This window comes from Eubacteriales bacterium (genome assembly GCA_041390245.1).
Taxonomy (GTDB): Bacteria; Bacillota; Clostridia; order Christensenellales; family JAWKQI01; genus JAWKQI01.
Window position 1 is genome coordinate 1 of the sequence record JAWKQI010000006.1, and the last position, 104,189, is coordinate 104,189.

The following is a 104,189-nucleotide window of genomic DNA, read 5'->3' on the forward strand; positions in this document are numbered from 1 at the left end:
TTTGGTGGAGGCGAGGGGAGTTGAACCCCTGTCCGAAAGTTACAATATTGAATTTTCTCCGGGCTAAGTATGCGTATTTATAAAATTTCCCGATGTGAATCCCCCACATACAGGGTTTTTCGATCAGTAGCTTCATAAATCCATCTGCTACGCAAAGCTTAGTAGCAGCAGTACCCCGTTAAATTACGCCTGTCTTTGAGCCACGGGACTCCCGAAGCAGACGGCAGCTGCGATTAAGCAGCAAATGCTAATTGTTCGTTATTTTTTGCGTTTAATTTTAAGCTCTGAATTTTTTAACGAAGATTTCAAAAAACTTCGGCCCGCTTATCCAATACCGATTACCCCCGTCGAAAGCCATATACGCCCCCATGTTATCTATTATTATCTCTTAAATGGCGCTCCATATCTCGCTTGGCATCCTTTTTAGCCATGTCTTCCCTTTTATCATAAAGCTTCTTGCCTTGTGCGACAGCAAGTTCCATCTTAACAAGGCCTTTGCTTAAATAAATGCTTAAGGGTACGAGCGTAAGCCCTTTTTGCATCACCATTGCATTTAATTTGCGTATTTCGCTTTTATGAAGCAGCAGTTTCCTTACCCTAAGTGGGTCTTTATTAAATATATTGCCTTTTTCGTAAGGGCTTATATGCATGTTATAAACAAGCATTTCGCCGTTCTTTACCTGGGCAAAACTGTCCCTTAAATTGACCTTGCCCTGCCTTATGGATTTAACCTCCGTTCCGACCAGTTCAAGCCCTGCTTCATACGTATCCTCTATGAAATAATCATGCCGCGCCTTTTTATTTTGCGCTATTATCTTTACGCCTTTTTGCATATTGACCTCTTAATTAAATTATACTATTTCAAAGGTTACTGAACAAGTTCAAATTCCACCCTCTTCTGGCGGACATCTACGCTTTTAACGTAGACTTTGACCTTATCGCCCAGGCTATACCTCTTTTTAGTCCTCTCTCCTATGACACAGTAAAGCTTTTCAAAATAGACGTAAAAATCATCCTTGATTGAGCTTAGCAAAACTATACCTTCAATAGTATTATCAAGCTCTACAAACATCGCATTTTGTGTAACTCCGGATATCATGCCATCATACTTTTTGCCAACTTTGTCTTCCATATACTGAGCCTTTTTTATAGCCTCTATTTCACGCTCTGCTTCCATCGCGCGCCGCTCGTATTTAGATGATGTATCTGAAACAGCCGCTGCCTCTTTCCTTTTCTTATCTAAATTTTTCATTTTACCGTTAAGAGTATTCGATATTACCCTGTGTATATAAAGGTCCGGATACCTTCTTATCGGTGAAGTAAAGTGGCAGTAAAACTTAAATCCAAGCCCAAAATGGCCCCTGCATTCGTCTGAATATTCCGCCTTTTTCATAGACCGGAGGACTATTCTGCTTATTATATTTTCAAATTCCTCACCATTACACAGAGTAAGGATATTTTGTATGTCCTTTGTGTGGACATTGTCCGGCCTGCCCTTAAACTTATATCCCAAGTTAGCCAAAAATACTGTTAAAGCCTCCATCTTTCCGGCATCCATCTTATCGTGCACCCTATATATGAATGGAATATCCCTATAAAAATATTCCTCCGCAACGACTTTGTTAGCCATCAGCATAAACTCTTCTATCATATGTTCTGAAATGCCGCGTTCACGAACATGGACGTTTAATGGCTTACCGTTTTCATCGACATCTATTTTAGCTTCGTCTATGTTTAAATCGATGCTGCCGGCCGCCTTTCTGTTTTCTTCTAAAATACCGGCCAACTCTCTTGCCAGCAATATATCGCTAAATATATCTTCGTATTTGACTTTTAAAGCTTCATCTCCGCCCAAGATTTTATTTACATTGTTGTATGTCATCCTGTGTTTAGATTTAATAAAGCTCTTGCATATCCTATGCGACATAACCTGCCCTTTTTCATCTATATCCATCACACACGAAAGAGTCAGCCTTATCTCCTTTTCATTAAGCGAACATACCCCGTTTGACAGTACTTTAGGCAGCATAGGAACTACCTTATCCAACATATATACGCTTGTGCCGCGCTCAAGTGCACTTTTATCAAGCTCGCTTCCTTTACGAACATAATGCGATACGTCTGCTATGTGCACGCCCAGGCGGTAAACGCCATTAGATTTGCCTACGGATATTGCATCGTCTAAATCCTTTGCGTCGTCGCCGTCAATCGTAAAGACGTTGTCTGAAGTAAAATCTTCCCTGCCGTTTAAATCCTCGGCTATCGGGTGCCTTGCTGCCTTCTCGCTTTCTTTAATAACTTCGTTAGAAAACTCCTCGGGAATACCAAAGGCGCGTACTACAGACAATACATCTATACCTTTTTCATGCTCAGTCCCCAACAGCTCAATTACAGTTCCCTCTGCATGCCTTTCTCCACGTGCCCGTGCATCTATCCTGACAACTACCTTTTGGCCGCTTTTAAGGCCCTGCTGCCCTCTTCTTCTTATATAGATATCGTCATAGCACCTGTTGTCCGGGATGACCATCACAGCCCTCCCGTTTTTATCAACGGTTCCAACAATAACCTGAGAAGACTCCTTTAATACCCTTTCTATAATACCTTCTGCGCTTTTTCCATCCTTTGCCGTCTCGCTTACCTTAACTAAAACAGTATCTCCGTTTATAGCCCCGTTTTTATTGCCCGGCGGAATAAATATATCTCCCGTATCGTTATAGACAAAGCCAAAGCCTCTTTGATTGGCGCAAAACTCACCGGTTATATATCCTACGTGGAGTGGAAGAGCCAACTTAGCTCCCTTTGTCCTGAAAAGTTTATACTCGCCTATCAGTTCAAAAGCAGCCCTGTCTATGTCGTCCCCTTTTGCTTCATCTTTAAGGTATTCCTTTACCTTCTTTATCGGCATAGGCGTTCCTTTTTCTTCAATTACTCTAATGATCTCTTCTTTAATACTCATTTAATCTCCATAAAAATTTTTAAAAAAAGCGTGCCACTAGAGCACGCTTAAATATCTTTTTTACTTGGCATCACGAAAACTTTTGGATGATAAGAAGTGCAACGGCTATTATCATGAAACCCACAGCGCAGATTTTTGTAAATCTGGCCATTTTGGCTTCCATTCCTCTTGCCTTTTTTGATCCTCCTCCAAATGAAGTATCCGAGGCGCCACCAAGTGCTCCTGATACACCTGCACCCTTGCTGGGTTGCAGTAACACAGTTACTATCAACACTATTGCAAATATGCAAAGAATAACTTGTAATATTATTGATAAAATTTGCATGTAAAAACCTCCAAATTACATAACATGCTGATAATAACATAGTTTATAATAAAAATCAATATATTATTTATAAATCTGCATCTTAAAAATAACGCATATAATTAGTATGTTTTAAAAATAAAATAAAATAATAAATATATGAATATAAAAGATAAATTTCAAAAATCAAGGCCTAAAAAAAGAGCTATCGTAAACATTGCAGTCGGTTTATTCTCCGGTATAATAAATGGATTTTTAGGTTCTGCTGGCGGTATAGCTGTAGTTGAGTGCTTGGAACTAGAAGGCTATGAAACTAAAGTCTCCCATGCAACCGCATTATTAGTGATACTTCCGCTTTCTATATTAAGTGTCATATTTTACGCCGGTTCCGGTTATTTAGAAGTAAACTCCCTTATATTTTTGTCAATAGGTTCTCTTATAGGTGGCATTTTAGGTGCAATGCTGCTTAAAAAAGCCAGCCCTAAGTTTATAAACCGCCTCTTTACACTTATTATCATCGTTTGCGGAGTGAGGATGTTGTTTTGAATATAATCCTCATTATAACTGGGACAGCATTCGGGATCATAGGTGGTATGGGAATGGGCGGCGGTGTGATATTAATACCTGTATTAACTTTATTGCTTAGCTTTTCCCAGCATGGTGCGCAGGCTTTAAACCTTGCCATATTTTTTCCAATGGCCGTAGCCGCCATTGTCCTTCATTTTAAGCATAAGTTAATACGCCTAAGATCAGCGGTAAAACTAATAATAGGAGGACTGCCCGGTGCCGCACTAGGTGCATACCTTGCTATTTTGCTGGACGAAAGGACACTGCGTACTGTATTCGGCACGTTTTTGCTCCTAGTTGCAGCATATAGAATTTATATTATGGAAATCAAAGACAAAAAGAGCAAAAAACTTTAATCCTGCCTTACAGTTTTCAAAACCACTCTTTTGAAAAAGACATTCTTTACCGTTAAGACGAACTTTTTATCCGGAAAATCTTTATAATCATAAAGCATTATCTTTTCCGGGGCTAAATTTATAAGCATACTCAAAACGATATCAGAAGAAGACATACTCCCTTTAATGCCCAAGTTGCTCTCATATTTAGCGTAATCTATTTCGTCGCCGTTTTCATCTGACAACACATATTTGTTGCCTTCGTATTTTAAATTAACAAGCTTTTTAACGGGTTTTTTTATCGATACGAAATACCTTAGAATGCTGATAAAATCCCGGTAATCCTTTTCCAGAATATACCCTTGCACAACACGCTTTAACATATCTTCCCATGATTTTTTATGGTCCTGTAAGCGGAAATTTAAAAATCCATCCAAAATTATTTCATTTTTTTTACTCTCTTCAAAATATTTTCTAACCCGTTTTTCTATATCAACTTTTGTCAAAGTATAATTGTCTATCTTGTCTTTTTTTCTGAACCACAGTAACCTTAGCGTCTTAATCAATACGTCGCATTGAGCGCGTTCTTCTAAAAAAGCATACTTTTTTTTCACAGTTTCAACTAAAAACCTAAGCTGCATGTTTTCAACTATTACATCAGATATTATCCTTGATATCAGTATATCGCCTTCAACGTCTTTCGCCTCAACTTCAAACAATATAGCGCCTTTGCCCTTTTCTTCGTTTTTTATTATTTTTAAATGTTTACAACGTTCTATTTTCCTTTTAAGCAACGTATGGACATATTCACTTTTTTTAGTAAGAACTATAGAGTATTTCAATTTTTTATTCACTTTCTATCCTGATAGAATACAATATGCTTCCTGCCATAATAATGTTTTTGCGTTAAATTTAGTATGCTCATATTTGACTTATAGCAAATTAACAATATCTAGATAAAAAGTCCAAAAAAAGAGTTTCTCTTATTGACATAATTTTAAAATGATTTTATTGTAATTTATAGTAACAAATTTTTATTTTAATTTAAGGAGGGTTAAATGTCTATCGCTGGTGCAAAAGCCAGAAGTATTTTTAAAGACGGGCATAATTGTTCTCAATCAGTACTTTTGGCCTTTTCAGACGAATTTAATATCGACCCAGATACTCTTTTAAACCTCGCCTCTTCTTTTGGAGGCGGCATGGGAAGGTTAAGAGAAGTATGCGGTGCTGTAAGCGGCATGTTTATGGTCGTAGGTCTTAAATACGGATATTCTGATCCTAAAGATTATAATGCCAAATCCACTCATTATAAATTGATACAATATCTCGCAAAAGAGTTTAAGCGTCAAAACGGTTCTATCATATGCAGGGAATTGTTAAAAGAACGTAAAGACCAGAATACATTTGTTCCTGAAAAAAGAACTGAAACTTACTATCAAACCCGCTCATGTCCTGACATGGTAGAAATGGCCGCTGCAATTGTAGAAAAAATAATGAATGTAACCGGAAAAATAGCAATTGCATGTGATAACGGTGTTATTTCCCCAGAACTTGAAAACTGCACTCAATTTTTGGTTTTCAGCATAAGCGGTAACGTCATTGTAAAATGCGAAACCGTAACTTGCGACTTAAATGAAAATATCGCCGATTTCTTGTCCGGCCTAAACGTAGACTCCGTTGTTTCAGGTAGTATTAAGGATACCTCGGCCTTTAATAAAAAAGGGATTAAAACGATCACTCAGGCAAAAGGCGTTCCCTATATGTTTTTGCAAAGTAACGTAGTAAACGCCAAATAAAAATTTAATAAAAAATAATCCAATGGAAAAACCATTGGATTATTTTAATTTAAATATTATTATATACTTGCTCCTGCCAGGAAACCTTCTCTCGTTGCTTCAAGTGCATTCCTCGCTTTTGAAGCGTCTCCCACAACTTTCACTTCAACTTTGCCCTTAAGGTCATCGGCAAGCTTATTATTTGGCAATACGCCTAAAGCCATAACTATCGTATCAGCTTTAACGTCCATCACTTCACCATCCGCATCCACCTTAGCTCCCGACTTAGTTATCTCCAGTAGCTTTGTATTTGTCATTACGCTTATATGCTGCCTCTCTATCGCCTTCATAAGAAGCACCTTTCTTGTGAACTCTTCTTCTTTAGCTATTTCCGGAAGCATCTCTACTATTGTAACCTGTCTTCCTAAAGATGCTAAGTAGGTTGCCGTTTCACAGCCTATAAGCCCGCCGCCGGCAACAATTACTTTCTGTTTGGCTGTAACTTTACCAAGCAGTATGTCTTGTGCGTCCACAACGTTTTCTCCATCGATTCCAGTAACCGGAGGCCTTGATATATAAGAACCTGTTGCCAAAATCACTACGTCCGGTTTATCCTTTTCAAAAACAGAAACAGAATATTCCGTATTCAGCTTGATATTAACTCCTAATTTGGCTACCTGCCTTGCTGCCCAAGCCGAATAAGAAGCAAAATCTCCCTTTGCCGGTGCTATAGCCGCTAAGTTATACTGCCCGCCTAGCCTGTCTGTTTTTTCATATATAGTAACGCTATGCCCTGCAATAGCAGCAGCTCTTGCTGCTTCTAAGCCTGCCGGGCCGCCACCTACAACTGTAACCTTTTTGGGGTTGCTTGTCTTTTTAAGTTCATTTAAATATTCAAATCCCAATGTTGGGTTAACAAGGCAGCGAATAGGCTGGTTATTAAATAGTATTTCTAAACATCCCTGCTGGCAACCTATGCAGTGCCGTATATCTTCATAGCGCCCCTCTTTAAATTTATTTGGCAGTTCAGGGTCAGCTAGGGAACCCCTTCCCATTGCTACCATATCGGCCTTACCGGAGCTAATTACGCTTTCAGCAATTAACGGGTCGTTAATACGTCCGACGGTTATAACAGGAATATTCACCACTTTTTTGACAGCTTCAGCATAATCAACGATCCATGCCGGTGTAATATTCAAAGGTGGTATTATCGCCCAGGTGCTTTCATAAACGCCGGCAGAAACATGTAATGAGTCAACTCCTGCTTTTTCAAGCATTATTGCTATTGTCTTTGTCTCCTCTATCGTACGCCCTCCTGGGACATATTCATCTGCCGAAATTCTAAAATCGATCGTGAAATCCGGGCCGCATTTTTCTCTTATATCTGCTATTATTTCAAGCGGAAACCGTACGCGGTTCTTAAGTGGGCCGCCATATTCGTCGTTTCGTTTGTTAGAGTACTTGGACATAAACTGTGCAATCAAATATCCATGGGCTCCATGTACTTCAATACCGTCGAATCCGGCCTTTTTCGCTCTAAGTGCTGTATCTCCAAACTGAGATACGATTTTTTTAACTTCATCTGTTGTAAGCTCTCTTGGAACTTGCCCTAGAATCGGGCACGGAAGTGGAGACGCCGAAACCGGCTGCTTTCCTATTACGGCAGATGTAGTTTGCCTGCCGCAATGGTAGACCTGTGCAAAGATTTTAGCTCCTGCCTTATGTACTCTCTCCGTTAATTTAGTATGAGACGCTATCTGTTCGTCTTTCCAAAGGCCCGGAGTCCAAAAACCTCTTCCCAGCGGATCTACGGCATAATCTTCTACGATTATAAGGCCCCATCCGCCTTTTGCCTTAGCCTCGTGGTAAGCTATAAACCTTTCTGTTGCCATTCCATCGGTATCGCAAAATACTGTAACCATTGGGGCAACTACCAACCTATTTTTAAGCTTTGTGCTTCCAATTGAAATAGGCCTGAAAATTGGACTTTTGCTTAGATTTTTCATTTCAGTTAATCCTCCTCTTTTTCATTATTCATTAAAAACAGTGGATCTATTCTGCAATTAAAAATATGTTTGGTATATTTATTATTATAATCTTAATATTTAGATAATACAAATTTATAAGGTAAGTTTAACCAATTTTTAATATTTTTACTTTCTTTTTACAACTCACATATTGCCGATTTTACATATGTCGTATATAATATCATTGGAATAATATGAAAATTATAGAAAGGATACAAATGGAAGTTTTAAGAGCAAAAAAAGGGTTCATATGCGATATGGACGGCGTAATATATAAAGGCAATAAGCTTTTGCCGGGTGTTAAAGAGTTTGTTAACTGGCTTTACCGTGAAAATAAGAAGTTCTTATTTTTAACAAACAGCAGTGAAAAATCCCCTAAAGAGCTTCAGCAAAAACTTGAGCGTATGGGGCTTGATGTAGACGAAAGCCACTTTTACACAAGCGCTCTTGCTACTGCAAAATTTTTATGCAAACAAAACCCTGGCTGCAGTGCATATGTTATCGGAGAACCTGGCCTATTTAATGCTTTGCACGACGTTGGAATAACAATTAACGATGTTAACCCGGATTATGTAGTTGTCGGTGAAACTAGCAATTATAATTATGGGCATATTCGCCGGGCAATGAGGCACGTGTTTAACGGCGCTAAATTAATAGGTACTAATACTGACCTTACAGGCCCAGGAGAAAACGGTATACTTCCCGCCTGCCGCGCTTTGGTACTGCCTATTGAAGCTACGACCGGGAAAAAAGCATATTATATCGGCAAACCGAACCCATTGATGATGCGTACAGGTCTTCAGATCTTAGGTGTGCACTCAGAGGAAACAGCTATGATAGGCGACCGTATGGATACGGACATAATCGCCGGTATAGAATCTGGCCTAGACCCTATCCTCGTACTTACAGGCGTTACTACACTAAATATAATGTCTCAGTACCCATATAGGCCAAGGCTTGTGCTAGACGGAGTTAAAGATATACCGGAAGCACTATAATAGCCTAAATAATCGATATTATAATTATTATAAATATAAATAGGAAGGCTTTTAAGCCTTCCTATTTTTTATCATTAGTTTTATTTTTATCATTAGTTTTAGCTAAATAAAAACGTAAAACCCTTGAAACCATTGGTATCAAAGGGTTTTTGTTTGGTGCCGAAGACCGGAATCGAACCGGTACGGTTGTTACACCGCAGGATTTTAAGTCCTGTGCGTCTGCCAGTTCCGCCACTTCGGCTGAAACGCGCCAAAAAAAATGGAGGCGCCACCCAGATTTGAACTGGGGAATAAAGGTTTTGCAGACCTTTGCCTTACCACTTGGCCATGGCGCCATTGGAGCGGAAGACGGGATTCGAACCCGCGACATTCGCCTTGGCAAGGCGACACTCTACCACTGAGTCACTCCCGCAGATAAGTGGTGCCTCAGGGTGGAATCGAACCGCCGACACAGGGATTTTCAGTCCCTTGCTCTACCGACTGAGCTACCGAGGCATAATGGCGACCCGGAAGAGACTCGAACTCTCGACCTCTAGCGTGACAGGCTAGCGTTCTAACCAACTGAACTACCGGGCCTAATAATTGGTGGGAACAACAGGGCTCGAACCTGTGACCCCTTGCTTGTAAGGCAAGTGCTCTCCCAGCTGAGCTATGCTCCCACAAATTATATTTGTTAATGTGCCAAATCATCTGACGCGTATTTTATTTTATATCATAAGAAACACTATGTCAATATGGTTTTTCCCTTTTTTAACGCCTTTGCCTAAGTTCTGCCAAAATATCTTTGGGCTGCATGTCAAGCTCTGCTAAGAGCACCAATACATGGTATGTAAGATCTGCCGCTTCATACCTGACTTCATCTTTAGAAAGATTTTTTGCCGCAATAATAACCTCGGCACTTTCTTCGCCGACTTTTTTAAGTATTTTATCTAAGCCCTTTTCAAACAGGTAATTTGTATAAGATCCTTCTTTTTTATTTACCTTTCTGTTCTTTATGACGTCAAACAGTTCGTCTATTATAGCGTACTTGCCGTCTTTAATATCCATCACTTCATAATTGCCGTCGCCAAAGCAGGTATAACTACCCGTGTGGCATGCGTTGCCAACCTGCTCTACCAAAGCAAGTATCGTATCCTTATCGCAGTCTAGTAAAAGCTTTTTTACATATTGAAAGTTTCCGGAAGTTTCACCCTTTATCCAAAGAGTATTTCTGCTCCTTGAAAAATATGTCATCTTACCTGTTTTAACAGTTGCCTCGATGCTTTCCCTGTTCATCCAGGCTTGCATTAAAACAGCACCTGTTACCACGTCCTGTGTAACTACTGCTACAAGCCCTTTTTCGTTGAATTTGATTTTTTCTATGTTTTTAAGAAAGTCCTTCATAATGTTTCTCCAATATTTATAATCTGACAGGTATATTATTTTTTGCCAAATAATCTTTTACCTGTTTTATAGTCAGTTCTTGATAATGAAACAATGATGCGGCTAAAACTGCGTCTGCTCCGCCCTTAACTATAACGTCTTTAAAGTGCGATAACTGCCCTGCTCCGCCGGAAGCGATAATAGGTACGTTAACCACCTTGCTTATCTCTTTTGTAAGCTCTATGTCATAGCCGCTCTTTGTCCCATCGGTATCCATGCTAGTAACAAGCAGCTCTCCCGCACCCAAATCGCAGGCTTTCTTCGCCCATTTTACCGCATCTATGCCTGTATTTATCCGGCCCCCGTTTAAGTAAACGTCAAAGCCATTTTTGCCTTCTCTCCTTTTTGCATCGATAGCAACGACAACACACTGGCTCCCGAATTTTTCAGCTGCCTCAGAAATTATACTTGGGTTTTTCACGGCAGCGGAATTTACCGAGATCTTATCCGCCCCTGCTTTTAAAATACGCCTGAAATCTTCTATCGTGCGAATTCCGCCGCCGACCGTCAACGGTATAAAGACTTCGTTTGCTGTTTTTTCTACTACGTCTTCCATTATGCCTCTGTTGTCAGACGATGCTGTAATATCCAGAAAAACAAGCTCATCCGCGCATTGCCTGTTATATTCCTTAGCTATCTCGACCGGGTCGCCTGCATCCTTTAAGTTGACAAAATTTACCCCTTTAACAACGCGCCCGGCATGCACGTCCAAACATGGTATTATCCTCTTAGTCAGCATATTTTATTGCCTCTTTCAGCGTAAAATTCCCGTTATAAAGCGCCTTGCCGACTATGACGCCGGATGCGCCTGCTTCCTTTACTGCTTTTATGTCATCAAGGGTTGAAATACCGCCGGAAGCTATTATATCGATACGCGTTTTTTGAACCATTTCTTTTGTCCATTCTACATTCGGGCCGCTTAGCATCCCATCCTTTGATATGTCGGTAAAAATAATGGTATTGATACCTATGTCCTTCATCTTAAGTGCAAACTCAATAGGCGATACACTCGTCTTTTCTACCCAGCCGGAAATTGCTATCCCGCTTTCATTAGCATCTATGCCTATAACTATTTTGCCTGGGTACTTCTTGAATGCTTCTTTTACAAGTTCAGGATTTTTATATGCCGCAGTTCCTATAATTACCCGGCCTATGCCAAGCCCTATCCTCTCGTCTACATCCTCAAGGGTGCGTATTCCGCCACCCAGCTGAATAGGAATGTTTATGTTATCCAGTATTTCTTTAACCGTATCCCTGTTTGAAAATCTACCTTGGATTGCAGCATCTAAGTCTACTACATGAATAAACTTAGCCCCTTGAGCCTGCCATCTTTTAGCCATTTCAACTGGTTTTCCATACTGCGTTTCACTATTCATATCGCCTTTTACAAGGCGGACGCATTTTCCGCCCTTTATATCTATAGCCGGATAAATTATCATTTAAGCCCTCCGAAACGTCTTAACATATTAAGCCCTTTACCTGCGCTTTTTTCCGGGTGGAACTGCAAACCAAAGACATTGCCTTTGCTTACAGCAGAAACAAACTCATACCCGTATTCTGTAGTTGCAATTACATTTTCTTCAGGGACATTTACCGCATGGTATGAATGTACGAAATAAACATAGAGGTTTTCTTCTTTAGGTATTATCGGATTATCATGGACTTTGAGCGAATTCCAGCCCATATGAGGCACTTTTTTATCTGTCAGCGAGAAATGTTCTACACCACCGGAAACAACTTTTAACCCCTCACTGCGCCCATATTCCAGGCTGTAGTCAAATAAAAGCTGCATGCCTAAACATATCCCAAGAAAGGGTTTGCCACTGTCTATGCTTTTTTTAATAGGTGTAATCAAACCCCTTTTATTTAAATTAGACATCGCATCGGCAAAAGCTCCGACTCCTGGAAGTATAACATGAGAAGCATCTAAAATATCCTTTTTTTCTGACGTTATCTTTGCCTCAAAGCCTAGAAAATCAAGCGCCTTTTTAACGCTTTTAAGATTTCCCATTCCATAATCTATTATCGCTATCATTCTTTCTCCCAATTAATAAAACCCTTAGTTGACGGAATGCCTTTGATGCGGCTGTCCATTTCAAGCGCTTCTCTCATCGCCCGTGCTGCCGCCTTAAACATAGCTTCTATTACGTGGTGCGCATTTTTCCCGTCTATAAGCCTTATATGGAGCGTTAAATTGGCCTGGTTTGAAAAAGCCCTGAAAAACTCCTCATATAGCTGTACATCGTCGTTGTCTATGTCGGCGTCGTATACGAGATACGGCCTGCCTGAAAAATCAAGCGACACACAAACCAGCGCCTCATCCATAGGGATAAATTTAGTTGAATACCTGTTGACGCCTTTAAGATCGCCTGCCGCAACTTTAAAAGCCTGTCCTAATACTATGCCTATATCTTCAACTGTGTGATGTGAATCTACATATAAGTCTCCGTCGCAGGTAATCTTTATATCAAAACACCCATGCTTTGTAAAAAGCTCAAGCATATGATCCAGAAACCCTATTCCGGTATTAATTTCGCATTTGCCTGTCCCGTCAATGTTTAAATTAAGATTTATTTTAGTTTCACCGGTAAATCTTTTTAATTCAGACGACCTCATTTTTCTTCCTCCAATTTATCAAATCTCACTCGCGCAGAGCGCTCATGTGCTGTCAGCCCTTCTAGGTTGGCAAAACGGCCTACATCGCTGTATACCTTTTTATAAGCTTCCTTGCTATAATCGATTAAACTTGACTTTAAGATAAAGTCATCAACGGATAATGCCGATGAAAACCTGGCTGTCGAATTCGTCGGCAGTACATGGTTAGTTCCTGCAAAGTAATCCCCCAACGGCTCAGGTGCATATTGACCTATAAATATAGCCCCTGCTGCCTTTACCTTATCTACTATATCATAAGGGTTTTTAACAATAAGTTCAATATGTTCAGGCGCAATATCATTTGCGATACTTACTGCTTCATCAAGATTTTCAACGATAATTATCGCGCCGAAATTTTTTATAGAATTTTTGGCTATATTAGCCCTCTTAATAAGCCCTAACTGCCGCGTAACCTCACGGTCTGTCTTTTCAGCTATTTCTTCGTCCGTTGTAATAAGAATGCATGCTGCCGCCTCATCATGTTCTGCCTGAGACAGAAGGTCTGCTGACAGCCATTCCGGTTTGGCAGATGAATCGGCTATTATAAGGATCTCAGAAGGCCCTGCTATCATGTCTATCCCCACCTGCCCAAAGACTTCTCTTTTAGCAGCGGCGACGTATGCATTCCCCGGGCCGGTTATTTTATCCACTTTTTCGATACTTTGCGTACCATATGCAAGCGCAGCTATTGCCTGTGCACCGCCGATTTTATAAATGACGTCTGCCCCCGCTATATCTGCCGCAACGAGTATTGCAGGAGATATATTCCCGTTTTTATCTGCCGGAGTAGCTATCGAAATGTTGCTGGCTCCTGCAACTTTTGCGGGTATGACGTTCATCAAAACACTTGACGGATATGAAGCTTTCCCGCCCGGCACATATAATCCCACCTTATCAATTGGCCTTATTATCTGCCCTACTTTTGCTCCGTCTTTTTCGATAAACCAGCTCTTTCTAAGCTGTTTTTCATGAAAAGTCTTGATGTTTTGCGCGCTTTTCTTCAAAACTTCTATAGTTTCCGGTTTTACTGTATCATAAGCTAAATCAATCTCTTTTTGGGTAACAGTCATATTGCCTTCGTCTATATCAAACCCGTCGAATTTTTTAGTATAGTAAAATAACGCTTTATTCCCCCTTTGAGCAACATCGTCTATAATACTTCTAACAATTTTTAAGACATTTGCATCATTTATAGCCGCGCGGGATTTTAAACGTTTTAAAACTTCTGTGCGTTGTTCATAATAATAAATCTGCATTGCCTTATCCCCCTATATTTTCACGTATCTTGCTTAGAAGCGGCGTTATTACATCTGCTTTTGTCTTTAAGCTCACTCTGTTTACCGTAAGCCGTGCACTTATATCGCACACTTCCTCTAGCACTACCAGCCCATTCTCCTTAAGTGTCCTGCCGCTCTCGACCAAGTCCATTATAACGTCACTTAAACCTATTATCGGTGCCAATTCTATACTACCGTTTAGTTTTATGACTTCTATCATCTTGCCCTTTGCCTCGTAGTATCTCTTTGCCGTTTCAGGATACTTAGTTGCTACCCTGAGTATCGAAGAAGTCACATTATTTTTGACATTTTCATATCCTGCAATGCACATTTTGCATGCACCGAATTTTAAATCTATCATTTCATAAAGAGGCAGTCCGATTTCAAGCAGAGTATCTTTACCTACAACGCCTAGGTCTGCCACTCCATGGTCTACATATGTCGGCACGTCAGTCGGTTTGACCATTAAAAAACGTATGCCGTTGTTTGTATCATAATAAATTAATTTCCTGCTGTCCTCTTTAATGCCTTCCGGGTTTATCCCGCATTTCTTTAATATCTCAAAAGTTTTATCTGCAAGCCTGCCTTTGGCAAGCGCTATTGTTATTTGCATTTAAATCTTTCCTCCCCTAAAAATCAAATACCTGCCCTTTAGAATCAATATAAATGGCCTTTAATGCTTTCTTTCCCTTTTTTTCTTCGGCCAATTTTTCTTTGCTGCAGTTTGCCAGAAGCACTATTCTCTTGCCCTGCTTTTTAAGCTCTTCTGCTATGGCGTCCGCTTCTTTAAAGGAACTATCGCTAAAACCTATGATACAGTAAGTATCATAAAAATCTGTAAAACCAGATTGCTGTTCAAGCGCTATTAATACCCTTTTTATCCCTATGGCAAACCCGGTTGCAGTATTTTCTATGCCGAATTCACTTAACAGTTCATCGTATCTTCCTCCGCTTATAATAGGAAATCCTATTGATGAAGTGAGCCCGCGAAAAACTATTCCGGAGTAATACCCAATGTCATGGAGCATTCCTAAGTCTATAGATATATACTCTTCAAGGCCTAAACTTGAAAGGACCTCGTACACCTGTATCAAATTTTCGACAGAAGACCTCTGTTCTTCGTTTTCAGCCATCTGCATAGCTATATTTAAAATCCGTTTATCTCCGAACAGCTCGGGCAGTTTTTTTAACTTCTCGCACGTTTTTTTCTCTATCGTCAGTTTTTCTAATATATTTTCAAGTTCAAGCATGTTTTTCTGGTCTATGCTTGACCGGATAGAATCTATGTCGCTTTCGTCTAAGTTAAGGCCGGATATTATGCCTTTGAAAAAACCAACATGCCCTATGTCTATCTTGAAATCTTTAAGCCCTATATTTTTTAAAGTCCGTATAGCCAAAGATATGACTTCTACATCACCTGCAAAATTAGGTTCGCCTATAAGTTCAACCCCGGCCTGAGTATATTCATTTGCCTTGCCTATTCCGGGTTCTTCAGATGAAAAAGCATTTTGTATATAGCATAACCGCTGCGGATCTTTAGCGCCTTTAAAAGAAGCCGCATACATGCGCGCTATAGGTACAGTCAGATCCGGGCGAAGGACCATTATTCTCCCTTTATCATTAATGAATTTTATCATCTTCTCCTGGGTATAAGAACCTATCCCGCTTGAAAATACATCGTAATATTCAAAAGACGGCGTCTCTATCTCGTCGTATCCGGACAAGATAAATTCATTCCTTATCGCGTTTTCTATTCTTTTTTTGTAAAAACACTCGACCGGCAAAAAATCCTGGACGCCCACCGACGTATACTTTTTAAATCTTTCCATCTCATTTGCTCCATTTACTGTTTTATCATGCTAAAACGTTAATATGTATTAGAATAGTATTATTTTTGAGTTTTGTCAACTATTTTATATAGAATAATAAATATATTTAGATTTTATCACAAATAAATAAGCCCGTATATTTAAACGAGCTTTTTTAATATTTTTGTTAAATTAAAGTGCTATCTTATTAATTTTATTTGGTATTTTCATACTTTTTATTTTTGATTTAGTATATTTCATAATATTATTTAATTTGTATATTTCCCTGCTACCGATAAACGTATAGGACACTCCGTCATTATTTGCTCTTCCCGTTCTTCCTATTCTATGAATATAATATTCTTCATCCACCGGTAGATCATAATTAAAGACTGCCTCTACATTATTAACGTCAATCCCTCTAGCTGCAACATCTGTTGCCACTAAGATATTAATATTACCGTTTTTAAACTTAGACATTACCTTGTCTCTCTTTAACTGCTTTATATCTCCGTGCAAAGCGTCCACCGAATAGCCTCGTAATGACAAGCTCTTCGTCAACATATCTACCATTCGCTTTGTGTTGCAAAATACTATTGCCAGGCCATAATTGTTAGAATCTATAAGTCTTGTTAATGCATCAAGTTTTTTATTTGAGTTAAGTTCAATATAAAACTGATCGATTTTCGGAATCGGTATATTCTTGTTCATTACTTTAATAAGTTTATAATTTCTCTGGTAATTATGAGTTATAGCTAAAATATCTTTAGATAATGTCGCTGAAAAAAGTACAGTTTGCCTGTTCTTATTAACACTCTTTAAAATTACATTGATATCCTCACGAAAGCCCATATTTAGCATTTCATCTGCTTCATCAAGAATCACATGACTCAGACTGTTAAGTCTAATTGTTCTTCTACGCATATGATCCATGAGCCTTCCCGGCGTAGCTACGATAATTTGCGGCATTTTCTTTAATTCGTATATCTGCTTGCTTATTTGTTGTCCGCCGTATATCGAGACTATCTTTACTCCCCTTTTGAATTTACACAGTTTTGTAAGTTCGTTGCTCGTCTGTATAACTAATTCTCTTGTCGGGCAAAGCACCATACCCTGAATATTGCGGGATGATGAATCAATTTGCTCAATCAGCGGTATCCCAAAAGCACAAGTCTTTCCTGTACCTGTAGGCGCCTGCGCCACAATATCCTCTCCGTTCATAATTGCATCTATGGTCTGTATCTGAATAGGAGTTGCCTCCTTAAATCCCATCGATGTTACTGCTTTTAAAATTTCTTGTGATAAATTAAAATCACTAAATGATTTTTTCTCCATTTTTCCTCTTTCTAAAATAATATCCGATAAAAAAAAGCATATTTTCGTAAAACATCTTAACAGAAAATGATTTACAGAAATATGCTTCAATCATCATACTTTAAAATAATTTTTTTCTGATTATATCATATTATTAAATAAATATCAACCCATACCATTTAAACGGAGGTTTTGTTGATTATTCAGCGTTTAATAAATCTTTTAGCTTATTTAACTTATTAACCGGAGACATGCATTTACTGCCTTCGCAAAGATAGTAAACTGTGAAGTCATTAGGTATTTTGTAATTTGAAGTAAATGGTGCTATTTTGCGAAGCAGCTTTTCATTTTTAACCGTCTTCACTATTGTAGTTAAATTAATAAAATTGTTTCCATTCATAAACTTAACAAAATCACGCGGAGCTTCTTCATCGTTTGTCACGCAAACTAATTCTCTTGAGGGATAAAGCTTCTGCATCATTGCAATCAGGCTAAAACTATATCCAATTGGATAATCCTTTATGTTCCTTGCTAAAAACTCAAACTGTTTGGCGCTTAGCTCACTCCATTTCAGTTCTCCCGTAAGCTTTGAAAGCGTCTCTAAAACCAAAGCCGCAACTGAGTTCCCGGAAGGTACTGCTCCGTCGTATGCCTCTTTTGGGCGGCTTATAAGCTGTTCACCGTCGTATGCATACATGTAAAATCCGCCGTTTACTTCGTCGAAAAACAATTTCACCATCTGCTCGGCGGTATTTATCGCTTCTTTTAAATAATGCGTGTCAAATGTTGATTTATATAGCTCTAAAAGTGCAAAGCTATAAAAAGAATAATCATCTATCTTCCCGTCTATTTTAGCTTCACCGCCGCGCCAACGAACAAGCAGCCTTCCGCCTTCATCATGCAATTTATTTTTTATGAATCTATTAGCTTTTAAAGCAGCCTCAAGATAGTATTCATCTCCAAAAACCCTGTATGCTTTTGCAAGGGCTGATATCATCAAGGCATTCCACGAAGTAAGCACCTTATCGTCTTTTAATAGTTTTATTCTGTTTATGCGGTAGTCGTAAAGCTTTTTAAGGTGGTTCTTTGCATTCTCATATGCACTGTCAAAGCTGTCGTTATTAAGTAGGTTAGGTATGTTTTTGCCTTCGAAATTTCCCTCATACGTAATATCAAAGTTTGCGCAAAATGCCTCTCCCTCTTCCCCTAAAACATCTGTTACTTCGTGCTTTGTAAAGGTATAATACTTGCCTTCTACTCCTTCGCTGTCTGCATCCTGCCCACAGTAAAACCCGCCTTTATTATCGGCCAGCTCTTCTAGTACATACTCTATGGTCCGCTGTGCTATTATTTTATAAAGCGGTTTCTTCGTGACTTCAAATGCTTCTAAATAGGTATATGCAAGAAGTGCATTGTCGTAAAGCATCTTTTCAAAATGCGGAACCAGCCATCTGGCGTCTGTAGAATATCTTGAAAATCCGCCGCCGATATGGTCGAATATTCCGCCACGGTACATTTGAGTAAGCGTCTTTTCTACCATTAAAAGCGCTGTAAAGTCATTCTCGAGTACATAATACCTAAGTAAAAATATTAAATTATGAGGTGTGGGGAACTTAGGCGCCCCTCCAAAGCCACCATTAATTTCGTCAAAAATTTTGTTAAAGTACTTAGCCGCTGTGAATAGCAGTTCTTTAGTCGGTTCCTTAAAACTTAACGGGCTTTTAGATTGCTTTTTTAAATACTCGCTTACATCTGTCCCAGTCTTTATCAGTACCTTGCGGTTTTTATGCCATAAAGACATTATGTTAGACATAAGCTCCATTAATCCAGTAATGCCATACCGAGATATTTTGGGCAAATAAGTCCCCGCAAAAAACGGCTTTTGATCCGGCGTCATGACTATTGAAAGCGGCCAGCCTCCTGAACCGGTAAATGCCTGGCAGACTGACATATAAACAGAATCTATATCCGGCCTTTCCTCTCTGTCTACCTTTATAGCTACGAAGTCCCTGTTAAGGGCCTCCGCTACCTCTACATCTTCAAAAGATTCTTTTTCCATCACGTGGCACCAATGACAGGTCAATTTCTAGACCATTTACGAATACCCAATAGATAAGAAAATAGGTTTATCTTCTCTTTTTGCTTTAGAAAAAGCCTCTTTACTCCACGGAAACCAGTTTACTGGATTATAGGCATGTTGAAGAAGATATGGAGACTTTTCGTCAATTAATCTATTGGGTATTTTGTTAATAGTCATGGGCATCACCTCCTTTGAAAATTATTATTTTATTATTCTACCCCAAAAACAAAAAGAATACCATGAAAGTATTCTTCTTCAATTAAAGCGAACTTTTATATTGGTTGCTATATCCATCTTTATAAATGAACAATTATATGGATAATGCTTATTCGAACATAAACACCTGTAGCCCTCCTTTTCAGCGTGAGTAGAAGGGCTGAAATTATCGAACAATAGATAAGAGTCCAAGCATTTTGCTAGGGTAAATTATATTGAATGATGGAGATATTTGTAGTAATATAATTTCTGTAAGATCATTTTTTATAAACTATGGTGACAGAATGAATAAGTTTCCAGATTTAACTCGATGGTTTAATGTTACTACATATTGCGATTTTAATGATTGTAGAAAAATAGAAATTAACATGAAAAGCGGCCTTACATATCAAGACATTAATTCTTTTTGTAATGAATTTGCAAAATACTTATGCCGCATTCGTTGTCCTCAAAGTGCTCATCTCAATATAATGATAAAGTCTATTGATTCCGGTTGTGATATAGAGACAGAAGAAAAAGCATTTTGGAGAAATATATTCTTTCGTGGTTTTATTAGTCAAGAAAAGTTCAACGGATATGGGGATTATACAAAATCGTTCGATGATGATGCAATTTTAGGGTACATAGGTGAAGCATTATATTATGTTGTTCGTGCACAAATATTAGAAGATGAAAAAGTATGTATAGAACCATCAAGACCAAAATTTTATTCAAAGGATACGGGCATAGATTTTTTGGAAATCAGGAAAGAAACTTCTGGCTATTATATGATTATTGGTGAAATTAAGGCTACAAAAAATACTATCAGTTCCCGGGCAAAGGAGATAATTGAATCATTTAAACTACGTGCTGATAAGAATTTTTCTGAGCTATGTGTAGCTTTACAAGATCGCCATATTCCTGTTGATAATCTAGAATTATCCGAATTTATTAGTAATATGTGCGATCTTTTTTATCATATTGGACAAAAGCCCTCACTTCAAAAACGCTATGGTGGAATTATAAACTATAATTTCCGTGGACAAAAAATAAGAGATTCTGCATTTCATGATTTCAAGGAACAATTAACTGGAAAAGTTGCAGATGAAAACTGTTGTAGGAGATTAGCTTTGGTTGGTATATATAATATTGAAAATATTATTGATCAAGTGAGAGATACAATATGGAACAAAATAGTTACTTGAATACATTATTTAAAGACTTTACATCTCTTCTAGATAGTGAGAATGATTTTTCTATTATAGAAAATGCACTTCGAGAAATTCATTTTGAATTGATTAGAAGAGATTTATTTAATATTCCAAACAGAGAAAAGGAAATTATAGACGATTATACCGTACTAAGCAAAATAGGCTTTTATTTTATTACAAAAATTGCAGATAAAAAATCGAACTTATTTGCTAATACCGCTATCAAAAATCAAGCATTAGAATTAGCGGGTTTTTGTTTTGAAATGCTAAGCAAGTCTTCAGCAATTAATGAAGCTTTACATTGGGAATATTCTTTATTATCTGGAATTAGTTATTCACTATCTGAGAAACAGGCTAATGCAATCGTTATGGCTAATAGCGCTCTTGGGCTTTATCATTCAGAAAATATCGCAATAAACTGTATGCTTTATTTTATTGCAAGGCGATTTAAAGATATTCGGAAAATGCACATCCCCACTCAGGCAGAAAAGGACGTTATTACAGTTTTAACAAGCATAAAACACTTTGCAGATTCAATGTTATATAGAAATTCCCGCAAAGATGAGATCGAGAAGCTTCGTGAAGCTTATGAACGTTTATATATGACGGGCTCTTCATTATTCTATTATTTACGTCTTATATATCTTGTTGCTATAGAGATGGATAGAGGTGCAATTAGAAATTTATTATCAAGTCATCCCAACCTTGAGCCATATATAAGTGTTCTTACGCAGATTGATACTAAAAACGTTTACGAGTTGTGGGCATCACAGCTTTTTCTTCTTCATCCTGATAATTCATTGCTTTCAAACGATGACCGCATCCCCCTAGTGTCTATGCCAACAAGTGCTGGAAAAACTTTAATTGCTGAGCTTGCAATATTTAATGTATTATCACAGAATAGTGGCTTGGCTATTTATGTTGTTCCCTCAATCGCTTTGACTAATGAAATTGAAAATAATTTCTTTAAGCGTTTTCATAAGGTTGGAATTAAAGTGCGTAAAGAGATTCCAGACACAGAAGAAGTGGATACTGATACCTTATTGGCAGAGTCTACCATCCTGGTCTTAACGCCTGAAAAACTCGACTTATTAATACGTAAAAGGCCTGTCTTAATGTCGACTATACAGATTATCGTATTTGATGAATTTCACAAGGTATCTGCTAATGAACGTGGCTGGCTTTTAGAAACATTAATTGCGTGGTTTATACTATTTAAAGGAGAATACAAATATAAAGTTGTCCTAATGTCTGCTATTCTTAGTCACGTAAACAAGTGTATAGACAATTCACTTATTGATATTATTTATAGTGATTGGACTCCGACAAGAAAATTATATGGTCTATATTATTTGCCTATCAAATCTCAAATAATTTATGCAAAATCAAAGGTTAAAAAACAGTCCATAATTAAAGAGCCATATAATTTATGTTTAAGATATAACTCAAAAAATAAAGACATTGCTCATATTTTTAATAAGGTTAGTTATGGCAAGAAAACGGTAGACGGAGTTGATGCAACCAAATCTGATACAAAATATGATTTATGTTGGAGAGCCATTATTGGTTTATCTGAACGCCCTGTTTTAATCTATTTCTTTGCAAAGAAAGATATAAAGAGTTTCATCAAGCGAGCTCCCAAGTATTTATCGCCTGATAATAATGTAGAGCTGAATAATCTAATTACCACTGTTCAAAAACAATTAGGGAAAGATCATTTGCTATGCAAATATTTGAATTTTGGAATTGGCTTTCATACTGGCGATTTACCTGAGGATGTTAGAGCTTCAATTGAAAATGCATATAAAAATGGGGTTATAAAAATACTTGCGTGTACAACAACTCTTGCCGATGGTATAAATTTACCTGTGAGCACATTTATAGTTGGATCGTACATGTCAAATAATAATTATATTAGCGATAGCGATTATAAGAACATTATTGGACGAATTGGCCGAGCATTAATTGATACGGAGGGAAAAATATTTTTAATTCGTCCACCAGAATGCTACACAGTTACCGATAAGAAGACTTTAAACAGATTTGTTTTTCCGGAAAAAATTGAGACACCATTAAAAAGTACACTAGATAATATTTTGCCGTCGGACGTAGAGTCGATAATTAATTGTTTAGAAGATGCTGAACTGGATGGGACTTTGACGATTCGGGAATTAGCTTTAAATGTTTTAGACCGTATACAAGTCTTCATTTTTTCTGTCTACGAAACTGCAGCAGATACTACATTTGATGCGTTTTGGGAACAATACAAAAACTGTTTTTTTATTAATGTAAAAGAAACAGGTTCCTTATTTTTAACTGCCGCAGCACGAAAATATTTTTATTCTGCTGTAAGGATAAATGCAGAACTTCTTTCAAAATACAATAAGACAGGGCTATCATATCGGTCAAATCTAAAACTGTCAGACATCGCTACTAATATACCTGTAAGCTTTGATCTTGATGAGATTATATCTGAAGAAATATTTAACAATATAATCACCTGCAAGGAGTTTAAGCCCTCCATTGCAACCATAAACCACTTTGCAATATTCAAATCTTGGATTAGCGGAGAAGCATATTATTCAATTCGGGAAAAATATTTTGCAGAGTATAATAATGAGGATGCTACACAAAAATGCACGGCTTATATCAGAGAAATGTTCCAATATAAATTACCTTGGGCTTTTAGTTCTTTGCTTGTATTTTGCGGTAACTTCGTAAGCTCATTGATTGGTACATTACCGCAAGAAATTAAGTATGGTACGACTAATCTTAATGCAATAGAACTTTGTGTTGGTGGCATTAATTCCCGTGAGCTGTCTATTGCTATTGCTAATGCTTATGACAATGATCTTGATAAAGAGGCCGGCGGTATAGAAGAATGGTTAGTAACATTACCGCAAGATAAATTGAAAACTATATTGGACAAATCCTTTGATTATATTTCCCTAAGCCAGGTTTCAAAATATCGTTCCGTAAGAAGGACAAAGACTTTTGAAATAAAGAAAACCGGCTATCTGGATTGTAATATCGCAGGCTTATTTTATTATAAATTTCAAGACGCATACAATAATAATGCTCTTAATATTAGCTCCATTGTTCTCTTGGAACAAGACGTCAAAAACTCATATGATATCTACGCTGTAAAAGTATTTACAAGTGATCATCAATATCATCTGGGATATGTCCCAGCTCAATATTCAGAAGAAATATTCGATCTACTTGAAAGTGAAATGAATGTATACGCAGTTGTTCAATTCATCTCTGCATATAAACTATCCATAAAAATATTATGCAAATAGTTTTCAAATGAAAAATGACACAACCCTAAGGATATAAAGTTGAATAGTAAGGTAATTTATAGTAAACTTAATCTATTAAGATAATTCGATATATGATTGTATAAACAGAGGCCTATATAGTAATGGAAATTTCTATTCCCACTGATGATGAAGGGTATGTTCTTCTAAAATGTTCTAAATGCGGGAGTTATTTTAAAATTACTCCAACCGATTACGAAGATAATAAATTGCTATTCATTTATTGTCCAAGTTGTGGTTTAAGTAGCGATAATTATATTACAGAAGATGTTTTGGAATTGGCAATAGCTATGATTAAAAATGTTGAGGTGGAGTTAATTTATAGTGAGATGAAAAAATGGGAAAGACAATTAAGCAATGAAATGGTGACATTTAAAGTAGGGCGAAAACCTAGCCAAGAACCAGAAAATCCTATTAGGTCTAGTATAGAAGCGTTAGTAATCAAACATTTTCGGTGTTGTAATCGAGATGCAAAAATAAAACCGATGTTGAAATTCACTGGTTGTTACTGCCCATTTTGCGGAGTGAAAGAATATGAAGTTGAATGTGATTGAGCTTAAAAAAGTTATGTATGATTTTAACAGCATATCGAATCGCTTGATGCAGGCGAATTTCGCGGATTATACTGATGTACTAATTAAATTTGTAGCCTATATTATAGGAAATGAACTGATACTTACATATATCACCGACTGTGGAAATATAGAGTTTGATGTAAAGGAAGAGTATCTAGAAGTCTCATCAAGTCGTGGAAATGCGATTTTTTCACTTGGAGAAAGTGATGCCGAAGAAGTCAGAAATGTTTATGCTATATTAAGCTATATTGCAGACAACAAGAAGGAAATATATAATAACGTTGCAAAGGGGTATGCGAACTCGAATAAGTATCAAGATATGATTAAGGGATTCAATGATCGTTTTGTTATGGTATTGATTCGTCATATTGAACGATATTTAACCAAGATAGGAATTGATATGGGAATGGATGAAAGTGTAAGATACTCTATAACTGTATCAAACGGACAAGTTAATATTGCTAACGACAACGCCACAATTAATGCCACAAACAATAGTGGAATTGATTCTGAACGCTTATCTCTGCTTATAAATGCCGTTAAAACAGAATTAAACAGCTTGTCCTCTGCTGACCAAGAATCAGCTTCAGATAGTTTAGCGGTTATTGAACAAGAATTGCAGACAGAAAAACCCCGTAAGAATTTTATCAGAACAGCCCTCTCTGGATTGGAAATATTAAAAGGCTCAACTGAATTTGGTGCTGCTGTTGTCACACTAGTTACTTTTGTTCAACAAATTATCTCGTAAAACCCCTCTTAATAGCATTTGAGGTGAAAAAAAGAGGATATCCTTTTCTGGAAAGCCCCTTATATATGTAACAGTTTCAACTCTTTTTTCTATAAGCTAGTCACCAATGACAGGTAGAATATCCTATGCTTAAAAATATAGGCTTGTCCTCTGCCTTGGCCTTTTTAAACGCTTCTTTACCCCAAGGATACCAGTTTACCGGATTATACGCATGCTGAAGAAGGTAAGGTGATTTCTCATCTATTAATTTATTTGGTGTTTTGTTATTACCAATCATGGCGTCACCTGCTTGTATGTAGGATTTTAATAATTTTAGTATTATCTTATCATAATTAAATAATGCAGTTTATAAATTTTAGATGGAATAAAGAAATAGATTATTTATTAGAAACTTTTAAAATTAATAGCCTGTTTTCGTAAATTGTTCCAAATTAAGCAGATATTTATCCCTTTAGAAGAAAGCGTCACTGTGAACGTATGTAGCTCCATCCTTTTTCCATTATATCGAATCATCCTCATTAAGCGCTAGCTTTGCAGCCGGAAACGGCTCCAGTGCACGTGGAAGAATCCCCATCACATATGCTATAAGCACTCCGTAATTCGTTATGAAAACTCCCTGTTCACGTGCCTTTTCTACTCGGTACTGCATCTCTCTGCGCCCCAGCATACAGCCTCCGCAGTGGACTATTACAGCATACTCAGTTATATCCTTAGGATAGCAAGCTCCAGATGCCCATTCAAACTGTATGTCCCCGCCCGCAATCTGGCGTATCCAGCGCGGTATTTTAACTTTGCCGATATCATCCGATTGCCGGTGATGCGTACATCCCTCTACAATCAATACCTTATCTCCCGGAGCCAGCCTTTCAATACGCCTTATCCCCCGCACCATTTCCGCAAGGTCTCCTTTTTGCCTCGCGAACAATATGGAAAAAGAAGTCATCGGGATACTGTCCGGTGTATCGGCTGCCACCTTTAAAAATGCCTGCGAATCTGTTATGACCATAGCCGGCGGATCTTTAAGGCGCTCAATTGTCAGCTTTAATTCGTGTTCCTTCGTTACTATTGCCATCGCATCGCACTCTATTATGTCGCGGATCGTCTGCTGTTGTGGTAAAATAAGCCGGCCTTTAGGTGCAGCTTTGTCTATTGGCGTAACCAGCACTACCATATCCCCAGAATGAATTAAATCTCCTACTAACGCAGGCTCTACATCCTCAAAATTCGAATTTGCTACAATCTGCTTTTTAGCCTCGCCGATACCAAACCCAGTCTGTGTGCTGACGCAGGCAACAGGTATGCCAACCATTTGTTTAATCTTTTTGAGATCAGCCGCAGATGGAGCTTTACTGTCACATTTATTAAGTATTAAAATGCTATTAATCTTACGACGCCTAAGCTGCTCTATAAATTCTATTTCAAGTTTCGTAACACCCATATTCACGTCCACGACGACCAGAGCCAAGTTACATTTTCGCAGCACTTCATATGTCTTCTCTATGCGCAGTTTACCAAGATCGCCAATATCATCCAGCCCCGCAGTATCAATAAATACTACCGGCCCAAGTGGTAAAAGTTCCATCGTTTTGTAAACCGGGTCTGTCGTCGTGCCTGCCACCTCAGATATAACTGCAATATCCTGCCCCGTAAGTGCATTTATAAGAGAGGATTTCCCGGCATTTCGCTTGCCGAAAAGCCCTATCGCAAATCTATTCGCCATAGGCGTTGCATTCAAGTCTTGCATCTTATTTCTCCTTAAATCTGTCAGGCGATGTCAGCCTTTCAGGCCTGAATATTTCGTCTAGAGTCTTTTCATCCATTAGTTGTTTCTTAAGCACCACTTCACGTACTGTACGGCCCGTTTTTTGACATATAGCCGCCACTTCCGCCGCTTTATCGTAGCCAATATATCCTGTCAACGCCGTTGCGAGTATATAGCTACCGTATACTTTACCCGTACACTGCTTGATGTTGGCTTCAATACCACTAATACACCTTTCAATGAACAAAGGCAGCATATTTAATAGCAAATCTAACATTTCCAGCAAATTTTTAGCAATAAGCGGCATAAACGCATTAAGTTCAAGTTGCCCGGCCTGTGCTGAAAGCGTTACCGCCATATCATCTGCCATTATCTGAAACGCGACCTGGTTCATGGCTTCGCAGATTACTGGGTTGACCTTCCCGGGCATTATAGATGAGCCAGCCTGTACTGCCGGTAGCTTGATTTCGCCAATGCCAGCAAGTGGCCCTGATGATAACAACCGCAGATCATTTGCAATCTTGTTTAAACTCACTGCCGCTGCCTTTAATAGACCTGATACCTCGACGAATACATCGCAGTTCTGCGTTGGGTCTATCATAAATTCAGCGCGTGCAAGGCCTATGCCAGTCAGCCTTCTTAAACGCTCTATCATAGTAAAAATATATTCCTTTGGTGCATTTAGCCCTGTGCCAACAGCAGTGCCGCCGATACCCACCTGGCGGAGCCTCTCCTCAGCTTTATATAGCCTCCACCTGTCCCGTGCAATCGCCTGAGCCCATGCACCGAACTCCTGCCCAAGAGTCACCGGAACTGCGTCTTGCATCTCCGTCCTGCCGACTTTGACGACCGTCGAAAACTCCTCTTCCTTCTCCTGCAGCGCTGTCTGCAGCATTGCAAACTGTTCGGTCACTGGCTTTAAGAGTCGTATCGCTGCGATACGCACTGCCGTTGGGAATACATCGTTAGTAGACTGGTGCATATTAACGTGGTCCAGCGGATGTACGATAGAATAATCGCCTTTTTTCCCCCCAAGCTTCTCTATTGCACGGTTTGCAATAACCTCATTTACGTTCATATTGGCAGATGTTCCTGCCCCGCCCTGCATAGAATCTACTACAAACTGGTCTGATAGCTCCCCTGCAAGTATCTCATCGCATGATGTAATAATAGCATCAGCAATCTCTTTATTTAACGCCCCAATATCACGGTTGGTAATAGCTGCTGCCTTCTTAACGGTCACCAGCGCACTTACTAATTCGGCGTGAATAGGTGTCCCAGTAATATTAAAATTTTTTATAGCACGCTCCGTATGGATACCGTAATAAGCATCGTCTTCAATTGAAAGCGTACCAAGCATATCATGTTCAGTTCTCATCGTTGCGTACCTCTTTTCTGTAAATCGATATGATCTCCTCGGGAAAAATCCGGTATAAACCCGGCCGACTTAATTCTGCGTGAAAGGCAGGCAAGGCACTCTGCCGCCTCCTCTCCGGTACAGATCTTATTGTCGTATATGGCATAGTCCTTACGATGTGCCAAAGGAGAAAGATTGGGCATAACTACGTTCGCACCTGCCTTCATCCCTTTTTCACGCCCCAACGGGTCTACGGTGCCTAACGCGGTTGTAACCGGCAGCAATACCTTAGGCAGCATAATCCTAATCAGCGGAAGCATCTTAAGCGTATTACTGCTGTTTGGCTTGCAAAACCCGGCAAACCTCGTATCCTTATGTGGTATAAACGGCCCGATACCTATCATATGCGGCTGTAAACCTCTTAAAAAAATCAGATCCTCCGCCAGCGTTTCATACGTCTGGAAAGGTGAATCCACCATAAATCCGGCCCCAACCTGATACCCTATTTCCTTTAAATCATAAAGGCAGCGCTTACGGTTTTCAAGGCTTAACTCCGGAGGATGAAGCCTTGAGTAGTGCTGTTTGTCTGCCGTTTCATGGCGTAGCAGATATCTATCTGTACCCGCTTCAAACAAACGTTTATAAGAATCTTTGCTGCGTTCCCCAATAGAAAGCGTAACCGCACAATCCGGGTAATTCGCCTTGATTCGTGATATTATCTGGCACATACGCTCATCTGTAAAATATGGGTCCTCACCGCTTTGCAGCACAAAAGTGCGAAACCCTAACGCGTAGCCATCTCTGCAGCTTTTAAGCACCTCATCTTCTGAAAGCCTGTATCTTGCGGCATCTGTATTACTCCTGCCAAGGCCGCAATAATAGCAGTCGTTTTTGCAGTAGCTTGAAAATTCTATCAGGCCTCGAAGATATACCTTCCTGCCATAATATATTTCCCTAATATCGTTCGCAAAACAACAAATCGCTGATAATTCCTCTGTCCCGGCTTCTTTATAAAAAAACCGAATCATTTTTGCAAGCTCTGCTTTTGTAGCAGCGTTCATCCACGCTGAAAAGCTATCTTTATTATCTAGCTTAAAATCCATCGGCGCCTCCTATAAGCGCAGATCACGTTCGCCGTTTTCCAGCCTCTTTAAGTTCTTTTGTATAGCATCATATATAGGCTCGCCCTTGAATTGTTCGACATGCTGCTTTAGCACCTTCTCGCCTTTTGCTTTGGTTTCTTCAGTCGCATAATCTAAAAGGTATTCTTTCAATGTAAAAATAGCGTTTGGAATACAGAAATTATGCACGAACTTGGATTTAGCTACCTTCATGAATTCCTCACCTGTACGCCCTGCACGGTAGCACGCAGTACAGAAGGAAGGTATGCAGCCCATGTCGCATATCTCTCCTATAACATCGTCCAGCGTCCGTGAATCACCTATGGAAAACTGCTCTGCGTCCGGTAGCTCATTAGCTTTTTTAGATTTAACATAAGCGCCGACGCCGATACGTGTCCCCGCATCTATTTGTGATACGCCAAGAGGTATAACCTCACGGCGGACACTTTCCGGTTCACGTGCGGTACATATCATGCCGGTATAAGGGACGGACAGCCGCAGTATTGCAACAAGCTTTTTAAAATCACTGTCGCTGACCGCATATTCTGGATGATCTGAAAACGGAGTCCCTGTAGCAGGAGTTATACGCGGGAACGAGATAGTATGCGGCCCTACGCCGTTAAATGTTTCCTCCAGATGTATGGTATGGTATAAAAGCCCCATGACTTCAAAACGCCAGTCGTACAGCCCGAACAATACGCCAATACCGTTGTCATCCACCTTAGCCTCCTGTGCCCTGTCCATGCTGTAAAGGCGCCAGCGGTAATGCCCTTTGATAGTGCCTTCCGGATGCATCTCGCGATACGTCTTATGATGGTACGTCTCCTGGAATACCTGGAATGTGCCAATGCCGACTTCTTTTAGCTTTTTTAGTTCTTCAACGGTCAGCGGTGCACAGTTAATATTTGAGCGGCGGATCTCGCCGTGCTCAGTTTTGGTTGCATAAACCGTCCGTACCGCATCACAGATATAATCTATGTTTGTCTTAGGTGATTCCCCAAAAACGAGGATCGTGCGCTTCTGCCCTTCCTCGATCAAAATACGCACTTCTTCAGCTATCTCATCCATGTTAAGGGTCTTGCGCTTCATTGCGGTATTGCTGGACCTGAAACCGCAGTATTTGCAGTTGTTTGCACATTCATCGCTTATATATAACGGTGCGAAGAAAACTATGCGGTCTCCATAGACCTCTTCCTTCAACTTATGCGCAAGCTCATACATTTCCTGTATCGTGCTCTCATCCTTATTCTGAATTAGTATCGCTGTCTCCTCAGGCTCTAGGCGGATACATTGCTCAGCCTTTTTAAGAACCTTCCGTACGTCCTCTTTAGAAGGGTTGCTCCACTTATTGAGCTGCGCCCATATCTTATCATCGTCAATAAAATCGTGGTCGAGCTTATCGTATTGTTCAAACTCTTTCTTATATTTGTCTAAAAAATTCATTGCTGTTCTCCTTTCGTTTACCAAATCAACGTTTGGTAACCATCGATTTTACGGTTGTACCGCTTATTCTTCCAAGTTTTCCGGTAAGGGCGCTTATTTCATCGTTGCTCCCGTCTACAATCAGAGTGATTACAGACACCCCGCGTTCCCTGTATGGGATACCCATTCGGCCGACAATTAACGCCGCGTATTCATGCAAAATGGTGTTTACATGCTCAACGCTCTCCATGTCTTCAATAACAATACCAACGACACCGATTCTTTTTTCCATATTACGTTACTTCCTTTCTAAATTCTAAAATAAAAAGCTCTCTTTTCTATACGAAAAGAGAGCATATCGACACTTACATATAACCACACATGCCGGATGCGCGCCTTTCCGTTCAGAAATACCCAACGGTCAGGTAATAAATTGAGCCCTATCTCATCAGGCTTAAGCGAGAAGAGATATTGCAAATGTTTTTCATTTAGATTTTATCACTATACTTATATGCCGTCAAGAAAGAAACTGTATACTGCTAAAATCTAAATCTCCGTTTTCTTTAATAAACTCCGGGTCTGCATGTACATATTCTATTTTACCGACAAACATTTCATGCGAACCGGTTTTAATTGAGTCAACTATACGGCATTCGATATTTACCGGACAATCCTCAAGTATTGGTGCATTTATCTTGACTGCCTCACCCATCCGTGCTCCAGCAGATTTAAGCTTTTTTCATCCCTGCCGCTATGTGACCTAAATAATCGAACAGTTCTTTATTTGCCTTGCACGTCAGATTCACCACAAAACATCCTGACTCCTTAATAAGCTTATATGAATGGCGCGAAGGAACGATACCTACCATCACCATAGGAGGGTCATAGCTGCAGTTGCAACAGTACGCAACTGCCAATGCATTGTTTTCTCCGTTAGTTCCTCTGCAGGAAACAAGAACGTTTGGCCTTGGTTGAATACATGATTTAAAATTTGCTGGTTTCTTATTCATTGATACTTTTCCTTTCACTCTTATTTTGCAGCTCCGTTGTAAGCCTGTTCCAAAGCTGTTTAATCTCATTAGCTACTTTTTCTATACCAGCCTCTACAGGCGTTTTAAAAGACTGAAGCGCTTTTACGATTTTCGGTTCAAACGGTATATGGCCAATAACAGGAATGCCATTTTCCTCACAATATGTTTCAATTTCAGCGGCGATATCCGCGTTCAAATCGTGTTTGTTTATACATACATAAGCGGGTATAGAAAAATGCTGTGTCACTTTAAGAACCCTTTCTAAGTCACTTTGTCCGGATTTTGTTGGCTCACACACAGCAACGACGGCATCTGCTCCCGTAATAGAGGCAATAACCGAACATCCGATGCCAGGTGATCCGTCTATTATCGCCCACTCCTCGCCGCTAATAAAGGCGAACAGGTTTTCCTTAACTTCTGACACAAGCTTACCAGAGCCTTCTGCGCCTATATCAAGCAACGCATGGGAAAATGTCCCTCGCTCCGTACTGTCTACGTATGTCTCGCCTGTTTTTACTTCCAGCAGCGAAATCGCATCTACAGGGCAGGCCACCGCGCATGCTCCGCATCCCTCGCACTTCATCGGCTGTATCTCAATATTCTCAGTAATCGCATCAAACCGGCATACCTCGCGGCACTGCCCGCATGATATGCATTTATTAGGATCAATGGCTGCCTGTTCTGCACCATAGTAATCGTTCTTCTGGATGCGTTTCCCGTTCAGCAGCAGGTGAAGATTTGGCGCATCTACATCGCAGTCTGCCATTATCTTATTACGGACAAGCAGGCTAAGTGAAGCCACAATCGTACTTTTTCCTGTTCCTCCCTTTCCGCTTATAAACACAATCTGTTTCATGGCTCACCGCCTCCCTTTATCTTATCATATAGCCAAACAAATTCTTCTCTCAGCTCTTTTAGCATTTTTATAGGGAGTATGCCTTTTGAGTAGCACTCTGCGATTTCGCGCATATACGGAATTTCCATTAATACGTCAATACCTTGCTGTTTACAATATTCCTGTATGCTTTGATCCTCCTGCATAGCCTTATTTATTACAATACCGAAGGAAATCCCCATTTTTCTCACCAGTGAAACGGCAATCTTTAAATCATGTAGTCCAAAGGGCGTAGGTTCAGTTACCAATATGCAGTAATCGCAGCCGTCTATTGTCTGTACAACTGTACACGAAGCACCAGGCGAACAATCTAATATCACAGGAATATCTTTACGCAGGTACTGCTTTAATTTACGTATAATCGGGATCGTAATAGGCTCTCCTATGTTGAGCCTCCCTTGAAGAAAGCTTCCATCACCGCCGGCTTCCACTACCCCGATTTCTCTTTCAACTTCCGATATGGCTTTTTTCGGGCAGGCGATTACGCATGCGCCGCAATGGTGGCAGACCTCCGGAAAAATCAACACCTTATTTTTGACAACGGCTATGGCATTAAACCTGCAGGTCTTGCCACAAATACCGCATCCATTACATTTAGTTTCATCAACTTTTGGTACGAGAACGTTTACAGGCACAGTATGCTCTATTTTAGGGTTCAAGAATAGCGCACCGTTTGGTTCTTCTACATCGCAGTCTACATATTGGCTGCTTTTAAGCGAAGCGGCAAGGCTGGCTGAAACCGTTGTCTTACCAGTGCCTCCTTTTCCGCTCAAAACTGCGATCTTCATTATTTTTCTCCCATTCCAAAGTGTGATGGTACTGCCGTGTTTATTTTCTCAAGCGCTTCTTTTTTTAATAGTTCCACATTTTCTTTTACACAATCAGCATTCCCCTTATATATCTCGATACCGGCTGCTCTGAGCACATTCATAGCATTAGGTCCTACGTTTCCTGTTATAACCGCCTCTACGCCTTTATCTGCAACCAACTGTGCAGCGGATATACCTGCCCCTCCCGAAGATACTGCTGCTATGTTATCAATAACTTCATAATTTAAAGTTTCGGTTTCAATAATGATGAAGTTAGCCGCCCTTCCGAATCTTTTATCCATTTGGCTTTCCATTGTATTACCTTTTGCAGATACTGCAATTTTCATTTAATCTCTCCTTTCGTTCATATCATAACCATAGATTTATTGTCTTATGACCACAACCTAATTATATCCAATTATGAGCATATGTCAATAACATTTTTGGTCTAAATAAATGGTCTAGCGATATAATTTGCATTTTCAATTGCTGTGTAAACAAAAAAGCACTGCTAACAGTGCTTTTGATTTTTCAGGAAATAAAATTTGTAATATAAAACCTGCTTTATTGTTATAAAATACACTAAAGCAGGTTAATAAGCTATATTATGGGGTCGGCGATGTCGTTGGTGACGTAGTTGGTGACGTCGTCGGCGATGTCGTCGGTGATGTCGTTGGTGGGACCTCAGCCGGATCTGGGCCGTTTACATAAGTCGTTCCGTTTATCGGCCTCCATTGGTAATAGGTAAATTTCTCGACATTAAGTTCAGTTCCGTCAAGTGATAAAGTATGTTTATATGTCTGCGCTTTTCTACCCGGCCGTGCTTCGGCGTATACTACAGATCCTCCTTCCGGAATTGGAGTTCCATCATATGATACTGTTGCATTATAAACGTAATTCATAACTGGAGTGTTGCCATACGCTCCCAAGTTGTCCGATGTGTATGTAAGTATAACATCTCCATATTTATCGTCTACAACTGTTTGCCCGTATATCTCAACCGTTACATTTTTATCCTTCGGGTTTATATAAGATACGATATATATAGGTGTGCTTTGATTATTCTTTATCTTTAAATCAGGTGCACCGGAGCTTATAGTCGCATCCAGCCCAAGTGGAATATAACCTGATATTATTGAATGGTGGGTAGAATCTGTAATTTCCAAATCTGACCTTATCGCAGCATTATAAAGCGTACTAGAAATCTGGCAAACGCCGCCGCCCGGTTGATCGGTATATCCACCGTTTTCTATACCTGCTGCTGCTTTCCAGCCCGCAGCTAATGTTCTGTTCCCTGCCGTATCGTTTATAGACCATTCTGTATCCGGTTCAATCACCTGGCCGTTTATAATGCCGGACAGCTTTGCAACGTTCCATGTTCTTGTTGAAGTCGCATGTGTCGAATAACTAGACGTCCAAGATGAAATCAGCTGCGTAGATTTTTTTACGTCTTCTAAGGTTACATTAGGCTCGGTAACTTCGGCATCCACTTTTATAGTAGAAAAATCGTTCTCTTTAACCGCGTTTAATACCTCGTTTATTATGGTGTTCATATCAACAGAAAGCCCTGTTACCGCATCCGTATACTGAAAACGTGATATCTTTGCATCGTTCGGTATATAATCGTCTACATAGGCAGTGTTTTTCCAATACTCATATCTATATTTATTAGGCATCTGGTCTGCAGAAATCGTTACAAGATTCGGGCGTTCCCACGTTTTGCCGCTAGCGGCGGCTTCTATCATAGTTTGTTCGTCTTGCTCGTATAAGGTTCCGTCTGCAAGATATCCCCATGGCGCAAAGACAGCAGTCGCATCCTGCGCTTCTCTATTAAATTCATCTTCCTTGGCCAAAATTGCAGCTTTAACATCTTCTTCTACAGCAACAGCTTTAACTATAAAGTCTTTCCCTTTGCTTTTCGCAGTATTCGTCTCCATCCACCTGGTAAACAACGATCCCGTATTTCCGTAGTTGATAGCTGACGTTATTACATCGTCATAATCAGTTGTAAACCCAAGGTCTTTTGCAGTAAAGTTGATTACCTCTACATCTACATCAATGTTTATTTCTAAATCATTAAGTACTTGGTCCGGCAGTTCAGACGTTGCTTCCAGTGCTTCTTCTTTTGTCATTCCCGATATATCAATACCATTAACAGTTATACCGTTTAATGCTATTCTATTGCTTACGGCTGCTTCACTTTCTGATGGAGTAATAACAAATAATACAATAAATGCAATCAAAAGCACAGAGAATACAGAACCTACTGTAATTAAAACTTTTTTATTAATTTTGATATTTTTTAATAAGTCCATAGATATCTTCCTTTATAGCTGGTAATTATTTAAATTATAAATTATTTCTTTACATAACTATATAGACGGCAAATCTATTTAAAATGTTTTATTTTGCTAAAATATTTTTTATTTTAATGCTTGCCCGCTTATATACTTGAGTATTTTACCATAAAAATGTATTTTCAACAATAAAAATAAAAAACAGAGCAAAAATTTTTGCTCTGTTTTTCACTGAAATTTTTACAAGTTTTGATCCGGCATCAAATTAGCTTTTTTAAGTGCTATCGAAATATAATATATAAGTAAAGAATATACCGGAATCGTTATAAGTGTAACCACCGCCCTTGGGAAAAACAGGTCTCCGTACGACAAATCATAAAGCAGGGCTATCCAAAGCGTTTGAAGAAACATTGAACATAATATCTGTGTTGTAGCAACAGCTACGAGGACCTTTGCCCAAACTTTTTTTGTCTTTATAACTTTTACGATCAAAAACGGTATTATACCGACAAGCATACTGGTTATAGTTATTGGCGGGAAATATGCCCCGCTCGGAAAGATTACATAGCCTAAAACATCAGCCAAAGCCCCCGTGACCATACCAAAATATGGCCCTAAGGCTATACTTGCCAAGATAATAGGTACAAAGCCTATCGCTAATCTTGCACCCGGTATACCGGCAATCATCAGATACGTTGAAAAAACTCTTGTTAGTACGATGCTAAGGGCAATTAAAAGCCCTGCGGCAACTACTTTGTAAACTTTTTTGTTCAAAATAAAAATCCTCCTTTTCTTAGATTTCACAGAAATATAGCTGCAAATCAAAGGAGAATATTTTTCTCTTTTTTATTGCAGCACAGCGGAATGCAACATTGAATCGTGGGCCTTAAATACCCTTCGTTTAAAGGCGACTTCCCATCCTTTAACACTTGACGCTCAATATTTACTCTGTGCATCTCTTTGTTAATTTACTAAATATATCTATGTAAAATCAGTAATAAACTGATGAATTGTCTTTTCCATTTTACCTGCCATATAAAGGGACCCGCAGACAACTATGGCTCCGCCCTTCCCACAATACTCATAAGCGATTTTTATTGCTTCCATATAATCGTCGCTTTTAGCTATATTGTTTAAATATTTAGCGGCAACTCTAGCTAAATCAGTGTTTTTAAGCGCCCTGCCGCTTTCCGGCTCAACGGCTATGAACATATTGCAAAGCGGAGCAATCATTGATACAGACGTCTCAAAATCTTTGTCTTCGAGCATTCCCATTACAACTGCAATACACCTTCCTTTAAGGCTAGTTTTAATAGTTGCGGCAAGAGTTCTTACTCCATCCGGGTTATGGGCTCCATCTAGCAAGATATAGGGTTTTTTAAAAAGGACTTCCTGCCTTGCCGGTAAAGACGTGTTCTTTATCCCGTAAACTATATCTTCGTCTTTAACTTTCATATCCCTATGCTCACGCAAGGTAAGTATAGTTTCTACAGCTGTCATAGCGTTATAAATCTGGTGTTTTCCTATTAAAGGTATATACAGGTTAATATCATCATAAACGATTTGAGCGCCGTCTAAATCAGCGGCTTTTTTAAACGTTAACTTTTTATCTGGCACAACAAACAAGTTGTTTTTTAAAAGCGCAGTTTCTTTAATCACCCTAAAGGCTTCTTCATTTTGCAGAGGATAAGATATAGTAATGCCATCAGGCTTGATAATTCCGCACTTTTCGTATGCGATCTTTTTAATAGTGTCCCCTAAAACATCAGTATGGTCAAGGGATATGGATGTAATAACACATGCAAGCGGGTTTCTTATTACATTCGTGGCATCCAGACGGCCGCCTAAACCAACTTCCAATACAACTATATCACAACCGGCTTTACTGAACAATAAGAAAGCGGCCGCTGTTAATATTTCAAATTCCGTAGCGTTTAATAGACCTTGAGGCATGCTTTCTAACTTATCTTTTACCAAGGATACCGCATCCGCAAACAAGCCCTCAGATGCCGTTTTGCCGTTTATCTTTATGCTGTCTGCATAGCTATCCAAATAAGGCGACACAAATAGCCCCGTCTTATATCCAGCCGTACGCAGTATTGAAGCTATCATGCTGCATGTGCTTCCCTTGCCGTTTGTTCCGGCAACGTGTATACAATTATAAGTATCCTGCGGGTTTCCTAAAAGTTCGCATAGTTTAGAAATGTTTTCAAGCCCAGGTTTTGAGCCAAATCTATTTGTAGACTTTATAAACTCAATTGCTTCATCGTATGTCAATTTATACCCCCGTAAATCGCATTAAAAGTACATTTTTAATATGTAAAATTTAACACTATTACATTCTAAACTGGGTGATTTAAGTTGTCAATTCTTATAAGTCCTTTAAGTCAATTCTTTTTCTAAATTTTCTTGCGCCGGGTTATCTATTAGTTCTCCATTGTAATTATATCGCGATCCGTGACAGGGGCAGTCCCAGCTGTTTTCATCTGGGTTCCATTCAAGCTGACAGCCCAAATGGCTGCACTTTGTAGATACTATAAAAACTTCCCCCTGCTCATCTTTATAAACGCCGGCTTTATGTCCGTTATATTCAACTATTCCCCCGTGATTTCTAGGCAGTTCATCGATCTTTTCCTTTGGAAGTTTAAACGCCTCTTTTATAAGCCCCTTAGCGGACTTTATCGTATCTTCTGCCAATGTCTTAATAGATGCAGAGAATTCAAACCTTTGCGGCGAAAACGCCTCGGCATATTGGTTTTCTTTTCCTGATATCATATCAGATATAATCATTGCCGATACCATCGAGGTTGTCATTCCCCACTTTTTAAACCCAGTTGCTACATACCAGCTATCTTCAGAAGAGGAATACTTTCCTATATACGGTACTCCGTCCAATGTGATGCAGTCCTGTGCGGACCATGCTGCAACTTCGCTGCTTTTAGGGTAGATTTCCTCTGCTAGCGTCCTTAACTTATCATATTTCCCGCCGACAGAGTTTTCGCCGGTTCTGTGTCCTCCGCCTCCTAGTATCAGATATTTGCCGCTGCTTCTAAACGAAAAACTATTGCCCTTATCAATACCTAGATACATACCGTCGGGTAGAGGCGCATTTTTTAAAGCCATGGCATAGGATCGTTCCTGGTGCATACGCATAAAATAGTATCCGGGTGCATTAATAAATGGATAATGTGTTGCAAACACTATCTTTTCAGCGTTTATAGTGCCTTTATCCGTAAGGATTTTATTCCCTTCAACAGTCTTTGCCATCGTATCCTCATAAATAGTGACCTTGTCTGCAATTGCCTTTAAGAACTTAAGGGGATGAAACTGGGCCTGAGAATTAAATTTTAAAGCCGCCTTAACCTTGAATGGCAAAGTGACGTCTTTAACTATTTCGGCATCTATACCAAGTTTTTGCGCCGCTTTGCACTCTTTCTCAAGAGGCTCTTCTTCGATAGTAGAATAAAGATATGCTGCCTTGTTTTCAAACATACAATCTATATTTTCCTCTTCTATTATACGTCTAAACTCATTAATGGCTTTTTCGTTGGCAATAGCATACTTACCTGCTTTTTCTTCTCCGAAATCCTCAATTAACTTATTATAGATAAGATTATGCTGTGATGTGATTTTAGCTGTTGTATTTTTCGTCTGCCCGCTTCCTATTTGGCTACCTTCAATTAAAACGACGTCTACCCCACTACGTTTTAAAAAATATGCGGTTAAAACTCCTGCCATGCCACCACCTATAACAGCAACATCTGCTTTTAAATTGCCGGCTAAAGCTTCCCGCCTGCCAATATCTGTTGTTTTTGTCCAAATAGATTCCATATACTCACCTCATCACTATGGTGTGCATATTTTACAATATTAAACATAATTTGTTGCCTATAATATTAAACTTTATAAAAACCAAAGCGGCTGCTAAAATTAGCAGCCGCTTTGTATACTAAATAATTTCCTAAATTGATTAAATTAATCAATCAATGTAAAAGCATCTTTTGAAAGTCCGCATACCGGACATACCCAATCTTCTGGCAAGTCTTCAAATGCAGTGCCCGGTGCAATCCCGTTGTCCGGGTCTCCGAGTTCAGGGTCGTATATATATCCGCATGCACATTCATATTTTTTCATATACATTTCTCCTTTTTAAAGTAATTGCCAAACTATTTACTCTCACGTTTAAAGCACATAAACCAATCTAGGCAATACTTGTCTTTATCCGTATTTTCCATTCTCTCTTTAGCAGCTCCGCATGAACCCGCAGTTGGTACGATAACGTCATTTCCCGGTCTCCAGTCTGCCGGAGTTGCAACGCCGTCTTTATCTGCCTTTTGAAGAGCTAAGATTATCCTCTTTATTTCATCGAAGTTTCTTCCTGTAGTAAGCGGATAGTATAGTATTGTCCTTATCTTTGCTTTCGGATCTATAACGAAAACTGCTCTTACAGCCTGAGTACTGGATTGATTAGGCTGGATCATTCCAAACTTGTTGGCAACTTCCATTTTAATGTCTTCTATAAGTGGGAATTTTACTTCAATATCTTTCTTTCCGTTCCAGTTAAGCTCTTTTATCTTTCTAAGCCACGCAATATGAGCATAAAGAGAATCTACTGACAGCCCAATTAGCTCAGTGTTAAGTTCCTTAAACTCATCTGCCATCGATGCAAAAGTCATAAATTCAGTTGTACATACCGGCGTAAAGTCTGCCGGGTGTGAAAAAAGTATAACCCATTTCCCTTTGTAATCATCTGGAAAATTGATTGGTCCTTGTGTCGTTACGGCTTTAAATGAAGGTGCGCTATCACCTATAAGCGGCATTTTGTATACATTGGTTTCTTCCATTATGGTATCCTCCTTAATATTTTTTAATACCAACTATTTTAATTGATATCTAAATCTTATCGTTAAAAACGACGTTCCTCCGTGATTAAATCACTTTTTAAAAATTATTTCGTAAGATCCCTTAATTTTTGCTCATCAATATCTTTATACCCCCGCGAGACACCTCAACTATACCTTCATTTGCAAAATAATGAAGCATTCTGGTAACGACTTCACGTGCACTGCCTATATATTTAGCTACCTGCTCATGTGTAAGCTTGATAACATTGTCTTTATCTTTTATTTTTATATATTCATCAAATAAAAAAGTCGCCAGCCTCTTATCAAAACTCATAAACAATATCTGTTCAAATGCCCACATAACGTCTGAAAAGCGTTCCGTCGCTATCTTATGCGCAAAATTTTCAACGTATATATTGCTGCTCGCAAGTTTTGCAAAAGCTGTCGACCCTAGTAAGAATATTTCACAATCCGTTTCCGCATCTATATTTACATCAAATGTAACAGAATCTAAAATACATGCAGCTGATAAAACACATACTTCCCCTTCATTTAACCTGAAAAGCGTTATTTCCTTGCCTTCGTTTGAAAGCATATAAGTTCTTATAGTCCCGTTTCTAATGAGTATCAACCCTAGGCAATCATCATCTCCGCCGTGCAGTGTTGTACCACTCTCGTACTTTAAATCTAAAACATTGTTCATGAAAAATTCTTGTTCATTAGAACTTAATTTATCCCAAAATGGAATATACTGCTTTAGTTCTTCGCGATAATTGCTGTCGACCATATAATACCCCCCCGAAATTATAAAATTTTTATTTTTTTATCAGCTTATCAAAAGAATCCGCTAGTACGTCAAGCCAATCTCCATTAAAAAGTTCAATCATTCCGCTGTCGCAAGCTGCAGCCAGCTTAGGATCTATAGGTAACTTTGCTATTATATCAATACCGTGTTCTTTTGCTATTTCGTCTATGTGGCTTTCCCCAAATATTTTCTGCTCGCTGCCACAATCAGAGCATTTAAAATATGACATGTTTTCTACGATACCAAGGACTGGTATGTTCATCATCTCCGCCATCCTAACAGCTTTAGACACTATCATAGATACCAATTCCTGCGGTGATGTTACTACAATTATACCATCAACCGGAATAGATTGGAATACAGTTAATGGGATATCACCTGTTCCCGGCGGCATATCGATAAACATAAAGTCTACATCGTTCCAAATTACGTCTGTCCAGAACTGTTTTACTGTTCCCGCGATTATAGGCCCTCTCCATATAACCGGATCTTTTTCATTTTTTAACAATAAATTTATAGACATAATTTCTATGCCTGTTTTGCTATTTACAGGGAAAATACCTGTTTCGCTCCCTGTTGCTTTTTCCTTCAGCCCAAAAGCCTTTGGAATAGATGGTCCCGTTACATCGGCATCTAGTATAGCGGTCTTATATCCACGCCTTTGCATAAGTACAGCTAGCATAGAAGTTACAATAGATTTACCTACGCCGCCTTTTCCGCTTACTACGCCTATTACTTTTTTTATATGGCTCATCTCATGCGGGCTTTCAATTAAACTATCGTTCTGTTCTTTCCTGTCTGCACAATTCTCTTTGCAGGAACTACAATCGTTATTGCATGTTTCACTCATTTTAATTTCTCCTTATAATCTATTTGATAAGACCGGTTTAAAACCAGTTACCTGTTTAGTTAAGTATATGTTTCATATATTATAGCATATCCACCCACAATTTGGATATTCCATAAGCTTTCTTATTCATAAATATCAAGCTTACATTTATTTAAAATTATAGTTTCTATACGCCTGCATTTTTTATTATATTAGGTTATTGGCATATGTCAACAACCTAAATTTCTGCAAAGCGCAAGGCCCGTTTAAAAAACGGGCCTTGCTCCAATCCTAATCCTTCTGTATATTATTTTGTATCGAGCTATTACCTAATAAATATTTATATATCTATTTTGGAAATGCTCTCTAACGCGAAGATGTATATATATTTATTTCCTTATTTTTAATACTCTTATACCTTCTTTCTTTAATTACACTTTAGTCATAGCTAGAAGTTCATGTTTACCTTTAACGCCAACAGAACGTGCTTTCTCTTTTCCATCCTTAATGATAACAACTGTAGGGATGCTCATAACTCCATATTTCATAGCTAGTTCCGGTTGTTCATCAACATTGATCTTACCAACTTTAAGTTCGGAATGATCTTCTGAAGCTATGGTTTCAATGGTCGGAGTGAGCATTCTGCACGGTCCACACCATGAGGCCCAGAAATCGACCATCCAAGTTTTACCGCTGTTTATCACTTCAGAGTTAAAGTTGTCTTTCGTAAGTTTGATCGCCGACATAATTTTAACCTCCTTGTTTGTTATGTTTGAATTATAACCTCATACATAAAACCTATTCCGTGATTAAGTTACAATAAATAAAATTATTTAAATAACGTCAAAATATCCCTATTTTAAATAAAAAGTGCCTTTGCAGAGTAACTACAAAAGCACTTTAAAATACTTTAAAATTAAAACTTTATTATACCTTTGAAAAAACTTCTTTGAATATGCTGGCTGCATGGTCTATCTGCTCCTTTGTATGTGTCGCAGTATAACTTGTACGTAACAAGCATTCATTTTCGTGAACTGCCGGAGCAACCACCGGGTTTACATATACGCCCCCCTCGAATAGCATCTTAGCTATAATGAACGTACGCTGGGTGGTGTATGTATATACCGGGATTATAGCCGTCTCACCATCCATTATCGGTATATTTGCCTCTTTTAATTTTTCTCTCATATAATTTGAAATATCATATAAATTTTTTTGCCTCTCCGGCTCTTTTTTTATAATATCAAGAGCTTCAAGCGCAGCTGCTGCAGATGCCGGAGGTATCGATGCGCTGAATATAAACGGCCTGGATGTATGCTTTATAAAATTGACCACTTCCTTGCTAGTTGCAATGATGCCGCCAAGAGATCCAAACGCTTTTGAAAAAGTTGTCATTATTATATCAGTCTCATCCTCCAGCCCATAATACGAAGCGGTACCGCGTCCGTTTTTTCCTATCATTCCAGCACCGTGCGCATCATCTACCATTACTCTTGCTCCATATTTTTTAGCTAAACGTATGATATGAGGAAGGTTGGCAATATCTCCTCCCATTGAGAATACGCCGTCTGTAACAATTAGCTTTCCGTTTTCTGCCGGCAGGTTTTTAAGCTTTTCTTCCAGGCTATCCATGTCGTTGTGGCGGTATTTTATAGTCTTTTTACAAAAACTAAGCCTTGTAGCGTCAACTATGCTTGCATGGTTCTCAGCATCGCTTAAAATATAGTCATGCATGCCCATCAAGGCTGAAACCGTGCCTAAATTTGTTTGGAACCCCGTGCTGAAACTAAGTGCCGCAGGTTTGTTGAAAAACTTGGCGAACTCTTCTTCAAGCTCCTCATGTAACTTAAGCGTTCCGTTCAAGAACCTAGAACCTGAGCACCCTGTCCCGTATTTTTCAATTGCAGTAATTGCCGCATGTTTTAATCGTTCGTCGCTGACAAGCCCCATATAGTTATTAGACCCAAGCATGATGATCCTTTTCCCATCCATAAAGACTTCTGTATCCTGTGCGGTTGAAAGCGCATGAAAATAAGGATATAAACCTGCTTCTTTTGCTTTTTGGGGCGCATCATATCGAAAACATTTTTCAAATAAATCCATTAAATCTCCTTTTTGCGGCAATAGATTAACTGATACTTTGCCGCTGCATATATTAAAACATGCTTTTAAAAACAGTTATAAAAATCACTTTTTAAAGTCTCTTGACATTTCAAGTTCATTTAATCGGCTGTTTGCTTCAAGCCAAATGGTCCCTATAACATCAAGGCCTAAATGTATCCCTAAAACCGGCCCTATTTGCCTTAATTGTACCGGCTTTGAACATTTTTCCTCCAAAGCTTTTGCTATGCTTTCCGCCTCTTTTCGTTCACAAGCATACTGAACCATAATCTCTTCGGCATCGGCTGGGACAGATTTAATAAGTGAAAGCCTCTGTTCGTTTCTTCCGCGTGCTACACCGCATGTCACAACTGCACCTTCCTTGCATGTAAACAGCGGCCTTAAGTTTAAAATAGTCCCTATAGATTGCCTCACCGGGCCTAACCTCCCGCTACGTCTTAAAGGCATCATATCCGCAACAGAAAATACTACTCTAACTCTATCTCTCATGTGCATCATTGCCTTTGCAACCTGATCCAGTGAATACCCAAGGTCAATAAGCCTTCTGGCTTCTTTAATCATTATAAGTATACCGCCAGCTGAGGATTGCGTGTCTATAACGCGTATACCTTCTCCGCCTAATTCCCTCGCACACATGGAAGCATTTCCAAAAGTACCGCTTAAACGTGAGGAGATGTTTAAGCAAAGTATCTCGTGGGATAAGTTTCTAAGTCCTGAAAATATCCTTAAAAAAGTAGCGGCGGATGACTGAGATGTATGCAATTCTTTTGTGCCCGCAATCAGCTCGGTATAATTCCCGTTTTCATTTACGAAGCGCTCTGTATACATAGTACCTGCAACCGTATACGTCATCGGGACACATACCACGCCCAGCTTTCTCGCTTCCTGGCGCGTGATACAAGCAGAACTGTCTGTTACAATTACAATCAAGTATTTAATCCTCCGATCTTTCTAAATCTTTCGTATCTATGTTCCAGCAGTTTAGAAATTTTAAATTTCTTATACTTTTTAAGAGTTCTTACCAAGGCTTCTTTTAAAGATGCATATACAGGTTCAAAGTCTCCACCGTTTTCTTGAAAAATACGTTCAATGACCTTAAACCCAAGCAAGTCCTCCGCCGTCATCTTAAGTGCGTTGCTTGCTTCCTCTGCTTTTGAAGCATCTTTCCAGATTATACTTGCGGCGCCTTCAGGTGAAATTACCGAATAAACGGAGTTTTCAAGCATCCAAACTTCATCTGAAACAGCCAGAGCAAGGGCTCCGCCGCTGCCGCCTTCTCCTATGACTATAGATACGACCGGCGTTTTTAATCCCATCATACCTAAAAGATTTTTAGCTATGGCACTTCCCTGCCCTCGCTCCTCTGCATCAATTCCGCAGTAAGCGCCGGAAGTATCCACTATGCACACTACCGGGCGGTTAAACTTCTCCGCCTGGTGCATAAGCCGCAGAGCTTTTCTATAACCTTCCGGATGTGCACAACCGAAATTTCTTAGCACCTTATCCTTTGTGTCCTTGCCTTTTTCAATACCAATTACCGTTACCGGCATCTTTTTTATAGTTGCTATACCGGCCACTATCGCCTTATCGTCTCCATAGAGCTGGTCTCCATGAAGCTCGTAAAAATTTTCAAAAATATTGTCGATAAAATCAACCGCAGTCGGGCGTTCCTTTGACCTCGCTATACATAACTTTTCATATGCGTTCATTGTGCGGACCCCCTTTATGCAGTTTTAAAAGCATAGATATGATTTCACGTTGCTGCCGCCTGTCAACTATATTGTCTACAAAACCCTTTTCAAGCAAGAATTCTGCACGTTGGAATCCTTCCGGCAGTGTCTTTCTTATGGTCTGTTCAATTACACGCTGCCCGGCAAATCCTACGAGTGCACCCGGCTCAGCCAATATTATGTCGCCTTCCATGGCAAAACTGGCTGTAACGCCGCCTGTCGTCGGGTCTGTTAACATTGTCAGATAAAAAAACCCTGCTTCACCGTGTCTCATTATAGCTCCGCTCGTTTTTGCCATCTGCATTAAAGATAAAATGCCTTCTTGCATACGGGCTCCGCCTGAGGCCGTAAAACCTATAACACTTAGCCTTTTTGATGTAGAATATTCAAACAGCCTGGAAATTTTTTCTCCGGCAACAGTACCCATGCTGCCCATCATGAACCATGAGTCCATAACAAATATCGCACATTCAATACCGTTTATTTTGCAATGCCCTGTAACTACAGATTCGCTCTCATTGCTATTTAACTTTGCCTTTTTAAGCTTTTCATCGTAATCTAAAAAACCAAGTAAATTTTTAGATTCTGCATTAGCGTCGTGCTCGACAAAAGACCCTTCATCGGTAATTAAGTTAATACGGTCGCGTGCATTTATACGAAAGTGATACGCACAATGAGGACATACATATAAACTTTGTTCAAGCTCTCTTTTAGTAATTTTTTTCTTGCAGCCAGAACATGTAACGCTTAGCTCCTCTTCTATAGGAGTTGCTAAATCATCTTCTATCTCCGGATGCCCCTCAAGTGCGATGTTGGGTTTTATAAATTGATTTTTTTTAAACATAATTAATTATAATGCCGTTTTTGTAACACCGCTTAAAGCACTACTCCCTTCTTTCCAAAAAATCTGTGGTATAAGTTCCTGTACGGAATTCCTTATCCGAAATCAAATCTATCTGCAGTTCTCTGTTTTGTTCAATACCTTCTATAACAAGTTCACACAAAGCCGCAAGCATCTTTCTTATTGCTTCATCCCTTGTCTGTGCCTGAACTATTAGTTTACCTACCATAGAATCATAAAACGGCGGTATCTTATAGCCCTGATACAGTGCAGAATCGAAGCGTACCTGAGGGCCTCCCGGTATATGAAGCAATTCGATTTTCCCGCAGCTAGGCCGAAAGCCATTTCTAGGGTCCTCCGCATTTATTCGGCATTCGATAGCATGGCCGTTCATCTTCACGTTTTTTTGCTTCATGTCAAGGGGTAGATCAGCGGCTACACGGATCTGCCACTTAACTAAATCTATTCCCGTGATCATCTCTGTTACCGGATGTTCGACCTGTAGCCTCGTGTTCATCTCCATAAAATAAAAACTGCCGTCTTTAGACATCAAAAACTCTATGGTGCCAAGCCCGGTATACTTAACTGCTTCTGCCGCCTTAATTGCAACTTCTATCATATTCTTTCTTGTCTTTTTACTGACAGCAGGAGAAGGGCTTTCTTCGATAAGCTTCTGATGTTTTCTCTGCATCGAACATTCACGTTCGCCAAGACATACCGCATTGCCGTGATTGTCGCATAATAGCTGCATTTCTATATGTTTTACCGGAGACAGGTACTTTTCTAAATACACACCGCCATCGCCAAAAGCGCTTTTTGCTTCAGCTATTGCAGCTAAAAATGCCTTCTCCATTTCATCTTTGTCGTTGACTTTTCTCATCCCGCGTCCGCCGCCGCCGGAACGGGCTTTTACTAGAAGCGGATATCCTATTTTTTCGCCCCAGTTAACAGCCTCCTCAAGGCTATTAACAAGGTCGCTTCCTGGAACTACCGGCACGCCTGATTGCTGCATGGTAGAACGCGCCTTTTCTTTATCCCCCATAAGCGAAATAACTTCCGGAGTAGGCCCTATAAATGCAATATCGCTTTTTTTACAGAGTTTCGCAAACTTTGCATTTTCCGATAAAAGCCCGTATCCCGGATGTATTGCCTGTGCACCGCTCAAAACAGCGGTAGATATTATTGAACTCATATTTAAATAACTGTCTTTTACCGGAGCTGGACCTATACAGTAACTTTCGTCTGCTAAACTTACGTGAAGTGCATCCCTGTCTGCTTCTGAAAAAACTGCAACTGTTAAAATCCCCATTTCCTTACATGCACGGATAATACGAACTGCAATTTCTCCTCTGTTAGCTATTAATATCTTCGAAAACACTCTATCAACGCCCTTCTATAACTGCAAAAGACAGTTCACCTGTAGCGCAGCATTTATCATTTACTCTGGCTTCACACGTTGTAAAATAAAATGGGTCTTTGTGCTTTACTAAGCTTGCTGATATATTTACGACATCTCCAGGCCGTACTTTATCTTTAAAACGCGCCTTACTTATGCTGGTATAGTAAGGCGTCTTGCCAAGTATTAAATCACCTAACAAAATTGCACAGGTCTGAGCCATTATCTCGCATAATATTACACCCGGTACCACAGGGTTGCCAGGAAAATGGCCGTTTAAGAACCATTCGTCACCCCTTACTTTATAGACACCATGAGCTATTCCGTTTTCATCTAATTCCACTTCATCCACTAGCAGCATTGGTTCGCGGTGAGGGAGCATTTTTTTTATCTCTTCTCTCTTCAAAGTAATTTACCCCCGTTAAAATATCTTAAATAACGTCTGGCCAAACTCCACCATATCTCCATCAGATACACAGATGTCAACTATTTCTCCGTCGCATTCCGAAACGACTTCGTTCATAAGTTTCATCGCCTCGACAATACAAAGTACATCGCCTTTTTTTATCTTGCTACCGACCTTTACATAAGGTTCCTTATCCGGTGCCGGAGCAGCATAGAAAACCCCTACCATTGGAGCTTTTACGGTATTTATATCGTTAAAATCCAGTTCCGTATCAGGTGCCTTAAACATTTCTTTTGGCGTATTACTTATAGTGACGGTATCTGTCGATAGATAATTAGGCTGCCTTTTATCTGTTGGCGGAGCTTTTTCTATCCTAATACGCTGCTCATCGTCTTCTACCTCTAAAACTGTCAGCTGTTCGTCCTTTAATAATTTTGCAAGTTCTTTAATAATTTCGATATTCATTATACTTACCTCGTTAAAGAAACTGGCCTAAATGCTAAACATGCATTATGGCCTCCAAATCCTAGTGAAGTTGAAAGCCCAAGTGTAATCTTTGCTTCAACAGACTTATTTGGCACATAGTTTAAATCACATTCTTCGTCTGGCTCATTTAACCCTATCGTAGGAGGTATATGCCCCGATAAGATTGCAAGAGAAGTAGCAATAGCTTCTGCTGCACCGGCAGCGCCAAGCATATGCCCCGTCATGGATTTCGTAGAGCTAATCAATGATTTTTGGGCTAACTCTTCGCCAAGAGCTAATTTTATAGCTTTAGTCTCTACTATATCATTCATAACTGTTCCCGTTCCATGAGCATTTATGTAAATACTATCATCTGATTCAAATCCCGCTTCTTTCACGGCTATTTCAATAGCGCGTGCTGCACAGCTTGCATCCGGCCTCGGCGCCGTTATATGATATGCATCGCATGTGTTGCCATATCCGCAAATTTCAGCATATATCTTTGCACCGCGGCTTTTAGCATGCCCATACTCTTCTAATACCAAAACTGCTGCACCTTCCCCCATTACAAAGCCTTTACGGCGCTTGTCAAATGGAATAGAAGCTGTAAGCGGGTCGCTGCTTAGTGAAAGAGCCTGGCAGCTTGTAAAACCGGCAACTGCAATAGGTATTATCGCTGCCTCGGAGCCCCCTGCTATGATGGCATCCGCATATCCGTGTTTTATAGCCTTAAAAGCTTCGCCAAGAGCATTGCTCGACGTAGCGCATGCAGTTACAGTGGGCAGACACACCCCTTGTGCATCGTACTTCATCGCAATGTTTCCGGCGGCTATATTCGATATCATCATTGGAATGAAAAAAGGTGATATCCTGTCTGGTCCTCTTTCTTCCAATTTTTTTGTTTCTGTTACAAGTGTCTGTATACCGCCGATACCTGAACTTACATACACACCAAAACGGTCCGGCCCAACCGTACCTTTAATTTCGCTGTCGTCCATAGCCTGCTTTGCGGCTGCCATAGCATACTGTGTGTATAAATCCATTCGCCTTATTGAATGTGCGTCCATATCGAACTGCTTCGGATCAAAATCTTTGACTTCCGCCGCTACCTTGGCTTTAAACTTTTCTGTATCAAAGCGTGTAATGGGAGCAATGCCGCACGTACCGTTAAGCAAATTTTCCCAATAAGATGTAATATCGTTGCCAATTGGAGAAATTATCCCCAGGCCGGTTATTACAACGCGTTCCATATGTTTCTCCCCTCCATGTTTGTAAAATATTAAATAATATAAATCCCTACATACTTAATCCGCCGTCTACTGGAATTACTGTTCCCGTAATGTACGACGCTTTTTCAGAACATAAAAACGCAACCAAATCTGCCACTTCTTCAGGCAGCCCAGCGCGTTTCATCGGTATTGCCTGCATTAAAGCTTCCCTTCCGGCTTCAGGCATTGAGTCTGTCATGTCTGTTTTTATTAATCCAGGCGCAACCGCATTGCATGTGATTCCGCGGCCTGCCAATTCCTTTGCAACACTTTTAGTTATGCCTATAAGTCCTGCTTTTGATGCCGAATAATTGGCCTGGCCGACATTTCCCATTATTCCGGCCACTGAAGAAATGTTTACTATCCTTCCTTCCCTTGCACGGATAAATCCACCATAAGTATGCCTTATAAGATTAAAAGCGCCCTTTAAATTTACGCTTATCACACGGTCAAAATCATCTTCACCCATTCGGGCAGTAAGTTTGTCGCGCGTTATTCCGGCGTTGTTTATAAGTGCAAAAATTAGGCCTAAATCGCTTTCTACTTGCTTAACCAACTCAGCAGCTTTATTGAAATCAGATACGTCACAAAGATAACATTTAGCTTTAACACCTAATTTTTCGGCCATCTGCCTCGTCTCTTCCGCCGCAGAAGCATTGCCGCCGTATATAATGGCTATGTCCGCCCCGTTTTCTGCGAGCTTTAATGCAATTGCTCTTCCGATACCGCGCGAAGCTCCACTTACTAAAGCAACTTTACCTTTAAGCATGGCTCTCTCCTTTCAAAATTTCAACCGTATTTGCAAGGCTTTTTTTATCTTCAACGTTTAATATGGCTTCAGCCCCGCCTATCTTTTTAACAAGCCCGGACAAAGTCTTCCCTGCGCCGACCTCAACAAACCGGTCGTACCCGTCTTGAATCATGCGTTCTATACTTGCCTGCCATAATACTGGGCTCTTAACCTGGTCTGCCATAAGCTTAACCAAATCCCCTTCATATGGAGCTGCAGTAGCATTTGCGTATAAAGGAATATTCGCCTGTTTAAACTCAAAAGATTTAGCGTAATCAAATAGTGCCACGCTAGCTTCTTCCATAAACGGCGAGTGAAACGCTCCGCTGACTTTAAGGCGTACATATCTTCCGCCTGCTTCAAGCACTTTTTTTTCAAATTCGTCTAACTGTTCGGTTGAACCAGATACTACATTTTGAAATGGACAATTTAAATTAACTAAAAATAATGAATTATACCGGTTTAATAATTTTCTAACGTCCTCAGTATCCAGTTTTAAAACAGCTGTCATTGCCCCTGGATGCCTTTTCGCAGCGCTCTGCATCAGCTCCGCCCTTTTCAAGACCAATAAAAATGCCTCTTTAAATGAAAGTATACCACAAAAACCGAGTGCTGCAAGTTCTCCAAGCGAAAATCCTGCTGAAGCCTCAGCATTGATACCCGCTTCTGTCAGTGCGGCAGCGCTTGCATAATCTACGGTAAAAAGACACGGCTGAGTGTTTTTTGTGATTGACAGTTCATTCATATCTCCGTTGAAGCATTGTTCAATAGTTCCTGGCCTAATGGTCTCAGCACTGTCAAAGACCTTCTTTGCTGCTGGAGATATTTCATAGAGTTCTTTTCCCATGCCCGGATACTGTGCGCCCTGCCCTGCAAACAAAAACGCTACTTTACCCATTGGCATGCATCCTTTAAGACTTCTTCAGCCTGATTAAACATATTAGATATAATGTCGGCAGCGGGCAATTCATCCTTTATCATAGCGGCTACCTGCCCTGCCATGAAACATCCTTCTTTATCATCGCCTTCACGCGCAGCCTTTCTAAGTGCTCCGGCACCAAATCGTTCTATTTCCTCATTTGAAATGCTGCTGTCATATTCCATATCGAAAAACTTACGTGTAAAGGGTGTTTTAAGTGCACGTACCGGATGCCCCAAGCGTTTTCCAGTAGTTATTGTATCGATATCACGTGCCTTTATAATACGCGCTTTATAATTAGAATGAATAGTACACTCTTTTGCCGTCAAAAAACGCGTTCCGCACTGGACTCCCTTTGCCCCAAGCATCATTACGGCAGCTATCCCGCGACCGTCTGCAATTCCTCCAGCTGCTATAACCGGAATAGATACGGCGTCACATATCTGCGGCACTAACGCCATAGTATTAATTTCTCCTATATGCCCGCCAGACTCTCCGCCTTCTGCTATTACGGCGCGTGCTCCCATCTTCTCAACCATTCTTGCAACTGCAATAGATGGTACTACAGGAGCTGCTTTTATTCCAGCTTCTACCCATTTCTTCATATATTTAGATGGCAGCCCTGCACCAGTAGTGACAACTGGGACTTTTTCATCTATCACCACTTGTGCAACATCATCCGCATATGGGCTCATAAGCATTATATTTACCCCGAACGTTTTATCTGTCATAGTCCTGCATTTGCGGATTTCTTCACGCAGATAGTCTGCATCGGCATTCATAGCGGAAATAATCCCAAGCCCTCCTGCGTTTGATACCGCACTTGCTAAAGAGGCATCGGATACCCATGCCATTCCACCTTGAAATATTGGATATTTTATCCCGAATATATCGCATATTTGAGTATGCAGCATATTATTTACCCCCGTCTATTAAATTAACTAAGTCCCCTACTGTTTTTAAATTTTCGTTCATCTCAATTGTAACTCCAAGCTCATCTTCAATATTCATGACCAATTCAACTGTATCAAGAGAGTCAAGTTCCAAATCCTGAAATGTACTTTCCATCTTAATTTCACTTGCGTCCATATCCTTGTGATCTGCAAGGATCTTTGCTACCTTTTCAAACGTCATCTTTTATTCCTCCATTTACAATTATAATATATAATGTTTATTATTGCATCGGCTAATTAAGCCGGTGAAAACGGTATTATTAGCTACCCCATGTAATTAAACATGCTCCCGCCGTTAGTCCCGCGCCAAATGCGCTCATAGCCAGGTAATCTCCACTCGATAGCTTCCCGCTCCTGTTAAGTTCATCCAGTAAAAGCGGTATACTTGCAGAAGAGGTGTTTCCGTATTTATCAATATTTGTAGGGAATTTTTCTTCTGGCTGTTTAAGCCTTGAGCGTACTGCTTCTAAAATACGTTTATTAGCTTGATGCAGTAAAAAGAATTTTATTTTACTCAAATCAGTTCCTTGCGATTTAATCAGGCGCTTTAACCCAACTGTTGATATTGAAACGGCAAACTTATAAACGTCCTGTCCTTGCATATGCATCAAAGATCCTTCGGGATAAGATTTAGTATACGGGCAGTTCCCCGGGGGATTATACGAATATATAACTTCTGAATCTGGTAAGCTTTCTATCTGAAACGCAGCTTTCCTGCACCCACCGTGTGTTACTATAGTGGCAGCTGCTGCATCTCCAAATAATACGCATGTAGACCGATCTTTCCAATCTGCTAAGCGCGATGCGTTTTCTGCACAAAGTATTAAAATATTCTTATATTTTCCGGATTCAATAAAAGCATTTGCCATCTCAAGTGCATATATAAATCCTACACATGCACCGTTTATATCTATACACGGGCAAAAAACCTTTAATTTCTCCGCCACCACACAACTAAGGGCTGGAGTAACATACGAACTATATACATTAGAACATATTATATAATCGATATCTTTGGGCTTTAATCCTGCCATTTTAAGTGCATTTAAACATGCCCTAGCCCCTAGTTCTTCAATAGTTTCGTCTGATAAAATATGTCTGCTGTTAATACCCGTCCTAGTATTAATCCATTCGTCGCTGGTGTCTAAAAAAGTGGCTAAATCACCATTTGAAACCGACAGTTTGGGTACAGCGCTTCCCGTTCCTATTATTTTCATATTCAAGTCCTCTCTATAAAAACATTTTAATTATTGTTTAATTTTGTTTAATTTTTTATTTTGCCATTACATCTTGTGCCGTTCTTCTTAAAAATGTATCTAAATTTTTAAGCGCATTGAAAATCATAGGGCGATCTTCTTCTTTTATATCATGCAGGAGCGACCTCACCATCTGTTCATGAAAATGCCTGTGTGCTGCATCTGCTCTACGGCCCTCACGTGTAAGAGCTACATTTACTACCCTTGCATCTTCGGCAGAACGTATTTTTTTTACATACTGCTTTTTCTCAAGTTTTTTAATAGCAACAGTAACCGTAGGAAGAGTTACCTTTTGGCTTTGTGCTATTTCGCTTATTGAACATCCTTTATTGCCTTTTCTACCAACCGTCTCAAGTATATGAAGTTCACTTATACCAAGATCTCGGTTCACGCTCTTTAGCATTTCCTCTTCAACTCTTATTATTGTGCTATAAATATCTACTAATATATCATTTACTTGGTTATTAAACAAATTCGGCATAAGGCCTCCCAAATTAAAAAATGTAGTTCATTTGCTTTTTAATATATAAACCTCTTATATACCTTATTGCAAATATCCCTATATTAAAATCCATCCTTAAAACACCTAATTAGTTAGTTTAACTAATTATAAAGACGATGATTATTTTTGTCAAGAAATCTTAAGCTCTTTATACTACCTAATAAATATGTGCTTTAAATAGAGTAAATAATAAAAATCTGGTTAAATAAAAAAGCCTTCGTTTTGTTAACGAAGGCTTTTTTATTTAAGAGACAAATCATATATCTAGAATTTCTTTATTTAGTTCAATAAGTTTCTGAATGCGCTCTATTCTTTGTTCCTGAATACTTATGATGTTTTTGTATGCTGTCTTTATTGCTTCATAATTTTTGTTCTGTTTCATAGTTCTTAAATTTTGTCTATTTTTTTCCATCGATGCATTTGAATTTTTAAGTGTAGTATTGCACTCTTTGATCTGCGACATAATTCTTTGCATTTCCTGAATCTGCTCCTCTGTAACAGAGTCAATATCTTCCTTATAATTCTCAATGCATACCTGTGCCTGTTGGCGTACTGTGTTCAATTCACGGGTTAATGATTTAATCTGTTCCTTATTAGCAACTATTTCATTTACAAGAGGCTTTATCTCCTCTATATATTGGCTTCTTGTTTTCATGCCATTAGATGTGGTGCTCGAACTATTATTCCCGTTAGCAGCATATGCAACTGATCCTGTAAATACTGTAAAGATAAAAACTACTGAAAGTATTATAGCTATTCTTTTTTTCATTTTAATTCTCCTCTCTAATCGATATCGTCAACGTCTAAATCTGAATCGTTGAGATCCTGAAGGTCATTGACATTATCTAGGGCACTGTCCAATTCGCTTGATAAATCATTTAATATTTCTTCTTTTTCTTTATCAGAAACGGTATTAGATGATTTTGCAATAATTGAAGAATCTGTCTGCCCTTCACCTTCGTTAAGCGATGCACTAGGCGATGTGGTACTTACATTATCGGTCTGTGTTTGACTTGCGCTTTCGTTGTTTTCGCCTGCGCAGGCACTAAAAAGCATGACACAAAATACAATTGTCAAACATACGTATAAGATCTTTTTCATAACACCCTCCTTGCTTTAGCTTAAATGTATTATATTTTTAAGGTGTAAAACTCAATCAGATTAAATGTAAACAGTTTGTAAACGTTATAAAGCAGGTATTTCAAAAGAAATTTGAGTACCTTCCCCCACTTTGCTCTTAACCTCTAAATGTCCGCCATGAGCTTCTACATATGTTTTTACAATGCAAAGTCCTAAACCAAAACCGTCTTTTCCTTTAGTCACGTCTGCCCTAAAATACCTGTCGAATATATGAGGTATATCCTCTGGCGGTATGCCAGCGCCGGTATCTTTTACTGAAACTTTGATTTTATCTTTAAATTGTTCTGCATTTACAGTTACTATACTATTTTCGTCAGAATACTTGATAGAATTATTAATAAGGTTATATAAAATCTGTTCTATTTTTTTAGCATCTGCATGAAGTTTAATATCTTTAGACACATTGGTTACTATTTTAATCTGTTTATCTATAGCAATTTGCTTATTTGCTTTTACAGCATTATCTACAATTCGCCTTAGGTTAAAGGTATTTTTATTAAGCTCAATATTCCCGGATTGGATCTTTGCAGTTTCCAGTATCTCTCCGGTTAAACTTATAAGGCGTTTTGTCTCCTGGCGTATTATACCTATATACTTAAGATAATCCTCCGGTTTTATAACTCCGTCGTACATTCCGCTTATAAACCCATTTATACTGGTTATTGGTGTGCGAAGATCATGAGAAATATTGGCAATTAAATTCTGCCGCAGTTCCTCATTCTTAATTAATTTTCCCTTCATACTATTAAAGGAAGAAGCAAGGCTGCCAAGCTCATCTTTAGAACGTATCTTTATATCTTCAACTTGCTCCCCTTCCGACATTTTTCTGGATGCTGTATCTATCTCCTTTATAGGCCTTACTATTCTCTTTGAAAATAGGTATATGATAAAGCCGCCTATCAAAACAAATGCTGCTGCAGTCAGCAATATTATTATGCGGATATTACTGACAATAGACGATATCTCCTTCTCGGGAGAAAAAAGCAAGATAGCGCCCTTTATGCCACTCGAATCTGCCCACGGATAAGCTTCGACAAGCATCTGCGCCTCAAATCCTTTAGAGTACTGCCTAACTAGGAAGACTTCTTCCCCTTCTAAAACTTTATCAATCGCATTCCTTAAATAATCGTCACCAAGTTCATCTCCTAAACTGATGTTACCTGAATCATCTGTTTTTACAATATAAATCTTGGTATCAGTTATATATCCCATAGAATCTATTAACTCAGTCAGCTGAGAGTTGCTTATTTCTCCATTTGAATAATCGTTTGCTATACTATTAGTTTTATAGGCAACACTTTGAAGCACACCTTTTTTTTCATTGTAAACATAATTATCTGCAAGTGAAGAAATTGTCACAGTAAGCACTATCATGACAAGTATCAAAATAGAAAGATAAGTAACAAATATTTTTTGAAATATACTTTTAAACATCTTACTTGCCCTCAAGCTTATAGCCAACGCCCCACACTGTCTTGATATCCCAGCTATCGCCTTTATCTAAAAGCTTTTTTCGCAATGTTTTAATATGGACATCCACAGTTCTCGTGTCTCCTGAAAATTCATAATTCCATACTTTCTGTAAAAGCGTATCCCTTGACATAACGATATTTTTATTTAATAAAAGAAAATGTAAAAGTTTAACTTCCTTTGGCTTTAAATCAACATGCTTATCACTTTTTTTAACCTCATACGCATCTATATTCACCGTAACTTTCCCGATTTTGAGTATACTGTTTGTATTACTGCCTTCCTTAACCTTAGGTTTACGTAATCGTGCATTTATCCTGGCAATAACTTCTACAGGCTCGAATGGTTTAACAATATAATCATCTGCCCCGCAGTTAAATCCCTGTATTTTATCTTTCAACATATCGCGTGCCGTTATCATTATCACTGGTATATCCTTTTTTTCTTTAATAAACTGGCAAAGTTCATATCCCTTCACATCAGGCAGCATTACATCTAAGAGGATTATGTCGTATGTATTAACCAGTAGGTTATCCCTGGCACTTTTTGCATCGTTGCATATATTTATTTCAAATCCCGCGTTAAGTAAATAAAGCTCTAATAACTCACAGATATTCTTATCGTCATCTACAACTAAAATTTTACTTTTTTCCATTTATTTCACCTAATTGTTTTTTTATATTTTAACATATTTTAATATAAAATTAGAATATTGTAAATTATTGGTAAGAAACTTAATCATTACTTTAATAAAAAAGCGAAGAGTCAATCACCCTCCGCTTTTTATTAATATGCATAAGCTTATCTTCGTTTGTCCTTCTCCTTAATAAAGTCGCGCGCTTTTTTCATCCCGCCTGCTTCCTTAAACATTGCATTTAACTTTTCGGTTTCTATCTGCTTAAAAGAAAGCCCGTCATAACGTGCTTCTTTTTTAAGTTTCTGGTAATTCTTAAAACGCCTTTCATCCAGCTTGCCCGATGCAATAGCTTTAAGTACTGCACATCCCGGTTCGCAGACATGTGTACAATCATTAAATCTGCATTGCGAAATGAGTTCGTCTATATCGGCAAAAGATTTAGACAAATCTACAGCCTCTACGCCAAGCTCCCTCATTCCGGGGGTGTCTATCACTATACCGCCCTGCGGGAGTATAAGTAGTTCCCGCCGGGTTGTTGTATGGCGGCCCTTACCATCTCCCCTGACAGCTGATGTAGCCATAACGTCTCTTCCTGCCAGCAGGTTTATCAAAGTGGATTTTCCAACGCCGGATGAACCTATAAACGATGCGGTTACTCCGGGCTGCAAATAATATAGTAGCTTTAAATAGAAATCCTTATCAATACTTGATGTAGTAATAATATCAACGCCTATTGCGGCAGAGGAAACTTCAGATAGTGTGCTTGTCAAATTTTCGCATAAATCTGATTTGGTCAATACAACTACTGGTATTGCACCGCTGTCCCACGCGACAGAAAGGTACCTTTCTAAGCGGCTTAAATTGTAGTCGTCTTTTAGTGACATACAGATAAACACGAAGTCAATATTAGCTGCAACAACCTGCGTTTGATTGACAAGGCCAACAGCGATACGTTCAAAAGAGCTTTTCCGCGTTAAAACCTTTCGAATAACTGCATTTCCAGAGTGCATCACCTCACGGTCGACCATTACAAAATCGCCGACTGCAGGATAATTAAAAAGGCGTAAAGCTTCATGCCTGAATTTTCCGGATACTTCGGCAAATCCCTCGCTTTTGTCTGTAATTATTCGATAAAGGTCTTTATACTGCGATATAACTCTTGCCATGTTCAAATCCGGAAACAAGGTGGCTTCAGCAAAGAAACGGTCGCTTGCTCCATATTTTTTTAATTTATTCAAATTTATTACCTCCGTAACTGAAATAATTTTAATAAATGGAGGTATAATGAATTAAATCCTTATCTTACATATACCTCCTCGCCAAAAACAATCTCCAGTTTACGAGTTTTATTTAACATAAATCATTTCTCCTTTTCTTTTTTATATAATACTTTTTATAACCTTAGTTATTTATGGGTATGATAAAATTCTCTAAGTTCTTCTTTTGTTTTTGTATCTAGATAATGCCATCGGATACCTTTAATTGCACCCTCTAGAGCTGAAAGTCGCATTAAGCAAGCCGACGAGTCGATAGCCTTGATACGAAGCCAAGTGTCGCGGCTGCCAATCACCTTTAGTTCCTCCGGCGTATTTATACCTACTTTATGAAGCTGATTTTCAAGTTTTTCACCTATGTTTGGCATTTTTGTAAGTTCGCTCATTTTAGTCTCTCCCATTCTGCTTGCTTAAAACCAACCAGAATAAAATCGTCTCCAATTAAAACAGGGCGTTTTACCAGCAAACCATCCGTAGCGAGTAAACGTAGCTGTTCATCTTCGCTCATATCCGGTAACCTCTCTTTTAATTTAAGAGATTTGTATTTTAGGCCACTGGTATTAAAGAACCTTTTTAGTTGTAACCCGCTTTTTTTATGCCACGCTTTTAGTTCATCGTAGCTTGGATTTGAAATTTTGATATCCCTAAAATCATATGAAATCTTATTGTTGTCAAGCCATTCCCTTGCCTTTTGGCAGGTAGTGCATCTAGGATAACATATAAATAACATTTTAGTATCCTCCCTTTGTAAAAAACTATTCGCTACTCTTTTTAGCATAAATATTTTCGCCTTTAAATATCTTTGGTTAACCAATTATATAAATGCTATATTATTTTTGTCAAGAAACCTCTTCTTTAATGCTATAAGCATCTCTTATCTAACAAAACAACCCTCTTTACGTATAGATCGCCTGTATGGGGACTACAAAGTTAAAGTCTACATTCAAACAGATACATAAGCGCACTATAACCGAATACATACAACAACGCCGAATAGGGCAAGCAGAACACCTGCTTTTCAATGCAGAACTTTCCATCGGGCAGATTGCCAAAGTCGTTGGATATAATGCAGCCGGCCGTTTTTCTGAACTTTTTAAAAAGAATACGGGGTTATTACCTAGCGAGTATAGAGCTTTAGCATTACGGAATACTAAAAATAACAGTTAAAAATGGTTAAGATTCCATTTAAGCTAATTTAAGTTCACCTATTGACGCAAAACAGTATCGGTCGTATAATATCGATATCAAGATATTGATGGAGGGTGTTATGGATCAAAACAAACAAGTAAAAGATCTTTCACTGCAAGCATTTCAAAGAATGCCCTATTACTTACAATATTTAAAAGAGCTCTATTCCGAAGGTGCTACAAGTGTTTCTGCCCCTAGCGTATCTTCACATTTTGGATTCAGTGAGATACAGGTTCGCAAAGATTTTGCGGCAGCCAGTTCTTCGCAAGGAAAACCAAAATATGGATTTGAAATTAAAGACTTAATTGATGACATAGAAAATCTGCTTGGATGCCAAAATACCAACGAAGCAGCTCTCGTCGGCGTTGGTTCTTTGGGCAGGGCCTTTTTGCAGTATGGCGGGTTCGACGCATACGGCCTAAAGATTGTAGCAGCATTTGATAAAAATGAAGAGTTAATAGGCAAAAATATACATGATAAATGTATCCTGTCCGTTGAAAAAATAAGCGATATTTGCCGCCGTATGAAAATACACATCGGCATCATCACTGTTCCTGCAGCGCAAGCTCAAATAGTTTGTGACCAGCTTGTTGCTGGAGGGGTGCTTGCCATTTGGAATTTTGCACAGGTTCATCTGTCCGTTCCTAAAGATATCCTTGTCCAAAACGAAAATATGGCAGCTTCTCTTGCCCTACTTTCTAAACATCTGCGTGAAAAAATGCAGAAAGGTAAGCTGGTGACTCCATGAATACCATGTTTTTTAAATATGCTATAGAAGTACAACGCACCCGTTCCATTACGCAGGCTGCGGAAAATCTTTTTATGGCGCAGCCTAACTTAAGCAAAGCAATCAAAGAAGCCGAGGATACTTTAGGTTATGCCATTTTTGAAAGAACTTCCAAAGGCGTTGTTCCTACAGTTAAGGGTAGTACATTCCTTGAACACGCACGCGAAATTTTAAAACAGCTTGAAAAAATGGAAGCAATCGGTAACAGCGATAACGAAAATGTACAGAGACTGAGTGTCTCAATGCCGCGGGGCAGTTATATTTCAAAAGCGCTTATTCGCTTCACAGAAGCATTAGACCAATCAAAGGGTATGGAACTCAATATACTGGAGACTGGTTCTGTTAAAACGATAAACAATGTAGTAGATGGGACATTTAAAATTGGAATCATCCGTTACCAAACCGTTTACGAACAGTATTTTCAAAATTTTCTGGCAGAAAAAAACTTATGCAGCGATCTCATTTGGGAATTCAGTTATCTTGCTCTTATGTCTAAGCAGCATATACTAGCAAACAAAAACGTAATTTCGCCACAGGATCTACGCAAGTCTATTGAAATTATACACGGAGATACCGTCGTTCCTTATTTAACTACGGATAAAGACAAGCTTAAGAAAAATCCGCCTACTAAAAAGAGGATTTATCTGTATGAAAGAGCAAACCAATTTGAACTGCTTTCGCTTATTCCTTCAACATTTATGTGGGTATCGCCTATACCGCAGGATATGCTTAAGCGTTATGGTCTTGTACAACGCAGATGTGATTTTCCCTCTAACAGTTATAAAGATGCATTAATTTATCAGAAAAAATATACTTTTTCCGAACTTGAAAAAAAGTTTATAGACAAAGTATATGAATCTAAAAATGAGGTTTCTTTAAGAGAATATCAATAAAAAAGATAGTAAAGATAGTATCGAATTTAATGGTTCGATACTATCTTTTTTTATGTCCATTTATTTTCCCCATTCTTAGAATTACACAAATTGGCTTTATTTACCGGCTATAATATGATTTATTTAATATTCTTATCAGTTTTATAATATCAATAATTATATATCGATATTCCAGTTTCGTATTATTAATAGATAAATATTATATAATTATATCAATATTAAATATACTAATCGCCATTCCCCTTTCGCAATATCAGCGTCGATATCCCTTTTGCAAAGGCTTTTATGACAATATAATCAATTAATCATTAGCTTAACTGCCATTATTGCAAATCATCATATATACAAATATATCTGTTTAATTTTCCATATCGATATTTAGATATCGATATTCCGTGTTTATATTTCCAATATAAAATGCACCGCACTAAACTATTAATAGATAAAAAAAGTTTAAATACCACGGCGCATAAATAATTTTATTAAACAGGAGGAACAAAATGAACAAAATTAATTCAATTCCAGAGCTGACTTTAAAAAGGCTGCCATTATATTTATCCTATTTAAAGACGCTGCCAAAAGATGCTCCTTCAAATATCTCCGCAACAGCAATTGCTGCCGACCTTGAAATAAACGATGTTCAGGTACGCAAAGATCTGGCTGCATTAGGTGATGGCGGAAGGCCCAAAATCGGCTATATCGTAGAAGAACTTATTAATGAAATAGAAAACTGTCTTGGATATAGAGATGCTCACAGTGCAGCACTGGTGGGCGTTAGCGATTTAGGACGCGCTTTGCTTTGTTACGATGGCTTTTGTGACTTCGGCATGAATATTGTCGTGGCGTTCGATAAGAACAAAGAGCTTGTCGGGACTCAGATAAATGGGAAACACATTTTGGCTCTTGAAAAGCTTGAAAATCTCTGTGAGCGCATGAAGACCAGGATTGGTATCATCACAGCTCCGGCAGAAGAGGCACAAGAAATCTGCGATATCCTTGTCTATGCAGGCGCTATTGCAATTTGGAACTTTACCACCAGCAAGTTAAATGTACCAGCCGATGTAATGGTTTTAAACGAGCATATCGAAGAATCTATTCCTATACTCACTCGATATGTAGAAGACACTATATAAAATACATTAAAACAAGGGAGATACCAACCATGCTAAAATTTAAAATTGTTAATGACATTGATACGCTAAAAATAGCATTAAAAACTGTACGGGACGCTGAAAAAAAATACGCGTCATATTCTCAAGAGCAAGTAGACGCAATTTTCAAGGCGGCCGCCCTTGCTGCAAACAAAGCAAGGATACCCCTTGCAAAAATGGCAGTTGATGAAACCGGTATGGGCGTTGTCGAGGATAAGGTGATAAAAAACAACTATGCTGCTGAATACATCTATAACGCCTACAAAAACACGAAAACCTGCGGCGTAATTGAAGAAGATACGGCTTTCGGGATCAAAAAAATCGCAGAACCTTTAGGTGTTATCGCAGCAGTCATCCCGACGACAAATCCCACTTCAACCGCGATATTTAAAATACTTTTGGCCTTAAAAACTAGAAACGGGATCATAATAAGCCCTCATCCAAGGGCAAAAGGAGCGACCATCGCAGCAGCAAAGTTGATCCTTGAAGCTGCTATCGAGGCCGGAGCTCCGGAAGGTATCATCAGATGGATAGATGTCCCTTCTTTAGAGATGACCAACCTGTTGATGAAGGAAGCTGATGTAATCCTTGCTACAGGCGGCCCAAGTATGGTAAGAGCCGCTTACTCAAGCGGGAAACCGGCAATAGGAGTAGGCCCTGGGAATACACCTGCAATTATAGACAGCAGTGCAAATATACCTCTTGCGGTAAATTCTATAATCCACTCTAAGACCTTCGACAACGGAATGATTTGTGCTTCTGAGCAGTCTGTAATCGTACTTGATAAAGTCTATACGGAGGTAAAGAATGAATTTTCCTATAGAGGCTGTTATTTCTTAAGTCCTGAAGAAACCGAAAAAGTAAGAAAAACAATAATTATAAATGGTGCTCTAAACGCAAAAATCGTCGGACAGACTGCATGTAAAATTGCTGAACTATCAGGTATCACAGTACCTGATAATACGAAGATACTCATCGGCGAGGTTACAAGCGTTGAGCTTTCAGAAGAATTCGCACATGAAAAACTGTCCCCCGTACTTGCGATGTACCGCGCGAAGAATTTCTCAGACGCACTTTTAAAAGCAGAACGTTTGATTGCCGATGGCGGTTATGGTCATACGTCCAGCGTTTATCTTAACGAGGTAATGGAAAAAGAGAAACTAGCAGAATTTTCTGAAAGAATGAAGACCTGCCGTATTCTTGTAAATACCCCTTCTTCGCACGGCGGTATAGGAGACCTATACAACTTTATGCTTACACCCTCTCTGACGCTTGGCTGCGGTTCCTGGGGTGGTAACTCTGTGAGCGATAACGTAGGTGTCAAGCATCTTATAAACATAAAGACCGTAGCTGAAAGGAGAGAAAATATGCTTTGGTTCCGTGCGCCTGAAAAGGTGTATCTTAAAAAGGGTTGTTTACCGGTTGCGTTAAACGAACTTAAATATGTAATGAACAAAAAGAAAGCATTCATTGTAACTGATAGTTTTCTTTATAACAATGGCTATACAAAACCCATCGAACAAAAGCTAGACGAAATGGGAATTACGTATACTACTTTTTCAAATGTAGCTCCAGATCCCACACTTGCCTGCGCCAAGGAAGGCGCCAAACTTATGACAGCCTTTGCCCCCGACGTAATAATTGCAGTCGGTGGCGGTTCAGCCATGGACGCAGGCAAAATCATGTGGGTAATGTACGAACATCCGGAAGCAGACTTTTTGGATATGGCAATGCGTTTTATCGATATCAGGAAAAGAGTATATACCTTCCCCCACATGGGAGATAAAGCGTATTTCATTGCTGTTCCAACCTCGGCCGGCACTGGTAGTGAAGTTACTCCGTTCGCAGTAATAACGGATGAAACCAGCGGCGTCAAGTATCCGCTTGCAGATTATGAGCTGATGCCGAAGATGGCTATTGTGGATGCAGATATGATGATGAACGCCCCTAAGGGATTAACCTCTGCCTCTGGTATTGACGCTTTAACACATGCCTTGGAAGCATATGCTTCCGTTATGGCAACAGATTATACAGACGGCCTTGCGCTTCGTTCTTTAAAAATGATTTTTGAATATCTGCCGCAGGCCTACGACAGTGCCGTTGCTGGCACAGCAGAACCTGTTTCCAGAGAAAAGATGGCCAATGCCGCTACCATGGCTGGTATGGCATTTGCAAATGCTTTCCTAGGCGTATGCCATTCAATGGCGCATAAACTTGGTGCTTTTCACCATCTGCCCCATGGTATTGCAAATGCTCTAATGATTAACGAGGTGCTTATCTTCAATGCTGTAGAAGCACCTAAGAAAATGGGTACGTTTTCACAATACGACCATCCGTATACCCTTGCACGTTATGCGCAAGTCGCAGATTACCTTGGAATAACAGGAAAGACAGATGAAGAAAAATTAAAAGGCCTTATAAAGAAAATCGACGAGCTTAAAGGCTATGTCGGTATTAAAAAAACAATTAAGGATTACGGTATAGATGAAAAGGATTTCTTAAAGCGTCTTGATGAAATGACAGAGCAGGCCTTCGACGACCAGTGCACGGGCGCCAATCCGAGATATCCATTAATGAGTGAAATCAAGCAAATGTATTTAAACGCATACTACGGTAAATAAGGAGGAGGAATATGAGTAACAATTTATATAAAGTTATCGCTGTCCAAACAAATAAAACCGTATACCGAGATGGCGACACTGTCATTAAAGTATTTGACGCTGATTTTTCCAAAGCAAATATTTTAAATGAAGCGCTTAATCAGGCGCGTGTAGAAGAGACGGGTCTAAACGTTCCGCAGATTCTGGAAGTTATGAAAATCGACGGTAAGTGGGCTATCCGCTCGGAATTTATTCCGGGGAAAACATTGCAGCAGTTGATGAACGAGCAACCTGATAAGAAAGACAGCTACTTAAATCTATTCGTAAATACACAGATGGAGATACATAGCAAAAAAGCTCCGATGCTCAGTAATTTGACAGATAAAATGCACCGTAAAATCAGCAGCAGCGGGCTAGATGCTACGACAAGATATGAGCTGCACACACAGCTGGAGGGCATGGAAAGGCACAATAAGGTATGCCATGGAGATTTTAACCCCTCCAATATCATCATAAAACCGGATGGTGTACCCTATATTCTGGATTGGTCTCACGCCACCCAGGGAAATGCCTCCGCAGATGTTGCAAGGACTTATCTATTATTCTGGCTTGATGGTGAAATAGACCTTGCCGGTAAATATCTGAATCTGTTCTGCAAAAAAAGCGATACGGCAAGACAATACGTTGAAAAATGGATACCTATAGTTGCCGCCTCTCAGCTTGTCAAAGGTAAAAAAGAAGAACGCGAATTTTTGCTCCACTGGATAGACGTTGTAAGTTACGAATAATCAGGAGGTAAATTTTATGAAAATAACTATTTGTATCGGCAGTTCGTGTCACTTAAAAGGTTCACGTCAGGTTGTGGAACAGCTTCAATATATGATAGCTGAAAATAACTTAAAAGATAAAATCGAGCTTGCGGGAACGTTTTGTATGGGAAAATGCCAAACCGGCGTCAATGTATCTATAGGTGATAAAGACTTTTCCGTTTCACCGGAGACAGTTGGCAGTTTCTTTGAAAACGAAGTTCTTAAAAGGCTTAAATAGATAAGGAGAGAAAAATGTCGGAAGTACTTAAATTAAAAAAATCAAATTGTAAAAATTGTTACAAATGCATCCGGCATTGCCCTGTCAAGTCCATTCGCTTTTCAGGGAACCAGGCGCATATAGTCGGAGATGAATGTATCCTCTGCGGGCAGTGCTTTGTAGTATGCCCGCAAAATGCCAAGCAGATCGCCGACGGAACAGAGATAATTAAAGTTCTTTTATGCGAGGATGCGCCGGTTATAGCTAGTGTAGCACCATCCTTTGCGGCATATTTCGAAGGTATAGGCTTTTCCTCACTTAAGGAATCTCTTTGCAAGCTGGGCTTTACATCTGCAGAAGAAACAGCGATCGGGGCAACACTGGTAAAACGGGAATATGAGAAGCAGCTTAAAGAAAAAGCAGAGGATGTAATCATATCCTCCTGCTGCCATTCGGCTAATCTGCTGATACGAAAGTATTACCCAGACCTTTTAAAATACCTCTCTCCCGTCGTATCGCCGATGATCGCACACAGTATTGATATAAAGCGCCGGCTGCCAAACGCAAGAACAGTGTTCATAGGGCCATGTCTTTCAAAAAAGGATGAGGCGGAAAACAGCCCTGTCGATGCAGTCTTAACGTTTGACGAATTATCCAGAATGTTTGACATGGCAAAATGCCAGCCCCAAAAAGAAATGGACTTAATTGAAGAAAGCAGGGCCCGCCTCTTCCCCACAGTCGGCGGCATACTTAAAACTATGGACATTCCAGATACCGGATACACTTGTATGACAGTAGACGGTACGGACAATTGCCGGGCAGCATTAGATGATATTGCAGCAGGTAATATCCATAATTGTTTTATAGAAATGTCCTCCTGTGCCGGAAGCTGCATCGGCGGCCCGGTTATGGAAAAATATAAAAACTCACCCGTCCGCCATTTTCAGGATGTTACATCATATGCGGGAAAGAAAGATTTTAACGTTTCAAAGCCGAAGGAAGACGCATTATTTAAACATCATTCTTATATCGGCAGCGTCAAGTATATGCCATCTGAAGCTGAAATTAAAGAAGTGCTTAAAAAGACCGGAAAACTAAAACCCGAGGACGAGCTGAATTGCGGAAGCTGCGGCTATAATACCTGCCGGGAAAAAGCTATTGCAGTTTGTCAGGGTAAAGCAGACGTCAGTATGTGTTTGCCTTTCCTAATGAATAAAACAGAGCGCCTCTCCAATACGATCTTAGACAACTCACCTAACGGTCTGCTCGTCGTAAACGAAAATCTTGAAGTACAGCAAGTTAATAGTGCCGCGATGAAAATGCTCCACATCAATCATGAGTCGGATGTTTTGGGTGAACTGCTCGTACGCGTTATGGACCCTATTCATTTTATCAATGTATTGGATAACGGCAAGATGATCAAGGAACAGCGCGATTATTATGCTGAATTCCAAAAATACCTTGAATTGACAGTAGTCCACGACAAGACAACTCATGTTCTTATAGCAATTATCAGAGACGTGACAGAAGGTGAAGAAGAGCGGCTCAAAAAAGAGGAAATCGGGCGTCAGACCGTTGAAATAGCGGACCAGGTTGTAGATAAGCAGATGCGCATAGTACAGGAAATTGCCTCACTTCTTGGAGAAACAACGGCAGAGACCAAGATTGCATTAACAAAGTTGAAGGAGTCGATAGCTCATGTTGAAAAAGACGAGTGATCTTTGTGCTGATATCGGATACATGTTTTTAAATCATGCAGGGGAACAACTCTGCGGTGACCATGTAGAGATAGTAGAACAAGGTGAAAATTCCATGATCGTTGTTTTAGCGGATGGGCTTGGTAGCGGCGTCAAGGCTAGTATTCTATCAACGCTGACTGCAAAAATCATTTCCACAATGCTTGCCGAAGGGCTAAAACTTGAAGACGCTGTTGAAACGATAGCCGCCACCTTGCCCGTATGTTCGGTCCGTGGGATTGCATATTCCACCTTCACCGTCATTAGGATTGTAAATTATAAGCGTGCAGAAATTATCCAGTATGACAATCCTAAAGTTATTCTATTGCGTGATGGCCAGGACTTTGAGTTCCCGTATACAGTGCTTGATATCGGAGGAAAGAAAATCTATTGTTCTGACATCTCACTAAAAAAAGACGATGTATTTATAGCTATGAGTGACGGCGTTGAGCATGCCGGTGTCGGCGGTGTCTGGAATTTTGGCTGGAAACGTGAAGATATTGCCAAATTTATGGAGAACTTCTGGCACGTAGGATATACTGCCAAAACGCTCACAACTATTCTAATAAATGAAGTCAATAAGCTATACAACGGAAAACCTGGTGACGATGCAACAGTATGTACCGTACGTATCCGAAAACGCGTTCCTATGAATTTACTGCTAGGCCCGCCTTCCAACCGCGACGACTGTAAACGAATGATGTCTTTATTCTTTGCAAAGGAAGGCAAGCATATCGTATGCGGTGGAACGACATCTACCATTGCGTCGGAGTATTTAAAAAAGCCGATAGTCCCGGATTTAAAATATCTAGACCCTAAAATACCCCCCACAGCAACTATTGATGGTGTGGAGCTGGTCACAGAAGGCATGATCACGGTAAACCGCGTTTTAGAATATGCAAAAAATTATCTGGCAGACAATAAATCATACGAACAGTGGAGCTTTAAGAAAGACGGCGCATCGAAAATCAGCCGTATGCTTTTCGAAGAAGCTACAGACATTAACTTTTTTGTAGGCCGTGCCATTAACCCGGCACACCAAAATCCGAATCTGCCTATAAATTTTAGTATAAAAATGCAGCTTGTTGAAGAATTATCTGACTGCCTAAAAAAAATGGGAAAAAAGATAAAAGTCAGTTATTTTTAAGGAGGAAACAAATGAACGGTCAATTTGATTTCGCAGTGGTCGACGAGATTTTGTCAGCCAACGAAAACAATCCGCGGGCGATTATATCGATCCTGCAGGAAATTCAAGAACATTATCATTACATTCCAAGAGAGGTATTCCCCTATATGGCAAACTGGCTTGGAATCAGCGAAGCAAAAGCTTACAGCGTGGCAACATTCTATGAAAATTTTTCACTGGAGCCGAAGGGAAAATACGTTATCAAAGTATGCGATGGTACAGCATGCCATGTCAGGCATTCTGTCCCTATCTTAGAGCGGCTTAGATCGGAGCTTGGATTGTCTGCTTCCAAAAAGACCACTGACGATTTAAATTTCACAGTGGAAACAGTATCCTGCCTCGGTGCCTGCGGCCTTGCACCAGTCATAACGGTTAATGATAAGGTTTATCCCTCTATGACGCCTGACAAGGCTTCGGAGTTGCTTGAAAGCTTAAAGGAGGAACTAAGCCATGATAAAAAATAGAAAAGAACTCATTGCGTTTAGAGCCGCAGTTAAAAAGACTTTTGACTCGCAGACAAAAAAAATACTGGTTTGCGCAGGCACAGGGTGCATCGCCGGCGGTTCTTTAGGGATTTATGACAGATTGTCTGAAATTATGGCTGAAAAGGGTCTGCCATATTCAGTAGAACTTGAGGAAGAAGCGCATGATGAGTCTGTCGGCCTAAAAAAATGCGGCTGTCACGGTTTTTGTGAAATGGGGCCTTTAGTTCGCATCGAACCTCAAGGGTGGCTTTATACAAAGGTAAAAAAGGAAGACTGTGAAGAAATTATAGATACCACCATTATCGGCGGTAAACTTATTGACCGCCTGGCATATAAGAAAAACGGTGAAGTGTATCCAAAACAAGAAGATATCCCGTTTTACAAAAAGCAAACCAGGGTGGTCCTAGAGCATTGCGGACATATCGATGCAGACTCTATTTCAGAGTATATAGCAGTTGGAGGATATTCCGCTTTTGAAAAAGCGTTATTTGAAATGAGCGGAGACGAAATAGTTAAAGAAGTTAAAGATTCTGGGCTTCGCGGAAGAGGTGGCGCAGGCTTCCCCGCCGGTATCAAATGGGAGACCGTTAGAAAAATAGAATCAGACCAGAAATATATACTTTGCAACGGTGACGAAGGTGACCCCGGTGCCTTTATGGACAGAAGCATTATGGAAGGGGATCCCCACCGCGTGCTGGAAGGTATGATGATAGCCGGCCTTGCAACTGGTGCCTTAAAAGGATACATATATGTACGTGCCGAATACCCCATGGCAGTCTCCCGCCTTAAGAATGCTATTAAACAGGCAGAAGAGCTCGGGCTTTTAGGTGACAATATCTTAGGAAGTGATTTTAGCTTTAATATTCATATCAATCGCGGCGCCGGCGCTTTTGTATGCGGCGAAGAAACCGCTCTTATCGCTTCCATTGAGGGCGAACGCGGTTTCCCACGGGTACGTCCCCCGCTTACTGTCGTCAAAGGTCTTTTCGGCAAACCTACAGTCCCTAATAACGTTGAAACCTATGCAAACGTACCGGAAATTATAAATAAAGGTTCTAAGTGGTTTAATAGTATAGGAAACCCAAATAACTCCGGTACAAAGGCATTTGCCCTAACAGGCAATATTGAAAATACCGGCCTTATAGAAGTACCTATGGGAACTACCCTCCGTGAGGTCATCTACGACATCGGGGGCGGCTGCCGCGATGGTGCAGATTTTAAAGCAGTACAGATAGGAGGCCCGTCGGGCGGCTGCCTTACAAAGGAACATCTGAACCTCCCTCTTGATTACGACTCTTTAAAATCAGTAGGCGCGATTATAGGGTCTGGCGGCCTTGTAGTTATGGATGAACATACCTGTATGGTTGAGGTAGCACGTTTCTTTATGCACTTTACGCAAAATGAATCCTGCGGTAAGTGCGTGCCGTGCCGCGAAGGTACCAAGCGGATGCTTGAAATCTTAGAGCGCATTGTCTCAGGCGAAGGTAAGGAAGGTGATATTGAAACGCTGCTGGAGCTGTCAGATATGATAATTTCAACTGCACTTTGCGGCCTTGGTAAAACCGCTCCAAACCCTATTCGCAGTACGATTAGGAGCTTTAGGGATGAATACGAAGCCCATATTCGCGGGATATGCCCTACCGGTAACTGTAAGAAGCTTAAAAAAATACAAATAGATCCGGAAAAATGCAAAGGATGCTCTAAATGCTCCAAAGTATGTCCTGTACATGCAATCTCCGGAAAAATAAAAGAACCGTTTACTATCGATCAATCGAAATGTATCAAATGTGAAGCGTGCATCGGCACTTGTCCGTTTAACGCAATTAAGGAGGTCTGAACATGAGCCGCGAGTTTGTAACGATAGACGGAATACCCGTTGAAATTGAAAACGAAAAAAACCTTTTAGAGCTTATACGCAAGGCCGGCATTAAAATGCCAACCTTCTGCTACCATTCAGAACTATCGGTTTATGGCGCATGCCGGATGTGTATGGTCGAAAACGAAAGAGGAATTCTGGAAGCTGCATGCTCCACTCCCCCGCGTCCCGGTATGTCTATAAAGACAAATACCGAAAGGCTGCGCAAGTATAGGAAGATGATACTGGAGCTGCTGCTTGCCAATCATTGCCGCGATTGCACCACCTGTGACAATAATGGAAAATGCAAACTTCAAGATCTTGCTATGCGCTTTCATATAGACGGTGTTCGTTTCCCGAATACCTCACCTGAACCGATAGTAGACGATTCCTCGCTTTGTATCATAAGAGATGCAAGCAAGTGTATTCTATGCGGCGACTGCGTTAGGGTCTGCAATGAAATTCAAAATGTAGGCGCGATAGACTTTGCCAAAAGAGGTTCTAAAATGACTATCAGCACAGCATTCGACATCCCGATTTCTGAATCTCCGTGTGTCGGCTGCGGGCAGTGTTCGGCAGTTTGCCCGACAGGCGCAATCGTAGTCAGAAACGATACAGATAAAGTATGGGACGCACTTAATACGGAAAATGTAAAAGTATCTGTCCAGGTAGCCCCTGCAGTCCGCGTGGGTATTGGCAAAGAACTTGGAATTGGCAACGGCGAAAACGCTATGGGAAAAATCGTAGCCGCCCTGCACCGCATGGGCTTCGACGAGGTTTACGACACTACGACCGGCGCCGACCTTACCGTCCTGGAAGAATCAGAAGAATTTCTCCACCGGCTCGAAGAAGGAACCGGGATTCCGCTGTTTACCTCCTGCTGCCCGGCATGGGTACGCTATTGTGAAAAGAATCATCCGGAACTGCTTCCAAATGTATCGACCTGCCGCTCCCCTATGGAAATGTTCGGGGCGATACTTAAAGAACAGAGCAAATACGCATCGAGAAAATTGTTCCATCTTGCCGTTATGCCGTGTACAGCAAAAAAATTCGAAGCCGCACGGGAAGAATTTAAGATGAACGGGGAAAAAAACGTAGATGCGGTAATAAGCACTCAGGAGCTTATCCACATGATCAAGGAATCCGGCGTTATCTTTAGCGAATTAGAACCAGAAGCAGTAGATATGCCGTTTGGAACTATTTCCGGAGCCGGTGTGATATTCGGTGTAACCGGAGGCGTTACGGAAGCCGTTTTAAGAAGGGTTACTTCGGATAAAACAAAGACAGCGCTCCTTGCCGCCGCGCAGACAGGCGTTAGAGGTACGGACGGTATCAAAGAGTTGACACTTCCGTATGGAACAGCAAAACTTCATATAGCTGTTGTCAGCGGCCTTGCTAATGCAGAAAGTATCATAGAACGCATAAATAACGGCGAACACTTTGATCTGGTGGAGATTATGGCATGTCCCGGTGGGTGTGTCTGCGGAGCTGGCCAGCCGTTTGCCGTTTCTTCTGAAAAAGAACAGCGTGCAAAAGGCCTTTATGCGGCAGACCGTGTTTCGAGCATACGGCGCTCAGAAGAAAATCCGCTTATGATGACTTTATATGAAGGGCTGCTTAAAGGTAAAGTCCATGAACTGCTGCATGTTGATTATGCAAATAAGGAGGGTAACTGATATGACAGAGTTACGTATCTGTATCGGAAGTTCCTGCCACCTAAAGGGCTCCTATAATGTTCTTCAAACTTTCCGCCACTTGATAGAAGAAGAAAAGCTATATGACAAAATCGAGCTAAAAGCGACGTTTTGTATGAAAGAATGCCACCGGCCCGGTGTTTCTGTAACGCTAAATGGCGAAAACTACAGCATTCCAGCCGAAAGTGCAAGGGAGTTCTTTAAGACAAAAGTCCTGCCAGCTATAAATTAGTTTATTCGTTATATCCGTATGGACGGTTATAACCCTCCGCGCATACGAGTATTTTCGGCCGCATCTTACTGATGCGGCCGAATTTTATTACTTCGCTTTATAATTTTTTATATATAATCTACAAGTATAAAAATTAAGTAAACATCACCTAATATTATTTCTTATACTGTTGGCTGCAGCTACCATATTCCTTAGGCTTTTATTAGTCTCTTTCTCTCCTCTGGTTTTTAACCCACAGTCTGGATTAACCCATAATTTTTTCGGGCTTATTTTTTTTAGCATTAATAAAATTGCCGATTTTATCTCTTCATTTGTCGGTACCCGCGGAGAGTGTATGTCATAAACGCCGGGCCCAACTGCTGTCTTAAATTTTGCTTTAGCAAGTACATCAACAATAGAATAATGGGAACGTGCCGCCTCAAAAGAGATTACGTCTGCATCCATTTCATCAATTTCATTAATTATATCGTTAAATTCACTGTAGCACATATGAGTATGAATCTGCGTAGAGGGTTTTACTGAACAGTGTACCAATCTAAAAGCTGGGATCGCCCAATCTAAATAATCGCTGTGCCAATCAGACCTTCTCAAAGGCAATTTTTCCTTTAATGCAGCTTCATCAATCTGGATAATCCGAATACCTTCTGATTCAAGGTCCGCTGCTTCTTCTTTTAGTGCCAGTGCAATTTGAAACGCCATTTCCCTATTTGATATATCTTCACGGGGAAATGACCAGTTTAATATGGTGACAGGCCCTGTAAGCATACCTTTTACCGGTTTACTTGTAAGGCTTTGCGCATAAGCAATATACTCTACTGTAATAGGTTTATTTCGTCTTATATCCCCCCAGATAATCGGCGGTTTTACACAGCGCGTACCATAAGACTGCACCCATGCATTTTGGGTAAACAAAAATCCGTTTAGGTTCTCGCCAAAATACTCAACCATATCGTTGCGTTCATATTCCCCATGTACTAATACATTGAGTCCGATGTCTTCCTGTAACGCTATACAGTCGGCGATCTTCTTTTTTATTAAGGCCTTATAATCTTTAAAAGTAATCTCGTTTTTCTTAAGTTTCGCCCTTAGAGCCTTGACATCCGGAGTCTGAGGGAACGAACCTATTGTAGTAACTGGCAAAACGGGAAGATGCAATGCTTCTTCTTGAATGTTTTTTCGTTCTTCAAATGCAGGTTTTCTAATAAAGTCATTCTTTGTTAAAGCAGATACTTTTTTTCTTAACTCAATGTCCATATTAATCATCTTAGATTCAATTAAAGCAGCGTTTGTTTTATATATATTGTTTTCATTATAATTAGCGTCGATTAACAACGAACTTAAATCACTTAATTCCTCAAGTTTTTCCTGTGCAAAAGCAAAATAACGTTTATACTTTTCTTCCATCGAAGCTTCATTTTCAATAGTGTATGGTACGTGCAGAAGTGAACATGAGGAACTAATTATAATATTTTCCGTCAAAATATAACCCTTAAGCTCATGCATAATGGATAAAGTTTTTGTATAATTGTTCCGCCATATGTTTTTCCCGTTTATAATTCCCGCAAATAACATAGTATCTTTTGGAAAACCATATTTTAAAATGAGTCCCATGGTTTTTTTACCTTCAACAAAATCCAGTCCAATCCCGTCAAAAGGCAAAGAAATAACTTTATCATATACATCACGGATATCCCCGAAATATGTCTGAAGTAAAATTTTAAGATCCCCTTTGCTCAAAAGAAGTTCTTTATATATTAAGATAAATAGGTCAATATCATCTTTATCCAAATCAGTAACTAAAGACGGCTCATCCAGTTGAATCCAATCACATCCTAAGAGTTTAAATTCGTTAAAGATATTCTTATATGCTTTTACTATGTCACTGACATAATCAGATTTGTGTTTGTTGCCTTTATAATCGGCAAGCATAAGAAATGTAAAGGGGCCGACCAGTACAGGCTTGGTTTTAATGCCAATCTCCAACGCCTCTGAATATTCTTCAAATGGTTTTCTTGAACTAACAGTAATATCCGAATTATCGTCCAATTCGGGGACCATATAATGATAATTGGTATTAAACCATTTACGCATAGACAAAGCTCTTACATCACCATTTTTGCCCTGGTAACCATGTGCCATTGCAAAGTAAGTATCAAGTTTACCTAATCCTAAATCTTTGTATGCCTGTGGAATCGCTCCAAGCAGAAAAATGGTATCCAACATACCGTCGTAAAATGAAAAGTCGTTTGATGGGATTAAATCGACACCTTTTTGTCTTTGAAATTGCCACTGCTTTTTTCTTAAATCTGCGGCATGTGCCTTTAATGTTTCAGTTAAGATGTTTCCTTTAAAATAATCCTCGGTCCAAAACTTAAGTTCTCTTTGGCTTCCTACCCGAGGGTATCCTATAATTGTAGTTTTTAACATTTAATTTCCTCCTTAATTTATGGAGAAAATAGGGTTTTTAAGCCTATCTTCCTTCCCAAAGATAATTTTGCTGATATACAGCAGTGCATTCAGGCAGGTCTCCTGACTCCTTTTCATACTACTCTTTCTTACCTTCCCAAAATAAATCAGTGGCGAGAATTTATATTCTCTCAGAAATTTCATCCAAGTTACAGTAGTGGGTGCTGTTTCGGATTTTCACCGAATTCCCTATTATCATCTGGCAGCAAATCTGCCAAAGCACCTGAATACAAATTATGTAGCTATACTATTTTTAAAATCACCTCCCAAATAAAAAATCTCATCCTCTTTTAAAGAAGACGAGATAGCTCCCGTGTTACCACTTCAATTTTATCTATACCTCACGATATAGACCTTAATAAGTACGCCAAAAATAATATTGGTTATACTCCTCTTCAATAACGGGAAATCCCGTCGTATTTTCAATGCTTTATACATTTTAAATACGCCACTTAAAAGCCATTTTCATCATGCATCATGTTGCTTCCTTTCAGCTCGACTAGGTCGCAGAAGCATCTCTAACACTATTAGCATGATTACTATCTTTGTCATCGTGTTTACGATTTATTTATCATTTGAAAATATTTTAATAAATCAAACCCAAATTGTCAATTATTTTACTTAATATATGTTTACCTAAAGCCTTATTCTTATTTAATTTTTAATTTTTCTTGACAAATACAAAACCAGATAGTATATTGTGTATATACAATATACACAATATTAGGAGTGATAAAAATGGCGATATTATCTTTGCAAAACTTAAGCAAACGATATGAAAAATTTGAGTTGAAAAACGTATCATTTACATTGGATAAAGGCTATATAATGGGCTTTATAGGACGAAACGGCGCAGGTAAGACAACTACACTTAAAACAATGCTTAATCTGGTACACGCTTATAGTGGTAAAACTTTTATTTTTGATAAAGAATTCACAAGCAATGAGACTGACATAAAGCAGCAGATAAGCTTTATGTTTGGAGGTGCAAACTATTACCCCAAAAAGAAATTAAAAACGATCACAAGCGTTATCAAAAGGTTTTATAATGGATGGGATGATACAGCATATAAAAACTATCTAAAAAGATTTGATTTAGACGAGAATAAAAAAGTAGATGAACTGTCCCAAGGTATGAAAGTGAAATACGATTTGGCTTTGGCTCTGTCCCACAATGCAAAATTACTTATACTGGATGAACCGACAAGCGGGCTTGATCCTGTCTCACGTGATGACTTGCTTGAATTGTTTCAGGAGTTGATTGAAGATGGCGAAAGAAGTATACTTTTTTCCACACAGATCACCTCTGACCTTGAAAAATGTGCTGATTTTATCACATATATCAAGAACGGCGAAATCATTGCAAGTAAAGATAAAGACGATTTTCTTAGCTCCTATAAAATTGTTAAAGGCACCAGCGAACAACTGACGCAGCAGCTTAAATTTAAGCTAATCGGATATAAGCAAAATGCATATGGTTTTTCGGGGCTTATCAATACTGAAGATTTGCCTTCTGTTAATGGTCTTAATGTATCAGCCCCGGACATTGAATCGATAATGATATATTTTGAAAAGGAGAAAAGGGATTAATTATGAAAGATTTATTATATAAAGAATTTAAGCTGTCTCTAAATCCCGGTACTTACATATACCCTGCGACAAGTGCGTTATTGCTCGTTCCAGACTACCCGTATTTTCTAGCATTTATATATACATTTATCGGCCTTATGACCATATTTATTCTAAACAGGGAAAGCCATGATATCTTTTTTACTGCCTCTTTACCTATACGTAAAAGAGACACAGTAAAAGCACGTGTATATACTATTGCAATAATCGAGTTGATTCAGATTGCAGTAGCTGTACCTTTTGCAATAATACGCGGCCTTATAAACCCCCTTGGCAATTCCGTTGGAATAGATGCAAACCCCGCCCTGTTTGGATTTGTATTTATAATGTATGCAGTATTTAATGCCATTTATTTCCCCATGTTTTATAAAACGGCATATAAGGTAGCCTGGCCCTTGATAATCTCATGCACAGCCGTAACTATATATATTTTTGCTGTTGAAGTTGCCATCCAGTCCGTCCCCGTTCTAAAGACATATTTAGATACTCTAGACGCCAGGTACGCCGCTATACAGCTTACAGCATTGATTGCTGGCATGGTAATATTTGCTTTGTCCTGTATATTTGCCTATAAAAAAGCGGCTAGCCGTTTTGAAAAAGTAGATTTATAATATGAGAGGGTTAGATGGATATCGTAATTTCAAATACATCCGATAAACCTATATACCAGCAGATATACGAACAAATATCCGCACAGATCATAAAAGGCAAGCTAAAAAAAGACTATTGCCTGCCGCCGATAAGAACAATCGCTAAAGAACTGCGTATAAGCGTAATTACAGTGAAAAAAGCCTGGGAGGAACTGGAGCGGAACGGTTTCATTTATTCTGTAGTAGGAAAAGGATGCTTCGTGTCACCTATGCAGCATCATGAGCTTATAAACAAACGGGACGAGCTTATTAGTGAAAAATTAAAAAAAGACATTGGATATTATAAATCACTTGGCCTTTCTCTCTCAGATATCATTAAATTAATTGAACGTTCATTTAATTCATTAGATGATTAGTATAAAAATACCGCAAAATATAATTTTGCGGTATTTAAAATAAAAACTTGCTTTGATATGGCGCGCCTATCGGGATTCGAACCCAAGGCCTTTCGCTTAGGAGGCGAACGCTCTATCCTGCTGAGCTATAGGCGCTCATTTTGAAAGGACAGCGTGTATCTTATTAAAATACACCCTATCCTTTTATTATTAAATCAGTACAAAAAGAATTGTACCTTCATTTTCTAAAATAGTCAAATGAAACTATTAGAAAAATACATGGAATACTAATTGATCGAGTATAACTAATGCACCTAAAATACCTACGTACACTGCAAATCCGTAAAGCCTCTTCCTTTTTATTAAGTTTAACATAAACTTTACTGCTACATAACCCGATATACAAGCTGCAACCATTCCTAATATTACAGGTAACCAGTCTACATTTCCTATTCCTACCTTAACAGCATCATAACCTTCAAATATTGCAGAACCTAAAATAATTGGGATAGACATAAGAAATGAAAACTTTGCCGCTGCTTCCCTGTTCATGCCAGTAAAAAGTCCTCCTGCAATAGTACTTCCGGAGCGAGATACACCCGGTAATATTGCCAGCGCCTGCATAATGCCCATTGAAAGCGCATTTTTTAAATTAACTTCCTGGCGCGGATTTTTTCTCTGGCGAGAATACAGCTTTTCAGACAATGTAAGTATTAGTGCCGTTAATAAGAACATGTAACCTAAAGATGCTCCGCCGAACGCTTCCTCGAAAAAGTCTGAAAACAGGGCACCTATAATAACGGCTGGTATCGATGCTATTACGATCATCCATGTCATGTGTCCAAACAGATTCTTTAGTATTTTTAATATATCTTTCCAAAGTACAATCGTAACGGCTACCAATGTTGCCAAATGGACCATCACGCCAAAAAATATCTGCTGTTCCTGTATACCAAATACGTTTTGCAGTAAAACGATATGTCCGGAGCTCGAAACTGGCAGGAATTCAGTTAATCCTTGTACCAAACCAATTATTATAGATTCAATTATGTTCATAAAGACTCCTTAAAACACTACTTAATAAATTATTATTGTCTTTTGCTAAAGCGCTTTTTTACTTTATCTATTATACACAAATTTTAGTGTTTTTTAAATTCTTTTTTTGCTTACTTTTTAACTTTCATTCTCTAATTCAGACATATCTTGTATTATATGTATTGTTTTAACAAAACTTATGCTATAATTACTTAAAAATATTATTTTTAATCTATTTTAGGGGGGTATATGCGCTCTTTAAAAAAAGCCTTTATTATTTTCATTTTTTTATCTATATTAATTGGCTCTCCTTCAAATGCACTTAGTGGAAATAATAAGGCTCTCGATATAACAGATACAGTCCTTTTTGAGACTGAGAACGGCATAACTAATTTTTCTAAAGTAACGGATTCTGATATAGAAACATATTTATCTTTTAGCAAGCAAGATGAACTTACTATTACCATACCAAGTGGTAATACGGGCGGATATATATATCTTAAATGGTTTAATTCCCCTGATTCATACGAAATATCCTATACCGATAAAAACGGGAATCAAAATACGGCCAGCCGTTCCGGTGGCATGTTCCATGAAACTATTTCGATAAGCGAAGGCTTTACCTCAGCCAAAATATCTGTTAACAAAGGTTCTAAGCTTTCCGAAGTAACTGTTTACTCTTCAGGCAACCCTATAGATGAGATACAAACCTGGTCTCCAACTGTAGATAAAGCCGACCTCATGGTCATTTCTGCCCATCCAGACGACGAAATGCTATTTATGGGAGGTACCATCCCCTACTACGCCGGCGAGTGTAAAAAAGACACTGTTGTGCTTTATATGACTCACCAAAAGCGTATACGGCAAACAGAAGCCTTAAACGGCCTTTGGGTTACCGGGCTTAAAACTTATCCCGTCTTTGCCGGCTTCCCAGATAAATATTCTGACGATTTAGACACAGTCGCTGCTTCATGGGGCGGAAAAGACAAAGTAATTAAATACTTAGTCGAACAAATACGGCATTATAAACCAGATGTAATAGTAACACACGATGAAGACGGTGAATACGGGCACGGCGCCCACCGCCTTGTCGCTTACTGCATACAAAAAGCAGTTATTGCCGCGAAAGATGAAACTAAATATTTAGATTCTTATAATAAATACGGAACATACGAAGTTAAAAAGCTATATCTGCATCTATATGATGAAAATAAAATAACTATGGACTGGAGAATACCTCTTAGCAGTTTTAACGGAAAAACAGCACTCGAAATGGCTGAAGCCGGTTATTCTGAGCATTTATCACAGCAAGACTTATCGTTTAAAGTTTTAGATACCGGGCGGACAAGCTGCGCGGAATTTGGCCTTTGCTATTCAAGCGTTGGGTCAGACGTAAATAAAGATGACTTTTTTGAAAATATACCTATACTTGTAGAAACTGAAGAATCTCCTTTGGCAGAACCAGAAATGGCATCTTCTGCTTCTTTAAGTGAAGATACTCTTGCTGAAATTGAATCGCTTAATACCAATACCTCATTTTTCAATAATTCTTTCCTATTGGTAATAAGCGTTTTAGCTGCTCTTATCGCTGCACTTATCATAGTTTTAATAAACGTTATTAAAAGATGCACAAAAAAAGCCCTTAAAAATTTCCTTACGGCCTCTATTGCAGCCTTGATTGTCATTGCATTGGGCGTAAGCGGATACTTTACATATTCATATTTAAAGAATGGATCTATCTTCACTTCCGAACCGTCCGCTTCATCCTCTGTTTCCCCTTCGGCTAGTGAGCCTGATGTGTCCAGCACTTCTTTTAACTATATAGATAATTCTACATCCTCAAAAAAAGATTTAAATGGATATTTTATGCAGGATGGCACTGAGCTTATAGTAAATAACTTTGAAACCGGCATTTGGATGTACAGAGACGATTCTCTTTCCATAACTATTGAAAGAAAGGAAATGTCTTCTAAAAAAGTCGTTTACTACGTTGCCGATATCCGTACCAGAAATGGTGAGATGCCTTTTGCCGCAATGGCTCAGGAAGGAAGCGGTACTGCAAGGGATTGGCCGTACCTGTTATCCAGAAATAATAATGCGGTCTTTGGTGTAACATCAGATTTCTTAACGGTTCAGGATACCCAGTATAAAGGCGTACTTATAAGGAACGGTAAAGTATATAGTGATGGAAAAGGTGAAGATACTCTTGCAGTCATGCCAGACGGTGAACTTAAAATATTCGCAAAAGGCAAAATAACTGCAAAAGAGCTTTTAGATATGGGTGTTGAGAATTCTTATTCATTTGGGCCTACGCTAATAAACGATGGAGTTATAGAAGATGGCCTAACCAGCCACCGCCTCCGCTCGAAAAATCCAAGAAGTTCTGTTGGAATGATAGAGCCCGGGCACTATATCTTTATAGTTGTAGACGGCAGAGACCCAGGCCACAGTATCGGCGTAACACTTCAGGAACTTGCAGAATTATACTCCTCATACGGCGTTAAAGTAGCATATGCAATGGACGGCGGCTCCTCCTCCGGAATGGTGTTCATGGGTAATTCGGTAAGCCAGCACAATATGCAATTAAATTGGGGCCAGCGCCGCAATCCGGACCTGTTTGCCTTTGGAAAATCCGACTCAGTTCCAGGCGTAAGCGATCCTGTTATAAATAAAGGAAACGGCGTTGACGTCGGCGTCAAGACCGGTGCCAATATAGATACTGGAACTAATACTACAGACGATACGTCAAATTAACCGTATAGATATTAAGAAATCTCGAGGCTTTTATGATAAGAAAATTATTTATTTTTAAACCTATTAGAATTATTATAAAATTGGTGCTGTTTTTGTTGGCTCTCGTTGTTGGATTTATCATCTATACAAATATATCAGTAAACAATTTTTCTTCTAGCTACATTTTTAAAGCAGACGATACTAACAACATCACAAAAGCAGATGCCGTATTAGTTTTAGGCACGCTTGTTGTAGGCGAAGATACTTTAAGCCCTGCCTTGAAGGACAGGATGGATACGGGTATTGCACTTTATGAAGAAGGCAAAGCCAGTAAGCTTTTGTTATCCGGCGACCATGGACAAGCCACTTACGATGAAGTTAATGCAATGAAAGAATATGCGGTTAGCTGCGGCGTAAAAGAAGAAGATATTTTTTTAGACCATGCGGGTTTTAGCACTTATGAAAGCATGTACCGTGCAAAAGATGTTTTTCAGTGTAGCAGTGTAATAATCGTTTCACAGGAATTTCACCTTCCAAGAGCGGTCTATGTTGCGAATAAGCTTAAGCTCGATGCCATTGGAGTTATAGCCGAGGCTAATAGTTATACACCCAATTTAAAAACTAAATTAAGAGAGTATATAGCAGTCCCAAAAGATTTTTTATACGTCAATATTTTAAAGCCTCTGCCAAAGTATTTGGGAGAAGTTATTTCAATATTCGGAGACGGGCGGCTGACAAACGGCTGATCTTTAAAGTTACTTTATTGTAATGCCGTATATCTTTTGCCCGCGCGTCCCTACAACTACTGTGTTTCCATAAACTGCGGGCGTCGCTTCTATATTGGTTCCTAAACTGACTTTATCCAGTTCCGTTCCCGTCTTTCCATCAATCAAAGCCATGTTCCCGGCCGAATCACACTGTATTATATAAGCATTTCCATCTTCATCATAAACGGCAACAGGAGAACTCCAGGCGTAATTGTTCATGGAGTATTTCCATACTTCTTTGCCTGTTTCTTTATCAAGCGCAACTAAACATCCGCTGTTCATAGATGGCGTCCTGGCTATCGGTATTATAATAAGGTCGCTTATGCTGTTTTGGCCGAGCACCGCAGTAGCTTGTACCCCTCCTGACACTCCCTCGTATGTATATACGTTATACGGCGCATTCCAAACTACTTCTCCTGTAACTGCATCTATCTTGTATATGGATATCTCGCCGTAATTATTACTGTCTTTAGTCCAATGAAGTGAAGGTGCAATGTAGATATATCCCCTCTCTCCATCCTCTGATAGTTCAAAAACCGGAGACCCGTTGGTATCGTCTTTAGTATCCTGCACCCATATAAGATCCATAGTGTTTATGTCTATACACATAAGGTTCCCGCCGTTATCTGCAATATACATGTAGTTTTTCCACATAACACAGCTGTCTTCCATCCCAAGCCAGTAGGTGTCTTTATTAGACCTGGAATTTGAATATCTCCATTTTAGAAGTTCGCTTGGCTCTACGCTTATCGTGCCTGCTGCTTTATCATAATCTGTATTTAAGTTCATCGTATAGATTATCCCGTTTTCACCAGGATATATAAGCGTATCCGTATCTGAATCTATAAGAGGCGAAGAATCATACGCATGGAATCCTCTTAAAGAAAACGAATCTGTCTTTTTGCCAAATACGTAAAGCTGTTTAAAATCTATAAGGCTGTATATCATTGCACGTGTAGCTCCGTCGCCGCTCGGCAAAGCATCTCCGGAACCCAGATATAAAAGCGGATATCCTCTTGGGTCTATGCTGCCTGCGCCTTTGAATGGAAGCCCGATATTTAGCTTGTCCCGCGTCTTGCTGCCGTCATCTAAGTCTAGAAAATAGACATTCCCGTCCATAGAAGCATAAATTACTTCTACCAAGTCACTTTTAGACTTCTTAGCGTCATATAGATTCATTATTTGCTTTGTTTCATCGTCCCATTTTACTATTAAAGGCTGCCCTACCCAGCCATTTCCCGTCCAGGCGCCGGAACCAGTGCTTTTGGGCAGGCTTCCGGTTGAAACAGTCCATGCATTATCTATATCAAGTTTCTTTTCAGTAATTGTTGCAGTTCCGTAAGACCCGGAGTTTCTAAAATTATTACCGCGAAAAGTGGTTATACCCTCAACACTGGAATAGTCCTCCGGATAGCCTAATAAAATCTCGGTTAAACGTTGGTATTGGGTGGTTTCAGTTCCATCAAGTTCTATTTCAGTTTTAAAGCTTAAATTAGATGGTTCGGTTGAAACAGCTGCATTCGGGGTTAAAAATTCCCTTGTTAAAACTGTTGAACCCGGTTCTTGAGAGACTTTAATATCTTGGCTTGTTTGCTCTGTAGTTGAATTTTCAAGTGGCTGTTCGTTTTGTTTTAAAATATATATTATAAATAAAACCGCAGCTATAATAGCCAGTAAAACGATGCAGCTTACTAAAAGCCTTTTCACATTAATTCTTTTTTTCCCGCCTCGCCTATAAGACTTGTGATTTTCCATAAACATGCCTTTTTAAACAATTATTTACATATATGAGTATATTATATTTAATAAATACATATTTTTCAACCTTGCCCAACTTAATATAATCTAACTTTATACAAAAATGTTAAAACTTCGATTTATTAGCCCCACTTGTAATATTGTTTTAGTATGTATATAATAAAATGTTTTATTAACTTCAAAGAGGTGAACGATATGCCTATAAAAGTATGTAACGACCTTCCTTCAGCCCAAACTCTTTTAAACGAAGGCATATTCATTATGCCCGAAAGCAGGGCGCTGTCTCAGGATATCCGTCCTTTAAGGATCGCCATACTAAATATAATGCCTACAAAGCAACAAACGGAAGCTCAACTTATGCGCCTGATTGGAAACTCGCCTCTTCAAATAGAGATAATTTTTTACATCCAGGAGCATTACACTGCAAAAAATACTTCTGCTAAATATTTAAGCACGTTTTATAAAACGTTTGACGACGTGTGCGAGGAAAAATTCGACGGGCTTATTATAACCGGTGCGCCTGTTGAAAGCATGGAATTCGAACAAGTAAAGTATTGGGACGAATTTACCCGTATACTTGACTGGAGCAAGAAAAACGTCTATGCAACATTATACATATGCTGGGGTGCACAGGCAGGTTTATATTATCACTACGGGATAAAAAAATATCCTCTTAAAGAAAAGCTTTTCGGCGTTTTCGCCCATACTATAGAACAATCCCGCTCCTCTAACCCGCGGGTTTGACGATATTTTTTACGTCCCCATTCCCGATATACCGAAGTTAGACGTGAAGATATGAAAAAACCCGAAGCTAACGATAATAACATCCTCTTATGAAAGCGGAGTACACACTATAATGGCGAAAAACGGTAGAAGGATCTTTGTAACCGGCCACAGTGAGTATGACCCTTTAACCCTTAAAAATGAGTATGAACGTGATATAAAAAAAGGGCTTAAAATAGACCCGCCCAAAAATTACTTTAAAAATGACAACCCAGGCCTTTCTCCCGTAGTCACCTGGAGGGGCCACGCGAACTTATTTTTCAACAATTGGCTTAACTACTATGTATATCAGGAGACTCCTTACGACGTTAAAAATATAAAAAGCGATGAAAACTCTTAAATAAATTAAAAGCGGCATTTTAGCCGCTTTATTTATAATTTATCTTTGCTTTTCTGGCCTGGGAATGCTGAAGTTTCCTCGGTACGAAATACACTTTACCGTCTTTTTTAAATTTTGCACCTGTTTGTTTAAAATAAAAAGGTATATATTTATCTTCGCACTGCCTTTTTATGTCTAAAACCCAATCATAATCGCAGATTCTTGCATTCTGTCCGGATTCTCCGCCAACCACCACTTCTTTTACCCAAGGCCCCAGATAAGAAGACATATTGATTTTTTCCAGTAATGGTTCGCAAGCGATCCCTTTATGCTTTATAGGGGCTTTCATGAATATAGGCAATCGATAATCCGCCATATCCTGGTTTTCAACCGTGCACATGATAAATACGTTGTTGTACCCGTCTCCCCAATCGTCCGGGAGGCTTAAGAAAAACCTGTCTATCCTCTTAGTGATAATGAAAAAATCAAGGTCGCTTCTCTCTTTTATCATCTGCCATGCTTCTTTTCGCCATTCGTCTGCATCATCTAAAAAAAAGTCCGATGTAAAACAAGTATATACCGTCTCTCCTGGTGGTATTTTATACTCCTTTGCCCGGTTCCTTTTAATAGGTAAATTAAAATCTTTATTTTTTGAAACTACACAACTGTCCTTATCGTGCCTTGCATCTATCCTGTAAACATAACAGTTCTTGCACCCCGGGCTTAATTTATGGCAGCCGTGCCATGGATTCCATGATGCCATTTTTTAACCTCCAAAATGCTAGGCTCAAAACGCAAAATCATTTATTTAAGATCTCTAAATATATCTCTTTATTTCGAAGTGAATTAATCTTAGGGTCGTTTGTTTTTTTTGCTCTATCCTGTGCTGCTTTTGATATATTGAATGCCAGTTCACTCTCGCCAAACACTTCACAGACATAATGTGCTAGCATATACGGCGCATCATACTGGTATAAAAGGCCCTCTTTCTTATGTTCCAGCAAATCCGCAACGCCTCCGACGTTAGATGCAACGCACGGAACGCCTAAAATCATGGCTTCACAAAGCGAATTCGGGCTGTTTTCGATTGAAGCTGCCGATACAAAAACATTAGACCTTAAGAACCTTGAACACATTTCACTTTCATTAAGACTGCCTAAAAATGTCACCTTATCTTTAATGTTGTACTTTGAAATTAGTTCTTTGATATACTTGCCATAACTGCTGATACGAATTTTATCTTTTAAACTTTCACACTTAGTGATATCCTCTCCAGTAACATAAAGATGTGTATCCGGATAAAATTTTAATATCATAGGCACTGCCTCAAGCATAAAATGAACACCTTTTATAGGATAACTGCCTTGGCTCATGAAAATAGAATGTTTTTCGCACTTTTCAAGATCCCATGTATGTTTATAAAACTCGTCTCTTAATATTTCATTGCAAAAATGGTGGTTAATATTTGGATTGATCTGTTTAGTAACTGCAAAGTCCCATGTTGTACGCCCAATTACATGCTTGACTTTTTTAATTGCACTTACTTCAAATTCTCCCCGCAGCTTAAATTTTTCCCTTTGTTTTAAAATATTATCATGCCTGATAAGGTCTCTAAACGTATATCTTTTTACTATATTTAATGGTAGCGCTGATAAATAGTGGTTAGCTATAACTGAGCATACTCCTTGTATATTTATAACAGCCTTATCAATTAGACCTAATCTATCACATACGTTTACCATAGACAGAGTATGCGGAAACTCAGTGCCCCATATGTGAATCAAATCCGGTTTCTCATCTAAAAGTATCTTTTCAAAATAAACTTCCATATAAGGGTTACATTTAGTTGGATCTGCATTTTTTTGCGGCAAAGCGTAATAATAGACACCGTTTACACTTCCATGCTTAACGTTATCTAAATCTAATACCGGAAAACATACCACAATCGTAATGTCTTCCATGGCACTTAAACGGCAAAGCATACCGCTGATCCAGCCACCTACAGCCATTTTAGGCATATTCAATTCGTCCGCAAACATAGGCGGAACACTGTTACACAGCCATAAAACTTTCATATGGCCTCCATACTCTTTTTATTTAAATAATTAATTCTGCTTTATCTATCATTTTATGAGCTTTCGTCAGGATACAAGATCTCATATAATGAATTATCAAATTCGTATCGCTCTTTATCGATAATACTAGTATACGGTATATTTATCTGGCTCTCGGTAACCAAACCAGTCTGTGTTTTTAATGCAACCAATTCTTTATTGAAATATACCACTAATAATAAAATCATTAAAACGGAATAAAGAATTCTATTGATCCTTTCCTTATATAAATAATAAGTATTGGCTAAAATAATCATATCTAATATCTTACCGTATATTGATAACCTAGCTGCTGTCAATTCTGAAAATTTAAAAACAAAGTATAGTATCATGCTAATAATATAGATATTAAGAATCTTTTTAGAAACTTCATTTTGTCTCGCGTAAGAGTCATAATAGAAAAATATAATAATAAGAAATACAAATCTTCCAATACTCTGAAAATCTAGTAATCTTGTTAGTGAAAAAGTAGATGTATCTATATAAAGAATTATTCGGCTAATGAATGGGATCCATATAAAATTTTTTAATATATTGCCCCATGGAATCATTGCAAAAGCCAGACTGCTTAATAAAATTATAAGCAATGTCTTCTTTTTGAAATTTATTTTTGATGCAAAGTAAAGTGGTATTAAAATCAAAGCCGACAAATGTATGGTTGTTAGTAGCAAAACTATTAATAAAAAACGAAGATGTTTGTTCTTTTGTATATATTCCAGTAAATAATATACACCTATCGCAATGACAATTCCCTGCCTTAAACCGCTGAAAGTCCATACAAGATAGTAAAAACTATAATATATTAATAACGAAAATGTTGGATTTTTACTGTACTTACTACATGTTAATGAAATAAAAAATATGTTTATGAAAGCAATGATTATCAAATAAAACTGATATGAAAACCCAATTCCCTTTAATAACGAACCAAAGAGCCTGAATCCGATCTCTTGGTTGTCGACTCCTTGAGTAAGCTCAAGAAACAATGAAGGGTTGAGCCTGTCATAAAGGAAGTTATATGAAAAATAATCTGTGCCTACCCCGTATCGTAAAAATGCAAATACTAATAGTATTAAGACTAATAACTTAAAAGAAATATGTTTTTTGTCATTTATTGCAGAAAGTATTAATCCTAGTGCTAATATAATAAAATACAATTACCGTCTCCTTTTACGCTATTGGGCTTATAAATACAATTTCATAATAGTAATAAAGCACTGTTAAGAACATATTATCAGCTTTCCCGTAGCCATGAAGTCTTACCTGATATCATTAAGCTGATAAAGCAAACCTCTCTTTTAATATATACATCAGCAGGATAGTTAATAAACGGTATAGAAGTGATGTATATAATATCATATTTAAAGCTCACCAAGCCCAATTATCCTTAAATACTTAGTAAAATAAAGTTAGTATGCTGCCATTATTTTTATCGCTATAATACTATTTCATTATCCTATGCTATTGCTTTTTCTTGAAAAACTTTTGGAAATAATCCCGTATATAAACAATCGCTGCTCCAAGAAGTAAACCAATCAATAGTGCTACCGCCAAGTTTTTTACATGGTTTGGTTTAATGGCAGTACTGGTAACTGCTTTAGATATTATGGTAAAATGAGTTTCTCCATAGTCTGATGAAGCTCTATCCCTTAGATCCATCAATCTTTGTTGGTAAGTAAGGTAGCTATTAAGTGCTGTGTGATAATTATTGTCTAAATAATTATACTCATATTCTGCCGATGCTTGCTCTGATTGTTTTTCGTTGATTAAATTCTGAGTATCCTCAATAGCGACAGCTATCGCCTCTTTTTCTGCATTGGCTTTGGAAAGCGCCGTCTCTGTGTTAGTGATCTCCTTCCTTAATGAAGCACTGTCAAGTTTACTATATGCAGGATATGTGGCGTCTATCGTGTCATCTTCTAATGATATCTTATTTTTAATATTTAATCCGATATCATCTGCTCTATCATATAACGCAGCAAGCATAGACTTATATACCAATATATCTTTGTCTGTATCTACCAATTCGGTTTGATATTGTGCTGCCCGCGATTTTAAAGTCTCAATCTCCAAATCTAGATAGCTGCTGCTTGGGTGTTTAGTAATATAATCATTTAATGCATCGGACTGATTTAAAAGTTTACTTTTTGCTGCCTCAGCCTTGACGGATATCGCCTCAATTTCGCTTTCACTTTTTTCTTGTGCAATTTCTGTCATATATGGTATGAAATTCTCTACCAACGCATTTGTCACGCTAATTGATGTTTCCGGGTCACTTAATCTTACAACCACTTGTATATTTGCATCTGTACTACTTACATCGATTTTTTCATTTAGCTCGTCTGGGCTCATACTCATACCCAGGCTTTTAATTATCGTATCTATAAGTTCCTGGCTTTTTAACTGCTGCTTATAGTCTTCTAATGTAAAACCTAACACTTCTTCATCTGCTTCCGCTAAAATAGTAGATTCACTTTGATAAGTATCTTTTAATAATACAAATGTATATATGCTCCCGAGTAAAATACAGCTAACTGTAACTATAGCAATTATCCATTTTTTGTCCCAAAGCTTTTTAATTATTCCTATTAAAGATATTTCCTGTTGATCAATTACTTGATCATTACCAGTCTTCTCCATATTTTCTCCTTAAAATTTTTTAAATGTACTAGCTCTTTGCGTTTTAATTAATTCTTTCATAAGTATATCTAGTACGATAATAAATGTCAACGCGCCTTACACTATACTAAATGATAGGTCTAAGTAAAATTGTATTTCTTTTATCAGTTTAAATAGCTTAACATAAGCTCACTATATAATCTCTCTAATAATTTTGATTATCTCATGTGCCTGAACAACATTATTTTTTTCTTTCAATACGAATTCTTTGGCAGCTTTGCCTTTTTGATAAAGTATCTTTTTATCTAGTGACAATACATTTTTAAGTGTACTTACCATACCTTCATGGCTTTCGTCTTCTATCAAATATACATGATTATAATACTCAATTGGCATGCCCGGCAACTTTGTAGTTAAAACAGGTGTTCCGGATGCCATATATTCCATATTCTTCGAAGGAAAAGAATATTTAACAAATTCCTCCGTTGTTGGCCGAGGGTTAACTAGCAGAGTAGCTAAAATCTCACTTTTTATTACTATATCATTAGTAACGTTTCCGAAATATCTAACATTTTTATGCCTTTTACATAAATCAATAATCTCGTCTTTATAATCTCCGTCTCCGTATATATGCAGTTCAGCACCTTCAATATCCGCATCTATGAATGCCTCGGTTAAAATTTTTATTCCATAATTTTTTTGTATACCGCCTGCATATAGTATTATCTTATTTTCAGGTTTATTTTTAAGTATATTAGGTACAGCGTTCATGTTCTCGTCGACCTGTCCCTCTATAACCACGTATGGTTTATTCTTAGTATTTATAAGCTCGTTCATCTGCGGCGTTAAAAATACATACGCATCTGGTCTCTTCATTAAAAAGTTATTTATTTTAACAAGTAACCCTTTTTTCTTGCTTCTTAATAATGAAGGTACGTCCGTTACTATCCCTACGCTTTTTCGCCCGGTAACTTTTGCAGCCATAATGGCACCGTATGATACAGACATATTTAATATATCACATATAACAACTGCATCCTTGTTTTTTATACATTGTCCAAGGCACGTAAAAAATGCTCCAGATATAGCGCATAGATTTTTTATGCCTGGTAAATTTACCATAGATATATAGTGGTATAAAGCTCTTGCTTCTTCTTCATCTTTTATGTTTAACATAAGGTGCGGATAATTCTGCCTGGTTACCGGCAATACGCAAACTGCTGTAATATCACAGCCTTCGTCTTTGGCTATACCTCGGATCAATAGCCTATGGTATTTTTGTACAGCCTGTCCCGGTATACTCTTACTTTTTTCAAATAAGCGTTTCCATGTACTAGGTGTACTCGCGCAAGACGCATATAAAATCTTCAACTTTTTTCCCCTAAAAACTGGTTAAATACATCGATATGTCTTTTTACCATATTTTCAATAGTATAACTCTTTATTTTATCAAGGCTGTTTCCTGCCATTTTATTTTTTAGATCTTCGTTTGATAAAATTTTATTTATTTTATCAGCAAGCTCTTTAACGTTATCGACAGGAACAATATACCCGTTAACATCATTTTCGACCAATTCTAAACCTGCTACACAGTTATCCGTAGTAATAACCGGTAAGCTATTTGCCATTGCCTCGTTTATAACTAATCCCCAAATATCTTCTCTAGTTGGAAGCACGAACAAATCCGCAGCTTCATAATACTTTTTTAGTTCTTCTTTCTTTTTAAAGCCCGGAAAGTATATATTTTTAATCCCATAATCTGAAATTATTTTCTCATACTCTTTAGTGGGTTTACTACCTACTATATAAACACCAGTATCGTTTAAGGACTTGGCTGCTTTTAGTAATATATCAAATCCTTTACGGTAAATGAACTGCCCTATTGAAATTACAACATTTTTTTCTTTTATATCCAACTCTTCCCGTATACTTTTCTTTGTTTCTTTATCATAAACTTTTTTACATATATCTTTTCCCCATAGCGAAGTGAATTGATAAGTATATAAGTTATTTTTATCCGCACCATAGTAAGTTAGATACTCATTTGTCTTATCTCCAGAGCTTAACCAGGCTGATGCAGATGAAATAAAATACCTTTTTATTAAATACTTAAGTTTATTCTCTTGCCTGATAATTCCTCCGTCTACTTCTAATAAAAAGCGCTTTTTCATCTTTTTTAATAGTCTTATCGTATACATCATAGTCAAAGACGCATATCCACATACAACGACTATATCCCATTTATTGCTCTTGATCCATTTCTTTACGCCAATATTATAATATAATCGTAAAAACGTTTGGATTTTAAAAATACAGCATTAAAATTATGATATTCCTCTCTAAACCAAGAAGAATCCCGATCTTTTGAATATTTTGTTTCTTCTTCAAATAAAACTGTTAAATCACAGCCCTTGCCTATCTCATTGAAAAAATCAACTCTATACGGCGCTGGGCTATTTGTTATATATAATACTTTTATATCACTCACTAAAACTACCTAACCTTTATTAAGCTTATTTCCAATAAAAAATATTTTAGTAGGAGCCTTACTTCCTCTTTTAAAATTTCTCTCATATTTTTATCTTATATCCTTTTAAATCATCACTTCTTTATAAAGCTCTAAGTATTCTACATACCTATCATTTTTATTAAAATGCGCTGCCATCTCTGTGCACGCAGCCGACAAATCTTTTTTATCAATATTATTAATTGCTCTACCTAAGCCCTCTAAATCTCCACGTTCTACCTTATAACCACAACTCTCATCTATCATCTCTGCACTTCCGCCTGAATCAAATGTTACTACCGGTGTACCGCATGCAAGCGCTTCTATATTTGTCGTCGGGAAGTTGTCTTCCAATGTCGGGTTGACAAATATATCTGCAGCAGAATATATTTTAACTAACTCATCAACACTGTTTGTCCTCGTTATTCCTATTATGTTTTCAGGCAACTCATCTTTTTGTTTAGGCGTTAGTCCAACAATTATTATCTTAAATGTTTCATCGAGCATTTTAGATAACTTTATTAAATAGTCAAATCCCTTTCTTTCGCTCCAGACATTTGCAACGCCAAGTACAACTTTTTTATCCTGAAGATCATACTTTACCCTAAAATCACTTGAAGTTGGTTTAAATGTATTTAGGTCGATTCCATTGTTAATTACCTTTATAGGGTATACATTTAAAAAAGAGCGCTTAACAAGGCCTGCCAACCAATTCGATGGAGTAACCAATGTTACTTTTTTAAGAGAAGTAAATAACTCTTTTTTTATTTCAAAATTTTTTCTTGAACGGTCTGCCAATAAGCTTTTAGGATACTCTTTACTTTGTGGGCAATCATGGCATATTTCTTCCCATTTGTCACAATTTACGTAGTCAAAATGCGCACAATGCCCGGTAAACGCCCAGCAGTCGTGCAGTGTCCACACAACCGGTTTGTCTATCTTTTTTAGATATTTAAATAAAATTTTATAGTTTATATAATAGCCGTGGACATTGTGAAGATTAATTATATCTGGCCCGTAATCGGATATCTGCCTTATAAGCTTTTCAGTTGCCATGCGGGAACTAAGTCCGTGGTTATCAAAAAGCCGTGTCTCAAAAACATGGATATAGTTATTTAACTTTCCGCCGATCTTTATAGTTTTAACATCCGGCGCACTATACCTCCCGTATGCAATAACACAGTCATGCCCTTTATCCAAAAGCGTTTTATATAAATCTACCGCGATTTTTCCCGTACTTCCGTATCCGCAGGTAGAGTTTATTTGAAGAACCTTCAACTATTGCTTTTCCCCCATACAAATTTATTTATTATCTTCGTATAGCTTTCAATTATTTTTACTACCTTTACACTTACGTTTTGGTCTTCATAATCATTTGCAAGAACTGTTGGCTCGTTGTTTTCCCTCATAGAAACCGCAAGCTCAATAGCACGCTCAACGCTCTCTCCGGTTATCCCGCCAATGACTACAGTGCCTTTATCCAAAACTTCCGGGCGCTCTGTAGACGTCCTTAAAAGTATTCCGCAAAACTTAAGCATCGCACTTTCTTCCGACAGCGTTCCGCTGTCTGACAAAACGCAAAAACTATTCTTCTGGAGCTGATTATAGTCTATAAAACCAAACGGCTTTAGGTTTTGAACCAGAGGGTTAAATTTAAACCCACGTTCTTCAATGAATTTCTTGCTTCTCGGATGAGTCGAATATATAATCGGCATATTATAGCGCTTAGCTATATTGTTAATAGCGTTCATAAGCGACATGAAATTTTCTTCGTTGTCTATATTCTCTTCTCTGTGTGCAGACACCAAAATATATTTACCCGCTTCAAGACTTAAACGTTTTAAAACATCGCTTTGTTCTATTTTTTCCTTATGAGCTTTTAAAACTTCACTCATTGGAGAACCGGTTACAAATATATGCTCTTTCCTAAAGCCCTCGCTTAAAAGATACCTTCTTGAATGTTCCGTATAAGGTAAATTTATATCTGATATATGGTCTACAATCTTCCTGTTTATCTCCTCCGGTACATTCTGGTCGAAACAGCGGTTCCCCGCCTCCATATGAAAAATAGGAATCTTTAACCTCTTTGCTGGGATAGCTGACAACGCGGAGTTTGTGTCTCCCAAAATAAGCAGCGCATCCGGCGTTTCTTTTAAGAGGACTTCATAGCTCTTTTGTATTATGTTTCCCATAGTCTCACCTAGGTTTTTTCCTGCGCTGTCTAAATAATAATTAGGTGATCGAAGGCCAAGTTCTTCGAAAAACACCTGGTTTAACGTATAGTCCCAGTTTTGCCCTGTATGTACCAGTATATGGTTAAAATATTTATCACACGCTTTTATGACCTCTGATAAACGGATTATCTCCGGGCGTGTCCCGATAATAGTCATTACCTTTAATTTATTCAAATCCCCTATACCTCCTCAACGATCGTATCTGGATTATCCGGGTTAAAACACTCGTTTGCCCACATAAAAGTGACCATATCTGTCTTTCCCGTATTTTCAACGTTATGAGTATATCCAGGCGGAATATCCACAACTTCAAGTTTTTCATCACTTACTTTGTATTCAAAGATATTATCGCTTCCGATTTTTCTGAAACGTATTATGCCTTCACCGGAGACTACGAGAAACTTTTCGTTTTTCGTGTGATGCCAGTGGTTGCCCTTTATTATTCCGGGCTTGGATATATTTACAGAAAACTGGCCCTGGGATGCAGTGCGTATAATTTCAGTAAACGAACCTCGATTATCGGCATGCATGGTTAAAGGATAAGAAAATCCTTCTTCTGGAAGATAGCTTAAATATGTACTATACAGCTTCTTAGTGAATTCATCTGAGAAATCCGGAACGCTTAAATTTTTACGGCTTTCTTTAAATGAATAAAGCATAGATACTATGTCGCCCAGTTTAGCAGTATGTGTAATGGGCACAAAGCAAAAATTACCGTCTTTGCTTTCTTTCCCTTCCATAGCATTTATGAACTCATTAACTACATCATCTATATAAACTAAGTTTAACGAAACGTTAGGATCGTTCACCGTTATAGGCAGATCATGTGCTATATTATTGCAAAATGTAGCAACTGCGCTATTATAATTCGGCCTGCACCATTTGCCAAACACATTAGGCAGCCTGTATACCAAAGCTTTCACGCCATTTTGTTGCCCGTATTCAAATATCACATCTTCTCCGGCCTTCTTGCTCTGTCCGTATGGATTATCAAGTGCAGCCTGTATAGATGATGTCATTAGTATTGGAGCCTTGTTGTTATATTTTAAAAGGCTGTTAAGCAAATCAGATGTAAACCCGAAATTTCCTTCCATGAATTCAGCATTGTCTTTAGGGCGGTTTACACCTGCTAGATGAAATATGAAATCGCATTCAGCAGCATATTTTTCAAGAAGGCTTTTGTCTGTGTCTACATCGTACTCAAATATATCCGTGTAATTTCTGTGTTTTAATTCTGTAATCAGATTTCTGCCTACAAAACCCTTTGCACCGGTAACAAACAGTTTCATCTTTTTTTCTCCCATTCAGCTAATTCTCTTTGAACATAATCAAGTGCTAAAACTTTTTTCTTAACCTGGTCTACGTTAAGTAATTGTGTGTTGTTAGAATTAAACTCTTCTATCTCGTTGTTATCTCCGATTCCCTGTACATAATACTTATCATAATTAAGGTCGCGCTTATCTGCCGGTACTCTGTAAAAACTTCCCATATCTATTGCATGTACGCATTCTTCCTTAGTTAGAAGTGTCTCGTACATCTTTTCTCCGTGCCGGATACCTATTATCTTTATCTCATTATCGGCATGAAAAAGCTCTTTTACTGCCTTAGCAAGTACATCTATCGTACATGCAGGAGCCTTTTGTACCATTATATCCCCGCTTTGCGCATTTTTAAATGCAAATAAGACCAGTTCAACGGCTTCTTCCAGGCTCATTATGAACCTTGTCATTTCAGGCACCGTGACAGTCAAAGGCTTGCCCATCTTTATTTGTTCTATAAAAAGCGGTATTACGCTTCCCCTTGAGCACATGACGTTTCCATATCTTGTCCCGCATATAAGCGTTTTATCAGGATCTACCGTGCGCGATTTAGCTACAAACACCTTTTCCATCATAGCTTTTGAAGTGCCCATAGCATTTACAGGATAAGCGGCCTTATCGGTTGATAAACAAATAACTTTTTTAACGCCTTCGTCTATCGCCGCTGTCAAAACGTTGTCCGTACCTAGGACATTTGTCTTAACCGCCTCAATAGGAAAAAACTCGCAAGACGGAACTTGCTTTAACGCCGCCGCATGAAATATATAATCTACTCCATGAAGAGCATTTCTTATACTGTTTATGTCCCTTACATCGCCTATATAAAACTTTATCTTATCGTTATGGTAATCTCTTCTCATGTCGTCCTGTTTTTTTTCATCACGTGAAAAAATACGTATTTCCCCGATATCCGTATCAAGAAAACGGTTTAAAACGGCATTACCAAAAGACCCTGTTCCACCTGTAATCAAAAGAGTTTTGTTCTTAAACATCTTATTTCTCCCCCTTTAAGAGACTATAAAACAAATTAAGCAACTTGTCTATAAACTTGTCCTTTGTGTAGTTATCTTCATAGTATTTGCGCCCCGATTTACCACACTCTTTATAAATATCTGGGTTTTTTATAACATCCAGCATTATTTTAGCCAGTGTTTCACTGTCACCAGAGGAAGCGACTTTTCCGCATCCGGATTTATAAACTTCGTTTGCCCCTGCCCCGTTGATCGCGCCTATTACAGGCTTTCCAACAGACATATAACTTTGAAGTTTCGCAGGCAGTGTATTGCCTATGTACGAATCTCCCTTTAAAGTTATTAAAAATGCATCTGCCAAAATATATAGTTCCTCTAGCTCACTATAAGGAATACGTCCGTAAAAAGTAATTATCTTGTCAAGCCCGTACTGTAAACTTAGGTTCTTTACATTATCGAAATTAGACCCGTTCCCAACAATATGGATATGAAAACCCTCTTTATCCTTTAAGTCTTTAGCTGCCCTGATAATACATTCTACATCTTGTACGCTGCCTATATTGCCTATATACATAAAATCCGTACAGCTGTTGTCTGTATACTTACCGGCTATATTACTATAAATATCGTCGCAGTGCTGCGGAAGATAGGTTATACGGCTCTTATCAACGCCCATCTTCTCGTTTAAATAATCTTCAAACGGTTCAGATGACACCGCTATTAAATCGCACCTTTTATACACGTAATTACTTATCTTTTTAGCAATCTTATATATAATCCCCTTGTCTGTTCCGCCCCATGACAAAACAGCTTCGGGCCATATATCAATACAGTAAAAAAGGTGTTTTTTCTTTTTTCTTCGTGCAAAGCTGATAGCGGGTATGCCTACGGTTACAGGAGATATCTCATATGTAAATACACAGTCGAAATCTATTTTTGCTGTCTTAGCATAAAAAGCCCCGAACAGCGCAAAGGTCTTATAATTAAGTATCCTCCAAAAAGCGCCTTTTCTCCTGGCAGTAATAGGCATTCTTATAACTTTAACGCCTTTATACACTTCTTTGCGTTTTTTAAAAAAGCGGTATTCTCTTGGTATGCCATCCATTCCGTAATTAGGTAGACCAGTTATAACAGTAACCTGATGCCCTCTTTCAACTAAAGAAACGGCAATATCGTTTATTCTAAAATCTTCAGGGTAAAAGTACTGGCTGACTATTAAAATATTCATAATCTAACCTTCAATACATTTATATATGGAACTTTCATTACCTTCTACCTGATAGTTTAAGTCCATCAAAGACATATTCTTGTCATAAACTCTGGTCCCAAAGACTTTATTAACAGCTCCTGCTTTTAAGCTAAGTAGTTTTATAAACGGATTGCCTAATTTCGTTATCCATATCTTCTTATGTAATGCTTTGGCCGCATAGCGTATAATGTCTGTCGTACAGATGTAATCTGCGTTTTGCGGGAAAAATACCCCGTGTTCTTCCCTGTCTATTAATATACGGATAAACTCACATAAATTATCTATATATATCATGCTTCTCTCATTTTTAATGTTAGGAAAAATAGGGGCTTTTTTCGCAAGTTTTATTAACCTTGGAAAATTTCCCTTTGATTTAGGGCCGTAAACCATGGGAGGACGCAAAATCGCCGTTTTAAACGTGCCGTTGTCCATTTCCTGAATAGCTATATCGGCCTTTAATTTGCTGTCTGCATAAAAATCCGCAGGGTTTGGCTTTGTATCTGAAGTTATTATAAACGGCTTACACATCTTTTTGTCTTCGCCGTAAATCATCATGCTGGACATAAATATAAATAATTTTGCCCCGTCCTCTTTTGCCTTTTTTGCCGTATCTACTGCTAATTCGGTATTTACCTTTCTGTACATTGGCTCCAACTTAGGGTCTATAGAAGAATGAGCTATCCCTGCAACATGAAAAACTACGTCATAAGCTGCAAAGTTTTTCTCTTTCCATGATCCGTCTATCATATCCATAGTGTCTATACTATATATATCAGGATACTTTGAAAGCCACTTTTCAAAGGACGTGCCTATGTAGCTGTTAGCTCCTGTGATTAGTATCTTTTTCATTTACTTTTTAACCTCACTAGCCTCTTTTGCCTTTGCTTTTTCAAGCTCCCCTGTTCCGCCTTCAACTACACCGTCACTTTTGATAACTGATATAAATGTTCCAAGAAAACACTTAATATCAAATAAAAAGCTTATCTTTTTTATATATTCCCCATCTAACCGTGCCTTTTCTTCTATAGGCAGTTCGTCCCGGCCGTTTATCTGAGCCCATCCGGTAAGCCCCGGTCTTATGCCGTTTACCGTAAGCCCATATTTTCCTATATATTTATCACGCTCATTTACTAAATCGAATTGGTTCCAAAGAGCCGGCCTTGGCCCAACACAAGACATATGCCCAATTAAAATATTTGCTATCTGCGGAAGCTCATCTAAGCTTGTCTTTCGCAAAAATCTACCTACTTTAGTGATATACTGTTCTGGATTCTCAAGCATATGTGTCGGGGTGTCTTTTGGCGTATCTATCCTCATTGTACGGAACTTAAATATATTAAAGTATCTTTTATCTTTACCTACCCGTTTTTGTTTAAAAAATATAGGGCCTTTTGAGTCTATCTTTATTAAAATAATTAAAACAAGAAAAACTGGGGACAAAATTACTATCCCTAGTAGCGAAATTATAAAATCAATAATCCTTTTTACATATAAATACAACTTAAACACCTGCCTCATATCTGCCCTTAAAAAATATTATTGCCAAACTTAATAAAAAAAATATGAATGCATATACCGGCAGTATACTTTATTTTAAATTCATTTACCACCCTTAGCATTCATCGTATATTATAGGTGAACGGGCAAATAACCAAAATCGCACTTAAACTGTTATTTTACTTGAAAAAGTTAAAACTAATTTTAATAAATTTCGCCTAATCACTCGGTCGATTATAGCATATAAATAATTACTGCGTCAACTCTTAATAAACGCTATCATTAAGCTCTTAAAAAGACCTTGTATTTTAACGTAACAAGGTCTTTAAATTATATCTTTAAGGCATTCATCAGTGTTTTGATCCGGTTTAAATGTAGGTTCTAATTGTGCAACTTTTTCCTTTAGATTGCCACCATGCTCAGCCTTTTTAAGTTCTTCAAAGATATTTTTTAAGTCTTTTCTGCTGTCCGGTATTGGATGGATAACGTATATTCTGCCGTTATCGGTCTTTTTAGCGCTCTTTTCATCTATTAGTATCTCTTCATGAAGTTTCTCACCCGGCCTTAAACCTATGACCTCAATCTTTATATCGACATCCGGTACCTTACCGGACATACGGATCATAGTCTTAGCCAAATCCATAATCTTTATTGGTTTGCCCATATCAAGGATATATATTTCGCCGCCTTTTGCCATATATGCCGCCTGAAGCACTAACCTCGCAGCTTCCGGAATAGTCATGAAAAAGCGCGTCATCTCAGGATGTGTTAGTGTTATGGGCCCCCCTGCTTCTATTTGACGCTGGAAAATCGGAATTACGCTGCCGTTTGAGCCAAGTACATTTCCAAAACGTACACAGACAAATTCCGTATTAGAAACTCTTAACTCGTGCGTCTTTTTCCCAATAGTAATTTCAGCCGAGCTGATACCGTTCATGGATAAAACCACCCGTTCTGCAAGTCGCTTTGACGCACCCATTATATTAGTTGGGTTTACAGCCTTATCAGTTGAAATCATAACGAACTTCCTGGCTCCGTATTTAAGCGACATAGCCGCCGTATTAGCTGTTCCAAAAACGTTATTTTTTATGGCAAGTTCTGGACATTCCTCCATAAGGGGAACGTGCTTATATGCTGCTGCGTGGAACACAACAGCCGGCCTGAATTCATTAAAAACCCTTTCTAAACGGGGAATATCCTGTATATTACCTATTCTGACAAAAATATCGTCTGCTTTATTAGGATAATTTAATTTTAATTCTTGTAAAAGGTTGTATGCATTATTTTCATACATGTCGAATATTACTAAACTTTTAAAGTTAAAGTTCATTAACTGGCGCACAAGTTCAGATCCAATAGAACCGCCCCCGCCTGTTACCATAACCGTTTCATTGGTTATCATCTTGGAAATTTCACTTACGTTTAATTTGGTTTCTTCACGGCCTAATAAATCCAGTACATCCGGTGTTCTAAGGCCGCTTATGCCCTGCGAAGATTCATTTATGCTATTTATTAAACGGACTTTGCATCTGTTTAGCGGGCAGTATGATATTATCCTTGTCATCTGTTCATTAGTCGCACTTGGTATCGCTATCAATATCTCATCTATCTGAAGCCTGTCCACTATTCTCCCTATCATACTGATGCTTCCAAGCACTTTTGTGCCATAAAGTTTCATGCCTTGCTTCTTTGTATCGTCATCGACTATTCCGACTATAGTATATGCACGGTTTCCGTTTCTCAATTCCTTTAACAGAAGTGAGGCACTTTCTCCTGCTCCGACAACAAGTGCACGTGTAGCGTTTACTGCGTCTTTCTTAAAATATCTCGCAAGTTCTCTTTTGATTCGCGGCATGAAACGTACTCCGCCGCTCATAACCAAAAGGAAGAAAAACGCAAGCACAGCGATAGCAGGCGATTGCCAATATCCGCTGATTATCTTATAAATAACGTAAATTATAAAGTTAGAAATTGCAGAGGCAAAAGTAATACGCATCATATCTGTAATGCTTGCATACAGCCATATGTTTCTGTATACACCGAAAATCGTAAATACTATTATATTTATGGCAAATAAAATATACGTATACGAAAATAAAATAACTATCATAGAGCCTCTTAACCTAAACATATACGTATATATTGCAACTGCGCCTGCCCATGAAAGCATCATAAACAGACAGTCCATGAGCATTAACAGTGATATTTTAATGAACCGAGATCTTCCCATAATTCTCAACTTTTCTTAAATAATACAAAATCATATATTCTTCTGTATATTATCTCATAATCCTCGCGATTGTCAACGTATTATAATATTATAATTACCATAAATTAACTTAAATATTATGTTAAAATTTAATTTATTTGATTCTTTTTATACTTAATTGTGGCACCTTTTGCTTTTTATAAGCATCTATTATACCCTCACACTCGTCTTTAGATTCTATGGTAAATGTAAAATG

The 104,189-nt window shown here is 38.7% G+C and carries 97 protein-coding genes, 7 tRNA genes, 1 other RNA gene, 4 pseudogenes, 2 riboswitches and 1 other annotated feature; of the genes and pseudogenes, 27 read left to right on the plus strand and 82 right to left on the minus strand.

Features of this window, described 5'->3' with window-relative positions; genetic code table 11:
- Positions 1-2 precede the first annotated feature (2 nt).
- The 4 genes from ssrA to secG form a co-directional block, all read right to left on the minus strand.
- Positions 3-368, minus strand: a transfer-messenger RNA (tmRNA) gene (gene ssrA / locus R2876_07450).
- Between the two features lie 3 nt (positions 369-371).
- Positions 372-833, minus strand: coding sequence for an SsrA-binding protein SmpB (gene smpB, locus R2876_07455; protein ID MEZ4358432.1), 462 nt, complete (start codon positions 831-833; stop codon positions 372-374).
- 35 nt (positions 834-868) lie between these two features.
- On the minus strand, positions 869-2,956 hold the full coding sequence (rnr, locus tag R2876_07460; protein MEZ4358433.1) for a ribonuclease R: 2,088 nt from the start codon (positions 2,954-2,956) through the stop codon (positions 869-871).
- Positions 2,957-3,026: 70 nt separating this feature from the next.
- Entirely contained in the window at positions 3,027-3,281 is a 255-nt protein-coding gene (gene secG / locus R2876_07465; GenBank protein ID MEZ4358434.1) for a preprotein translocase subunit SecG, read from the minus strand.
- 138 nt (positions 3,282-3,419) lie between these two features.
- Here secG and R2876_07470 point away from each other — a divergent pair, with 138 nt between their 5' ends.
- A complete protein-coding gene (locus R2876_07470) occupies positions 3,420-3,806 on the plus strand; it encodes a sulfite exporter TauE/SafE family protein (GenBank protein MEZ4358435.1) in 387 nt (128 codons plus the stop codon).
- Positions 3,803-4,183, plus strand: coding sequence for a sulfite exporter TauE/SafE family protein (locus tag R2876_07475; protein MEZ4358436.1), 381 nt, complete (start codon positions 3,803-3,805; stop codon positions 4,181-4,183). The genes R2876_07470 and R2876_07475 overlap by 4 nt, the downstream gene beginning before the upstream one ends.
- Here the strand turns inward: R2876_07475 and R2876_07480 are convergent.
- Positions 4,180-5,016: a putative sporulation protein YtxC gene (locus tag R2876_07480; protein ID MEZ4358437.1), complete on the minus strand. Its 837-nt coding sequence runs from the start codon at positions 5,014-5,016 to the stop codon at positions 4,180-4,182. The genes R2876_07475 and R2876_07480 overlap by 4 nt on opposite strands.
- A gap of 204 nt (positions 5,017-5,220) precedes the next feature.
- On the opposite strand from R2876_07480, the gene R2876_07485 reads away from it, so the two are divergent.
- Positions 5,221-5,958, plus strand: coding sequence for a C-GCAxxG-C-C family (seleno)protein (locus R2876_07485; GenBank protein MEZ4358438.1), 738 nt, complete (start codon positions 5,221-5,223; stop codon positions 5,956-5,958).
- Positions 5,959-6,017: 59 nt separating this feature from the next.
- On the opposite strand, the gene R2876_07490 is transcribed toward R2876_07485, so the two are convergent.
- Positions 6,018-7,943 carry an FAD-dependent oxidoreductase gene (locus R2876_07490; protein MEZ4358439.1) on the minus strand — a complete coding sequence of 642 codons (1,926 nt, stop codon included), beginning with the start codon at positions 7,941-7,943 and terminating at the stop codon, positions 6,018-6,020.
- 239 nt (positions 7,944-8,182) lie between these two features.
- On the opposite strand from R2876_07490, the gene R2876_07495 reads away from it, so the two are divergent.
- Positions 8,183-8,962 carry an HAD-IIA family hydrolase gene (locus R2876_07495; GenBank protein MEZ4358440.1) on the plus strand — a complete coding sequence of 260 codons (780 nt, stop codon included), beginning with the start codon at positions 8,183-8,185 and terminating at the stop codon, positions 8,960-8,962.
- Positions 8,963-9,116: 154 nt separating this feature from the next.
- Here the strand turns inward: R2876_07495 and R2876_07500 are convergent.
- From R2876_07500 to R2876_07575, 16 genes and pseudogenes are all read right to left on the minus strand, one after another.
- A tRNA-Leu gene (locus R2876_07500) sits at positions 9,117-9,203 on the minus strand.
- 19 nt (positions 9,204-9,222) lie between these two features.
- Positions 9,223-9,297 (minus strand) — tRNA-Cys (locus R2876_07505).
- A gap of 2 nt (positions 9,298-9,299) precedes the next feature.
- Positions 9,300-9,374, minus strand: a tRNA-Gly gene (locus R2876_07510).
- 7 nt (positions 9,375-9,381) lie between these two features.
- Positions 9,382-9,457: transfer RNA gene (locus R2876_07515), tRNA-Phe, on the minus strand.
- Between the two features lie 4 nt (positions 9,458-9,461).
- Positions 9,462-9,538, minus strand: a tRNA-Asp gene (locus R2876_07520).
- A 7-nt stretch (positions 9,539-9,545) separates the two neighbouring features.
- A tRNA-Val gene (locus R2876_07525) sits at positions 9,546-9,621 on the minus strand.
- Between the two features lie 91 nt (positions 9,622-9,712).
- Positions 9,713-10,345: a bifunctional phosphoribosyl-AMP cyclohydrolase/phosphoribosyl-ATP diphosphatase HisIE gene (gene hisIE, locus R2876_07530; GenBank protein ID MEZ4358441.1), complete on the minus strand. Its 633-nt coding sequence runs from the start codon at positions 10,343-10,345 to the stop codon at positions 9,713-9,715.
- Positions 10,346-10,361: 16 nt separating this feature from the next.
- Positions 10,362-11,123, minus strand: a complete 762-nt coding sequence (gene hisF / locus R2876_07535; protein ID MEZ4358442.1) for an imidazole glycerol phosphate synthase subunit HisF — start codon at positions 11,121-11,123, stop codon at positions 10,362-10,364.
- Entirely contained in the window at positions 11,113-11,823 is a 711-nt protein-coding gene (gene hisA, locus R2876_07540; GenBank protein ID MEZ4358443.1) for a 1-(5-phosphoribosyl)-5-[(5-phosphoribosylamino)methylideneamino]imidazole-4-carboxamide isomerase, read from the minus strand. Before hisA ends, hisF begins: the two co-directional genes overlap by 11 nt.
- Positions 11,820-12,419, minus strand: coding sequence for an imidazole glycerol phosphate synthase subunit HisH (gene hisH, locus R2876_07545; protein MEZ4358444.1), 600 nt, complete (start codon positions 12,417-12,419; stop codon positions 11,820-11,822). Before hisH ends, hisA begins: the two co-directional genes overlap by 4 nt.
- A complete protein-coding gene (gene hisB, locus R2876_07550) occupies positions 12,416-13,000 on the minus strand; it encodes an imidazoleglycerol-phosphate dehydratase HisB (protein MEZ4358445.1) in 585 nt (194 codons plus the stop codon). The genes hisH and hisB overlap by 4 nt, the downstream gene beginning before the upstream one ends.
- Positions 12,997-14,295 carry a histidinol dehydrogenase gene (gene hisD, locus R2876_07555; protein ID MEZ4358446.1) on the minus strand — a complete coding sequence of 433 codons (1,299 nt, stop codon included), beginning with the start codon at positions 14,293-14,295 and terminating at the stop codon, positions 12,997-12,999. The genes hisB and hisD overlap by 4 nt, the downstream gene beginning before the upstream one ends.
- Positions 14,296-14,299: 4 nt before the next feature.
- Positions 14,300-14,929 (minus strand): ATP phosphoribosyltransferase, encoded by a 630-nt coding sequence (gene hisG / locus R2876_07560; GenBank protein MEZ4358447.1) that lies wholly within the window; start codon positions 14,927-14,929, stop codon positions 14,300-14,302.
- Positions 14,930-14,945: 16 nt separating this feature from the next.
- Complete coding sequence (hisZ, locus tag R2876_07565) at positions 14,946-16,145, minus strand: ATP phosphoribosyltransferase regulatory subunit (protein ID MEZ4358448.1); 1,200 nt, start codon at positions 16,143-16,145, stop codon at positions 14,946-14,948.
- A 171-nt stretch (positions 16,146-16,316) separates the two neighbouring features.
- Positions 16,317-17,459, minus strand: coding sequence for a DEAD/DEAH box helicase (locus R2876_07570; protein ID MEZ4358449.1), 1,143 nt, complete (start codon positions 17,457-17,459; stop codon positions 16,317-16,319).
- Between the two features lie 178 nt (positions 17,460-17,637).
- Positions 17,638-19,701 (minus strand): annotated as a pseudogene (locus R2876_07575) (thioredoxin domain-containing protein).
- Between the two features lie 248 nt (positions 19,702-19,949).
- On the opposite strand from R2876_07575, the gene R2876_07580 reads away from it, so the two are divergent.
- From R2876_07580 to R2876_07595, 4 genes are all read left to right on the plus strand, one after another.
- Positions 19,950-20,918, plus strand: a complete 969-nt coding sequence (locus R2876_07580) for a hypothetical protein (protein ID MEZ4358450.1) — start codon at positions 19,950-19,952, stop codon at positions 20,916-20,918.
- A complete protein-coding gene (locus R2876_07585; protein MEZ4358451.1) occupies positions 20,897-24,226 on the plus strand; it encodes a DEAD/DEAH box helicase in 3,330 nt (1,109 codons plus the stop codon). Before R2876_07580 ends, R2876_07585 begins: the two co-directional genes overlap by 22 nt.
- Positions 24,227-24,348: 122 nt before the next feature.
- Positions 24,349-24,798, plus strand: coding sequence for a TFIIB-type zinc ribbon-containing protein (locus R2876_07590; GenBank protein ID MEZ4358452.1), 450 nt, complete (start codon positions 24,349-24,351; stop codon positions 24,796-24,798).
- Positions 24,779-25,567 (plus strand): hypothetical protein, encoded by a 789-nt coding sequence (locus R2876_07595; GenBank protein MEZ4358453.1) that lies wholly within the window; start codon positions 24,779-24,781, stop codon positions 25,565-25,567. Before R2876_07590 ends, R2876_07595 begins: the two co-directional genes overlap by 20 nt.
- A 100-nt stretch (positions 25,568-25,667) precedes the next feature.
- On the opposite strand, the gene R2876_07600 is transcribed toward R2876_07595, so the two are convergent.
- The 41 genes from R2876_07600 to R2876_07800 all read right to left on the minus strand — a co-directional run bounded on the left by R2876_07600 (position 25,668) and on the right by R2876_07800 (position 60,637).
- Positions 25,668-25,844 (minus strand): DUF255 domain-containing protein, encoded by a 177-nt coding sequence (locus tag R2876_07600; protein MEZ4358454.1) that lies wholly within the window; start codon positions 25,842-25,844, stop codon positions 25,668-25,670.
- A gap of 222 nt (positions 25,845-26,066) precedes the next feature.
- On the minus strand, positions 26,067-27,311 hold the full coding sequence (gene hydF / locus R2876_07605; protein MEZ4358455.1) for a [FeFe] hydrogenase H-cluster maturation GTPase HydF: 1,245 nt from the start codon (positions 27,309-27,311) through the stop codon (positions 26,067-26,069).
- Between the two features lies 1 nt (position 27,312).
- The gene (locus R2876_07610) at positions 27,313-28,707 is read right to left on the minus strand and encodes an aspartate ammonia-lyase (GenBank protein MEZ4358456.1); all 1,395 of its coding nucleotides are present in this window, start codon (positions 28,705-28,707) and stop codon (positions 27,313-27,315) included.
- Entirely contained in the window at positions 28,704-29,789 is a 1,086-nt protein-coding gene (gene hydE / locus R2876_07615; GenBank protein ID MEZ4358457.1) for a [FeFe] hydrogenase H-cluster radical SAM maturase HydE, read from the minus strand. Before hydE ends, R2876_07610 begins: the two co-directional genes overlap by 4 nt.
- A 9-nt stretch (positions 29,790-29,798) precedes the next feature.
- Complete coding sequence (gene hydG / locus R2876_07620; GenBank protein ID MEZ4358458.1) at positions 29,799-31,250, minus strand: [FeFe] hydrogenase H-cluster radical SAM maturase HydG; 1,452 nt, start codon at positions 31,248-31,250, stop codon at positions 29,799-29,801.
- Between the two features lie 25 nt (positions 31,251-31,275).
- A complete protein-coding gene (locus tag R2876_07625; GenBank protein MEZ4358459.1) occupies positions 31,276-31,521 on the minus strand; it encodes an iron-only hydrogenase system regulator in 246 nt (81 codons plus the stop codon).
- Positions 31,522-31,746: 225 nt separating this feature from the next.
- Positions 31,747-31,941 carry a flavin reductase family protein gene (locus tag R2876_07630; GenBank protein ID MEZ4358460.1) on the minus strand — a complete coding sequence of 65 codons (195 nt, stop codon included), beginning with the start codon at positions 31,939-31,941 and terminating at the stop codon, positions 31,747-31,749.
- A gap of 16 nt (positions 31,942-31,957) precedes the next feature.
- Positions 31,958-32,239, minus strand: a complete 282-nt coding sequence (locus R2876_07635; GenBank protein MEZ4358461.1) for a flavin reductase — start codon at positions 32,237-32,239, stop codon at positions 31,958-31,960.
- A complete protein-coding gene (locus R2876_07640) occupies positions 32,232-33,116 on the minus strand; it encodes an ATP-binding protein (GenBank protein ID MEZ4358462.1) in 885 nt (294 codons plus the stop codon). The genes R2876_07635 and R2876_07640 overlap by 8 nt, the downstream gene beginning before the upstream one ends.
- Positions 33,113-33,943 carry an ATP-binding protein gene (locus tag R2876_07645; GenBank protein ID MEZ4358463.1) on the minus strand — a complete coding sequence of 277 codons (831 nt, stop codon included), beginning with the start codon at positions 33,941-33,943 and terminating at the stop codon, positions 33,113-33,115. Before R2876_07645 ends, R2876_07640 begins: the two co-directional genes overlap by 4 nt.
- Positions 33,943-34,311, minus strand: a complete 369-nt coding sequence (locus R2876_07650; protein ID MEZ4358464.1) for a NifB/NifX family molybdenum-iron cluster-binding protein — start codon at positions 34,309-34,311, stop codon at positions 33,943-33,945. The genes R2876_07645 and R2876_07650 overlap by 1 nt, the downstream gene beginning before the upstream one ends.
- A gap of 258 nt (positions 34,312-34,569) precedes the next feature.
- Complete coding sequence (locus tag R2876_07655; GenBank protein MEZ4358465.1) at positions 34,570-36,279, minus strand: VanW family protein; 1,710 nt, start codon at positions 36,277-36,279, stop codon at positions 34,570-34,572.
- Positions 36,280-36,501: 222 nt separating this feature from the next.
- Positions 36,502-37,035 carry a folate family ECF transporter S component gene (locus R2876_07660; protein MEZ4358466.1) on the minus strand — a complete coding sequence of 178 codons (534 nt, stop codon included), beginning with the start codon at positions 37,033-37,035 and terminating at the stop codon, positions 36,502-36,504.
- Between the two features lie 81 nt (positions 37,036-37,116).
- Positions 37,117-37,214, minus strand: a riboswitch (THF riboswitch).
- A gap of 28 nt (positions 37,215-37,242) precedes the next feature.
- Positions 37,243-38,538, minus strand: coding sequence for a folylpolyglutamate synthase/dihydrofolate synthase family protein (locus R2876_07665; GenBank protein MEZ4358467.1), 1,296 nt, complete (start codon positions 38,536-38,538; stop codon positions 37,243-37,245).
- Between the two features lie 105 nt (positions 38,539-38,643).
- Complete coding sequence (locus tag R2876_07670) at positions 38,644-40,092, minus strand: FAD-dependent oxidoreductase (GenBank protein ID MEZ4358468.1); 1,449 nt, start codon at positions 40,090-40,092, stop codon at positions 38,644-38,646.
- A gap of 144 nt (positions 40,093-40,236) precedes the next feature.
- Complete coding sequence (locus tag R2876_07675) at positions 40,237-40,395, minus strand: rubredoxin (protein MEZ4358469.1); 159 nt, start codon at positions 40,393-40,395, stop codon at positions 40,237-40,239.
- 32 nt (positions 40,396-40,427) lie between these two features.
- On the minus strand, positions 40,428-41,105 hold the full coding sequence (locus tag R2876_07680) for a peroxiredoxin (GenBank protein ID MEZ4358470.1): 678 nt from the start codon (positions 41,103-41,105) through the stop codon (positions 40,428-40,430).
- Between the two features lie 121 nt (positions 41,106-41,226).
- The gene (locus tag R2876_07685) at positions 41,227-41,892 is read right to left on the minus strand and encodes a Crp/Fnr family transcriptional regulator (protein MEZ4358471.1); all 666 of its coding nucleotides are present in this window, start codon (positions 41,890-41,892) and stop codon (positions 41,227-41,229) included.
- Positions 41,893-41,920: 28 nt separating this feature from the next.
- Positions 41,921-42,760 carry an Mrp/NBP35 family ATP-binding protein gene (locus R2876_07690; protein MEZ4358472.1) on the minus strand — a complete coding sequence of 280 codons (840 nt, stop codon included), beginning with the start codon at positions 42,758-42,760 and terminating at the stop codon, positions 41,921-41,923.
- A 410-nt stretch (positions 42,761-43,170) separates the two neighbouring features.
- Positions 43,171-43,485, minus strand: a complete 315-nt coding sequence (gene trxA, locus R2876_07695) for a thioredoxin (protein ID MEZ4358473.1) — start codon at positions 43,483-43,485, stop codon at positions 43,171-43,173.
- 181 nt (positions 43,486-43,666) lie between these two features.
- Positions 43,667-44,842: an aminotransferase class I/II-fold pyridoxal phosphate-dependent enzyme gene (locus R2876_07700; protein ID MEZ4358474.1), complete on the minus strand. Its 1,176-nt coding sequence runs from the start codon at positions 44,840-44,842 to the stop codon at positions 43,667-43,669.
- A gap of 84 nt (positions 44,843-44,926) precedes the next feature.
- On the minus strand, positions 44,927-45,790 hold the full coding sequence (locus R2876_07705; GenBank protein MEZ4358475.1) for a DegV family protein: 864 nt from the start codon (positions 45,788-45,790) through the stop codon (positions 44,927-44,929).
- Entirely contained in the window at positions 45,787-46,569 is a 783-nt protein-coding gene (locus R2876_07710) for an acetyl-CoA carboxylase carboxyltransferase subunit alpha (protein MEZ4358476.1), read from the minus strand. Before R2876_07710 ends, R2876_07705 begins: the two co-directional genes overlap by 4 nt.
- On the minus strand, positions 46,556-47,434 hold the full coding sequence (accD, locus tag R2876_07715; protein MEZ4358477.1) for an acetyl-CoA carboxylase, carboxyltransferase subunit beta: 879 nt from the start codon (positions 47,432-47,434) through the stop codon (positions 46,556-46,558). The genes R2876_07710 and accD overlap by 14 nt, the downstream gene beginning before the upstream one ends.
- 40 nt (positions 47,435-47,474) lie before the next feature.
- Complete coding sequence (gene accC, locus R2876_07720) at positions 47,475-48,809, minus strand: acetyl-CoA carboxylase biotin carboxylase subunit (GenBank protein ID MEZ4358478.1); 1,335 nt, start codon at positions 48,807-48,809, stop codon at positions 47,475-47,477.
- A gap of 4 nt (positions 48,810-48,813) precedes the next feature.
- Positions 48,814-49,233 (minus strand): 3-hydroxyacyl-ACP dehydratase FabZ, encoded by a 420-nt coding sequence (gene fabZ / locus R2876_07725; protein ID MEZ4358479.1) that lies wholly within the window; start codon positions 49,231-49,233, stop codon positions 48,814-48,816.
- Positions 49,234-49,248: 15 nt separating this feature from the next.
- Positions 49,249-49,698 carry an acetyl-CoA carboxylase biotin carboxyl carrier protein gene (gene accB / locus R2876_07730; protein ID MEZ4358480.1) on the minus strand — a complete coding sequence of 150 codons (450 nt, stop codon included), beginning with the start codon at positions 49,696-49,698 and terminating at the stop codon, positions 49,249-49,251.
- A 5-nt stretch (positions 49,699-49,703) separates the two neighbouring features.
- A complete protein-coding gene (gene fabF, locus R2876_07735; protein MEZ4358481.1) occupies positions 49,704-50,948 on the minus strand; it encodes a beta-ketoacyl-ACP synthase II in 1,245 nt (414 codons plus the stop codon).
- Between the two features lie 46 nt (positions 50,949-50,994).
- Positions 50,995-51,735, minus strand: coding sequence for a 3-oxoacyl-[acyl-carrier-protein] reductase (fabG, locus tag R2876_07740; GenBank protein ID MEZ4358482.1), 741 nt, complete (start codon positions 51,733-51,735; stop codon positions 50,995-50,997).
- Positions 51,728-52,654, minus strand: coding sequence for an ACP S-malonyltransferase (locus tag R2876_07745; GenBank protein ID MEZ4358483.1), 927 nt, complete (start codon positions 52,652-52,654; stop codon positions 51,728-51,730). The genes fabG and R2876_07745 overlap by 8 nt, the downstream gene beginning before the upstream one ends.
- On the minus strand, positions 52,642-53,589 hold the full coding sequence (fabK, locus tag R2876_07750; GenBank protein MEZ4358484.1) for an enoyl-[acyl-carrier-protein] reductase FabK: 948 nt from the start codon (positions 53,587-53,589) through the stop codon (positions 52,642-52,644). The genes R2876_07745 and fabK overlap by 13 nt, the downstream gene beginning before the upstream one ends.
- 1 nt (position 53,590) lies before the next feature.
- Positions 53,591-53,809, minus strand: a complete 219-nt coding sequence (locus R2876_07755) for an acyl carrier protein (GenBank protein ID MEZ4358485.1) — start codon at positions 53,807-53,809, stop codon at positions 53,591-53,593.
- A 79-nt stretch (positions 53,810-53,888) separates the two neighbouring features.
- Complete coding sequence (locus R2876_07760; protein ID MEZ4358486.1) at positions 53,889-54,845, minus strand: ketoacyl-ACP synthase III; 957 nt, start codon at positions 54,843-54,845, stop codon at positions 53,889-53,891.
- A 55-nt stretch (positions 54,846-54,900) separates the two neighbouring features.
- Complete coding sequence (locus R2876_07765; GenBank protein MEZ4358487.1) at positions 54,901-55,365, minus strand: MarR family transcriptional regulator; 465 nt, start codon at positions 55,363-55,365, stop codon at positions 54,901-54,903.
- A gap of 277 nt (positions 55,366-55,642) precedes the next feature.
- Entirely contained in the window at positions 55,643-56,155 is a 513-nt protein-coding gene (locus R2876_07770) for a hypothetical protein (GenBank protein ID MEZ4358488.1), read from the minus strand.
- Positions 56,156-56,169: 14 nt separating this feature from the next.
- Positions 56,170-56,487 (minus strand): hypothetical protein, encoded by a 318-nt coding sequence (locus R2876_07775; GenBank protein ID MEZ4358489.1) that lies wholly within the window; start codon positions 56,485-56,487, stop codon positions 56,170-56,172.
- A gap of 84 nt (positions 56,488-56,571) precedes the next feature.
- On the minus strand, positions 56,572-57,960 hold the full coding sequence (locus R2876_07780) for a HAMP domain-containing sensor histidine kinase (protein MEZ4358490.1): 1,389 nt from the start codon (positions 57,958-57,960) through the stop codon (positions 56,572-56,574).
- Position 57,961: 1 nt separating this feature from the next.
- Positions 57,962-58,651: a response regulator transcription factor gene (locus R2876_07785; GenBank protein ID MEZ4358491.1), complete on the minus strand. Its 690-nt coding sequence runs from the start codon at positions 58,649-58,651 to the stop codon at positions 57,962-57,964.
- A 146-nt stretch (positions 58,652-58,797) separates the two neighbouring features.
- Positions 58,798-59,871, minus strand: a complete 1,074-nt coding sequence (rsgA, locus tag R2876_07790) for a ribosome small subunit-dependent GTPase A (GenBank protein MEZ4358492.1) — start codon at positions 59,869-59,871, stop codon at positions 58,798-58,800.
- 167 nt (positions 59,872-60,038) lie between these two features.
- The gene (locus R2876_07795; GenBank protein MEZ4358493.1) at positions 60,039-60,293 is read right to left on the minus strand and encodes a TfoX/Sxy family protein; all 255 of its coding nucleotides are present in this window, start codon (positions 60,291-60,293) and stop codon (positions 60,039-60,041) included.
- Complete coding sequence (locus tag R2876_07800; protein MEZ4358494.1) at positions 60,290-60,637, minus strand: arsenate reductase family protein; 348 nt, start codon at positions 60,635-60,637, stop codon at positions 60,290-60,292. Before R2876_07800 ends, R2876_07795 begins: the two co-directional genes overlap by 4 nt.
- A gap of 176 nt (positions 60,638-60,813) precedes the next feature.
- Between R2876_07800 and R2876_07805 the strand changes: the two are divergent.
- The 13 genes and pseudogenes from R2876_07805 to R2876_07865 all read left to right on the plus strand — a co-directional run bounded on the left by R2876_07805 (position 60,814) and on the right by R2876_07865 (position 74,740).
- Positions 60,814-61,074: pseudogene (locus R2876_07805) on the plus strand (helix-turn-helix domain-containing protein).
- A gap of 100 nt (positions 61,075-61,174) precedes the next feature.
- Complete coding sequence (locus R2876_07810) at positions 61,175-61,843, plus strand: redox-sensing transcriptional repressor Rex (protein MEZ4358495.1); 669 nt, start codon at positions 61,175-61,177, stop codon at positions 61,841-61,843.
- Complete coding sequence (locus R2876_07815) at positions 61,840-62,775, plus strand: LysR family transcriptional regulator (GenBank protein ID MEZ4358496.1); 936 nt, start codon at positions 61,840-61,842, stop codon at positions 62,773-62,775. The genes R2876_07810 and R2876_07815 overlap by 4 nt, the downstream gene beginning before the upstream one ends.
- Positions 62,776-63,275: 500 nt before the next feature.
- Positions 63,276-63,908, plus strand: a complete 633-nt coding sequence (locus R2876_07820; GenBank protein MEZ4358497.1) for a redox-sensing transcriptional repressor Rex — start codon at positions 63,276-63,278, stop codon at positions 63,906-63,908.
- Between the two features lie 29 nt (positions 63,909-63,937).
- Positions 63,938-66,547 carry a bifunctional acetaldehyde-CoA/alcohol dehydrogenase gene (gene adhE / locus R2876_07825; GenBank protein MEZ4358498.1) on the plus strand — a complete coding sequence of 870 codons (2,610 nt, stop codon included), beginning with the start codon at positions 63,938-63,940 and terminating at the stop codon, positions 66,545-66,547.
- An 11-nt stretch (positions 66,548-66,558) separates the two neighbouring features.
- Positions 66,559-67,314: a phosphotransferase gene (locus R2876_07830; protein MEZ4358499.1), complete on the plus strand. Its 756-nt coding sequence runs from the start codon at positions 66,559-66,561 to the stop codon at positions 67,312-67,314.
- A gap of 10 nt (positions 67,315-67,324) precedes the next feature.
- Positions 67,325-67,573 (plus strand): annotated as a pseudogene (locus tag R2876_07835) ((2Fe-2S) ferredoxin domain-containing protein).
- Positions 67,574-67,587: 14 nt separating this feature from the next.
- Positions 67,588-69,270 (plus strand): [Fe-Fe] hydrogenase large subunit C-terminal domain-containing protein, encoded by a 1,683-nt coding sequence (locus R2876_07840; protein MEZ4358500.1) that lies wholly within the window; start codon positions 67,588-67,590, stop codon positions 69,268-69,270.
- Entirely contained in the window at positions 69,251-70,435 is a 1,185-nt protein-coding gene (locus tag R2876_07845; GenBank protein MEZ4358501.1) for a SpoIIE family protein phosphatase, read from the plus strand. Before R2876_07840 ends, R2876_07845 begins: the two co-directional genes overlap by 20 nt.
- A gap of 11 nt (positions 70,436-70,446) precedes the next feature.
- Positions 70,447-70,938 (plus strand): NAD(P)H-dependent oxidoreductase subunit E, encoded by a 492-nt coding sequence (locus R2876_07850; GenBank protein MEZ4358502.1) that lies wholly within the window; start codon positions 70,447-70,449, stop codon positions 70,936-70,938.
- The gene (gene nuoF / locus R2876_07855) at positions 70,925-72,796 is read left to right on the plus strand and encodes an NADH-quinone oxidoreductase subunit NuoF (GenBank protein MEZ4358503.1); all 1,872 of its coding nucleotides are present in this window, start codon (positions 70,925-70,927) and stop codon (positions 72,794-72,796) included. The genes R2876_07850 and nuoF overlap by 14 nt, the downstream gene beginning before the upstream one ends.
- Before the next feature lie 2 nt (positions 72,797-72,798).
- Positions 72,799-74,490 carry a [FeFe] hydrogenase, group A gene (locus tag R2876_07860; protein ID MEZ4358504.1) on the plus strand — a complete coding sequence of 564 codons (1,692 nt, stop codon included), beginning with the start codon at positions 72,799-72,801 and terminating at the stop codon, positions 74,488-74,490.
- Position 74,491: 1 nt separating this feature from the next.
- Positions 74,492-74,740 carry a (2Fe-2S) ferredoxin domain-containing protein gene (locus R2876_07865; protein ID MEZ4358505.1) on the plus strand — a complete coding sequence of 83 codons (249 nt, stop codon included), beginning with the start codon at positions 74,492-74,494 and terminating at the stop codon, positions 74,738-74,740.
- 144 nt (positions 74,741-74,884) lie between these two features.
- Here the strand turns inward: R2876_07865 and metE are convergent, their stop codons facing one another.
- Positions 74,885-77,167 (minus strand): 5-methyltetrahydropteroyltriglutamate--homocysteine S-methyltransferase, encoded by a 2,283-nt coding sequence (metE, locus tag R2876_07870; GenBank protein MEZ4358506.1) that lies wholly within the window; start codon positions 77,165-77,167, stop codon positions 74,885-74,887.
- A 74-nt stretch (positions 77,168-77,241) separates the two neighbouring features.
- Positions 77,242-77,448: riboswitch (cobalamin riboswitch) on the minus strand.
- A 50-nt stretch (positions 77,449-77,498) separates the two neighbouring features.
- Positions 77,499-77,767, minus strand: a binding site (T-box leader).
- Between the two features lie 177 nt (positions 77,768-77,944).
- Between metE and R2876_07875 the strand changes: the two genes are divergently transcribed.
- The 3 genes from R2876_07875 to R2876_07885 are packed head-to-tail and all read left to right on the plus strand — an operon-like array spanning position 77,945 to position 79,841.
- Complete coding sequence (locus R2876_07875; protein ID MEZ4358507.1) at positions 77,945-78,796, plus strand: ABC transporter ATP-binding protein; 852 nt, start codon at positions 77,945-77,947, stop codon at positions 78,794-78,796.
- A 2-nt stretch (positions 78,797-78,798) separates the two neighbouring features.
- Entirely contained in the window at positions 78,799-79,446 is a 648-nt protein-coding gene (locus R2876_07880; GenBank protein ID MEZ4358508.1) for an ABC-2 transporter permease, read from the plus strand.
- Positions 79,447-79,460: 14 nt separating this feature from the next.
- Positions 79,461-79,841, plus strand: coding sequence for a GntR family transcriptional regulator (locus R2876_07885; protein ID MEZ4358509.1), 381 nt, complete (start codon positions 79,461-79,463; stop codon positions 79,839-79,841).
- 58 nt (positions 79,842-79,899) lie between these two features.
- Here the strand turns inward: R2876_07885 and R2876_07890 are convergent.
- Positions 79,900-79,976: transfer RNA gene (locus R2876_07890), tRNA-Arg, on the minus strand.
- Between the two features lie 111 nt (positions 79,977-80,087).
- On the minus strand, positions 80,088-80,876 hold the full coding sequence (locus R2876_07895; GenBank protein MEZ4358510.1) for an undecaprenyl-diphosphate phosphatase: 789 nt from the start codon (positions 80,874-80,876) through the stop codon (positions 80,088-80,090).
- Between the two features lie 228 nt (positions 80,877-81,104).
- Between R2876_07895 and R2876_07900 the strand changes: the two genes are divergently transcribed.
- Complete coding sequence (locus R2876_07900) at positions 81,105-83,609, plus strand: phosphodiester glycosidase family protein (GenBank protein ID MEZ4358511.1); 2,505 nt, start codon at positions 81,105-81,107, stop codon at positions 83,607-83,609.
- A gap of 32 nt (positions 83,610-83,641) precedes the next feature.
- The gene (locus R2876_07905) at positions 83,642-84,334 is read left to right on the plus strand and encodes an ElyC/SanA/YdcF family protein (GenBank protein ID MEZ4358512.1); all 693 of its coding nucleotides are present in this window, start codon (positions 83,642-83,644) and stop codon (positions 84,332-84,334) included.
- A 9-nt stretch (positions 84,335-84,343) separates the two neighbouring features.
- Here R2876_07905 and R2876_07910 read toward each other — a convergent pair whose 3' ends face one another.
- Positions 84,344-86,110 carry a PQQ-binding-like beta-propeller repeat protein gene (locus R2876_07910; GenBank protein ID MEZ4358513.1) on the minus strand — a complete coding sequence of 589 codons (1,767 nt, stop codon included), beginning with the start codon at positions 86,108-86,110 and terminating at the stop codon, positions 84,344-84,346.
- A 198-nt stretch (positions 86,111-86,308) separates the two neighbouring features.
- On the opposite strand from R2876_07910, the pseudogene metA reads away from it, so the two are divergent.
- Positions 86,309-87,236: pseudogene (gene metA, locus R2876_07915) on the plus strand (homoserine O-succinyltransferase).
- A gap of 28 nt (positions 87,237-87,264) precedes the next feature.
- Here metA and R2876_07920 read toward each other — a convergent pair.
- The 15 genes from R2876_07920 to R2876_07990 all read right to left on the minus strand — a co-directional run bounded on the left by R2876_07920 (position 87,265) and on the right by R2876_07990 (position 103,954).
- Entirely contained in the window at positions 87,265-87,978 is a 714-nt protein-coding gene (locus R2876_07920) for a DUF5131 family protein (GenBank protein ID MEZ4358514.1), read from the minus strand.
- A gap of 37 nt (positions 87,979-88,015) precedes the next feature.
- A complete protein-coding gene (locus tag R2876_07925) occupies positions 88,016-89,290 on the minus strand; it encodes a glycosyltransferase (GenBank protein ID MEZ4358515.1) in 1,275 nt (424 codons plus the stop codon).
- 53 nt (positions 89,291-89,343) lie between these two features.
- Positions 89,344-90,486, minus strand: a complete 1,143-nt coding sequence (locus R2876_07930) for an EpsG family protein (GenBank protein MEZ4358516.1) — start codon at positions 90,484-90,486, stop codon at positions 89,344-89,346.
- A gap of 304 nt (positions 90,487-90,790) precedes the next feature.
- Entirely contained in the window at positions 90,791-91,969 is a 1,179-nt protein-coding gene (locus R2876_07935) for a Wzz/FepE/Etk N-terminal domain-containing protein (protein MEZ4358517.1), read from the minus strand.
- 171 nt (positions 91,970-92,140) lie between these two features.
- Positions 92,141-93,319: a glycosyltransferase gene (locus tag R2876_07940; protein MEZ4358518.1), complete on the minus strand. Its 1,179-nt coding sequence runs from the start codon at positions 93,317-93,319 to the stop codon at positions 92,141-92,143.
- The gene (locus tag R2876_07945; GenBank protein MEZ4358519.1) at positions 93,316-94,119 is read right to left on the minus strand and encodes a glycosyltransferase family 4 protein; all 804 of its coding nucleotides are present in this window, start codon (positions 94,117-94,119) and stop codon (positions 93,316-93,318) included. The genes R2876_07940 and R2876_07945 overlap by 4 nt, the downstream gene beginning before the upstream one ends.
- 92 nt (positions 94,120-94,211) lie before the next feature.
- A complete protein-coding gene (locus R2876_07950) occupies positions 94,212-94,436 on the minus strand; it encodes a hypothetical protein (GenBank protein MEZ4358520.1) in 225 nt (74 codons plus the stop codon).
- Between the two features lie 105 nt (positions 94,437-94,541).
- On the minus strand, positions 94,542-95,732 hold the full coding sequence (locus R2876_07955) for a glycosyltransferase (protein MEZ4358521.1): 1,191 nt from the start codon (positions 95,730-95,732) through the stop codon (positions 94,542-94,544).
- Positions 95,729-96,862 (minus strand): UDP-N-acetylglucosamine 2-epimerase (non-hydrolyzing), encoded by a 1,134-nt coding sequence (wecB, locus tag R2876_07960; GenBank protein MEZ4358522.1) that lies wholly within the window; start codon positions 96,860-96,862, stop codon positions 95,729-95,731. The genes R2876_07955 and wecB overlap by 4 nt, the downstream gene beginning before the upstream one ends.
- Before the next feature lie 5 nt (positions 96,863-96,867).
- The gene (locus R2876_07965) at positions 96,868-97,977 is read right to left on the minus strand and encodes a capsular polysaccharide biosynthesis protein CapF (protein ID MEZ4358523.1); all 1,110 of its coding nucleotides are present in this window, start codon (positions 97,975-97,977) and stop codon (positions 96,868-96,870) included.
- Positions 97,974-98,999 carry a polysaccharide biosynthesis protein gene (locus R2876_07970; GenBank protein ID MEZ4358524.1) on the minus strand — a complete coding sequence of 342 codons (1,026 nt, stop codon included), beginning with the start codon at positions 98,997-98,999 and terminating at the stop codon, positions 97,974-97,976. The genes R2876_07965 and R2876_07970 overlap by 4 nt, the downstream gene beginning before the upstream one ends.
- Position 99,000: 1 nt before the next feature.
- The gene (locus R2876_07975; protein MEZ4358525.1) at positions 99,001-100,206 is read right to left on the minus strand and encodes a glycosyltransferase family 4 protein; all 1,206 of its coding nucleotides are present in this window, start codon (positions 100,204-100,206) and stop codon (positions 99,001-99,003) included.
- Positions 100,207-100,209: 3 nt separating this feature from the next.
- Positions 100,210-101,076, minus strand: a complete 867-nt coding sequence (locus tag R2876_07980; GenBank protein ID MEZ4358526.1) for an NAD-dependent epimerase/dehydratase family protein — start codon at positions 101,074-101,076, stop codon at positions 100,210-100,212.
- A complete protein-coding gene (locus tag R2876_07985) occupies positions 101,077-101,745 on the minus strand; it encodes a sugar transferase (GenBank protein MEZ4358527.1) in 669 nt (222 codons plus the stop codon).
- Between the two features lie 304 nt (positions 101,746-102,049).
- Positions 102,050-103,954, minus strand: coding sequence for a nucleoside-diphosphate sugar epimerase/dehydratase (locus R2876_07990; protein MEZ4358528.1), 1,905 nt, complete (start codon positions 103,952-103,954; stop codon positions 102,050-102,052).
- Positions 103,955-104,189: the final 235 nt, after the last annotated feature.

Bases quoted from the DNA above. Each gene is read 5' to 3' on its own strand.
- smpB (MEZ4358432.1), bottom strand. From the start codon at position 833: ATGCAAAAAGGCGTAAAGATAATAGCGCAAAATAAAAAGGCGCGGCAT.
- rnr (MEZ4358433.1), bottom strand. From the start codon at position 2,956: ATGAGTATTAAAGAAGAGATCATTAGAGTAATTGAAGAAAAAGGAACG.
- secG (MEZ4358434.1), bottom strand. From the start codon at position 3,281: ATGCAAATTTTATCAATAATATTACAAGTTATTCTTTGCATATTTGCA.
- R2876_07470 (MEZ4358435.1), top strand. From the start codon at position 3,420: ATGAATATAAAAGATAAATTTCAAAAATCAAGGCCTAAAAAAAGAGCT.
- R2876_07485 (MEZ4358438.1), top strand. From the start codon at position 5,221: ATGTCTATCGCTGGTGCAAAAGCCAGAAGTATTTTTAAAGACGGGCAT.
- R2876_07490 (MEZ4358439.1), bottom strand. From the start codon at position 7,943: ATGAAAAATCTAAGCAAAAGTCCAATTTTCAGGCCTATTTCAATTGGA.
- R2876_07495 (MEZ4358440.1), top strand. From the start codon at position 8,183: ATGGAAGTTTTAAGAGCAAAAAAAGGGTTCATATGCGATATGGACGGC.
- hisIE (MEZ4358441.1), bottom strand. From the start codon at position 10,345: ATGAAGGACTTTCTTAAAAACATAGAAAAAATCAAATTCAACGAAAAA.
- hisF (MEZ4358442.1), bottom strand. From the start codon at position 11,123: ATGCTGACTAAGAGGATAATACCATGTTTGGACGTGCATGCCGGGCGC.
- hisA (MEZ4358443.1), bottom strand. From the start codon at position 11,823: ATGATAATTTATCCGGCTATAGATATAAAGGGCGGAAAATGCGTCCGC.
- hisH (MEZ4358444.1), bottom strand. From the start codon at position 12,419: ATGATAGCGATAATAGATTATGGAATGGGAAATCTTAAAAGCGTTAAA.
- hisB (MEZ4358445.1), bottom strand. From the start codon at position 13,000: ATGAGGTCGTCTGAATTAAAAAGATTTACCGGTGAAACTAAAATAAAT.
- hisD (MEZ4358446.1), bottom strand. From the start codon at position 14,295: ATGCAGATTTATTATTATGAACAACGCACAGAAGTTTTAAAACGTTTA.
- hisG (MEZ4358447.1), bottom strand. From the start codon at position 14,929: ATGCAAATAACAATAGCGCTTGCCAAAGGCAGGCTTGCAGATAAAACT.
- hisZ (MEZ4358448.1), bottom strand. From the start codon at position 16,145: ATGGAAAGATTTAAAAAGTATACGTCGGTGGGCGTCCAGGATTTTTTG.
- R2876_07570 (MEZ4358449.1), bottom strand. From the start codon at position 17,459: ATGGAGAAAAAATCATTTAGTGATTTTAATTTATCACAAGAAATTTTA.
- R2876_07585 (MEZ4358451.1), top strand. From the start codon at position 20,897: ATGGAACAAAATAGTTACTTGAATACATTATTTAAAGACTTTACATCT.
- R2876_07590 (MEZ4358452.1), top strand. From the start codon at position 24,349: ATGGAAATTTCTATTCCCACTGATGATGAAGGGTATGTTCTTCTAAAA.
- R2876_07595 (MEZ4358453.1), top strand. From the start codon at position 24,779: ATGAAGTTGAATGTGATTGAGCTTAAAAAAGTTATGTATGATTTTAAC.
- R2876_07600 (MEZ4358454.1), bottom strand. From the start codon at position 25,844: ATGATTGGTAATAACAAAACACCAAATAAATTAATAGATGAGAAATCA.
- hydF (MEZ4358455.1), bottom strand. From the start codon at position 27,311: ATGCAAGACTTGAATGCAACGCCTATGGCGAATAGATTTGCGATAGGG.
- R2876_07610 (MEZ4358456.1), bottom strand. From the start codon at position 28,707: ATGAGAACTGAACATGATATGCTTGGTACGCTTTCAATTGAAGACGAT.
- hydE (MEZ4358457.1), bottom strand. From the start codon at position 29,789: ATGGATTTTAAGCTAGATAATAAAGATAGCTTTTCAGCGTGGATGAAC.
- hydG (MEZ4358458.1), bottom strand. From the start codon at position 31,250: ATGAATTTTTTAGACAAATATAAGAAAGAGTTTGAACAATACGATAAG.
- R2876_07625 (MEZ4358459.1), bottom strand. From the start codon at position 31,521: ATGGAAAAAAGAATCGGTGTCGTTGGTATTGTTATTGAAGACATGGAG.
- R2876_07630 (MEZ4358460.1), bottom strand. From the start codon at position 31,941: ATGGGTGAGGCAGTCAAGATAAATGCACCAATACTTGAGGATTGTCCG.
- R2876_07635 (MEZ4358461.1), bottom strand. From the start codon at position 32,239: ATGAATAAGAAACCAGCAAATTTTAAATCATGTATTCAACCAAGGCCA.
- R2876_07640 (MEZ4358462.1), bottom strand. From the start codon at position 33,116: ATGAAACAGATTGTGTTTATAAGCGGAAAGGGAGGAACAGGAAAAAGT.
- R2876_07645 (MEZ4358463.1), bottom strand. From the start codon at position 33,943: ATGAAGATCGCAGTTTTGAGCGGAAAAGGAGGCACTGGTAAGACAACG.
- R2876_07650 (MEZ4358464.1), bottom strand. From the start codon at position 34,311: ATGAAAATTGCAGTATCTGCAAAAGGTAATACAATGGAAAGCCAAATG.
- R2876_07655 (MEZ4358465.1), bottom strand. From the start codon at position 36,279: ATGGACTTATTAAAAAATATCAAAATTAATAAAAAAGTTTTAATTACA.
- R2876_07670 (MEZ4358468.1), bottom strand. From the start codon at position 40,092: ATGGAATCTATTTGGACAAAAACAACAGATATTGGCAGGCGGGAAGCT.
- R2876_07675 (MEZ4358469.1), bottom strand. From the start codon at position 40,395: ATGAAAAAATATGAATGTGCATGCGGATATATATACGACCCTGAACTC.
- R2876_07680 (MEZ4358470.1), bottom strand. From the start codon at position 41,105: ATGGAAGAAACCAATGTATACAAAATGCCGCTTATAGGTGATAGCGCA.
- R2876_07685 (MEZ4358471.1), bottom strand. From the start codon at position 41,892: ATGGTCGACAGCAATTATCGCGAAGAACTAAAGCAGTATATTCCATTT.
- R2876_07690 (MEZ4358472.1), bottom strand. From the start codon at position 42,760: ATGAGTGAAACATGCAATAACGATTGTAGTTCCTGCAAAGAGAATTGT.
- trxA (MEZ4358473.1), bottom strand. From the start codon at position 43,485: ATGTCGGCGATCAAACTTACGAAAGACAACTTTAACTCTGAAGTGATA.
- R2876_07700 (MEZ4358474.1), bottom strand. From the start codon at position 44,842: ATGGATTTATTTGAAAAATGTTTTCGATATGATGCGCCCCAAAAAGCA.
- R2876_07710 (MEZ4358476.1), bottom strand. From the start codon at position 46,569: ATGAACGCATATGAAAAGTTATGTATAGCGAGGTCAAAGGAACGCCCG.
- accD (MEZ4358477.1), bottom strand. From the start codon at position 47,434: ATGTTTAAAAAAAATCAATTTATAAAACCCAACATCGCACTTGAGGGG.
- accB (MEZ4358480.1), bottom strand. From the start codon at position 49,698: ATGAATATCGAAATTATTAAAGAACTTGCAAAATTATTAAAGGACGAA.
- fabF (MEZ4358481.1), bottom strand. From the start codon at position 50,948: ATGGAACGCGTTGTAATAACCGGCCTGGGGATAATTTCTCCAATTGGC.
- fabG (MEZ4358482.1), bottom strand. From the start codon at position 51,735: ATGCTTAAAGGTAAAGTTGCTTTAGTAAGTGGAGCTTCGCGCGGTATC.
- R2876_07745 (MEZ4358483.1), bottom strand. From the start codon at position 52,654: ATGGGTAAAGTAGCGTTTTTGTTTGCAGGGCAGGGCGCACAGTATCCG.
- fabK (MEZ4358484.1), bottom strand. From the start codon at position 53,589: ATGCTGCATACTCAAATATGCGATATATTCGGGATAAAATATCCAATA.
- R2876_07755 (MEZ4358485.1), bottom strand. From the start codon at position 53,809: ATGACGTTTGAAAAGGTAGCAAAGATCCTTGCAGATCACAAGGATATG.
- R2876_07760 (MEZ4358486.1), bottom strand. From the start codon at position 54,845: ATGAAAATAATAGGAACGGGAAGCGCTGTACCCAAACTGTCGGTTTCA.
- R2876_07765 (MEZ4358487.1), bottom strand. From the start codon at position 55,365: ATGCCGAATTTGTTTAATAACCAAGTAAATGATATATTAGTAGATATT.
- R2876_07770 (MEZ4358488.1), bottom strand. From the start codon at position 56,155: ATGAAAAAAAGAATAGCTATAATACTTTCAGTAGTTTTTATCTTTACA.
- R2876_07775 (MEZ4358489.1), bottom strand. From the start codon at position 56,487: ATGAAAAAGATCTTATACGTATGTTTGACAATTGTATTTTGTGTCATG.
- R2876_07780 (MEZ4358490.1), bottom strand. From the start codon at position 57,960: ATGTTTAAAAGTATATTTCAAAAAATATTTGTTACTTATCTTTCTATT.
- R2876_07785 (MEZ4358491.1), bottom strand. From the start codon at position 58,651: ATGGAAAAAAGTAAAATTTTAGTTGTAGATGACGATAAGAATATCTGT.
- R2876_07795 (MEZ4358493.1), bottom strand. From the start codon at position 60,293: ATGAGCGAACTTACAAAAATGCCAAACATAGGTGAAAAACTTGAAAAT.
- R2876_07800 (MEZ4358494.1), bottom strand. From the start codon at position 60,637: ATGTTATTTATATGTTATCCTAGATGCACTACCTGCCAAAAGGCAAGG.
- R2876_07810 (MEZ4358495.1), top strand. From the start codon at position 61,175: ATGGATCAAAACAAACAAGTAAAAGATCTTTCACTGCAAGCATTTCAA.
- R2876_07815 (MEZ4358496.1), top strand. From the start codon at position 61,840: ATGAATACCATGTTTTTTAAATATGCTATAGAAGTACAACGCACCCGT.
- R2876_07820 (MEZ4358497.1), top strand. From the start codon at position 63,276: ATGAACAAAATTAATTCAATTCCAGAGCTGACTTTAAAAAGGCTGCCA.
- adhE (MEZ4358498.1), top strand. From the start codon at position 63,938: ATGCTAAAATTTAAAATTGTTAATGACATTGATACGCTAAAAATAGCA.
- R2876_07830 (MEZ4358499.1), top strand. From the start codon at position 66,559: ATGAGTAACAATTTATATAAAGTTATCGCTGTCCAAACAAATAAAACC.
- R2876_07840 (MEZ4358500.1), top strand. From the start codon at position 67,588: ATGTCGGAAGTACTTAAATTAAAAAAATCAAATTGTAAAAATTGTTAC.
- R2876_07845 (MEZ4358501.1), top strand. From the start codon at position 69,251: ATGTTGAAAAAGACGAGTGATCTTTGTGCTGATATCGGATACATGTTT.
- R2876_07850 (MEZ4358502.1), top strand. From the start codon at position 70,447: ATGAACGGTCAATTTGATTTCGCAGTGGTCGACGAGATTTTGTCAGCC.
- nuoF (MEZ4358503.1), top strand. From the start codon at position 70,925: ATGATAAAAAATAGAAAAGAACTCATTGCGTTTAGAGCCGCAGTTAAA.
- R2876_07860 (MEZ4358504.1), top strand. From the start codon at position 72,799: ATGAGCCGCGAGTTTGTAACGATAGACGGAATACCCGTTGAAATTGAA.
- R2876_07865 (MEZ4358505.1), top strand. From the start codon at position 74,492: ATGACAGAGTTACGTATCTGTATCGGAAGTTCCTGCCACCTAAAGGGC.
- metE (MEZ4358506.1), bottom strand. From the start codon at position 77,167: ATGTTAAAAACTACAATTATAGGATACCCTCGGGTAGGAAGCCAAAGA.
- R2876_07875 (MEZ4358507.1), top strand. From the start codon at position 77,945: ATGGCGATATTATCTTTGCAAAACTTAAGCAAACGATATGAAAAATTT.
- R2876_07880 (MEZ4358508.1), top strand. From the start codon at position 78,799: ATGAAAGATTTATTATATAAAGAATTTAAGCTGTCTCTAAATCCCGGT.
- R2876_07885 (MEZ4358509.1), top strand. From the start codon at position 79,461: ATGGATATCGTAATTTCAAATACATCCGATAAACCTATATACCAGCAG.
- R2876_07895 (MEZ4358510.1), bottom strand. From the start codon at position 80,876: ATGAACATAATTGAATCTATAATAATTGGTTTGGTACAAGGATTAACT.
- R2876_07900 (MEZ4358511.1), top strand. From the start codon at position 81,105: ATGCGCTCTTTAAAAAAAGCCTTTATTATTTTCATTTTTTTATCTATA.
- R2876_07905 (MEZ4358512.1), top strand. From the start codon at position 83,642: ATGATAAGAAAATTATTTATTTTTAAACCTATTAGAATTATTATAAAA.
- R2876_07910 (MEZ4358513.1), bottom strand. From the start codon at position 86,110: ATGGAAAATCACAAGTCTTATAGGCGAGGCGGGAAAAAAAGAATTAAT.
- R2876_07920 (MEZ4358514.1), bottom strand. From the start codon at position 87,978: ATGGCATCATGGAATCCATGGCACGGCTGCCATAAATTAAGCCCGGGG.
- R2876_07925 (MEZ4358515.1), bottom strand. From the start codon at position 89,290: ATGAAAGTTTTATGGCTGTGTAACAGTGTTCCGCCTATGTTTGCGGAC.
- R2876_07935 (MEZ4358517.1), bottom strand. From the start codon at position 91,969: ATGGAGAAGACTGGTAATGATCAAGTAATTGATCAACAGGAAATATCT.
- R2876_07945 (MEZ4358519.1), bottom strand. From the start codon at position 94,119: ATGAAAAAGCGCTTTTTATTAGAAGTAGACGGAGGAATTATCAGGCAA.
- R2876_07965 (MEZ4358523.1), bottom strand. From the start codon at position 97,977: ATGAAACTGTTTGTTACCGGTGCAAAGGGTTTTGTAGGCAGAAATCTG.
- R2876_07970 (MEZ4358524.1), bottom strand. From the start codon at position 98,999: ATGTTTAAGAACAAAACTCTTTTGATTACAGGTGGAACAGGGTCTTTT.
- R2876_07975 (MEZ4358525.1), bottom strand. From the start codon at position 100,206: ATGAATATTTTAATAGTCAGCCAGTACTTTTACCCTGAAGATTTTAGA.
- R2876_07980 (MEZ4358526.1), bottom strand. From the start codon at position 101,076: ATGAAAAAGATACTAATCACAGGAGCTAACAGCTACATAGGCACGTCC.
- R2876_07985 (MEZ4358527.1), bottom strand. From the start codon at position 101,745: ATGAGGCAGGTGTTTAAGTTGTATTTATATGTAAAAAGGATTATTGAT.
- R2876_07990 (MEZ4358528.1), bottom strand. From the start codon at position 103,954: ATGGGAAGATCTCGGTTCATTAAAATATCACTGTTAATGCTCATGGAC.